Below are 115,343 nucleotides of genomic sequence, written 5' to 3' on the forward strand. Positions count from 1 at the left end.
GCCGTTGATTGAGATAACCTGCATCAATCAAATCACCCAAGCACTTTTGGCCTTCGGGATAAGGATTCCCAGCCAATATACTTGCAGCCGAGAAATAGATGTCATCATGAGGTTCAAAAACATCCCCGCCTGCTTTGGCAACCATTTTCACGCCGGTATAATTTTCTGACATCGCTATCCTGGATAAAAAAGGTATATTATTCCGGTTGTTTGGATTGCCACCATGTTTAAGATAACTAGCCAAAATGGCATTAACAAAGGCAGGGGTAAAACCTGTTTTGGCCTCAGGATTGTACATCGCAAAATAAAAAGTGAAATCACGCCCTGAACCGGAGGAGGGAGTATCAATCATATAGGGATCAGCTCCTGCTTCCAATAAAACATCAATCGCTTGAGCGTTGAAGACTTCCAAAGCAAAAAACAGTAGCGTGATTTCAGCGGAATAGCGCTTGTTTAACGATCCCTCCGGCAAGGCTTTTATGTCATCAATTGTAATCGGCTGTTGTGCCTCAATGCGTTGTGCAAAACTATAAAGCTGTGGGCTTTCCTTTTTAAAATATTTATCAGCCTCTTTAACCGGGGAGATCATGCTTTTTTCAGCGTATGACGGTGCAGAAATCATGAGACATGTAACAAACATCAAGCATAGAAACGGTATATTGAACCATCGTTTGCCCATTTCATTCTCCCATCCGCTCGCCCGTTACCGGATCAGTAAAATGACCTGCTTGAAGGTCTTTCAACTTTGATTTCAACCAATCCCAAATGGAATTGAAGCATTAAAATATAACAAAGAATATTTAGACGGTTTTCTTCATTCGTCTGCTTTAACAATATCTAATAAGAATAATCCATTCTTATTCGCATTAAGATTAAATGTTTTTCAAAAATCCAGATATTTCCATCATATGTTAAATAATACACACAGTTTATTCACAAATGAATTCTATTTTTTCTTAGTCGTCAAATCACGCGAACAGAATTCACTGTTAGGCATTATTTGATTGATAAGCTTAAATATTATCGGGAACGATATCCTTGGGGGCGCGGCAATAGTCAGGATCATTCGAGATCACCAAAGCATTACCAATATCCCTGTTGCCTCCATGCGTAGGGGAATTCATGAATGCTGCTCCTCCTTATTCTGGTTGAGCGCAAAAGCCTTGATACCGCTTAATTAAATCACTTTAGTTCAAGGTTCACTTAGCTAACGCAGCGTAGACTTCAAAGTCGGGTATATTGTCAATATTCATAGCGTCATCAATCGGAATAATGTCTTCCCGAATAACAGCTTCTGGCATATTAAGGTCAGGATTCTGCATGAAACTGACAAAATCCGTGTAAAGCAATTCTTTTTCTGAGAACTACTTTGGTAAAAGCAAAAACACTGAAATCGCAATAAGAAGACCAATATCGTTTCGCGCCCGTCTTATTATTATAACCTATGGCCTTCGGCCAGAGCAAAATACGATCTATATCCTCACTTGCCCGAATTAAACCTTCAACGCGTTCAATATATTCTTTATCTTCTTGATATGTATTTGGTAGCCCGTAAGTTCAGTTATATGTATAATATGACAAAATTTAGTCTAATATGTTTTAAAACAGTCGGGGATTTATTGCACATGGTTGATAGGCACACGTAATCTCGCATCAAACGGCTCGATTTCATTGGCCGTCATCCAAATAAGATTATAAGTTAAATTAAGAAATTCCTCATCGGTATAGCTTTTACCCGTAATATCATACACCGCTAGAAAATGTGTTAATTAACAAATAGCGATGGCATGATAACCTCTTCCCAGATAACTATCTTATCTCTTTCGCACATTCTTCTGCGTAAGAATTAATCTCTACGAACGTAAATTTTCCATCCAAAAAATGCGATTTCACTATATTAACATAATCCATCTTTCTAAAGCTCCAGATATATGCTTCATTATTTTTGTCAACAATACCGAAATGGATCGGATTAGTTGTATTATTTGCGCTATTCCAATCCAGATCTGTATAAATCAGAGCTGCACGTGTGAGAATTGAGAGAAATGGAATATCTTTTATATTTTTTGTGCACCATATCCGAGGAGCAAAAAAACCTGACGTCGAAAATGCTCCTGATTTATCTGTAAAGTAAACGACATCTTTGCCAAACATCTTCGTTGTTTTGTGATGTACATAGAATGAGAATATCACGCTAAAACAATAAAAAAATAGAGCGAAAATTAATACGATTGCACATAAAAAGGAAACGATACTTCTCTTCATTCTTACTGCTTCCTCTCTGGAAATCGGGCAGCTCACCCCAACCGTGATATTTTTGAAAAATAGAATTAGATCATCGTTATGTACTACATTTTACGGGATAATTAAATTCCTTCAATGATCACTCGCTGATCGGCAGCAGCATCGTTCGTTGCTCCGGCATTACCGAAACTCACTACATTATCAGGCTTTTATGATTTTGATTGTTGCAGCTTTCGCTCTCTCGCCCACCATTGCTCCGACATAAGGGCTTGGATTATATTTTTTGTGATAAGCCTCATCAATTTGATTGAGAACCGCCGGGTCTTTGACGGCTTCATAATGAACAGATTCGGTCTTTCCGGCCACAATAATTTTTCCGCTTTTTTGTTTGATTGCAGCCTGATACCAGCGTGAGGACGTGCCGCTATAGGCACGCACATAAAGGCCGCCATCAACGACAACTTCCCAAATCCACACAGGCGTGCCTGTTGTCTTAAAATCCTCATGATAGGGAGCCATTTTGAGATCATCGGCTGCATCAATCGCCGCAAGCTCGTTCTTTGTCCATTCACTCATCATTCAACCTCTTGAAAACACGATCACCAAAAAAGTTCAACCATTCAGGAAACTATCAAGCACTTCGCCTGCACGTTTTCCAACTTCCAGACCGACCTTAGCTTCAAGAATGGCAACAATTTCCTGCAAATCCTGTTTTTCAAGGCCGGTATTCGTTCCCATCTGATAATGTGATTTCAATTGCGACTGGGCGCCTTGAAGTGCAGCAAGCATAGCAATTGTAGCAACTTCTCTTGTTTCATAACCAAGATTGTCACGCACAAAAATATCGCCAAAAAGGTGACTTTTCAAAAACTGGTCAATTGCGGGAGCAAATTCAAAAAGCGGGCCTGTCACCGGTTGACCAACCAGTTTTGTCTGGATTCCGGTTCCTACCTCCAACATGGTTTTATCTGTGTGGAAGGGCGAGGCATCTTTGCCCTGTTCATCCTTTTTACCCGCTTTATGTCTTTTATTGACCACATCCATCAAAGCGGAAAGTGCATTCAAACTTCTCGGGAAACCCGCATAGGCATAAGTTTGAACCAGAACTTCCTTGATAGCATTGATCGCAACCTTGCCGTCTAGTGCTTCGGTTAAAGCATTTCTCAATCCATCAATATTTCCTTCAGCTGCAAAAGCGGCAACGGGAACAAGCCTTTTTTGTTCAAGTGTCAACATTGTTTTTCCTGTAATTTTGCAAAAACGTTTTGTGAAAAATAAGTTAGCGTGCTGGCAGAAATTAAACCCGCCTCAAAAAAACGTCGTCAATGAAGATTTAACGCCGATTTCAAGCGGATTTACCCGACGCAAAGTCGATAACAAACCGGTAGCGCACATCTTTGGACATAACCCGTTCATAAGCGCGATCAATTTCATCAGGCTTGATAAGTTCTATATCGGCCTCGATATGGCGTGCCGCACAATAATCGATCACTTCCTGAGTTTCGGCAATGCCACCAATCATCGAACCGGCAAGGCTTTTCCGTCCAAAACCATTGGACATACCGCTCAAACCGCCTGTCAATTCACCAAGCGCACCCACATTGACGAGGGTCGCGTCAAGTTTGAGCATATTCATGAAAGGCTGCATCGGATATGAAACCGGTACTGTCGAGATCATCAAATCGAAATGATTGGTAAGGCGCTCGAAAGCCTTTTTGTCAGTCCACAAAAATGCAGCACTTGCGCCTAAACGTTTGGCATCGGCAATCTTTCCTTCTGTTGTCGTGAATACCGTGACATCTGCACGCATGGAATGAGCAAGTTTCAAGGCCATATGTCCAAGGCCACCAAGGCCAACAATTGCTATTTTCTGATCTTTTTGCAATTTCCAATGGCGCATGGGGGAAAAGGTGGTCACACCGGCACAAAGAAGCGGCGCATAAGCGGCAAGATGCACTTGGGATGGAATATGAATAACAAAACGCTCGTTTACAACCATACGGTCGCTATAGCCACCAAAAGTATAACCACCGCTTATCTTGTCGGGTGAATCATAGGTAAAGGTGGTGCCGTTCAGACAATTTTGTTCGCGATCATCAAGGCAATTTTCACATGTACCGCAAGAATCCACCATGCAGCCAACGCCGCCAATATCGCCGACTTTGAATTTCGTAACCTTTGAACCAACCGCAAGAACGCGGCCGACGATTTCATGACCGGGCACGATAGGATAATGGGCGGCGCTCCAGTCGGAATGAACAGCGTGAATATCGGAATGGCAAATGCCGACATAAAGAATGTCGAGAAGCACATCGTCCGGCCTCAAAGCACGTCGTGTGATGGTGATCGGCGAAAAACCGGATGTTGCACTTTTTGCAGCATAGGCACGGGTTTCAAAAGGCTCCTTGCCAATAACCATCTTGCCTCTCGAAGGGGCTGCCTTTGCAGCTGCACTTGTCCCCATCATTGCACCGGCGGCAAGAACAGACGCGCCACCTTCTTTCAAAAATTCACGCCGCGGCAAAGTTTCGTGTTTTTTATGATTGGAATTTCCACACGCTTCACACATTTGCAAATCTCCCGAACCGGCATAATGCATCTATAACCCCGTCAATCTGGTTCTTGCCGGTTCACCGTAACGTGGCCTTAAAATCCGCTGGCATTTTATAAAACCTGAATGACGAGCCAGAATGTAATCGTTCAAAGCGTACCGGTTTAATGAACTGCCGCGTGATTTCATCTCGCTCATTAAAGGCCATGATGTTCGTAAAAATAACAGGATATTTGTGCATGTCTCTATGAATTCAATTCATAAATAGACATGATATAATGAAGATCTTTTTCAACAACGGATTTCATCTCAAAAAAAATGCTAAGAGAAAACATCCATGATCTCATGTCTTTTTTCGTGGTTGCACGAGAAAAAAGTTTTACCCGTGCGGCAAGCAAACTGGGTGTCTCACAATCGGCGTTAAGCCATGCCATGCGTGGTCTTGAAGAACGTTTGGGAATTCGTCTGCTCACACGGACAACGCGCAATGTTTCAACCACGACTGCGGGCGAGCGATTGATAGAAGAGCTTTCACCGCTCATCGAGACAATGGATGAAAAGCTTGATCTCATCACCAATGCAGCCGAAGAACCAAAAGGAAAAATCCGCATCACTACGGTGGATTATCCCGCGTCCTATATTTTACGACCGAAATTGCAGCCTTTTTTACGGAAATATCCGAAGATCGAGGTCGAGATCAATATCAATTATGGTCTTACCGATATTATTGAAGAACGTTTTGACGCGGGTATTCGTATTGGCGAACATCTCGCCAAAGACATGATTGCCATTCCGGTTGGACCAGCAATGCGAATGGCAATTGTCGGGGCGCCGAGTTATTTTGAAACACATGAAAAACCGGAAACACTTCACGATCTGATGGAACAGAACTGCATCAATTTGCGGGTTCCAACGTCCGGCGGACTTTATCCTTGGGAGCTTGATGACGAAAACGGAGAAGTCAATGTACGCCCGAAAGGACAGCTCATTTTCAACACCTATCCACATATTCTCGAAGCTGCCCTGGACGGTCTCGGCCTTGCTTATATTCCCGAACAGGAAGTCGACGAATTTATCAGACAGGGACGCCTCATCCGCGTCCTTGAAAAATATTGCTTACCGTTTCCGGGGTATTATCTCTATTATCCAAATCGTCGCCATCATCCGATTGCTTTTCAATTGTTCATTGAAGCTTTGAAGCGGCATGATCCCGAATAATTTTTTACTCTGCAGATTATCTCGTCTTTGTTGACGTTGCCCGTTTTCGTTTGGTTGTTAAGCGGTCGTTGTTGAATAGCTCAAGCCATTCCGGCATAATTTCTGTCAGACGTTTGTTATTGATTCAAAAATAGCTTGATTAGCGCACCTTAACAGTTAAAGTCCATTTTGCCCGTGTAAAGACCTTCTCATCATGAGGAGGCAAACATCTTTATGCTTCAAGCTGCTTTGTCGGATAACCGGAAAGAATTGCTTGTTACCCGAATTTGAATAGTGTCAGAATAGCTTAGTTTCAGGATCATTCATCAATGACAAGTTCTTCTCCCTTATTGGGTATCAAAGCGCGAAACATTTCTCTCGATTATGAAGGCAAAGCAGTTTTTCGGTCGCTGGATTTTGATATTCCTGCCGGTGAATTTGTCGGGCTTTTGGGGCAAAGCGGAATTGGCAAAACCACCCTTCTAAAAATTATTGCCGGGCTAGTTACCCCCGATAGCGGAAAAATTTCAGGTTCCGACGGTGACAGTCTTCATGGACGTATAACCTATATGGCGCAACAAGATTTGCTATTTCCCTGGCTCAAGGTGATAGAGAATGTTTGCCTTGGAGCAAGACTGCGCCATGAGAAGAAAGACTACAAAAAAGCCGAAGAATTACTGGAAAAGGTCGGTCTTTTGTCGGTCAAAGACCAACTCCCCGAAACTTTATCGGGTGGTATGCGCCAAAGGGTGGCTATTGCCCGTACATTATATGAAGACAAGCCCGTTGTATTGATGGACGAGCCTTTTTCGGCACTTGACGCGGTTACTCGCGCCACCATACAGGAACTTGCATTCGATCTTCTCAAAAACAAAACGGTATTGCTTGTTACCCATGATCCATCCGAAGCTGCACGATTGTGTCAGCGTATACTGGTTCTCAAGGGTCAACCGGCGATTTTCTTACCTGCTATCCTTGTCGAGGGTAAAGCACCGCGAAATTATGATGATAAAAACCGCATAAAGAGTGAAACCGAATTAATGCATTTTTTAAAGGGGATATAGTTTGCAGAACCGCTTCAATAAAAAACTTGCATTTTTCCTTCATGGTCTTGTGGTTTTCTTTGGCATCCTCGCATTATGGTGGGCTGTCGCCATTATTTTCGATCTCAAAAAATACATTTTGCCTTCCCCCCTTGTTGTCGCACAATCACTTTGGAATGGGCGGCAATATCTTCTGGAAAATTCTTTGATTACAATTGTCGAAATTGTCATCGGCTTTGTTTTGGGGATTTTGTCCGGTGCTGCTTTGGCGCTTCTTTTGATGTTTTCCAAGACATTGCAAAAATGGCTGATGCCGGTTCTGATTGTAAGCCAGTCAATACCGGTTTTCGCCCTTGCCCCCATTCTGGTTCTATGGTTCGGCTACGGTATCCTCTCGAAAATCATCGCCGCAATACTGGTTATATTTTTTCCTGTTACAACAGCCTTTTTTGACGGTTTGCAGCGAACCAACCAAGGATATCTCGATCTTGCGAGAACCATGGGAGCATCTCCCTTGTCTCAACTTGTCCATATCAGGCTTGTGGCAGCGCTGCCGGCACTTGGTTCCGGTGTGCGTGTCGCCGCTGCTATTGCTCCGATTGGTGCGATTATCGGCGAATGGGTGGGGTCATCCGGCGGGCTCGGCTATATCATGTTGAACGCCAATGCCCGTATGCAAACACCGACATGCTTTGCCGCAATATTTATACTTTCCATTATTGCAATGATTTTATGGTATATCACCGATATCATATTGAAATATGTTATCTACTGGGATAAAAAATCGCAACAAAATTGATTTTTCTTTTTATTATATTTCCGGAGGAAACGTGTTTAAAAAAATATTATTTTCGATCCTCATCATTTTTCTCGGCGTTTTCGGTGCTAAAGCCAATGATAAACTTACAGTTGTTCTTGATTGGTATCTTAATCCCGATCATGCACCTTTGATTGTTGCCGAACAGATTGGCAGTTTTGAAAAACGCGGACTTGATGTCGAAATCGTCACCCCCTCCGATCCTAATATTGGACCGCGTCTGGTTGCATCCGACAAAGCCGATATTGCTTTATCCTACCAACAGCAACTCTACATTTTTCAGGATGAAGAATTACCGCTGACACGTATAGGAACACTCATTGAAACACCGCTCAATACTGTTTTGGCGCTTCCCGATAGCGGAATTAAAACACCGGCTGATCTCAAAGGCAAAAAGGTCGGGTTTTCTGTGAGCAGTATCGAACCCGTAATCTTGGGAACAATGTTGGAAAATCAGGGTCTCACGATAAAGGATGTCGAGCTTGTAAATGTCAATTTCAATCTTGTAAGCGGGTTGATGTCAAAACAGGTTGATGCAGTCATTGGCGGTTATCGCAATGTGGAAGGCAATGAAATACGCGAACAGGGCGTAGAACCTGTTATTATGAAGGTTGAAGACTATGGTATTCCTCCATATGACGAACTGATTTTTGTTGCCAAAAATGACTTAAAAAAACATGACGCTTATAAAAAATTCCTCGAAGCCGTTCATGAAGGCCAGCAATATCTGAAAGCTCACCCGCAAGAAACATGGGACAATTTTGTAAAAAAATATAAGGAACTTGATACCGATCTCAACAAAAAGATATGGATGGAAACGGTTCCGTTATTCAGCGAAAATCCACTTCATCTCGACAAAGAAAGATATATTTCTTACGGAGCCTATCTTTATAAAAAAGGCATTGTCAAAAAAGAATATCCGCTTGATAGTTTTGCTACCGAATTGAAATAAAAATCAAATGGAAGATCGGGCATGATGGGCGTTCATCATTGCCCGATTTTGTTGTTTTGTAACTGCCTATGCCAATATGTGACATAGTATTTATTCAAAATAATATTTTATCACCCGAACATCGGGTTATCCCAATATCGGAATACGTGCGCGAATAGCTTCCACATTTCCTAAATTGATGTCGAAGACCATGAGCTCAGCTTCGCTTGCCAGACGTGCGCGCACATTTCCTGTCGGGTCAACAATAGAACTTAGTCCGATGCCAAGGGGTGCTGTTCCCTTTGACGGTTGCCAGGCCTGATCGCAGGCAACAAGCCAAGCTTCAGAATCAGCCGCACGGGCGCGAACCAACAAATCCCACTGCTCGGCTTTCCCAGGACCATCCCCCCAGGAAGCCGGAACGATAATCAATTTTGCGCCTTTTTTCCCCATTGCGGTAAACTGGTCGGCAAACCGCAAATCATAACAAATAGCAAAACCGATCTTGCCGAACACTGTATCGAGAACAAGGTAATCACTTCCCGCTTCAACGAGGTCTGATTCACGTGAACCAAACGCATCATATAAATGAACTTTCTGATAAATGGCCTCAGTATTTCTTCCGGTAATTATCAACTTATTGCGTATGCGTCCGTCATTTGCCGGTTCAAACATACCGGCGACAATCATCATATCATATTTTACGGCATAAGAGCGGATCAATGTTGCAAAAGGGCCCTCAAGCGGTTCTGCCTCATCCTTCAAAGCCGCTTCGAAGGAAACCTGTGCTGCCTCGGGGAAAACCAGTATATCAACTTTCCGAGTGGCTGCCTGTTCAATCATTTTAACGATTTCTGCATTATTTTTTTGTTTGTCAGTACCACTTCTTATTTGTGCCAATCCAATTTTTATGTTTTCACCCATTTGAATTCTCCCTATACTTATCAATATTGTGATTTTATATATTCGTTCGAAACTATAATTAACGTAGCATAATGTACAAGAAATCTTCAGGTCGTGAACGCGCATATTCCCATATACGCAACACCATTTTAACCAATCCCTCTTTCGTTGGAACTTTTCTTAACGAAAGAGAAATTGCCGATAGTTTGGGCATTTCCCGCACACCGGTACGAGAAGCTTTTATGATGCTTGCCAGTGAAGATCTGATTGATCTGAAGCCTAACCGCGGTGCTTTTGTCGCACCAATGAACGTGCAGCAAGTCAACGATATTTTTCAGGCGCGTGGTGTTGTTGAAAGCTGGAGCGCGGAATATTGCATCTCGCAAAATATCGACCCGACGCCTGTCATGATCAAGGAATTGGAAGCCCAGAAACTTATGGCACTTGACGATCCTTATCTTGACTTTATCGAACATGACCGTGCCTTTCATTGTGCCTTGATTGAAGCAACCGGCAACATGGTTTTAAACCAGATGTACGAGCTGCTCCGTGCACGCTATGTAACCTTTGGTGTACGTGCCATCCGCAAAACTGCAAAAAGACGAACCGAAGTGCTAAAAGAACATCAACGTATTATCGATGCGCTTCTCGCCAAAGATGTCAGAAAAGCCAAGAAAGCCATTCTCGAACATCTTGACCGGACACGCCAACATCTCGTTTGATGGAGCTTTATCGGATTTGTTCCTGATAAAACCCCATCCTATTTATTTAAAACGTGGATATGCTGAAACGACCGGTGCCATTTTGGCTTCCGACGCCGTTTCGATCTCTGTTTCAGGACACGCGCGCTTTCCTTGTCATTGCAAGCCCGATCAGCGTCAATACGCATGCAATACCTATATAAAGGCAGATGGCAAAACCGCTCTTGTCAAATGATATAAACCACGCGAGCAATAACGGCGCAATGGCACCACCGACAATACCTGCGAATGTGTAGGCAAGAGAACTCCCCGTATAGCGCAAGCGTGCCGAAAATTGCTCTGCAATCAAGGCAGCCTGCGGGCCATACATCAATGAATGGCATATGAGAGCGCCTGTCACCCCGATGAAGAGACGAACAAAAGTCGGCTCCTCCATCATATAGAAGAACAAAAATGTCCAGATTGCCGCAAGAACTGCCCCGACAGCATAAATGACACGTCGTTCTATTCTGTCAGACAGCCAACCACTAAAGGGGATGAACAACACCTGAATACCGGAAGCAATTGTGACAGATATGATAGCGTCAGAGCGTGGCATTCCCAAATGTTGCGTGGCATAGGCAAGTACAAAAACCGTAAAACAGGCATAAAGAACATCCGGCCCGATGCGTGCAAGAATACCGCCAAAAAGTGCTCTGCTTTCGTATTTGAATACTTCCGAAACCGGCGCATTGGAGCGTTCATTCTTTTCTTCAAGTTTTTTGAAGACAGGGGTTTCTTCAAGTGAATAGCGAACCCACAAACCGAATACGACCAATAGCGCAGAAAGCAGAAAAGCTATTCTCCACCCCCAATCGTTGAATTGGGCAGTAGTCAGGAAAAAAGCCAGAATAGCAAGAACACCGTTTGCCAGCAAATTACCTAAAGGCGGCCCGACTTGCGCCGCAGATGCCCAAAATCCTCTTTGTTCAGGTTTGCTGAATTCGCTGGAGAGAAGAACAGCACCTCCCCATTCACCGCCAACGCCGACACCTTGAGCAAAGCGCAACAGAACAAGAAGTGTCGGAGCAAGATATCCGACAGATGCAAATGTCGGCAAAAGCCCGATGATGAAGGTGGCGATGCCGATCAACAATAACGTCCAAACCAGAACTTTTTTGCGCCCGACAATATCACCAAGACGCCCAAAAAATATGCCGCCTAACGGACGGGAAATATAGCCTACCGCATAAGTGCCAAAAGCCTTCAAAGTGCCGGCTAGTGAATCTCCTTCAGGGAAAAACAAATGGCCAAAAACCAACGCCGCGCAAGCACCATAAACTGCGAAGTCATACCATTCCAAAGAAGTCCCGCTGAGACTTGCAGCAAATGCTTTAACAAGACTTTTGCGCTTTATTGGTGGTTCCGTTTCTTTTAAAATATTTTCCATTTAAGTTCCCCTTGTTATTGTATGATTTTGGTATACCATAAGTATGCATCATTGATATATAGTAAGTCTACTATTTTTTTGAGGGAGAACGGGATGGGAAGTCTCATTGTATATGTCGTTGGCAGTGGCTTGAAGACTGTCAATGTTGAATGGGTGTTCAACGCCGGATATGCCGGATCAAATAGCGAAGAAGTCCGCCACCATATAGAAGAGCTCGCGGCACTTGGTGTCCCTGCCCCGAAAACGTTTCCAACGCTTTATCCTTTAGGCTCTCACGTCGTCTCGCAAGACCATCTTTATCAAGCTCCGCATGATAAAACTTCGGGTGAAGCCGAATGGGCACTCTATATTGGTAAAAATGAAAACGAACATTTATTGATGGCTGCTTGCGATCATACTGATCGCGCGTTGGAAGCCCATGGCGTTGCATGGTCAAAACAATCCGCGCCCGACTTTATCGGCGATCTCGCCTGGCGTTATAGCGAGGTCAAAGATTCGTTTTCCGACTTTACTTTGAAAGCTTGGGTAAAAGACAGACAGGAAGAACAGCTTATTCAAAACGGCAATGCCGGCCTTCTTATCTCCCCTTCAAAATGGCTGACAAAGCTTGAAAAAGCCGGTCTTGCCCGCCCCGGAACTTTGCTCATGAGCGGTACAATACCGATGAAAAAATCGGTCAACCAGTTTTCAAATCATTGGCGTGTCGAACTTGCCGATCAAAAAGGCAATATCAGTCGCGTTTCTTATGAAATCGAACGCCTCATTGATGCTTGGGAATAGTTTTAAAATGTCTTTCCCGATTACTGTTTTTTGAGTGCTATTTATATCGCGATTATTTCATTCATAACATTCGGGAAAGCGACCTTTGCCACTTATTGTGTGCGCCTTTTTGCCATTTGTTTTTAGGAAAAACCGGAATTCGATAGATAATCATTTGCGTTTTTTTCAAAACGATGCGACTTCGTTCAGGTTGGTACGAAGAATCCTTCACTGAATATTCACTATATGATCTCTACCTGCGCCAATCTATTCAGCGAACCGGAATAAGAGCCGAAATATCATGAGCTGTTTTTCGCAATTCGGGCAGATAATGTGTTGTCATTTCCTGCAAGCAGTTTTCAACGGCCGGTGCCCCGATATTCAAAGCCGCCACAACTTTCCCGGAAGCAGTTTTTATTGGCACAGCAATAGAACATAACCCGATCTCGAGCTCCTGGTCCATAAGACAAAAACCGTTTTCGGCAACAGTTTCTATTTTTTTCTCGAGTGCTTTCCGGTCAGTACAAGTTTTTACTGTTCTCTGTTCGATATGGCTTGCGTCCAATATTCTTTTGCGCTCGTCTTCAGGCAAGCCTGCAAGCAATACCCGCCCCATAGACGAACACCAGACTGGAAGCCTGCTGCCCGCAGTCAAATTCACCGACATTATTTTTACCTGTGAAGCACGCGCAATATAAACAATCTCTGTCATATCTAGAATCGACGAAGAAGAACTTTGACCTAATTTGGCCGAAAGCTTGTCAAGAAACGGCTGGATGATGACCGGTAAAGACGCTGACGACAGATAACTATAGCCAAGACGCAATATTTTAGCTGTTAAGGAAAAATACTTCCCGTCATATTTCGCAAAACCGAGTGTACATAGAGTGAGAAGGCAACGGCGGCTTGTTGCGCGATCAAAGCCCGTAATCGTTGCGACATCGGTAATGGAAAGGCGTGCCTTTGCCGAATTGAAGGCTTCAATCACTTTCAAACCTTTGGCAAATCCGCCGACAAAATCCGTTTTAACAGGTGTATGCATTGCGCCCCTTTTTGTACAATATATGAACAAATATCTATTATTGAACATTTTATATTGACGCAAGAAGTAAAACGCACTTAGTTTGAAATATGGGAGATAGCGTGGGAGCCTGAAATCCGGATATATACATTTTTAAGTAAATCTAATGGCAAATAAGACAAGTCTTATTTGCCGGCGGTTAATTCTCGGTGTTTTGTCCGGTTTTGTTCCTGCTCTACTATAAATTTTCAAGTCAGTAATACTGATGTCATCTTTCGGGAGGCTAAAGATGGACAAATCTATTCCTAGCGTCGAGGAAGCTGTGGCTCCGATCAAGGACGGTGCAACCGTAATGATCGGTGGCTTCGGCGGCGCAGGCACGCCGATTGAACTTATTCATGCATTGATAGACAAAAAAGTAACCGGCCTTACCGTTATCAATAATAATGCGGGTAATGGCTATGTCGGCATTGCCGCGATGATTGATGCCGGAATGGTAAAAAAAATGGTGTGTTCTTTTCCCCGTTCCAGTGATCCCCGTGCATTCACCGAAAAATACCTTGCGCGGAAAATCGAATTGGAACTCGTTCCACAAGGTACTCTGGCAGAACGTATACGCGCCGGAGGAGCGGGCATAGCCGCTTTTTACACACCTACATCCTACGGCACAGAACTTGCAATTGGCAAGCCGGTCGCGGAATTTGACGGCCGTTTCTATGTGCAAGAACGCTGGTTAAAGGCTGATTTTGCTTTGGTTAAAGCCCTTGTCGGTGATCGTTACGGTAATTTGACCTATCACAAAGCTGCGCGCAATTTCAGCCCGCTTATGTGTATGGCAGCCGAACACACGATCGTTCAGGTGTCAAAATTGGTTGAAGCAGGTGATATCGATCCTGAAAATATCATCACACCGGGAATCTTTGTTGACGATATTGTTGAAGTAACAAATCCGGCTCAGGAAGAAGTACTTATTCACGCGGGGGTAGTCTACAAATGAACACGGATATGTATGAAAAGATCAAGCTATCCAATGCACAGATTGCGTGGCGCGCGGCACAAGATATTGCAGATGGTGCCTATGTCAATCTCGGTATCGGTTTTCCCGAAATGGTGGCCCGTTTCCAACCTAAGGGTCATGAAGCCATATTTCATACTGAAAATGGAATTCTGGGGTTTGGTGAACCGCCACTTCCCGGTCAAGAAGACTGGGATTTGATTAATGCAGGCAAAAAAGCTGTTACTTTGAAGCCCGGCGGTTGTTATTTCCATCATGCCGACAGTTTTGCCATGGTGCGGGGCGGTCATCTTGATGTGGCAATCCTTGGTGCTTATCAGGTTGCAGAAAACGGAGACCTTGCCAATTGGCGTGTCGGATTAAAAGGCGTTCCTGCTGTGGGAGGCGCTATGGATCTCGTTCATGGAGCCAGGAAGGTCTGCGTTGTCACAGAACACATAACCAAAAAGGGTGATCCGAAGCTCGTTGAAAAATGCACTTTTCCGCTAACGGGTCTTAATTGCGTAACACGGGTTTATACGAGCCATGCAGTCATCGACATTGTCGACCGGCATTTTGTGTTACGCGAAAAATTGGCTTCGCTCAGTTTTGACGACTTACAAGCAATAACCGGCGCCAAACTTTATATTGATGGGCTCGTAACAGATCTGGTTGTACCAGCTATCGAGGAGGAAAAATGACCGAAGCTTTTATCTGTGACTACATACGAACACCAATCGGCCGTTTTGGCGGCGCGCTTGCTCCTGTTCGCGCCGATGATCTGGCCGCCATTTCTCTCAAAGCAATTGTCGAACGGAACAAGACCATTGATTGGGAAGCTGTTGATGATGTTTTGATGGGCTGCGCCAATCAGGCCGGTGAGGATAACCGCAATGTTGCAAGAATGGCATTGCTTCTGGCAGGACTTCCCTATTCAATATCCGGAGCGACAATCAACCGTCTCTGCGGTTCCGGGCTTGATGCAATCCAGACCGCCGCCCGTGCGATCAAAACGGGAGAAGCCGAACTTATGATTGCCGGCGGTGTAGAAAGCATGTCGCGGGCACCTTTTGTCTTGCCGAAAGCTGAAAAAGCGTTTTCACGTTCCGCGGAAATCTATGACACAACGATTGGATGGCGTTTTGTCAACCCATTGATGAAAGCCCAATATGGCGTCGATTCAATGCCGGAAACAGGTGACAATGTCGCCATTGATTTCAACATTTCACGTGAAGATCAGGATAAATTCGCACTGCGTAGCCAGCAGAAGACCGCAGCAGCACAAAAAAATGGCCGCCTTGCCAAGGAAATCATTCCCGTTACAATAAAACAGCGTAAAGGTGACCCGATTATTGTCGATAAAGACGAACATCCGCGTTCGACCAGCATGGAAGCTCTTTCAGGTTTGCGTGTCATCAATAAAAGAGAGGGCGCTACGGTGACAGCCGGTAATGCATCGGGAGTGAATGATGGCGCAGCCGCACTCATCATCGCATCCGAAAAGGCAGTAAAAAAATATAATCTCGAACCGATTGCACGTATTATAGCCGGCGCTACCGCCGGTGTTGAACCGCGTATTATGGGAATTGGCCCGGCAGCCGCAACAAAAAAATTGTGCCGTCATCTCGGCCTGACACCTCGGGATTTCGACGTTATCGAACTCAATGAAGCTTTTGCCAGTCAGGCACTTGCAACATTGCGCGATCTCGGAATCAAAGACGACGCCGAACACGTTAACCCGAATGGTGGAGCCATTGCGCTTGGCCACCCGCTCGGCATGTCCGGAGCACGTATCGGAGGCACTGCTGCACTGCAGTTGAAACTGACACAAGGCAGATATGCACTGGCGACTATGTGTATCGGTGTCGGGCAAGGAATTGCTGTCGCGTTTGAACGCGCCTAACATAAAGCTTTACTGAAATTCTGGCAACGTCTCATTGGTCGCTTGTGGCCAAACGAACTTTTTATACTTATTGGAAGAAATAAATATGTCAACATCGAGGTGGAAGAAGCGCCCTGACGGTGCAAACTGGGGTGATTTTGGCCCTGACGATCAATTGGGTTGTCTTAATTATCTTACGCCGCAAAAAGTAAAAGAAGGTATAGCAGAAGTTAAAGAGGGATTAAGTTTTTCTCTAAGTCTTCCCCTCGATTATCCGGGAGGAGAAAAACTTAATCCTAATCGTCATCCGCCTATTTTGCGGCCGTTATTACGTCAGAACCGCGTCAACTATAATTGCGAAATGGATAAACTTGTTCCAGGAAAGTCTGACGTTCTAAGTGACGATATGGTTATACTTTCTCTGCAATATTCGACACAATGGGACGGGTTGGCGCATGCCGGTTCGTTATTCGATACGCAAGGTGACGGTATCAGGCGACCCGTTTACTATAACGGATTTGCTGCCGGTAAAGATATTGTCGGGCCCGAACAAATAAGGGATACCGGTATTCCGGCCAATTTTGACAATGCGAGTACCTCATCGGCACATGCATTGGGCATTGAAAAAATGTCACGTAAGGCTGTTCAGGGACGCGCTGTTATGCTGGATTTACGTGCACATTTCGGAGATGCCCGTAAACTTGTTACCTATTCCGATATTATGGAAATATTGGACAAAGACAAAATTGAAGTGACAAAGGGCGACATATTGTGCCTTCATAGTGGCTTTGCCAATCTTGTATTAAAAATGAATCGTAACCCCGACAAAGAAAAGCTTGAAAAGAGTTCAGCTGTTCTTGATGGAAGCGATGAAAAACTTCTCGAATGGTTGACCGACACAAAAATCGCAGCACTTGCTGCGGATAATTATGCTGTAGAGGCGTTTCCGGCACGCAAAGGGGAACATAGCTGTGCACTGTTGCCGTTACATGAGCACTGTTTGTTCAAAATTGGTCTCCACCTTGGAGAATTATGGAATTTAACACCACTTGCCGACTGGTTGCGCAATCATAAAAGATATCGCTTTCTTTTGACAGCGCCGCCTCTTGATCTACCCGGTGCAATCGCATCCCCCCTCACACCTGTTGCGACTGTCTGAGGAGAGTTTTCAGTAAACAGTACTCAAACTCGTTTCACCGAAGCGATGTCTTCTTCGAGTTATCCAGCGTATTAATGAAAGACTTAGGAAAAACGAATGACAACGAAACAACGTGTTCTCATAACTGGCGGTGCTAACGGAATTGGTGCTGCCATTGCTCGACGGTCAATTGAGGACGGCTATCAACCGGTTATTATTGACAGAACCGGCGACGGCATCATTGCCGATCTTTCCAACCCTGATGAGACAGATCAAGCTTTAAAGACTGCATTGGCACAAGGCCCCATCACACGTCTTGTCAACAATGTCGGTGTCGTCCGTCCGGCGAGTGCGGAAACCCAAACCTTAGACGATTTGAATCTCGTCTTGTCGCTTAATTTGCGTTGTGCCATGCAATGTATGCAAGCTTTAGTTCCTTCCATGAAGGAAGCGGGCTTCGGCCGAATTGTCAACATTTCATCTCGCGCTGCATTGGGAAAAGAGTTGCGCACTGCCTATGCCGCAACAAAAGCGGGGCTTATCGGAATGACAAGAGTTTGGGCCTTGGAACTGGGTAAATTCGGTATTACGTCCAATGCAATCGGCCCCGGCCCCATCAAAACGGAATTGTTCCAGAAGGCAAATCCAGACGATTCACCGCGCACAAAAGCTATCATCAACTCCATTCCCGTTAAACGTATCGGTTTACCTGAAGATGTCGCACAAGCTGTTTCTTTCATGCTGGCCGAGCAGAGCGGTTTTGTCACAGGACAAACGCTTTATGTCTGTGGTGGCATGACTGTTGGTGTGGCACCCCTATGAAGGGCACGTAGAAAACAATGAGAGTGTCAATTGCACTGTCGCAATAGATTTGTTTTCTAAATATAATCTATTGCCATGGAGAGAACAACGATATTGACATCCTGTTTTCGGATTTATGGTTGCAAGCAGTTGAGAAAATCGGATTTTTTCAAATTAAAACTGTATATAAATATATTGATATGATTTTATAAAAAATAAAAATGTTTTTATTTGTGTATAATTAATATCTTTTATTCGTTTATATTTTTATTATAAAATATTAAAATATTATTTTTATATAATAAGGTTAGTATTATTTATATATATAAATTATTTTTAATATTATCTGCATTTAAAAAATATTTCACAAAATTCAACTGTTCTATCATTAAAAGCGGAGGCTTCGTTAAACAACGATGTAAAATATGAACAAAATAACCAAATTTTTTACTGAATTGATGCGCCAATATCTTCCTGATCCATTTGTATTTGCCATTCTTTTAACGTTGCTTACGATGCTGTTAGCCATATTGGTCGAGTGGCAAGCACCATCCGATATGATTTTAAGTTGGGGAAACGGCTTTTGGAAACTGCTAAGTTTCACAACTCAAATGGCTGTTATTTTAGCTATGGGATATGTGCTCGCAGGCGCCACAATTGTCGACCGTTTTCTCGATAAAATCGTCAGCTGTGTGCATTCACCGCGCCAGGCAATTATTGTTGCAACTTTGGTAGGAGCCGTCGGAAGTTACCTGAATTGGGGATTTGGGCTGGTTATCGGCGGCATTGTCGCAAAAAAACTCGCACACAATGTTCGCGGTGTCCATTATCCGCTCATTATTGCATCAGCCTATAGCGGTTTTACACTTTACGGGCTCGGACTATCTGCAACTATACCTATTTTAATATCGACAGAAGGTCACGCATTACAAGGGCAGATGGGTATCATTTCATTGAAAGAAACGATATTTTCCATCCCCATGCTGGTTACAGCACTCATTGTCATAATAACCTTACCTATTCTTAATGCATCCCTTCATCCAAAAAATAAAGATGATATTGTGGAGTACAAAGATCCGGAATACATCGTTACTGATAATAAACCCGAAATCGAGCTGGTAGCGGAACATGATACTTTTGCCGCAAAACTGAACAATAGCCATTTTATCAGCTATTTGATCGGCTTGATTGGCATGTTTTACTTTGTCGGTTATTTTGTAAAAGGTGGGGCGCTGGATCTCAACATCATCAACTATTTTATTCTGTTTATCGGCATTATTCTTCTCGGTACACCCGCAAATTACGTCACAAAGCTCAATGAGGGGATAAAAACCATCGGCGGTATCATCCTGCAGTTTCCTTTTTACGCGGGCATTATGGCAATTATGGATGCTTCCGGGCTAGTAAAATCCATTGCAGAACTTTTCGTGCATATTTCAACACCCGATACGTTGCCTTTCTGGGGGCTTATCAGTTCCTATTTTGTTAATTTTTTTGCCCCCTCCGCCGGTGGTCATTGGGTTGTACAGGGACCGTTCATGATTGACGCTGCACGATCAATGAATGCATCTGTTGCTCAAACTTCAATGGCAGTCATGTTGGGAAATGCATGGAATGATCTTATACAGCCATTCTGGATTTTGCCGGCGCTTGCTATTTCTAAATTAAAATTGCAAAACATCATGGGATATACAGTGGTCATGATGATTTGGGTTGGCATCATTTACATGGCTTCAGTGCTGATTTGTCCACATCTTCTCTAACCGCTGTTTCAACATTTCAAAGACAGCTTTATGCTGTCTTTATTTCACTGTTTAAAAATGCCGGAATTCAACTCTCGAATTCCGGTATTTTTCAAGTTTCTATAACTTACCCGATATTTTATTTTTTTAATGGAAATAAAGTGGAATAAAAATATACCAATTTTTTGATAAACGCATAAATCAATCGTAGTCTCGCGTTCTTTTATGCATGTTTGAAATATTGTTCAAAAACCTATGATGATAGACTAATCCATTTTCTAATTTAAAGTTGTATCAAGTGCTTGGCGTAAAACTTCTGCAACATCCGATTTTTCCGGCTTATATAAAAGCAGATATTCAATATCCGGCAAACTTGGGAGATTATATAAATGTGTATAATCTTTTAAACTGTCATCCATCGAATTTTTGTTAAGACATCCGATTCCCAAACCGGCTTTGATTGCCAATTGTAAACTCGCAACATTCGACGCAGTATGTGTTAATCCATAAGGAACCGAACTATCAGAGAGAAGTTGAAGGGCGGCCTTTTGTATGAGGCAACCTTTTTTCATACCGATCAGCGGCAATACCTCACCGGTTGAAAACCTCTTCTTTGCAGCACCTGCCCAATATAACGGCTCGCGTTTTATAATGACCCTATCCGGATAAGCCGGTAACGGTGTACCGATAAGATGTGTCAGGATTATTATATCGAAACCGTCAAGATTGTTGTCGTGGATAAGCGCATTTGACCCGCTTTTGAATGTAAGGCTCAATTGTATTTTCGGACGAGCTGCTGTCAACATTTCCAAAGCTCGAGCAACTTTTTCAGGCATGAGATAATCTGTAATAGAAATCGAGATATTTTCGGTTGCAGCAACATTGTGCATATCAGCAAGCGCCAAACGGTTAAGTTTCAAAATAGCAAGAGCATGTTTTTGCAACTTTTCGCCATCAATTGTTGGACGTGTTCCTTTCTTGCCCCTTTCCAGCAGTTGACAGCCACAAACAAGTTCAAGTTTTTGCATTTGCTCTGTCAATGCCGACTGGGAACGGTAAAGACGTTCGGATGCTTTCAGAAAGCTTCCGGTTTCCAAAATCGTAATAAAAGTTGTTAGCAAATCGGGATCCAGATTTTGCATATACCCACCTTTTTATAATTCGGAAAAACCGAATTATTTTATAAAAAAATCCTGTTATATTTATATTTAATCCAGTGCTACGCATTTCTCAACAGAAAAAGCGGAGCTGAATAATGAGTGAAAAAACTTTCATAAACGACGGGGTCCATTCAAGCAGTCACAAATGGAAAGTGCTGTTTACATGTGCATTGGCGAATACATGTTTTACATTTGTAATTGGCGGTGTTCCGGCCGCAGCTCTCCTTTTACGAGATGATTATCAAATTTCCACGCCGGTATTAGGCATGCTTATGGGAATTGTCGGAATAGGCATAGCTTTTGGTGAAGTTCCTTGGGGAATGCTCACAGACCGGCTGGGTGACCGGCCTATTCTTATAACCGGTCTGACGACGACCGCAGTTGTTCTCATCCTGACAGCTGTCATAATAAATGTTGTTCCGATTGTTTATGCTCCTTTAACGTTGTTCATCGGGCTACTCATTATCGGCCTTTCAGGAGGCAGCCTGAATGGTTCGAGTGGACGAGCTATTATGCAATGGTTCGACAAAGATGAACGTGGATTTGCAATGGGTGTCAGACAGACTGCTGTACCGCTCGGCTATGCCTTGGGAGCAGTCTTTTTCCCTCTCATTTCATATAAATCAAGTTTTGTCTGGTCACTTTATATCTCGGCCTTATTTTGCATTATCTTTGCCTTTTTAACTTATCTTTGGGTTGTTGATATTGACCAGGAAAAGGGTACCGGGACAAACGGAGCTGTCGAGAAAGAAACTGCTACCCATGTTTTCAAACAGTTGGCCATATGGCGTATTGTCATAGCTATTGGCCTTTTGTGCGCACCGCAATTTGCGTTGATGACTTTTACAATGCTTTTCTTACATGACTTCGCCCATATCAATATTGAATATATCAGCGCGATACTGTTCTTTATCCAGATAAGTGCCGGTTTCACACGTATTTCCGGCGGCTATTATACCGACAAGAAAAACAATCGCGTAGGCTTTCTAAAAACGGTAACGATATTAAGTGCACTCGCGTTTTTTGTTCTTACGTTGCTTACCTTTTTCTATGGAGAGACTCCATCGACACATCTGTCGTGGGCTTTGGTTGCCGCAGTTCTCGTTGCCGGCGTCTTCATATTATCTTGGCAAGGTGTTGGCATGACCGAATTGGCATCAATGGCAGGCCCTAAAAGCGTTGCAACAGCGATGGCAATGGCAAATACTGCAACCTTCTTCATATTGTTCGCAACCCCGACAATTATTCCATGGATACTCCACGCAACATCCTGGACAGGTGTTTGGGGCGTTATGACACTTGTCTGTGTCGGAATGTTTTTTCTGTTCTAAGTAAGGCTTCAAGTGAAAATTTTCTAACGAAAAATGCTCTATTCATAAATCTTCATTGACCAAAGCTGTGTAATATACAAGACGACTTTTTTTAAAATTTTGATGTCAATAATTCTACTATGATAAAACTGTTTTATATATTTGAAGTAGTCAATTATTTTCAAATAAAGGAGTTTCGAAATTGGTCAATGAAGAACATATGGGCAGTGTAATATTTGATGGAAAGAAATTTCCTGCCGCACTTCATCTAACCGACGAAAAAATTTCCATTAACATATCGGAGCTGCTGATTATCAATGAAAAAGATCTATCCAAAAGTGATTGGCCAAAATCGGTGGCTCCGAGCGAAATTGAATTACTGAATTTCAAATCATCTATCGGCTCATCCACCAGCTTGTTTTCATTGTATAAACTTCATGAAGAAAATGCGAATTTCGATTTTTCAGGCCGATCCGACACAAGATTCCATATAGGCTTTGCATTCAAAGGAGCAAACTTCAATAATTTCGACGAAATATGTTCGGATAATTGGAAAATTGATATTGAAGATATTGATAAAATTCACAATTGGCCAAAGTTTGAATCCCCTTTTGATCACGTGGACTCCGGAAAATTATCAACAAACAATCAGGAGAACACTCTTGCACCCTCTGTTTTTATCAATTGCCCAAGTTGCGACATGAAATTAGAACTTTGGCGATCTTTATCTCTCGAAAAGTTATCACGCAACAAACTATTGAGAACCTTTAGTTATCCCATTATTTTACATTTTGCGAAGCCCGTCGATTTCAATTTTGCTTTGAATAAAATTTACAGTGTCCGAAAGTTTTTTTCATTCCTTTTCGGACGCATTCTTGATATCAACAGCATCTCCACGGATATAGATAACGACGATATACACGCAACAGTCGAAGTATACGGTTTTAGAAAAATACTGAGCTCTAAAAAGCCATCGAATTCCATTGTCCATTTGAATAATATTTCCGAATTGTCACCGCTTCTTGATAAATGGCTTGAAATCGAAGAAAATATTAAATTAGCTGTCAATCTCCATTATCAAGGACTGGAACTTAGGCAATTGAATCTCTCTTTGCAGTTTCAGTTTTTTATACAAGCTATTGAAGCATTGCACCGAAAAACTGTTTCTTCGGAGCAACAAAAAGACATAGATACCGACAAAATATACAGCACATTGCGACAAGCGGATGTCCCTAAGGATATTTGTGACCGCATCAAAGGCATGCTTGCTCACATAAATGAACCTGGACTTAGAACGCGGTTGAAATCTTATTGGGATATATTTTGCGAAGAACTTAACGATACATTTCATGCTATCAAGAAAAACGATATTATAAACAAACTGGTTGAGACAAGAAATTATTATGCCCATCGCCCCGATAAGTCAGAAAATGTCTTGACTGGTTACGAGCTTTTACGCGCCGTAAACATTGTTAAAATGATCTCCCATCTTGCAATATTGAAAGAGATAGGTGTGGACACAAAAGGAATTGGTAAAATTATGAAGAAAGAACGTTTTATCTATTGATGTTATCCCCCTACATCCTTCAATAAGATAATTTATTTGATATATTTTAGTTAAAATAGACGTGTATTTTTCCGATAAAATTGATTTTCTTTTTTACAATTAAATTTAATAAATTTTATTGTTTCTATTTTTATTTAAAATATTAATTATTAATATTTTAATATATTATTTATTTATACCTTATTTTAATAATTTTATCTATAACATATAAACAATATGAATTTCTTATATCTATTACTCCGAACAACACTTTGCTTTTCCATGCTTCAATAGAGAATGTGTTGGGGGACGAATACCCCCTACAACGACGCAACTTATTGATTTTTATTAATTTTGTTAAATTCTGGCGGAGAGAAAGGGATTCGAACCCTTGATACGGTTGCCCGTATACACGCGTTCCAGGCGTGCGCCTTCAACCACTCGGCCACCTCTCCAGCGAGGCTGCAATATAACGGGAAAGACTCCGAGTTCAAGAGGAAACTTCATTTCATACAGGAAAAAGTCGATCCAGCCTCACTCAACTAAGGAGATGATCACAAACTCTTTTGAGCAGACTTAAAAAACGATCATTCTTCTCATAGTCGTTACAGCTCGTTTGAAGCTTTGAACCGAATGAGAAGCCAAATCGGGATATTAACAATCGACCGATCAGGATATTGCCAAGGCATCACACACGATTCAGCAATAGTGTAATGTTCCAACCACCGTTGATCAATCACGTATGTTCACGGTCGCATTAAATATTTTTAACCGAATAACAATTGGAAACAGCAAGTTTAACAAATGAAAAGCCTGCCGAGACGTTCAGTCAGAAGCAGGCTTTTCTTCCCTTGAAAACTGTTAAAATAACTAGGTGGAATTTAAATTCTCTTTCGCAGTTATTTTCCGTGCATCTTAAGCAGGTTTCAGGCTGCCTTTTCGTCTGCGAAAGCTTTTTTGACGCTATCGCGATTATTAATCTTTTCCATATAGGACGACAAGGCCGGCATATCGAGAAGATCAATCCCGACAAATTTGCACCATGTCAGAATTGTAAACAGATAGGCATCGGCAACAGTGAAATGATCACCTGCAATAAACTCGGAATTTTCAAGCTGTTTTTCAGCATAGGTCAATCGTTCGATAAGCTTTGCTTTGGCAGCTTTTTTCTCTTCCTCGGAACCGGGATGGAAAAGCGGTCCAAAACCTTTGTGAAGCTCGGTTGCAATATAATTCAGCCATTCCTGTACTTTCGCCCGCTCATAAGTACCCGGTTTTTCAGCCAAATTCTTTTCAGGCTTTAGATCGGCAAGATATTGAACAATAGCAGTACCTTCAGTAATAACGCGGCCGTCATCAAGTTCCAGTGCTGGAACATAGCCTTTTTGGGTGACAGTCAGATAATCTTTGCCACTTGCCGTTTTCTTTTTGGCCAAATCAACCTTTTCAAGTTTGATCGGAATTCCGGCTTCCAGCGCTACGATATGTGGAGAGAGTGAACAAGCACCAGGGGCAAAATATAATTTCATAATCTCTATCCCTTCAAAGTTTCGGAGTTATTACGAAACAAAATTGATACAGCTTTTTGATTTTTTCAATAGGCTGTTGCTATCTTACAATGTGCAATTCGTTTGCGCATCTCAATTTATGTTTAACTCCCGCTTTTTAATGAGATTATTTTTCATCAATAAATATCGATCCGGAGAGCAAAATCTCTTCATAGCATTGCCTTTTATTGATAAAATGGTAAAAGATTAGGCGTTTTTAAAATTGCACAACAAAAAGGCATGAGTGATTGACCTTTCTTTCCACACCTCTCGAAGTTGGCAATATCGAGTTTAGAAACCGCGTCTTTCTTGCTCCTATGTCCGGTGTGAGCGATTTACCTTTCCGTCAAAGAAGTTGGCGTGCCGGTGCCGGTATGGTGGTTTCGGAAATGGTGGCAAGCGCGGAATTATGTTCCGGCGCGGTTGAAAGCCAAATGCGCATAAATGGCAAGGGTCTTCCACAGCACGTTGTGCAACTAGCCGGTCGCGAGCCGGAATGGATGGCAAGAGCAACCGAAATTGTTCAGGATAACCATGCCGATATGATTGATATCAATATGGGGTGCCCGGCCAAAAAGGTTATCGGCGGATATTCCGGTGCTGCCCTTATGCGCGACCTGAAACTTGCTATGTCCTTGATCGAAGCGGTTCTCAAAGTAGCAAGAATTCCCGTTTCGCTTAAAATGCGGCTCGGTTGGGATGAAACAACAATCAACGCGCCGGAACTGGCAAAAATGGCTGAAGAAGCCGGTATTTCCATGATTACCGTGCATGGCCGCACCAGAATGCAATTTTATAACGGTCAAGCCGATTGGGATGCTTTGAAAAAAGTTCGCGATGTCATTTCAATTCCGATGGTAGCAAATGGCGACATTGGCAATCTTAAGCAAGCGGAAGAATGCCTGCGTCGTTCCGGCGCCGATGCGGTTATGATCGGGCGGGCATGCTATGGTGCACCGTGGTTGGCAGGAGAGATCGCAGGCCATCCCTTCTGCCAGAATATCGGAAATTATATTTGCGATCATTATCGGGCGATGCTTGATTATTATGGCGAAAATACCGGCGTGCGTCACGCCCGTAAACATCTCGATTGGTATTTGAATAAACACGCCAAGGGCTTCTATAGCAGTGAAGAGCGGCAGCAACTCATGACCTCACGCAAACCGGAACACGTTCTGACATTGTTGAATTCGATATTTTCGAGAAATTTGGGTAATCCGGAAAAGGCAGCCTGACGATGCAACAAAAAGCAAAAAATTGCGAACAAAATCTTGCAAGACTGGTGCTTGATGCCGTGCGACATCCGGTTATTCTTGTCGACAAAGATAATAGTATCGCCTATGCCAATGCCGATGCCGAGCAATTCTTCAAGGCGAGCTCTTCTGTATTGGCACGAAACAAGCTTGAAACATTCTTACCCTTTGGCAGTCCTCTCATCTCGCTTATCAATCAGGTCAGAGAAAAACCGAAACCGGTTAATGAATATCATGTCGATTTGTCATCGCCAAAACTCGGTTATGACAAACTTGTCGATATCTTTGTCCAACCATTACCTGAAATACCGGGAAGTGTCGTTGTATTGTTTCAGGAAAAATCCATGGCCGAAAAGCTCGATAGGCAAATGACCCATAGAGGGGCTGCCCGTTCTGTAACCGGCCTTGCTTCAATGCTTGCCCATGAAATAAAAAACCCGCTTTCGGGGATACGAGGGGCTGCCCAGTTACTTGAAAGTGTTGTCAGTGATGATGACCGGCAGCTCACACGTCTGATTACCGATGAGACAGATCGTATCGTTGCTTTGGTCGATCGTATGGAAGTGTTCTCCGATGAACGGCCAATCGAACGTTTTCCGGTTAATATTCACACAGTGCTTGATCACGTAAAAAGGCTGGCGCAAAGCGGTTTTGCAAAAAAGATCAAATTTGTCGAAAAATATGATCCGTCACTGCCTCCGGTCTATGCCAATCGTGATCAGCTTATCCAGATTTTCCTCAATCTCGTTAAAAATGCGACTGAAGCGCTGGGCAGTGTAAAAAATCCGACAATTACGCTTACCTCGTCCTATCGACCGGGCATCAAACTTTCCGTTCAAGGACGGCATGATAAAGTCACGTTGCCTATGGAATTTTGTGTAGAGGATAATGGACCAGGTGTACCCAAAGACATTCAGGAAAACCTTTTTGACCCGTTTATCACCAGTAAACCGAATGGATCCGGTCTCGGCCTTGCTCTTGTTGCAAAACTTGTGAACGACCATGGTGGCGTCGTCGAATGCGATTCACAACCGGGCCGGACGATATTCCGCGTTCTCTTGCCTATGTGGCGGCCGGAAGAGACAGAAAGAAAGTCAAGCGGAGAAAGCCAATGACTAAAGGGATGATACTTGTCGCTGATGACGATGCGGCAATCCGCACTGTTCTCAATCAGGCTCTTTCGCGAGCCGGTTACGATGTGCGGGTTGCGCCGACTGCTGCAATGCTATGGCGTTGGATTGCCAATGGCGATGGAGATCTTGTCATTACCGATGTCGTGATGCCGGATGAAAATGCGTTCGATCTTTTGCCACGCATTAAAAAGGCGCGGCCGGAAATTCCTGTTATTGTCATGAGTGCGCAAAACACTTTTATGACCGCAATCAAAGCTTCGGAAGCCGGAGCCTACGATTATCTACCTAAACCGTTCGATCTATCGGAGCTGATTAATATCGTAGGACGGGCTATGGTTGAACCCCGCCCCGAGAGCGAAAAACAAAAATCCGACGAAACAAACGACACGATGCCGCTTGTCGGGCGTTCACCTGCAATGCAGGAAATTTATCGTATTCTTGCCCGCATGATGCAGACTGACCTTACCGTTATGATTACCGGCGAGTCAGGAACAGGAAAAGAGCTTGTCGCACGTGCACTTCACGAATACGGCAGAAGACGCAAAGGGCCGTTTGTTGCAATCAATATGGCAGCAATCCCCAAGGATCTCATTGAATCAGAATTATTCGGTCATGAAAAAGGCGCTTTTACCGGTGCCAACACACGTTCAAGCGGGCGTTTTGAACAAGCCAACGGTGGCACATTGTTTCTTGACGAAATTGGCGATATGCCCATGGAAGCGCAAACTCGCCTCTTACGTGTCCTGCAACAGGGCGAATATATGACCGTTGGCGGGCGAACACCGATCAAGACCGATGTCAGAATTGTTGCTGCAACCAATAAGGATTTGCATCAACTTATCAATCAGGGGCAATTCCGCGAAGATCTGTTTTATAGACTTAATGTTGTACCCTTGCGCATTCCTGCTTTGCGTGAAAGAGCCGACGATATTCCCGATCTCGTGCGTCATTTCTTCAAAATGGCAACCGATGACGGATTGCCTTTGAAACATATCAGCAATGAAGGGCTTGATTTGTTACGTCGCTATACCTGGCCCGGCAATGTCAGGGAATTGGAAAATCTTGTGCGTAGACTTGCCGCACTTTATCCGCAGGAAGAAATCGCGGTCGATGTTATCGAGACCGAATTGAAAAATGAAACCGGTCATCAAGGGGCTGACAATCCGGTTTCTGTTAATGACAATATAACTATCGGCGAAGCGGTCGAGATGAATATGCAAAAATATTTTGCTTCTTTCGGCAATGAACTGCCCCCCGCCGGACTTTATCACCGCGTATTGGAAGAGGTCGAGTATCCACTTATTCTCGCGTGCCTCACAGCGACAAAGGGAAACCAGATCAAGGCAGCAGAGCTTTTAGGCCTTAATCGCAATACATTGCGCAAAAAAGTGCGAGATCTGAAAGTGAACATTTATAAAGGAACGAAGGCAAATTAAATTTGGCTCAAAAAAATTTAAATAAGTGATTGACCTTTAGCGAGAACCTTGTAAAGACTTGCGCATCCTTTTTGGAGGGGTGGCCGAGCGGTTTAAGGCACCGGTCTTGAAAACCGGCGTGCAGGCGACTGTACCGTGGGTTCGAATCCCACCCCCTCCGCCATTACAATCAAAAAATATATTAAAACAGTAATATTGTATATTTTTGTATTTTCTTATGCCTTAACTCATTCCCCAATAATTCTTGAAGGGTATAGCAGCATAATGAACGGTAAAGAATATTTTGGAAACAAAACTGCATAGGACTGTATAAAACAGCCTTTAACAATAGCGAAGGGGATGCCGCTTCCGCTATATTCCATTTAAAAATACGAAGAAGAGCTCTTTATATAAAATCTGCCGGAATTGAGTTGCAGACTGATCAATATCACACACCGATCGAACTTTATTGTTTTGTGCGTTCCAAACAAAACCGGAAAGCCTAGCCTGCTTTATCCGCCTTGTAACGGGTTCCAGCGCAAGCAAACAAGAATAATAATGCCGCGCTGGAACGAGTGTGGTTGGAAAATCACAGTTGGTATTTATTCTAAAACGACTAGCAGATCCTTGGCATCAATCTGGTCGCCTTGTTTGACGAGAACCTCTTTTACCGTAGCATTTTTATCGGCATGAAGGATTGTTTCCATTTTCATGGCCTCTATCGACACCAAAACATCGCCTGTCTTCACTTTGTCACCAATATGGACTGCAACAGAAGAAATCATGCCTGGCATCGGCGAACCGATCTGGAACGCGTTTCCGGCTTCTGCCTTCTGACGAATATTATTGGATGAACCATGAGCACGATAATGCACATGGATACGGCGTGGTTGTCCGTTCAACTCGAAGAATAATGTAACCATGCCTTTTTCATCGGATTCGCTACGCCCGAGATAATGGATGATTAACGATTTGCCCTTTTCGATTTCAACCAGTATTTCATTTTCCAAAGACAGGCCATAAAAATAAACCGGCGTCGGAAGCGAGCTTACCGGGCCGTATAGATTTTTGGCCACCACATAATCCGTAAAGACTTTTGGATACATCAAAAAAGACGCAAATTCTGCATCGTCAATGTCACGTCCTGCTTTTTCGGTTGCGATTTTTCTTTCTTGTTCAAGATTTGCAGCTTTAAGCAAAGAACCTGGCCGAACTGTAAAAGGTTTTATGTCTTTGAGTATCTTTTTCTGTAAAGCAACCGGCCACCCGCCTTCCGGTTGTCCCAGATCACCTTTCATCATCGAGACAACCGAATCCGGAAACGCGATATCCTTGTCCGGATTTTCGACATCTGCAACCGACAGATTTTGGCTGACCATCATCAAAGCCATATCGCCGACAACTTTGGAAGACGGGGTCACTTTGACAATATCGCCGAACATCCGGTTGACATCGGCATAGGCCTGCGCCACTTCATGCCAACGGCTTTCCAATCCCAGTGAACGTGCCTGCTCTTTGAGGTTGGTAAACTGCCCGCCCGGCATTTCATGCAAATATACTTCAGAAGCAGGGCCTTTCAAATCACTCTCAAAAGCCGCATATTGTTGACGTACCGCTTCCCAATAAAACGAAATGCGGCGTATCCATTTGCTATCCAATCCGGTATCACGGTCGGTTCCTTTCAATGCTTCGACGATTGAACCGAGACTGGGCTGAGACGTATTTCCGGAAAACGCATCCATCGCGGCATCAACAATATCGACACCGCTTTCCACCGCAGCCAGTACAGATGCCGCTGCAATACCGGATGTGTCGTGGGTATGAAAGTGGATTGGCAGTTCGGTGGATTCACGCAATGCTTTGAACAAAATACGTGCCGCACGTGGTTTCATTAAGCCTGCCATATCTTTAATGGCTATGATGTGGGCGCCTGCATTTTCCACTTCATGCGCAAGTTTCAAATAATACTTCAAATCATATTTCGCGCGGGCACTATCCAGAATATCGCCTGTATAACAAATGGCGGCCTCGCAAAGTTTGCCTTCTTCAAGCACGCCATCCATCGACACGCGCATGTTTTCCACCCAATTGAGACTGTCAAAAACACGAAAAATATCAATGCCGTTTTTGGCAGCCTGGCGGATGAAATATTTGACGACATTATCAGGATAGCTCTTATAACCAACGCCATTGGCACCCCGTAACAGCATCTGTGTCAAAATATTGGGAATGGATTCACGTATTTTTTGCAAACGTTCCCACGGGTCTTCAGTCAGAAAGCGCATTGCAACATCGAAAGTGGCTCCACCCCAGCATTCAACCGAGAAGAGATCGGGAAGCGCTTTTGCATATGTTCCAGCAATCGTGACAATATCATGGGTACGCATACGCGTTGCCAATAACGACTGATGCCCGTCCCGCATTGTCGTATCGGTAACAAATACACGATCCTGCTTGCGTATCCATTCGGCAAATTTCTTTGCCCCCAGCTCGTCTAGCCGGTTCTTTGTGCCGCTCCTGATATTCTGGTTATCGATGACAGGTACGACAGGACGTGCCAAATGGTCGGACGGCTTTGAACGCCCTTTTACTTCAGGATGACCATTCACCGTGACATCGGCAATATAGGTCAGCAGCTTTGTTGCTCTATCCTGACGTTTTACAAAATTAAACAATTCCGGCGTGGTATCAATAAATCGGGTGGTATAGTCGTTGGCAGCAAATTTCGGGTGGCTGATGATTGCTTCCAAAAAGGTCAGATTGGTAGCAACACCCCGAATCCGGAATTCCCGAAGTGCTCTATGCATACGGGCAATAACTTCATCTGTCGTAGGAGCCCATGCCGTAACCTTTTCAAGCAACGGGTCATAAAAGCGGGTAATCACCGCGCCTGAATAGGCAGTGCCACCATCAAGACGGATTCCGAAACCTGTTGCACCGCGATAGGCGGTAATCCGACCATAATCGGGAATAAAATTCTGTTCTGGATCTTCGGTGGTAATGCGGCACTGGAGCGCATGACCACGTATGTGGATGTCTTCCTGCTTCGGAATACCCGATTGTGGCGTGGCGATAGCAGCGCCTTCCGCAATACGGATTTGCGCTTTGACCACGTCAATACCGGTTATTTCTTCCGTGACCGTATGTTCAACCTGAATACGGGGATTAACTTCGATAAAGTAGAACTTGCCGCTGTCGACATCCATCAAGAATTCGACAGTACCGGCACCGATATATTTTGTCGCATGTGCAATCTTCAAACCATAGGAAGCAAGCTCCCTGCGTTCATCGTTATTCAAATAGGGCGCGGGCGCGCGTTCGACTACTTTCTGGTTACGGCGTTGAATGGAGCAATCCCGCTCGAACAAGTGCACGGCATTGCCATAAGTATCTCCAAGAATTTGCACCTCGACATGACGGGCATGTTCAACCAATTTTTCAAGGTAAACTTCATCCTTGCCGAAAGCCGCCTTAGCCTCGCGTTTTGCTTCCAAAACTTCTTTCGCCAAATCGTCAGCCTTGCGAATGGTTCGCATGCCGCGACCTCCCCCGCCCCAGGACGCTTTCAGCATTAAAGGATAGCCTATTTTTTCGGCAAGTCTCTTTATTTCGTCGAGATCACCCGGTAACGGATCGGTAGCAGGAACAACCGGAACTCCGATTTCGACAGCAAGATTGCGTGCTGCAACCTTGTTTCCCAGACGGTGCATCGTCTCACTTGTCGGGCCAATAAAAATAATTTCGTTTGCGGCACATGCATCGGCAAATTCGGGACTTTCCGACAAAAGCCCGTAGCCCGGATGGATTGCATCGGCTCCCGACAATTTGGCGACGCGGATGATTTCATCAATTGATAGATAGCTTTCGATCGGTCCCATCTCGTGGTCGAGACGGGCTCCCCTGCCAATCAAATAACTTTCATCCGCTTTGAAGCGATGCAGTGCAAGCTTGTCCTGTTCGGCAAAAACAGCAACCGTCTTGATATTCAGCTCATTGGCTGCGCGAAAAACGCGGATTGCGATTTCTGAACGATTGGCAACCAGAAGTTTACGAATTCCCATCTCTATATGTTCCCTTTTATTATTATTTTATATTGAGCCGGTAAATAGATCACATTCAATACTGTTTTTTGCACATCAACTGTGGAAGAAACTCCCCAGATGAAATTCTAATTACTCGAAAAGAGAACGGTTTTTTTGCACAATAACGGCGATCATTGATGCAACCTCGCTGACCCGACGGATATTGCGTGCTGACTCGTGGTAAGATAGCCAATAGGCACGCTGTATTTTATAGTCTGGCAATATGGGTATCAAATCGCTAAAATTTTGCGCTATATAGGAGTGCAACACCGCAATACCGGCGCCACTTCTGGCTGCTTCCAATTGCCCCAGCGTGCTTGATATCTGGAAATTAGATGTAAAATCACGACTGATTTCTTCATTATAGGCAAGTGCCTGGGAAGCCACCAAATCTTCAACATAGCTTATGAGATGGTGCGCCTTAAGTTCTTCAATGCGCTCCGGAAGACCATATTCCTTGATATAATGGCGATGGGCATATAGACCCAACCGATAATCGACAAGTTTGCGGGCAATAAGCCGCCCGTGTCTTGGTCTTTCAACTGTTATAGCGATGTCGGCCTCACGTTGCGATAAAGAAAAGGACCGTGGCATAGGAACCAATTGCAAGACAAGATCGGGATAATGCAATAAAATATCATTTAATCGGGGAGCAAGAAAAGACACGCCGAAACCATCCGGCGCTGCGATCCTTACATGACCGGCAAGATTGATATTCTTGCCGCCAAGCTGTTCTTGCGCAAGTAACAATTCGGCTTCTATCTTTTCGGCACGCACCAGCAATTCTTCGCCGGAAGCCGTCAGGTCACAACCGGTGGTACGTCTTACTACCAATTGTGTTTTAAGTTCATCTTCCAATGCCGTGAGCCTGCGGGCAACTGTTGTATGATTAACAGACAAAAGTTTTGCTGCGGAAAGAAGTTGCCCTTTCCGTGCGACCGCCAAAAATATTTTTAGATCATCCCAGTTCATAATACATAATTTTGCACAACAGATAAGAATTATCCACCATTGTATTTGGATAATAACACTTAACAATGGAGTCATAACTTCATTGGAGGAAGTAATGCAAGAATATGGTCATTTTATAAATGGTAAATCTGTCAGAGGTAAAAGCAGGCGTCAGTCCGACGTTTTTCTGCCGATGGATGGTTCGGTTCAAGCCAAAGTCGATTTAGCAACGAAAGCCGAAATCGACGAAGCGGTGAAGATTGCGGCAGAGGCACAACCTGCCTGGGCGGCTATCAACCCGCAACGCCGATCGCGTGTGTTGCGCAAGTTTTTAACACTTATCGAGGAGGAAATGAAACCGCTTTCGGAACTTCTCGCAAAAGAGCACGGCAAAACAGTTTCGGATGCGGCCGGAGATATACAGCGCGGTCTGGAAGTTGTGGAATTGAGCCTCGGTGTGCCTCATTTGACAAAAGGCGAGTTTACTGAAGGTGCTGGCCCCGGCATTGACACTTATTCCATCCGTCAACCTTTGGGCGTCGTCGCCGGTATTACCCCTTTCAATTTTCCGGCAATGATTCCGCTTTGGATGGCAGGACCGGCAATTGCTTGCGGCAACGCTTTCATTCTCAAACCGTCCGAACGCGATCCGGGTGTACCGCTCAGATTGGCAGAATTATTTATCGAAGCGGGGGGCCCTGCCGGAATCTTCAATGTTGTTAACGGGGATAAAGACGCCGTTAATGCAATTCTGGATAATCCCGATATTAAAGCCGTGAGTTTTGTAGGCTCGACGCCTATAGCCCGATTTATTTATGAACGGGCAGCCGCAAATGGCAAACGGGTGCAAGCTCTGGGCGGCGCCAAAAACCACATGTTGATTATGCCGGACGCCGACCTCGATCAAGTTGTAGATGCATTGATTGGCGCCGGTTATGGATCTGCCGGAGAACGTTGCATGGCGATTTCCGTCGCAGTACCCATCGGAGAAGATACAGCCAACCGGCTGATGGAAAAGCTTATTCCCCGTGTCAAAGCCTTGAAGGTTAGCACTTCGCTTGATCCTTCGGCCGATTATGGTCCGGTTGTAACGAAAGAAGCCCAACAGCGTATCCTCAATTATGTCAATATCGGGGTCAAAGAAGGAGCGAAACTGGTCGTCGACGGACGCAACTTCAAACTTTCCGGCTATGAAAACGGCTTTTATGTCGGCCCCTGCCTATTTGATAATGTCACGAATGAAATGCAAATCTATAAAGAAGAAATCTTCGGGCCGGTTCTTAGCGTTATTCGTGCCAAAAATTATGAAGAAGCTCTCGCTTTGCCAACCACACATTTATTCGGCAATGGCGTGACTATTTTCACGCGCGACGGTGATGCAGCACGGGATTTTGTCAGCCGCGTAGAAGTTGGCATGGTCGGTGTTAATGTGCCGATACCGACACCGGTTGCCTATTATACTTTTGGTGGCTGGAAAGCTTCGATTTTTGGCGATTTGAACCAACATGGACCGGATGCGTTCCGATTTTTCACACGCACCAAGACGGTTACGTCGCGTTGGCCTTCGGGTATTCGTAGCGGCGCCGAATTCTCGATGCCGACCATGAAATAAAGTTAAACAATCCGGGGTATGATGAGTAATACCCCGGTTTTAAGTTTTGCCGATATTTAAAGAGCCTTAGCTCTAAGCTCACCGTGCCGATTATCATTCCCTTAAAGTTTTTCTTGCTTTCAACGTTTCACGCATTTTGGCAACTTCATCAGGTGAAACCGCAGGTGCGGCATTGCCCCATTCATTATGGATATAGGTCAACACATCGGCAGCCTGTCGGTTTATAAGTTTCCAGGCAAAAACCCGCATTGACGCGCCCGTCGGATTAAACCGTGTGATCGCTCCTTGGAAACCGATAAGCAGAACATGTGTCAAGCTTTCACTACTTCCACCTTTAATCCCGTTATCGCCTTTTAAAACCGGAATCATATTGGCTAATCCTGTTCCGTTGGATACATGACAGGCAGTGCAATTGTAGTTAAAGATGCGTTTGCCATTGACCATTTGCGGGTTATCGGCCGATAAAGCTTGCAGTTTGACTGCTCTATGATCCGGCAAAATCGCTAGAGATAGGATATTAGCTGTATTAAAAAAGAACGAAAAAAATATATATTTGTTTTGTCCATTTTAAACTCATTTTTATAATTTACTTTTTATGTGCGTGTTAGAAATTTCTATATAATAACCAATAAATTATTATTTTTATTTTTTAACTTTTGATATTGAAATTTTGAAACAGCTTTTGATCTGAAATACTCTGTGCAAGCTTTCAAACGCTATTTTTTCTTTGCTATTTGACAATGACAAAATCTCAAAAGAATTCGTTTGATAAAATTAAAGTCGCTATTATAAAACAAGAATTCCGTTAATCTCGTCGAATTGAAATTCTGTTCGGAGCCCCGATTGCAATGACCAATGCTTTTTCAAAAACACCCCCTCCTCCTTATTACATTGTAGCTTTTTCTTCTCAAAGGACCGAGGGAGATAATGGCTATGGAGAAATGTCCATAGCCATGGAAAAGTTGGCGTTACAACAACCGGGTTGTCTTGGTGCAGAAAGTGTTCGTGGTGCCGACGGTTTTGGCATTACCAATTCGTTCTGGAAAGACGAAGCGAGTATGAAGGCCTGGAAAGCAAATGTTGACCATCAACTTGCCCAAAAACTTGGACGGGAGGTATTTTATTCCCATTACATTATCCGCATTGCAAAAGTCGAACGTGACTACAGCTTTGAAAAAACGCAGATAGCATAAATTTGGACAATCCTTCGGGAATTTATCTTGATGGAGAATTTTGTTCCATCTTTATATGACACATTTTTCTTGAGTTCTATTGATAGAATGGTCAAAAAATCATGAAACTGGAGCCAACAGAAATTTGGTGTGAAGCCTCGGGATAAATGAAACGGGCTCATTTGAATTTTACCGAGAACGAGATTTGGCACCCCCCATATCGGAAACACTTAAGTTTAAGTTACAAGCCCCAATTACACCTGCACAAGTGAAAATACTTATTTTTTGATCAAAGTTCAGCAATTCATGATAAAAGATGGGAAAATATTGTTAAATATAATAACTATCCTTATACACTGAACGTTAAATCAGATTATAGTTCGAGTTTGAGACTGTAACAATTCGATATGTTTCCTTGGAAAAATTTGATCAACAAGGCTTGGATATCCATCACATATCGGAAAAAGGAGAGAGTAATGCTCAAGCGCGTATTAGCGGTAGTTACTATATTGACCATAATTCTTTCTTCTGCTTCGGCAAAAATGAATGTCAAAGAAAAAGAATTCCGTATAATCAATACCTTCCTTGCATTGCAAATTTATATGTCGCAAATCAAGGATGCAGACCATCTGATGACATTTGAAAATCTGAAAGTATTTCAATTGCCGTCATATAATGCCGACAAAATAGAAAAAGATTTCAAAGCTAATAGAATTACTGCTCAAAAAAAATATAGCACGCCGTTTTCTGTCGATGGAGTCATTACAAGCTTGAAGCAAACGACAGAGGGCTATGAAATCGGCTTACGTTCAAGCAAATCAAACGCGACGCAGGTTATCGGCGTTTTGGGAAGAGAATATAACGGCTTTAATCAGCCTCTTAAAACCGGTAAATATTTTTCATTGACTTGTAGAGAAGCCACATTCGACGGAACGGTTTATGCCAAAAGATGCGCACCCGAGGTTGGTTCGCTTATCATCGAAGAAAATCAGGCAGCCCCGATAACCAAAGCCTTTCTTTCCGGAAAAGATATCTCTTCCTATATTGCCAGCAATAGAGGCGAGGCCGTAACAACACGGCTTTTTATGCTGAAATATATTGCACAATATGCACCGGATAATTCGCCATGTTTTTCTTGGGAAACATCAGAAAAATGCAACTTTTCCGATTTTCTTCCCTTTAAAGGCAATATTCGTGAAACAAAAGATTTCCAGCAAGCATACGAAAAAGGTAAGGATTTTTATCGTCTCCCCTGATTCATTGGCAACCTGATTCCTTTGACTAACTGGCTTTAATAGTCATTTGCGCTTTACTCTGCGAAGTTACTTAACATTTATTATGAAGATAATCTGACCTCCTCGGTCAGGTGTGCAAGTTCGGGTGGGCCGCGTAATATGGTGTCATTGTCGCGGAATAACCACCAATCTATCACCTCGGCGCTGTTACAAGACGGTACCTCACTATCTTTCTCAAAACTTCGAGAGAACCTCTAAAACTGTGACAATAAATCAGTGAATTTAAACGATTATCAAAATAGAAGATTGCGTCCGAGATAGTCCGATAACTATCGTGTACAATGTGGCAACAGCCGAAATGGGAAAACGCGTATAGCGACGGAAAACAAACGTCTTTTAAAAAACAATCTTCATAAGCCTTTATTTTCGGTCATTAAAAACCTGACTTGATTAATTTTCTCGACAATCGGAAACAGCGTTTTGTGGTAAATAGCAAACAATATTTTGAAATTTTAGAGAGGAAATCCGTTATCGCGGGCAAACTTCCAATTTATCAGGTTATCTATTTTTCAGATCAGACAGTGTATCTGCCAGAGTTTGCTCTAAAGGTCTGAATTGAAGCCCTAGAATTTTCTCATATCTTTCACTGCTGAAATGCGTTCTATCATACTGGCTTGCCATTAAACGGACCGAAGCCAATGATAATAAAATGGGCTTTCCTTGTAAGCTTGCCATAAATTTCCTGAAAAACTGCGATGCAGTATAATAGCGGAATTGGTATTGTTTTTGTTGGCGTTTTGACATTGGCATAATGACCGATCATGGATACAAGGTCTTCCATATGAATGTGACGCCCTGCTGCGAGATAACGTTCTCCAGGCTTGCCCTTGAAGGTGACCATGATCAGGGCTGCGGCAACATCTCTTGCGTCAACAACGGAAAAGGTCCCTGGAACAATGGCCGGCAACTTTCCGTTCATGATATCAAGCGCAAGTTGTCCCGCCGAGGTAGGCCCTAGATCACCAGGCCCCCACATCCACCCCGGTAAAATATAATAACATTTCATCATCGGATATTGAGCGGCAAATTCTCTGACTGTTCTTTCACTGATGATTTTGCTTCGATAGTAATCATCTGAATTTTTTATGTCCCTATCACATGTCTCATCAATCAATGTGCCGGCCTCACCATCGAGAACTGCGATAGAAGAGACATGAACAGACTGTTTGACACCCGCTTTTAAGGCTGCTTCCAATAAACATTTTGTACCATTAATGTTGATCTTTTCCAGATCGGCCCAATGGCTGCCGCCTTTATAATTATCGCGGAAAAATGCTGCGGTATGAAAAACAGTTTCCCAGCCTTTGAGATGGCTTTCAAAGCTTGCGGCATTGGTCATATCGCCTTCAATAATTTCAAGTTCATCATGAGGGGCGAATTGCTTGTTTGCCTTTTGTCGCGACCGGACCAGTGCTTTGACATGATAACCTTTGTCGATCAGTTGGCGAACCAGATTATTGCCTAATAGTCCGGTGGCACCGGTTACGAAAACTGTTTTCTTCGTCAACGATTCCAAATATCGATTGAAATTCATATATCAATTGATATTTATGTTTCATTTGATAACTTGTCAAATGAAATGTCGGATGATATCTGGAATTTATGGTCAAAGAGATAAAACCGCGCAAAACAAGATTGGAAAGCCAGCAAGAGACACGTCAGAACCTGCTGGAGGCTGCACTCATGCTGTTTACAGAATTGGGCTACGAGACGACCTCTATCAGAGGAATCTGCGATAAAGCAGGCTATTCACAAGGAGCCTTTTATTCCAATTTCAATAATAAGAGCGAAGTTCTTCTAGAGCTTCTCGAGCAGTATAAATCATTCGAGGCAAATTCACGAAAACAGCTCATTGATGATGCAGGAGATAATTTTGAAAAGGCCCTGAATGATATGATCTTATGGTTTGAACGCAATGATCAAAATATTTCCCACACAATTCTGTTCCTTGAAATGCAACTTCACGCTTTGCGCCATCCAGAATTTGTAAAAATTTATAATAATCTTATGGACGAACAAAAATCGTTCTATACGAAGCTCGTGCAACACCTGTTCACTATGAGAAATATAGAACCTCCCTTTGATTGCTCAATTGTTGCAGAAGGGTTAATGGCACTTGGGGCCAATGAAGCAATTGCCAGACGATTGAACCCGAAGCGGAAGAAGCAAAATCCATTTTCGGCCTATCTGAAATTGATTTTTCGGATAGAAGAGAAATAGACAAATTTAAAGCTTTTAAACCGATATATTGATCTTATAGGCATGAAATATTTCTCTGCCTCTTTTTCATGAATATTTATCATGTAGTCTCACTATTAATGCCCTGACACATTTCCGATATGGCGAAAAACGAAAACGACAATGCCCCATTTTCCCGGAATTTAATTGACTAAACATCGGCTTTATCGGTCACAAATTTTTTATATTTAAGCTAAATTATTATTATAAACATCTGACACGCCATTATCTAAATTTTTGTTGTTCAAATAACTGCATACAAATTACTGAGTAACTCACTCTTCCCGTAGCCAATTTGTTCGCTATTTTTATCTCTGCCAGCCGAGACAGGTTATCTGCTTCGATCTATAGAAAGGTTTCATAGGTTTAATTCAATATCATCCGACCTCCCCTTGGAAAGGATAGAGTCATATTCATTGGATACCAATTACAACACCCGTTGATAGTATGATCACGCGTTGTTCGGATGATGACATTGTTGTTGATTTGAAGAGCAAATATAGCCTTGACAAAAACTTTCGTATATTTGGTGAAATAACGAATATGTTTCATGAAAAGCAGCTTCATCCACCATTATTTCCGTTTCGGCAAGCCCTGATCTGGCTCAATTTCCGCCCAAGGAAGGCAGAGTTTTTAGCCTGAAATGAAAGCCGCATTTTGATTTTTTAAAATTGAGGAATAAACTCATCTTAAATTCTATGTCATAATCAAACCCCCATGACCAATTCATATGGCCATTGCTAACGAATAATTTTTACCGGAGGTGGATAATGCTCACTCAAACACGCCGTCATTTTTTAATCGGTGCTTCACTTCTTCCCGTTGTTTGCGCATTTCCTACTATTGCCGCGGCCGAAGACAAAAAACCGATAATATGGGGGCCTCCGGCGGGTCCATCCCTCGTTGCTGCTTATGCAGTAAAAAGCGGCATGCTTGATCAACTCTTACCCGGTTGCCAATTCAAAGTCTGGAATAATCCCGATCAGATCCGAGCCGGGCTCGGTTCCGGCTCAATCAATATGGCCATTTTGCCCAGTTATAGCGGCGCGAATTTATATAATAAAGGTCTTGGTGTAAGATTGGCGAATATTCTTACAGACGGGCTTCTTTATATCGTCGCACCGGAAGCATCCAATATCAAAACACTTCAGGACCTTGTCGGGAAAAAACTTGCTGTACCATTCAAAAATGATATGCCCGACTATATTATGCAGGCAATTTTAAAGGCATATGACATCAAGCCGGATGCAATCGACATACAATATACGGGGAGCCTTCCCGAAGCTATGCCGCGTCTCATGATCGGACGGGTTGATGCAGCAGTCATTGTGGAGCCAGCCGCCTCGACCGTGATTTTCATGAGCTCTGTATCCCCGAAAAAAATTGTTCGTGCCCTTGATATTCAAAAGCTTTGGGAAAAAGTTTCGAAAACCGATGCCATTCCGCAAGCCGGCCTTGTTGTAGGCAAAGGTTTCGAAGGCGATGAGGGAAAGAAGAAAATAGAAGCGCTCAATGCATGTTTTTCAACGGCACTTGAAAAAATTAAAGCTGACCCCGAAAAAGCAGCCGACGAGATCAGCGGTCTTCTTGATTTTCCGCCACACCTGATTGCCACATCCGTCGCTTTCAGTCATCTTGTTGTTCATAGTGCAAGTGAGGTCAAACCGGCGCTAGAAACATTTTTCAATGTTCTTATTGAACAAAATTCCGCAATTCTGGGCGGAAAACTGCCTGATGACGGATTTTATGCCTGATGCATTTACGTAAGACCATTTCCCATCTTGTGTCGCTTGGAAACTATTTCTGGGGAGGCTTTGCAGGGCTTGCCGGTTGCTTATGTTTTTTTGCCGTCTGGCAGTTGGCCCATGAACTTTATGGGAGTTATGTGCTCCCCTCTCCGCAACAAACTTTGCAAGCTATGGTCTTGCTTGTCCAAACGGACAAATTTGTCGAGATGGCGAAAGTTACGGCCGAACGTTCATTTGCAGGTTTTGTCATTGCCGCTTCGGTCGGAATTGTCAGTGGCGTATTGTGCGGTTATTCATTTGCTGCAATACGTCTGATGCGGCCGATCATTATCATTCTTCTCGGTGTACCGCCAATAGGCTGGATTGTGCTTGCGCTCATCTGGTTTGAAAACGGTGGCGGCTCGGTTATCATGACGATTGCTGTTGCGTCCTTTCCGCTCATTTTTATCAATAGCGTTCAGGCAATTGCCACGCGTGACCGGTCACTCGACGATATGGCGCGTGCTTTCAACATTGGCATATTCAAAAGATTTCGGACAATCACATTTCCGCAAATGGTGTCCTATATTTTTCCGGCCTTGTCGCTTTCGGCCGGAAGTGCCTGGAAAGTAGCGGTCATGGCCGAACTTTTAAGCTATTCCGGCGGGCTTGGGGGCCTTCTTTTTGAAGCACGCAGCACTTTTGATGTTCCTGAAGTAACGGCCATTATCATGATCATTGTGTGTTTTGCTCTGATAACCGAATTCGGTATTATTCATCCGATACGGGAATTTTTTGAAAGCTGGCGACATGCATCCGAGCCGTGGGGCGTTAAAAAATGAAAATTGAAATGCAGGATATCGCGTTTTCTTATCTCGGAAGACGCATTCTTGAAAACGTCAATATCCGCGTCAATGACCACGAAACGCTGGTTATTCTTGGTGCGTCCGGTGCAGGAAAAACCACAATATTACAGATTGCCGCAGGCCTGTTAACGCCTAACAAAGGCGAAATCAGGAAAACTTATCGCCAGCAAGCAATTGTTTTTCAGGAACCGAGATTGCTCCCTTGGAAAACAACTTATGAAAATATTGCTTATTGTTTGATGAATTCACACCGACCATCCGGAAAAAAAGATTTCATTTCCGATTGCGCAAAAAAGGTCGGTTTAAAAATAACCGATCTTGAAAAATATCCGGCTGCATTATCGGGTGGCATGCGCCAGCGCGCAGCTGTCGCGCGCGCACTTGCCGTTAATCCCGGTATCATATTTTTCGACGAGCCGTTTTCTGCTGTCGATATCGGCCTCAGGCGTAACCTTCAGGACATTGTTATTGAAGAGGCAAAAGGTCAGGGTTTTTCATCATTGTTTGTTACTCATGATCTTCACGAAGCGCTGCGCATTGCTCACCGTCTGTTACTGGTTGGTGGCGATCCTGCAACAATTGTCGCTGAAAGACATGTCGAAGGTGAACCGGGAAAGCGAAGCGAACGTGAGATATTCGATATGAGCGAACAATTCGCCAAAGATCGGGATTTTTACGACCTTCTTTATAGAGACAGGGACTAACGCAATGGGGCTTGGCAAAAATATAAAAACGTCGATTGCTCATAATCCATTTTTTACAGAAGGCGTATTTCTATTCTTTCCGGTATCGGCCGGTTATGCTGTGCTCATGCCGTTTATCTGGGTAATTGCCTATCAACTCGACTATCTCGGTACACGCTATATTTTTCCCCAACAATGGCATGCGCATGAAATGATTTTCGGCTTTTATTCGGCTGCCCTTGCCGGATTTTTATGTTCCGCCGTTGCCGAATGGACAGAAACAAAGCCGTTAAATGGCATGAGACTTTTCTTTCTGCTTTTATTATGGCTTCCCGGCCGCATTGTCGGTTTTTTGGGTTCGGATTACCTGATGGTCGTCGGCAGTGTGTTCGATTTCGCCTTTCTGGCACTTATGATCTTATATGTTGGTTTGCCGATTATTTCGAAAAGAAAATGGAAAAGCTTGTCATTTTTGCTATGGCTTATTGTTCTCTTTGCACTCGAAATTGTTTTGAAAATCTCGTGGTGGCGCGAAGAAACGGAACTATCGTCTCGCATATTGTGGACGATTATCGCTGTTTTTGTTGTTCTGTTTTCCTTGGCTATCTCGCGCATTAACACTGTGGTCACCAATCTTTCATTGGATCCTTCTGGTGAAACAAGCCCGTATCGCCCGCATCCGGGCAGACGCAATCTATCTGCATTTTTGACAGTCTTATATGCCCTATCAATGCTTTTTCTGCCGTCTTCACAAATGCAATATTATCTCGCTTTTGCTGCCAGTGCCGGTTTTATGGACAGAACTGCAGAATGGTTTATCGGCAAGGCTGCATTAAAAGCAGAAGTCTTATGCCTTGCGCTTGCCAATGTCAGTGCTGCAATCGGTTTTTTTCTTATCGGTCTTTCCGGCTTTAATGAGCGCATACCGATTTATGCGGGCTTACATATATTAACCATTGCGACATTGGGGCTTGGCGTGATGGGTGTTTTTACGATTGCCGGTTTACGTCATTCAGGACGAAAATTGATAGCCATACCGTGGCAATCAAAAGCGGCTATCGCATTTATTATATTCGCCGCCGCCATGCGTGTTTTGCCAGAAATAACCGATCTCACCGCTTTTGGCAGTCACCATTATGCATGGGCCGCGATTTTCTGGTCTTTGGCTTTCCTCCTCTGGCTATGGGGATATCTGCCCTTCCTCAAAAATCCGGTAAAACTTTAAGTTCATCAAGCCGTTTTTCAGCACTGTTTATTCTGAAATTTCATCACGTTATAAAGCCAATTAACTGGAAGGATAGATGGCAAAAATTTTCGCTTAAAAATCGTGCTGCAAGACCTTGAAGGTTTATTTAAGCTCAAGTTTTTCCGTTTTTCAGTCAATTGAAGACAGGACAGTTTTTTGAATTTTTCTACTGATATAAAAGTAAAACTCACCTGCTGTTATGTTTAGTTTTTCTCTCACCTTTATTTTTGGAAACCAACGACAGACGACAAAAAAGAAAATGAAATAACACAATCAAAAGATCATAAAATCAAGGTGGTGCCGCATGCCGGAATCGAACCAGCGACCCCATCATTACGAATGACGTGCTCTACCAACTGAGCTAATGCGGCACAGAGTCTTGTTCTTATAACAGAACCGGTAACGGGTGATAGCTAAAAGCTTGACCGAAAGCAAGCATGCAATTCTGTCTTTCGATGTTTTTCATAATTAACTCACAAAGCGCAGTTATAACACAAGCAATTTTTAAAAAAATCAACAATAGATTTGGTTTGCCAATTACCCTGCTGTTGCTTATTCTGCCACCCGATAAATGGACAAGAAGGAGAATTATTCGTTGGCTAATGCCGAGCAAGCCATCCGCAATGCATTGCTAAAAATCGATTCAAGCAATGTTGCTCAACGGCGCCGCGTCTATGAATCTGCGTGGAACGCACATGAACGTGCATTGCTTTCCAGCCACGGTTTAAATGACGTCACCCGAACAAAGCGGCGTGATGCATTGATGCAGATTATCCGTGCAATTGAAAGTGATTACGTTGCCACGGAGATGAACAAAGCCGATAAAGAAACTCACGATCTTGCTTCTGAAGGCCCTGAAGACCAGATAAAAATTGAAGTCAATGGTGCAACCAATCTCGAAGACACGACCTTGCACCGTGCATCGGCAAGGCGGCGTTCCAAAATTCTCCTTATTGTCGCCCCGAGTATTCTTGCGATTATCATGATAATCGGCTTTACCGGATGGTCGTTTTTCAACAGTCTTTCGGGACGTGCTATTATCGAACATCGTAAAGAGGCAATCGAACAGAACCAGCGCACCAAGACAGTCGTTCCTTTTCGCAAGGAAGCAGATAACGACGGCAGCTGGATAAAATTTTTCTACCCCGGAGATGCAACAGCCATCACCACCTATGGACAAGCATCTGTTTCGATAAAAGATGACGGGGGCATCCCCTACACCCATATTACTGCAAACAGCGATGAAGATGTTGTTGTCGTTGAGATTGGCGCCGGAGCATTATCGAATTTGCGCGGCAAAAAGGCTATGATCGACATCAATGCAAAGGGTGATGGCACAAAGCCGGGCCAGATGAGTATAACTTGCGATCTTGGAAATAACGCCGATTGTGGTAGACGTCGTTTTGAAGTTCCGGTGAACCGTAATGACCTTCTGTTCGAGGTGGCAATTCCGGCAGAAGGTAACGGTCCGGCTAAAATATATCTGACAAGCGACCTTCTGGGTGAAGGCAGAGGTATTGATATTTACGGAATGAAGATCAAAGCAGCGGATTGAGATTTATGGCACAAGAACCAATTGCAGTAGATGAAGTACTCATCGAATCCGTGGTGCGTACATTTTATGGACGGGTAAGAAAAGATCATATACTCGGTCCTATTTTTGAAGAACATATCCGTGATTGGGAGCCCCATTTACAAAATATGTTCGCCTTCTGGTCATCGGTTATGCTGCATACCAACCGGTATAACGGCCGCCCTATGCCCAAGCATGTCGTTTTACCTATTGACGCTATGCATTTTGACCATTGGCTGGAAATTTTTAAAAAAACCGTTGATGAACTTTGCCTGAAGGAAGATGCCGAATTGTTCATGAAAAAAGCAACCCAGATTGCTCATAGCCTTGAACTGGGTCTTGCCTCAAACAATAAAGTTCTTTTAAAACCCGGCGAACGTTACATCAGAAATAAGGATCACACATTGTGATTGAAAAAGATCGTCTTACCGAAGTGGAAATAAAACTTGCCGAACAGGAGCGACTCGTCGACGAGCTTTCCTCTGTTCTTGCTGAACAATGGAAAACAATCGACCAAATGGATAAAAAATTAACAGCCCTAACCAAACGTTTTCTTGAACTTGAAGAACAAAGCCAGCCCGACATTCCTGTTACCCGGCCACCGCATTGGTAAAACATCGGGTAAAATTTGCCTGAAATTATTGAAGCTGAGCGCCGCTTGAACGACATCTGTTATCCACATGCATCGGGAAAAATGCCACTCGCCATCTTTTTCGTCGGCAATAACCGGTTTGAAAATTTGTTCAACCTTATTTGCTGATGACCAATCGGTGCACGCGGAAAATGTTTTTCAAACATCTTAAAATATTGCGGAAAGCCAGTCGACCCAAAGATTGAAACCGCGACAGATACCTCCAGGGAAAAAGATCAAGCCCACAATCGCGAGTATGACGTTATCGTGCCATAGCGCTTCTACGACATGCGTCCCGAGCAGGAATGTGAACGAGTTCCAGATAAAAAATAATATAACGTCAACTGTGTTACGCATCTTTAGTCCGTCAAAATTCAATAACATTCAGCCTATCAAAAGCACAAATAATATATGCAAAAATTATTGATTACTCTGAATTCAAATTTTTGTTTTTGACTAAATCTCATCTGAAATCGACGCTATTTTCCCTGTGATTGGCAAGGTCGAGCCATGAATTTTTTAAAAAATTTTGCCAGGAAAATAACGTGCACAATTTGTTCAACTGCGACCAATCGGAAAGCATGTCACACGTTAAAATTCCGTTCGTTGGCGATTTTTGAAAGTATTTCACGTTTCTTACAAAGTTCAAACACCCGAATAGGATCCAAATTTTTGTGAAATAGTTTTCTGCGCATTAGTAAAATATAGACCAAAATAATGCCATCCCGCCCTTTAAGGGAAGGCTGATTTTTAATAGAGTTTTGAAGTTTTGTTTTAAAAGTCGGTTGCTCTCATAGAATAGGGCAAGAAACACCGGTCCCCTTCAATCCGCAATAACCATTCGGGTTTTTGGCGAGATATTGCTGGTGATAATCTTCAGCAAAATAGAACGGCCCTTCTAACGCAATTTCGGTTGTAATCGGCCCCAATCCTTTAGATTGAAGTGCTTTTTCAAATTGTTGTTTGCTCTTTTTTGCTATTTCCAAATCACGTTCATTAGAAAGATAGAGAGCCGAACGGTAATTGTTACCTATGTCGTTTCCCTGCCGCATTCCTTGCGTGGGATCATGTTGCTCCCAAAAAGTTTTCAATATTTCATCAAGATGAAGTATCGTCGGATCATAGACGACAAGTACCGCTTCTGTATGACCTGTTTTACCGGTACAAACTTCTTCATAGGTTGGATTGGGTGTAAAGCCGCCCGTATAACCGGCTGCCGTCACGTAAACGCCCGGAATTTTCCAGAATAGCCGTTCAACACCCCAGAAACAGCCCATTGCAACAATAATATGATGCATATTTTCAGGATATGGCCCCTTGAGGTTGTGCCCATTGACATAGTGGGTTTTAGCGGTTGCAATCGGTTCACTCCTGCCAACGAGTGCATCGTCTTTTTTCGGCATTTTGAGTTTTTCCGAAAGCGACAAAAGATCAAACATTTTCTTCACCATAGTTTGCATTATCAAAATGGGCTTCGCGATCATAGCCGAAAACATAAAATACCAACGCGAAAACGGCAAAAACGATCCACGTCGGGCAAAGGCCGACAATTTTTGCTGCTAAAGATATATATGGAGATGAAAGATGCGAAATAAAGTTGTCAAATTCCTGCGTACCCGTTGAAAAAACAAACGATATTGTAGAGCCGATGGGGAGAAACAAGACTTCGGAAGCGCCGACTGAATGGGCAGCATCAATGACGAGAGTTATAATCGTTAGAACAAGAAACAGATAACAAATGAAGCGAAATAACCGGCGGATCAAACGCACAAGAACAATTCCCTATTGATAACGATTTCAGGCCTGCTGCTTGAAATCGGATAAAGTCTTAACCCCATATGGCTCGTTTATTTATAATCAAACAGGCTCGCGTTTGTCGATAAGCTTGTCGGGGTGGGCAAAATTGATGAGCCTTTGTCGGTCGGTGAAAACAATTCGCGACCCGTCGACATTAACGCCATGTTTTGCGACAGTTGCAAATGCCCGTGACAGGTTTTCCGGTGTCATGCCAAGCTTGTAGGCAAGAAGTTTTTTCTCAAACGGAATATCAATATAATTGGCCTCGACCTGTGTATCGGCTTCAGCCAAAATCCAGTTTGCCAGTCGTTCACTGCCATTTCTCAATTTCTGATTTTTCAACTCCTTGATGGTCATACGATAGCGACGTGAAAGTTCGCGAACTACTGCATGCATGAAAGCTGTGTCATTGTCGATTGCCTCTCTGAAGCGGGCTGAAGGGATCATCAGAACCTGCGCTTCGGTCAATGTCCGGGCTGATTGCAAACACACATCATCATTCAAAATTGCTGCCAGAATGAACAGGCTTACCGGCTGGATAATATCAAGAATCGTTACACGTCCATGACTGGTCGCATACATTTCAACCTGACCATCAACAAGGATATAGAGAAAATCCTGCATAGCGTTTTCGTTGACGAGAACCACTCCCGGAGGAAAGCGTTGGAAAAAACCCGGGCCAATTAAAGAATCGAATGTTTTGTCACTTGCTTGCGAAAAAATATCGAGATTTTGAATTTTTAAACGATCTTCTGATCTCATATTGTTCCTCTAATTAACATTTTTATTTTTTGCCTTAGCATCTATCAAGTGTAGGCAAGCAATATTTCAAGGCGTCATCATCATTATTTTAAAATAAGCTTTTCTTTTATTTTAAATAAAACTCATTTGATTTTGATCAAGGTGCCCTATTTCACTCATTACTACATACCCCCTCGACAAAAAGGAAGAATTTATCTGGTGGTAAAAATGGAACAAACTGACACCCCGATCAAAGGCTCTTCAGAAGCGTTGTGGCTGAGCTCTTTAGCCTTTACTGTATGTTTTGCGGTATGGACAATTTTTTCAATTATCGGCATTGCAATCCAGAAAAAATTGGGTTTGAGCCAATCCGAACTCGGACTTCTCATAGCCACGCCCGTACTCACCGGCTCGCTCGTGCGTATTCCACTTGGCATCTGGACTGAACAGATCGGTGGGCGCATTATTTTCGTATTATCGATGTTGGCTTCGGCTTTATCGACGTTTCTGCTCACTTTTGCCCACACCTATACATGGATGTTGATAGCAGCCCTTGGCATCGGTATTGCCGGCGGCACATTCTCGGTTGGCGTTGCTTATGTTTCGCGCTGGTTCAGTGCGAAAAAGCAAGGCCTTGCACTTGGTATTTTCGGTGCAGGCAATGTCGGTGCAGCCGTTACGAAACTTGGCGCTCCATGGGTGATGAGCTGGTGGGGAAGCTGGGAAGGCGTGGCCTATATATGGGCGCTCGTTCTCGTTATTACTGCTGTGATCTTCTGGCTCTTTACCTCCGACGATCCCGTGCTTGTCGAACAGCGCCGCTTGGGCATCAAGCCGCAAAGCGCTTTGCTTGAACTTGCGCCTTTGAAAAAACTGCAAGTGTGGCGTTTTTCCTTCTATTACTTCTTCGTATTCGGTGGATATATCGCTTTGGCAACATGGTTGCCGCACTATCTGCAGGATGTTTATTCGATCGATCTGTGGCTTGCCGGCGTTATTGCTGCACTCTACTCGATACCCGCATCGCTCTTCCGTGCCTATGGCGGTTATCTTTCCGATAAATACGGAGCGCGCCGTGTCATGTATTGGACACTGACAATGTGTACCATTACATGTTTCATTCTCTCCTATCCTCCGACACAATACACGGTTGAAACGGCTAAAGGTCCATTCACCTTTACATTTGCGATCAGCCTCGTCGGTTTTGCCCTGATTGTTGCCATACTCGGTTTCTTCATGGCTCTCGGGAAAGCTGCCGTTTATAAGCATATTCCCGTTTATTACCCGAAAAGCGTCGGTGCTGTTGGCGGTCTCGTCGGCATGATGGGCGGACTTGGCGGATTTATCCTGCCGATCCTTTTCGGTGAAGTCCTCGACATCACCGGAATCTATTCAACCTGCTTCATGATCCTATTTGTCATTTCACTTGCGGCACTCATCTGGATGCATGTTTCGATCCTTCTGATGAACCACCGCAAATTGGTAGAGCTCGGGCAAAAAACGCCTGAATTTCAGGAGTAATTCGCATGTCCAATCAAATCAATAAAGGTTACGTGTTAACCGAATGGAATCCCGAAGATAGCAGTTTCTGGAATAATTACGGGCGCAAAATTGCCAACAAGAATCTTTGGTTGTCTATTCCGGCTCTGCTTTTGGCTTTTGCCGTGTGGCAGGTTTGGTCGGTAGTTGTGGCCGAATTGCCGCGTGCCGGTTTCAAATTCAGTTCGACACAATTGTTCTGGCTTACCGCTTTACCGGGACTTTCCGGCGCAACACTTCGTATTTTCTATTCCTTCATGGTGCCGATATTCGGTGGCCGTCGCTGGACGGCACTGACAACCGCTTCATTGTTGATACCGGCACTTGGAATCGGTTTTGCTGTCCAAGACGTCAATACACCTTATTGGGTGATGGCGCTTCTCGCACTGTTATGCGGCTTCGGTGGAGGAAACTTTTCTTCTTCCATGTCGAATATCTCGTTTTTTTACCCGAAAGCCGAAAAGGGTAAAGCCAGCGGTCTTAATGCCGGTTTGGGCAATCTCGGTGTTTCGGTTGTGCAATTTGTTGTCCCGCTCGTTATTGCCACCAATGCCTTCGGCTGGTTGGGTGGTCACCCGCTCACAGTGACGCAAGCGGACGGTTCCACTTCCGAGCTCTGGTTACAGAACGGTGCTTTCGTGTTCGTTCCCTTCATTGCTTTATCAGCAATATGCTGCTGGTTCGGAATGAACGACATTGCCGATGCCAAGGCTTCATTTGCCGATCAGGCCATTATTTTTAAACGCAAAGATAACTGGTTGATGTGCGTTCTTTACATGGGAACTTTTGGCTCATTCATCGGTTTTTCTGCTGCATTCCCACTTTTGATGCGGTTGACTTTTCCGGATGTGAACGTGTTGCACTATGTATTCTTGGGACCACTGATTTCAGCACTTGCACGTGCGGGATTTGGTGGAGTAAGCGACAAAATCGGCGGTGGCCGTGTAACCTTCTGGGCATTTATCCTGATGATGCTTGCTCTGGGAGCTGCACTTTATTTTGTTGCAAATCCCGGTAGTGCCATCGCTTTCCCCGGTTTCTTTGCTGCATTCATGGTTTTGTTCTTTGCAACCGGTGTCGGCAATGCTTCGACCTTCCAGATGATACCGGTTATTATGAGCCGTGTTATCGACAAGACCATGCCAAACGCCACGGAAGAACAAAAACGCCATCAAAGCGACCGTGAATCGGCTGCAATTACCGGCTTTACCGCCGCCATTGCAGCCTATGCTTTCTTTCTTATTCCCGTAAGTTTTGCACTTTCCAAAGATGCAACGGGTGGCCCGCAAGCCGCACTTTGGGGATTTATGATTTTTTACGTTATTTGCCTCGCCATCACATGGTTCTGTTACATCCGTAACGGTGCAATCCTCCATGTCGAAGGTCGTCGGACACAAAAATAACGCTGCAAGTTAAGGAGACCATTGATGAGTCTACTACTCGACCGCCTGAATTTTCTGGCACGAAAAAAACAACCGTTTTCGCATGGACATGGTGTTACAACTGATGAAAACCGCTCATGGGAAGACGCTTATCGCAAACGCTGGCAATATGACAAAATCGTGCGCTCGACGCACGGTGTCAATTGCACCGGCTCGTGCTCGTGGAAAATCTATGTCAAGGGTGGTATTGTCACTTGGGAAACCCAGCAGACCGATTATCCGCGTACCCGCCCCGATCTCCCCAATCATGAACCACGTGGCTGTCCGCGGGGCGCAAGCTATAGCTGGTATATGTATTCGGCAAACCGTGTAAAATATCCGCTTATCCGCGCGCGTCTTATCAAATTGTGGCGCAAGGAACGCGTGGTAAAAACACCGGTGGGTGCATGGGCTGCTATTCAGGAAAATCCCGAAAAGCGGGCCGAATACCAGAAAGTACGCGGGCTTGGCGGCTTTGTTCGCTCTACATGGGACGAAGTCAACGAGATTATCGCTGCTGCCAATTCTTACACAATCAAGAAATATGGCCCCGACCGGATTATCGGCTTTTCGCCGATTCCGGCAATGTCCATGGTCTCCTATGCTTCCGGTTCGCGTTACCTGTCACTTCTGGGCGGCGTGTGCATGTCTTTCTATGACTGGTATTGCGACTTGCCGCCTGCTTCACCCATGACATGGGGTGAACAGACAGATGTGCCTGAATCTGCCGACTGGTATAATGCCGGCTTCCTTATGCTTTGGGGCTCCAACGTGCCGCAAACCCGCACGCCGGACGCGCATTTTTATTCGGAAGCCCGCTATAAAGGCACAAAATCGGTGGTTGTTTCACCCGATTATTCGGAAGCAAGCAAATTCGCCGATCTCTGGCTTCATCCCAAGCAAGGAACCGACGCTGCTCTTGCCATGGCGCTTGGCCACGTTATTTTGCGCGAATTCCATCTGGAACGTCAGGCCGAATATTTTGAAGATTATTGCCAGCGCTACACAGATATGCCGATGCTCGTCAGACTGGTTAGCAAAAATGGCCACTTCATTCCCGACCGTTTGCTGCGCGCTTCCGACTTTGCCGACAAGCTCGGTGAAACCAATAATCCCGAATGGAAGACTGTCGCCGTTGATATGAAAAGCGGTGAATATGTTGCGCCACTCGGTTCTTCCGGTTTCCGTTGGGGTGAAAAAGGCAAATGGAACCTTGAATCGAAAGATGGCAAGGGCCGTGATGTCACATTGGAAATGAGCTTCATGCTTGAAGGCGAGCATGACACTGTTGCCGATGTCGATTTCCCCTATTTTGCAAGTCGCGAACACAGTTTCGATGACGGCACCGATCATGAAAGCATTCTCACACGCAAAGTCCCTGCCCGCAAATTGAAATTGCCGGAAGGCGAGGTTGTCGTCGCTACCGTTTTTGACCTGTTTGTTGCCAATTACGGCTTGGAACGCGGTTTCAAAGACAAAAACTGTGCAAGCTCTTATGATGAAAATATTCCTTATACTCCCGCATGGGCAGAAAAGATCACGGGCGTTTCGCGCGACAAAATCATAACTGTTGCACGGGAATTTGCCCGCAATGCCGAAAAGACCAAAGGTCGCTCGATGGTTATTCTCGGTGCCGGTATCAATCACTGGTACCATATGGATATGAACTATCGCGGCATTATCAATATGCTCGTTATGTGCGGTTGTATCGGTCAATCCGGCGGCGGCTGGAGCCACTATGTAGGACAGGAAAAATTGCGCCCGCAAACCGGTTGGGCTCCGCTTGCTTTCGGTCTTGACTGGTCGCGCCCACCCCGCCAGATGAATGGTACGTCGTTTTTCTATGCCCATACCGATCAGTGGCGCTATGAAACTGTGAAAGTGAGCGAATTGTTGTCGCCGACTGCTCCCGAAGGGCCGTGGGATGGTGCATTGATCGACTATAATATCCGTGCCGAACGCATGGGATGGTTGCCATCGGCACCACAATTGAAAGCAAATCCGATCAACCTTGCTAGAGAAGCTGAAGCTGCCGGTAAAAACCCGAAAGATTATATCGTCGATGGTCTGAAATCGGGCAGCCTGCAAATGTCGTGCGAAGATCCGGATGATCCGTTAAACTGGCCACGCAATATGTTTGTCTGGCGCTCGAACATTCTCGGTTCATCAGGTAAAGGGCACGAATATTTCCTTAAGCACTTCCTCGGCACAGCCAATGGCGTGTTAGGCAAGGATTTGGGGGATCAGGGTCGGGTCGAGACCAAAGAAGCTGTCTGGCATGATGAAGCGCCGGAAGGCAAACTTGATCTTCTCGTCACACTCGATTTCCGTATGTCTACAACCTGTGTCTATTCCGATATCGTGTTGCCGACTGCAACATGGTATGAAAAGAATGACCTTAACACGTCGGACATGCATCCCTTCATCCACCCGCTTTCAAGCGCGGTTGATCCGGCTTGGGAGGCAAGATGCGACTGGGATATTTTCAAAGGCCTTGCCGAGAAATTCTCCGAAGTATCGAAAGAAGTTCTGGGTGTTGAAAAAGATGTCGTTTTGACACCGAGCCAGCACGATACCGCGGGCGAGCTTGGTCAGCCATTCGATGTCAAGGATTGGAAAAAAGGCGAAATCGAACCTATTCCCGGCAAAACAATGCCGGCCATTGCCGTGGTCGAACGCGACTATCCGAACCTCTATAAGCGCTTTACCGCCCTTGGTCCTTTGATGAAAAAGGTCGGCAATGGTGGCAAAGGTATCAACTGGAAAACCGAAGAGGAAGTCGATCTCGTCGGCCGTATCAATGGCGTTGTTGAAGATGAGGGTGCCACAAAAGGCATGCCAAGCATTGCAACCGATATTGATGCAACCGAAGTCATTTTGACCCTTGCACCGGAAACCAATGGTGAAGTTGCTGTCAAGGCATGGGAAGCTTTGGGTGAACATACGGGACGCGACCACACGCATCTGGCACTGCCCAAGGAAGACGAGAAGATCCGTTATCGCGACATTGTTGCCCAGCCGCGTAAAATCATTTCGTCACCCACGTGGTCCGGTCTTGAATCAGAAAAAGTCTGTTATAATGCCGGCTATACCAATGTTCACGAATTGATCCCGTGGCGCACCATAACAGGTCGTCAGCAACTTTATCAGGATCATTTGTGGATGCGTGCCTTTGGTGAAGGTTTCTGCGTTTATCGCCCGCCGATCGACACCAAAACGGTGACAACAGCGATTGAAGCCAAGGCCGGTGACAAGCCGCATCTGATTTTGAACTTTATAACCCCGCACCAGAAATGGGGTATCCATTCAACCTATTCCGACAATCTGTTGATGTTGACTTTGAACAGAGGCGGACCTGTCGTCTGGATTTCGGAAAACGACGCTCAAAAGGCCGGTATTGTGGATAATGACTGGGTGGAAGCTTTCAATGCCAACGGTTCGCTTGTTGCCCGTGTCATCGTTTCACAGCGCATGAAAGACGGAACGGTCTTCATGTATCATGCCCAGGAAAAAATCGTGAATGTTCCGGGCTCGCCTTTAACCAAACAACGCGGAGGGATCCATAACTCGGTGACCCGCGTTATTACCAAACCGACCCATATGATCGGCGGCTATGTCCAGCAATCATACGGTTTCAATTATTACGGCACTGTCGGCGCCAATCGCGACGAGTTTGTGGTGGTACGCAAACTTGACCATGTCGATTGGATGGATGGTGAAGAAAATTCAGCAATGAAGGAGGCCGCAGAATGAAGGTTCGCGCGCAAATAGGTATGGTTCTGAACCTCGATAAATGCATCGGTTGCCATACCTGCTCTGTCACCTGCAAGAATGTCTGGACGAACCGTGAAGGCGTTGAATATGCCTGGTTCAACAATGTCGAGACCAAACCCGGCATCGGTTTTCCCAAAGATTGGGAAAACCAGAAACGCTGGAACGGCGGCTGGATCAGAAAATCGAATGGCAAGATACGTCCGCGCATGGGCGCAAAGTGGCGTGTTCTTTCCAAAATTTTTGCCAATCCCGATTTGCCGGAAATTGACGATTATTATGAACCGTTCGATTTCGATTACGAGCATTTGCAAACGGCAAAAGAGTCGAAAACCATGCCGGTTGCCCGTCCGCGCTCCAAGATTACCGGCGAGCGCATGGAAAAAATCAAATGGGGCCCAAATTGGGAAGATGTCCTTGGTGGCGAATTTTCCAAACGCTCCGAAGATTACAATTTTGCCAATGTCGAAAAAGAAATTTACGGCGAATTTGAAAATACATTCATGATGTATTTGCCGCGTCTTTGCGAACATTGCCTTAACCCTGCCTGCGTGGCCGTTTGCCCTTCAGGTGCGATTTATAAGCGCGAGGATGACGGTATTGTTCTCATCGATCAGGAAAAATGCCGCGGCTGGCGTATGTGCGTTTCCGGCTGTCCGTACAAGAAGATCTATTTCAACTGGTCTTCCGGCAAATCGGAAAAATGCATTTTCTGCTATCCGCGCATTGAAAGCGGTATGCCGACAGTTTGTTCGGAAACTTGTGTCGGGCGTATCCGTTATCTTGGTGTGATGCTTTATGATGCCGACAAGATTTCCGATGCTGCTGCTACAGAAGGCGAACAGGATCTTTATGAGGAACAATTGAAGATTTTCCTTGATCCGAATGATCCTGCTGTTATCGAACAGGCACGCAAGGATGGTGTAAGTGACGAGTGGATTGAAGCCGCCCAACATTCGCCTGTCTATCAAATGGCAATGAAATGGAAAGTAGCCTTTCCGCTTCACCCTGAATATCGCACTTTGCCGATGGTCTGGTATATTCCGCCGCTTTCGCCACTGCAATCGGCAGCCGAAGCCGGCAAGCTTGCAATGGACGATTTTATTCCCAATGTCCGTTCGTTGCGCATACCCGTGCGTTACCTTGCCAATTTGTTGACGGCCGGAAAAGAAGCACCGATTGTTTCGGCACTTGAACGTATGCTTGCCATGCGTGCTTATATGCGTGCGAAATCTGTCGACGGCGAATATCGTCCGGAATATGCGGAAAAAGTCGGCATGACACCTGAAATGATCGAACACATGTATCAGGTCATGGCGATAGCCAATTATGAAGACCGTTTTGTCATCCCCACATCCCACCGTGAAGTGAGTGAAGATGCTTATGATCTGCGTGGGTCTTGCGGCTTTTCATTCGGCAACGGATGTTCGGGCGGCAATTCAAAAGGTGATCTTTTCGGTTCAAAGGGTAAGAAAGTCGTCACAACACCGACAGACTTATTGAAGGAGAGCGCGTAATGAATTCCGATCTCAAAATCATTTCCTTACTTTTAAGCTATCCGGAAGAAGAATTGCAGCAATCGGGCAATCTTATCAGAGCAACGCTCGATCAGCTTTCCGATCTTGATGCGTCAGAAATTGTCGGCCTGAAAAGTCTGGTCTCGGCAATTTCCGATCGCGACATTTACGAAGTACAGGAAAACTACGTTCTGCTCTTTGACAGAACACGGTCTTTGTCGCTCCATCTTTTTGAACATGTTTACGGCGAAAACCGCGATCGCGGGCAGGCTATGGTCGACCTCAAGGACATGTATGACCAGGCCGGTTTTGAAATCGACGTTCACGAAATGCCGGATTATCTGCCGATGTTTCTGGAATTTCTGTCAACAAGAAGTGACGAGGAAGCACGCCATCTTCTCGGCGAAACCTTGCACATCATTTCCGCAATCCGGCAGAGATTGCAAAAACGCGGGTCGGTTTATGCTGCCGCTTTTGTAGCACTTGAAAGTCTGTCCGGCAAACGAGCCGACGAGGCGCTAACAGCCGAAATCATCAACCGCAAAGAAGATGACCCGAATGATCTTGAGGCTCTCGACCGCATCTGGGAAGAGGAAGCCATTACTTTCGGTGGCAACCAGGGTGAAAACGATTGCGGGCCTGACCGGTTAAAACGTCGCATCCGTGCCCAGCACCGCGATGCTTCTGCGCAAATTTAAGGATAGAGAGACAATGTTGCACTTTTTCCATACACTCATATTCGGGGTCTATCCCTATATTGCTTTGACTGTTCTGGCACTTGGCTCGATTATCCGTTATGATCGCGAGCCTTATACATGGCGGGCAAGTTCCAGCCAGTTGTTACGTCGTAAACAATTGATGTGGGGGTCTGTTCTTTTCCATGTCGGTGTGTTGTTTATCTTTCTAGGCCATTTTGTCGGGCTTCTCACACCTATTGCCGTTTGGGACGCTTTGGGCGTTAGCCATAGCTTCAAACAGGTTGTTGCCATGACAGCCGGTGGCATTGCCGGAGCCATGGCCATTATCGGCGCAACAATGCTCGCCCACCGGCGTTTGTTCGACCCGCGTGTCAGGGCAACGTCAAGCACAACAGATACATTGATTATTCTTCTGTTGTGGGCACAGCTTTTCCTCGGCCTTGCAACCATACCTTTTTCGATGCAGCATCTCGACGGGCATGAAATGGTCAAGCTGATGGATTGGGCACAAGGAATATTCACCTTCAACCTTGCAGCTTCAAGCTATATCACCGATGTGGCTTTCGTGTTCAAGCTGCACCTTTTCCTCGGGCTCACTATTTTGCTTTTGTTCCCGTTTACCCGTCTTGTTCATATGCTGAGTGCGCCGGTACGTTATATCTGGCGTACGGGATATCAGGTTGTTCGTAAAAAAGATCGCCTGCCTGTTCGCATCCGTGGTGAAGTAACCGATTAAGACTTCGGGTAAAGGAGTAATTGTCTATGGCGACAACGGTAAAAGTCGAGCATTCGGGCTTAAAAAAAATAGTGGTTCCCGCCTCGCCGACAAAGCAGGAAATCGACACGAGAATTCCGCCAAAAGCAAAGCCGTTATTCAAAGAAGTCAGCGTCAATGGCATTGTCATTCCCGAAGCCGATATTCTTCAAGAAGCACAAAATCATCCGGCTCGAACGCCGGGTGAAGCGCTTCTTGAGGCAGCGCGTTCATTGGTAATCCGTGAACTTTTATGGCAGGAAGCAAAAAATAAAAATCTTGTTCCCGATAATGGGGATAGCACACGGGAAGACAGTGTCGGGGAAGATAATGGGGCGCAAGATAATGCCCGGCAAACAAAGCTTGACGCGGCAATCTCAGCCCTTCTTGAAAGTGAAATAAAAACCCCTGAGGCAAGTGAATGCGATTGCAAAGCATTCTACGATCGCGATCCATCACGCTTTTCAACCGAAACAATCTGGCAGGTCAGACACATTCTTATCGGTGCCAACCCGAAAGACAAGAAAGCCTTCGATCAAGCACGCGAGAAAGCTTATGTCATTTTGGAACAGGTGAAAAAAAATCCACATGAATTTGCCACAATTGCGAAAGATATTTCTTCCTGCCCTTCAGCAGCTCAAGGTGGCAATCTTGGTCAGATTACGCGGGGGTCGACTGTGCCGGAATTTGAAAATGCTTTGAAAAAAACAAAAAAAACCGGTTTATTAATGCAACCGGTCGAAAGCCGTTATGGTTATCATATTGTCGAAATAAACCAGATTATTCCGGGGAAGATTCTTCCTCTGGAGCTGGTAAAAGAAAAAATTGCTGCCTGGCTCGAGGCATCAAGCTGGTCAAAAGCTGTTCAACAATATATAGCAATTTTGGCTGGAAAATCCCATATCACGGGTATTGATTTAAAACCGGGTGAGGGACCTCTTGTCCAGTAAGGAGTTTAGAGAGTGCAAAAAACACCAGATTCAAAGTTGGTTGATCCTTTCGGCAGAAAGATCAGCTATCTGCGACTTTCTGTAACCGATCGTTGTGATTTACGCTGTGTTTACTGCATGGCGGAAGAAATGGTGTTTTTACCCAAAAAAGAGCTTCTGACGATTGAGGAACTTTACCGTGTTGCGAGCCGGATGATTGATCTTGGTGTCACCAAAATCCGTCTTACCGGTGGCGAACCATTGGTACGCCGCAATATTATGGTTTTGTTCGAAATGCTGGGGAAGCATCTCGGACATGGTCTTGAAGAATTGACACTGACAACCAATGGAACATTGCTCGCCCGTTACGCAGAGGCACTTGTTCAAAATGGTGTCAAACGTGTCAACGTCTCTCTCGATACACTTGACCCTGTCCGCTATCACCAATTGACCCGTCGCGGTGATATTGCCCATGTGCTTGCCGGTATTGATGCGGCACAAAAAGCCGGATTGAAAGTCAAGTTGAACGCTGTAGCCATGCGTGGCGGCTTTCTTGGTGAAGTTGATGATCTCATCCGTTTTGCCCATGGGCGCGGTATGGATCTTACAGTCATTGAAGAAATGCCGATGGGCTATACCGGTCACGACCGTTATGAAACCTTCCTGTCACTCGGCGCTTTACGGAAAAGTCTTGAACAACGCTGGACATTGGTTCCGGATGCGCATTGTTCAGGCGGCCCTGCCCGTTATGTAACAGTCAAGGAAACGGGTGGTAGACTTGGGTTTATTACGCCTCTTTCATGCGATTTCTGTGCTTCGTGCAATCGTGTGCGCATCGGTTCGACCGGTAAACTTTATCCCTGCATGGGGCAATCCGGCATGGTCGAATTGCGTGAAGCTATCAGAAGCTCCGAAAGTGATGAAAAGCTGACAGAACTTATCCTGAAAGCAATCGACAGCAAGCCGAAGGGACATGAATTTTCAATCGAAAAAGATGGTATTTGCGGGCTAAGCCGTCACATGTCGGAGCTCGGCGGTTGATTGCAGTTCACCTGCGACATAAAAGCTGACAGGGCCGCTTAAACAGAACGGAAAACATCGTTATTTGTAACCGGAATTGGTCGTCGTGCACCAACTCTATAATGCGTTCGTTTTCTTGGTGATGGTCGGAATTACGAGCGCCCGTTTTCAAGCGCATCCTCTGCGGTGTGAGTTAGACGATCAAACCAGATTTTTTTGTCTTTTATCTGATCAAACAGGAAAGTTTCAAAACCTCTTTCCAGCGGCTTTGGACAGGCACAAAAATTGCGCAATCCATCTTTCCATCAAATAAAATAAGCACTGTATCGGGCTACAGTGCTTATATTCCCGTTTACCAACTTTTTCGGTGATAAACATCGTAAAGAATGCGCTTTTTGAAAAGCATTCCCCAACTATCTGCCAAGAGACCGCATGTCTCATTCCCGACAGATATTCAACCTCAAAGTTTAACTTCCGAAGGCAAAGGTTTGTCGGCGAAAAAGGCGTCAATATTTTCCACCACAAGATCGGACATTCTGTCGCGTGTTTCAACAGTGCCACTGCCATGGTGGGGATAGAAAACCACATTCTCGAGCTTATAGAATGCCGGATTGATGTTCGGCTCGTTAAGATAGACATCAAGACCGGCCGTTTCCAATTCTTTGCTTTGCAAGGCTTTAATCATGGCATCTTCATCAATAACCGTGCCGCGAGAGATATTAATAAGAGAACCGCGGTTTCCAAGTGCTGCAATCACTTCTTTGGAAATCAGTTTTTCAGTTTCCTTGCCGCCCGTTACTGCAACAACCAGAATATCCGACCACTTGGCAAGTTCGACGAGCGAGGGGAAAAACTGATAAGCGACATCCGGTTTTTTATGGCGGCCGTAATAGCCGATTGCGAGCCCGCAACTTTCAAACCGTTTGGCAATAGCATGTCCAATCCGCCCTAGTCCGACGACACCGGCGCGTTTTCCGGCAGTTGTTTCTGTGAGAGCCATCGGCCCTTTTTTGGCCCACTCACCGGAGCGCACATAATGATCACCGAAAACAAGCCTGCGACGGGCGGCGAGCATCAACATCAATGCCACATCGGCAACGTCATCGGTCAACACATCCGGCGTATTGGTTAAACGGATTTTATGATCCTTCAGGTCTTTCAGATTAACCTGATCAAAACCGGCTGTCACACAGGCAACAAGCCCGACTTGTGGCAGTTTCGAAATCAGATTTTTGTCAAAAACAATATTGCCGGTACTGATAACTGCACGACAATCTTTTGCATTTTTTTCAATAAAACCGTCATTATCCTTGACCAAATCCGCGCGTAATAAATGATAACGTTTGTCGAGGTCTCCCATTTGACGCTCTTCAAGTGGACTTAGTACCAATATATCCTGTTTCACATTATTCTCCCTCTGGTTTTATTAAATTATTCTCCAACAAAAGATATTAATGAATAGAACCTTACTGTCTATCGAAATTTTTAAACTCCACTAAAGTTTTAAATTCTGTTTCCAATGCCGGTCCCGTTTCGTTCCCGTTTTTCTCCGTCGTTATTCCGAAGTGCCTTTAATATTGCTGTCAAAAACATTATTATTTGTTCAGTAGATGTCATTTGGCGATTTTTAATTTCAAAAGGAAACACCCGCAATGAATGAAGACCAATCTGTTATCGATCCTCAAAAGCTTGACCGGCTCGCAGAAGTCGCCGTCAAGGTCGGTCTCAACCTGCAGAAAGGTCAAGATCTCGTCCTCACAAGCCCGCTCGCGGCACTTCCACTGGTGCGCCGGATTGCCTATCACGCTTATAAAGCCGGTGCCGGTGTTGTTACCCCTATTTTCAGCGATGAAGAAATGACGCTTTGTCGTTTCAAAGATGCTCATGAAAAGAGTTTCGATAAGGCAGCAAGCTGGCTTTATGAAGGTATGGCAAGAGCCTACGCAAACGGGGCGGCCCGTCTTGCTATCGCCGGTGATAATCCGTCACTTCTTGCTAATGAAGATCCAGCCAAAGTATCACGCGTAAACAAGGCTACATCACTCGCCTATCAACCGGCACTAGAAAAAATTGCCGGTTTTGACATCAACTGGAATATCGTTTCCTATCCCAATCCGTCATGGGCGGCCGTGGTTTTTCCGGATTTGCCAATCATCGAGGCGACAAAAAAACTTGCAGATGCAATATTTTCTGCTTCCCGTGTTGATAAGCCGGATGCAATCGGCGCATGGAAAGATCATAATGCCAATCTGAAAAAACATGCAAAATGGTTGAATGACCAACGATTTTCTGCCCTTCATTATAGTGGCCCCGGAACAGATCTCACAATCGGTCTTGCTGATGGTCATGAATGGCAAGGCGGTGCCTCAAAAGCAAAAAATGGCGTTATCTGCAATCCCAATATTCCGACCGAAGAAGTTTTCACGACACCTCACGCCCATCGGGTTGAAGGTCATGTAAGCTCGACAAAGCCTCTATCCTATCAAGGCACATTGATTGACAACATCAAAGTACGTTTTGAAAAAGGGCGTATTGTTGAAGCGCACGCTTCGAAAGGCGAAAAAGTATTGCAACAGATATTGGATACCGATGAAGGTGCCCGTCATTTGGGCGAAGTTGCTCTCGTTCCCAATTCATCGCCAATTTCTGCAAGCGGCCTGTTGTTCTATAATACATTATTTGATGAAAATGCGGCCTGCCACATCGCCCTTGGACAATGCTATTCAAAATGCTTCTTGCGCGGAGCCGCACTATCGAAAGAACAAATTGAAAAACAGGGAGGCAATAAAAGCCTTATCCATATCGACTGGATGATCGGGTCGGGAGAAATCGATATTGACGGTATCACCGCTGACGGGAAAAAAGTTCCGGTCTTCAGAAAAGGCGAATGGGCTTAATTACGCCCATTTTTTTGAACAACCCGATTTAAAAATACGGATTTCGTTTTTTATTAAAAATTCGAAATCCGTTTTAACATGACTAAAAACAACAAAAAGGCCGGGGAATAACCCGACCTTCCGTTATGCAATGACTGCCAGTACATCCGTGGTCAATCACCGCTGTATTGAACCTAATTTAGGTGTGTTATCGTGCTTTTTCAAGTAGATAACATTTAATTGTGTTCGATAGATAACAGTTCAGGATTAACAATCCGTTAATTTTTTACCCCATACAGTCCTATTTTCACGACATTATATATTAAAAATGTTTTTATAATCCAGTGTGGTTAAAGAACGTTTCGTATCACTTTATTTGATGACAATTTTAAAATTTTTTTGCGACTTATTGTTCGGTAAAAAATACCATTCCACTATCTACAAAACTCAATTTTCCAAGAGAAAAACTTTTCCCCGACCTTAAAATCCGCTCGCGTAACCATTATTTTTAGTAAGTCAATGTTATATGCCTGAACCGGAGCGGTTGAAATAAACTTCCGCTTATAATCAAAGCAATCGTATATGCCTGAGCTTCCTGAAGTTGAAACTGTAAAACGTGGTCTCGAACCAAGCTTCACCCATGCGAAGATAATAAGTGTCAAGCAGAACCGGCCGGATTTACGTTTTCCATTTCCGGAAAATTTTCAGTCCCGTCTTACCGGTCGTGAAATTATTGGCCTCGGACGGCGGGCAAAATATCTGCTTATCCATCTTGATAATGATGAAACCATTATAAGCCATTTGGGCATGTCCGGTTCGTGGCGAATTGAAAACACGACACTTGGTTCCTATTATCATGAAACAAACAAGCTTGCGGCACATGACCATTTTGAAATGGATATCAGAACGCCGAATGGTGAGTTTTTACATGCCGTCTATAATGACCCGCGCCGTTTCGGTTTTATGCTTTTGACAAAAACCACAGAGCTGGAACACCATAAATTGTTGGCCCATTTAGGCCCCGAACCAACAGGAAACGGTCTTTCAGGTGCCTATCTCAACGACGTTTTGCATAACAGGAAAGCCCCTCTTAAAGCCGCACTTCTCAATCAGTCCATCATTGCCGGTCTTGGAAATATTTATGTTTGCGAGGCTTTATGGCGAAGTCACCTTTCTCCAAAACGCAAATCATCGACATTAGGGGCAAAATCTGCGGCAGCGCAAAAAAAATCTGCAATCCTTGCACAAAATATCCGCGATGTTATCAACGAAGCCATCGAAGCGGGTGGCTCTTCCCTACGCGATTACGTTCATGCAGATGGTTCGCTCGGCTATTTCCAACACCGGTTTTCTGTTTATGACCGTGAAGGGGAACCATGCCCCGAATGTGGAAAGGCTATAAAACGAATTATCCAATCCGGCCGTTCGAGTTTTTATTGCACGCATTGTCAAAGGTAATATCGGGGAAGAGACGTGAGAAATTTACAGTAATGCAAAACCGGAAACTTTGTACCGGATATGATGTAACAACTGCTAACAAGTCAAAAATGATGCGAACGGCTTGCAAAACAGCTTAAGAGGCTTAAAGTTGTTTTTCAATTTACTAACTGCAGGTGCACTCCATGCTTGACAAAGTTTTATCCCGTCTTGATGCAAATCTTGATAATAGTCTGCAACATGTCTTTGACCTGTTGCGCATCCCTTCTATTTCGACCGACCCGAAATATAAGGATGATTGTCGCAAAGCTGCCGATTGGCTGGTCGATGATTTGAAATCGATCGGTTTTGAAGCCTCGCGCCGCGATACCACCGGCAATCCCATGGTTGTTGCCCATCATCCGGGACCGACAAAAGATGCTCCCCATGTTTTGTTTTATGGCCACTATGATGTGCAGCCGGTTGACCCCCTCAACCTTTGGGAAGATGATCCTTTCGATCCGAAAATAAAACAGTTAAACGGTGAAAAGGTCATTGCCGCGCGCGGTGCCGGTGACGACAAGGGACAGCTTATGACATTTGTCGAAGCATGCCGCGCCTTTAAAAAGGAAACCGGTACCCTTCCGGTTGCAGTTACTATCCTGTTCGAGGGGGAAGAGGAATCCGGCTCTCCTTCGCTACAACCATTTTTGCATGCCCACAAAGACGAATTGAAGGCCGATTACGCACTTGTCTGCGACACAACCATGTGGGACGCTAATACGCCTTCTATTTCTATAGCGCTGAGAGGCATGGTTGGTGAGGAAATCATCATCAAAGGTGCCGATCGCGATCTGCATTCCGGCCACTTTGGCGGTGCTGCGGCAAATCCCATTCAAATTCTCGCAAAAATTATTGCTGGCCTGCACGATGAAAACGGCCATGTAACCCTTAAAGGATTCTATGACGGGGTAGAAGAAACACCGGAAGCTGTTTTGAAATCGTGGAACGCACTTAATCGTGGTCCTAAAGAATTTCTCGGCCCCGTGGGCTTGTCGATTCCGGCAGGTGAAAAGGGACGCACCGTACTTGAAATGACATGGGCAAGACCGACCGCCGAGGTCAATGGCATTAGCGGCGGTTACGAGGGAGAAGGCTTCAAAACCGTTATTGCCGCCAAAGCCAGTGCAAAAATTTCCTTCAGACTTGTTCACAAACAAGATCCGGCAAAAATCAGAAAATCATTCCGTGATTATGTTCGTTCCCAAATTCCGGCCGACTGTTCGGTTGAATTTAAAGATCACGGCGCTTCTCCGGCAATCAACCTTGCCTATGATTCGGCTCTTGTCCAGCTTGCCAAGAAAGCTTTGACCGAAGAATGGAACAAACCGGCTATTCTTGCAGCCATGGGCGGCTCTATTCCGATTGTCGGTGATTTCCAATCTCTTCTCGGTATGGAATCATTGCTTGTCGGTTTCGGGCTCGACGACGATCGCATCCATTCTCCAAATGAAAAATACAATCTCAAATCATTCCATAAAGGCCAACGCTCCTGGGCAAGAATTCTAGCTGCTTTGGGAAACAAATAGGACAATAAGAATGGCTAAAATACGCGTTCACAAAGGTGATTTGCCTGACTTGAAAAATTATAATGTCAAGGAAGTTGCCATTGACACTGAAACTCTGGGGCTTCAGCCCCATCGCGACCGGCTCTGCGTCGTCCAGATTTCACCGGGAGACGGCACTGCCGATGTTATCCAGATTGCCAAGGGGCAAAAGACGGCACCAAATCTTGTAAAGATTCTGAAAGATCCTGACATCACCAAAATCTTCCATTTCGGCCGTTTCGACCTCGCCGTATTGGCTCTGACATTCGGTGTCATGGCAAGACCGGTTTTCTGCACAAAAATTGCCTCGAAGCTCACCCGCACATATACTGACCGGCATGGTTTAAAGGACCTTGTCGCCGAACTTCTTGAAATCAATATTTCCAAACAACAGCAGTCATCCGACTGGGGTGCTGACGAACTGTCTCCCGCACAAGTCGAATATGCAGCAACCGATGTTCTTTATCTTCACCGGTTGAAAGCGATTCTTGCAGCCAGGCTCATCAGGGATGGCCGCGAGAGTGTGGCAAAATCGTGTTTCGAATTCCTGCCATCAAGGTCGGAACTTGATCTTATTGGCTTTCCCGAAGTCGATATTTTCGCCCATAGTTGATTCGCAAAACACATTTTTAAATTACAAAACGCCGGTTTTCCGGCGTTTTTTTATACTTTGTTTACCATACTGAAGAGCTTCTTGCCTAAATAGCTCAAAAAAAGGCTCATTCCACTTGCTGTGGCATTTTTGCTACAGACTTTATAGTCGCACAAACTATAGTGGCCTCAATCGCAATACATTTCGCGTGGAGTTAACAAATGAAAATAAAATATCTCGTTGCTGCTTCGGCTTTGGCTTTGACCGCTGCGTCCAGCGCACAAGCTGCTGACGTTGTCATGAATCAGGAACCGGCTCCGGTTGTTGCCGCTCCTGCTTTCTCCTGGACCGGCTTCTATGCTGGTGGTCAAATCGGTGGTTCATGGTCTGATACAGACCAGAAGATCAAAGGCCGTAGCGATGCAAAAGACTTTGCCGGTTTCGGTAAATCCTTCTCACCGGATCCATCAGGTTTCATCGGCGGTCTTTATGCCGGTTACAACTATGATCTTGGCAATAACATCGTTCTCGGTGCCGACACAGACTGGATCTGGGGTGACATGGACGAAAGCGATAGCAAGTCCTACCTCAAAGGCACAGAAGACGAATTCAAAGTTAGCGGCAAGATCAAAGAGAAATGGGCTGGATCAACCCGTGCTCGCATCGGCTACTCGATGGATCGCTGGATGCCTTATTTTGCTGGTGGTGTTGCTTATGCCAAGATCGATTCCGATGCCAAGTTCTCGGATGCTGATGGTGTTTACAGCAAGGCCAGTGGCAACAAGACTTTGACCGGTTACACTTTGGGCGCCGGCGTTGATTATGCCATGACCGACCACATCATCCTTCGTGCTGAATATCGTTACACCGATTTCGGCGACAAGGACTTCGGCAACAAAGACTTCAAATATAACGTAGATTACAAGACCAACGACGTACGCGTTGGTGTTGCTTACAAATTCTAATTCTTTTCAAAGAATTGAAAAAGAAGCCCTGCAGGAAACTACGGGGCTTTTTTTATTATCTTGTTCAACCTTTTTATCTCTTGTCTTGCCTATTGATAGAACCGGAAGACCTGCATTCAATGGAAAGTTCGTCACAAAACCGGATTAAATGCATGGCTATTCCATAAAAATGGAACATGGGAAACGGACACGGTCTGTTCTCTTTGACACAAAAATCGATTTGGCATATAAGTCGCCGTCTTGAAAAATTAACGGAAAATTTGCGAATCGACGTCGTAAAGCCCGGTTTTGATTCTGATCAAAAAGCGTTTTCGACACTTTTTTTAAAAAACGACCCGCATTTTTTCTATATTTTTCAACCCTCCTCGCATTTTATTGAGGTTTTTGTTTCAGTTTTTGCGAGGTGTGTCTTTCGTGCTACAGCAATTCTTATCCGAATAAACTATATAAGTTCAGACGGCATTTTATTGCATTGGAGAATAAAAATGAAAATTAGATATCTTATTGCTGCTTCCGCAGCTGCTCTTACAGCAGCTTCTGCAGCACAAGCTGCTGACGTTGTAGCAAATCAGGAGCCAGCTCCTGTTGTTGCAGCACCTGCTTTCTCTTGGACCGGCTTCTATGCTGGTGCCCAGATCGGCGGTTCCTGGTCTGACACAGACCTTAAGGGCAAATACCAGGGTGCAAATGGCGACTGGAGCCGTAGACAAGGCTTCTCTCCTGATCCGTCAGGCTTCATCGGTGGCATTTATGCCGGTTATAACTATGACCTCGGCAACAACATTGTTATCGGTGCTGATACCGACTGGGTATGGGGCGACATGGACGAGAGCGACAAGCGTTCTTACCAGTTTTCTGATGGTTCGGAATTCAGCCTTAACGGTAAGTTGAAGGAACAGTGGGCCGGTTCAACACGTGCTCGTGTTGGTTATGCAGTTGACCGCTGGATGCCTTACATCGCTGGTGGTGTTGCTTACGCCAAGGTTGATTCACACTTCCGCATGAAAGATGCTAGCGGCAATACAATCCCTGGTTATTCAGCTAGCGATAGCGATACACTCGTCGGTTGGACAATCGGCGCTGGTTTCGACTATGCTATGACAGACCACATCATCCTTCGTGCTGAATATCGTTACACCGACTTCGGTGACGAAGACTACAGCAAGAACAACATCAAGTACAATGTTGACTACAAGACCAACGATTTCCGCGTTGGTGTTGCTTACAAGTTCTAATTTAATCGAACTTTGTTTTGGAAAGGCTCCGTATTTTACGGGGCCTTTTCTTTTTGTCGATTTTTCAGTTTTCTTTCTGTTTCATCTCATGATAAAGCCATGCATCATGAGTGTACATTTTTCTGAACTGTTGACGTTACGAATTATTAGCCCGATCTTCACTCTTGCCTGATAAGTGCAAAGGTTCGAAAGATCGGGAGAGATAATCATTTCGATTAAATGACGTTCGACAGGAATTTTTAAACATGTCAAATAAAGACCAAGCCATGGATTATTCAAAAACCCTTTACCTGCCCAAAACCGACTTTCCGATGCGTGCCGGATTACCGCAAAAAGAGCCGGAAATTGTCAAACGTTGGGAAGAGATGGATCTCTACAGCGCACTGCGCAAACAGGCTGTCGACCGGCCGCTATACGTTTTGCATGATGGCCCTCCTTACGCCAATGGAGATATCCATATCGGGCATGCTTTGAATAAAATTTTAAAGGATACAATCGTCCGTTCTTTCCAGATGCGGGGCTATAATGCCAATTATGTACCCGGCTGGGATTGCCATGGGCTGCCTATCGAATGGAAGATCGAAGAAAAATATCGTGCAAAAGGCAAGAATAAAGACGATATTCCGATTAACGAATTCCGTCAGGAATGTCGGGAATTTGCCAAACATTGGGTTGAAACCCAATCAGATGAATTCAAACGTCTCGGCATTATCGGAGATTTCAAAAATCCTTACACAACAATGGCTTTCCATTCGGAGGCACGGATTGTCGGCGAATTGATGAAATTTGCCATGTCCGACCAGCTTTATCGCGGCTCCAAACCCGTTATGTGGTCGGTGGTGGAACGCACCGCTTTGGCGGAAGCCGAGGTCGAATATCACGATGTTGAATCCGACACGATCTGGGTCAAATTTCCGGTGCTAAAAGCCAAGGCCGATGATTTGTCGGGAGCCTTTGTCGTCATCTGGACAACGACTCCTTGGACAATTCCCGGTAACCGTGCTGTTGCTTATTCTTCCCGCATTCCTTATGGGCTTTATCAGGTTGTGGATGCTGAAAATGATTATGGCCCGAAGCCCGGTGAAAAACTTATATTTGCTGATGCACTGGCCGAAGAAAGTGCAAAAAAAGCAAAACTGACTTTCAGAAAACTTCGCTCTTTGAACCCTTCAGAACTTGAGACGATGTTGCTTTCCCATCCGCTCAAAGGCTTCGCCAATGATTATGCATTCAAAGTTCCTCTGCTTGACGGTGACCATGTAACGGCTGATTCCGGTACGGGTTTTGTTCACACCGCTCCTAGTCATGGGCGCGAAGACTTTGAAGTATGGGTTGCCAATAAAGCAAAGATAGAGGAACTCGGCATTGATTCATCAATTCCATTTCCTGTTGATGATGCCGGTTATTACACCAAGGACGCGCCGGGTTTCGGCCCTGATCGCGAAGGTGGTGCTTCACGTGTCATTGATGATAATGGTAAATATGGCGATGCCAATAAAACCGTTATCGCCCTCTTGATTGAAAAAGATATGCTCTTTGCCCGCGGGCGTATCAAGCACTCTTATCCGCATAGCTGGCGTTCCAAGAAACCCGTTATCTTCCGGAACACACCGCAATGGTTTGTCTATATGGACAAAAAACTTGCTGACGGCACCACATTGCGCGAACGTGCCCTCAAAGCGGTCCAAGATACACGTTTTGTGCCACCGGCAGGACAAAACCGTATCGGAGCCATGATGGAAGATCGTCCCGATTGGGTATTATCCCGCCAACGTGCATGGGGTGTTCCCATTGCAATTTTCGTCAAGGAAAACGGCGAAATTCTCAAAGACGAGGCTGTCAACAAGCGCATTGTCGATGCTTTTGAAAAAGAAGGTGCCGACGCCTGGTTCAAAGAAGGCGCGAGAGAGCGTTTTCTGGGTGAACATGCAAAAGAAGATTGGCAGCCGGTTCATGACATTCTTGATGTCTGGTTCGATTCGGGCTGCACACATGTCTTTACCCTTGAGGATCGGCCCGATTTGAAATGGCCGGCCGATCTTTATCTTGAAGGATCCGACCAACACCGTGGATGGTTCCATTCTTCGATGCTGGAAAGCTGCGGTACCCGCGGAAGAGCACCTTATAACGCCATATTGACGCACGGTTTCACACTCGACGAGCAAGGCAAGAAAATGTCGAAATCGTTGGGCAATACTGTGGCTCCGCAAGACGTTATCAATACTTCCGGCGCCGATATTTTGCGCCTTTGGGTAATGACAACCGATTATTGGGAAGATCAGCGTCTAGGAAGGAATATCATCCAGACCAATGTCGATTCCTATCGGAAACTCCGCAATGTTATTCGCTGGATGCTTGGTACTCTCGCCTATGACGAGGGTGAAAACATTGCCTATGAAGATATGCCGGACCTTGAAAAGTTCATGTTGCATCGCCTTTATGAATTGGACGGGCTTGTCAACGAGGCTTATGACGGGTTCGATTTCAAACGCATCACCCGTGCATTGCTTGATTTTTCAATCGTCGACCTTTCTGCTTTCTATTTCGATATCCGGAAAGATTCGCTTTATTGCGATGCGCCCTCTTCAATAAAGCGCAAATCAGCAATCCATGTTGTGCGCGAGATATTTGAACGCATGGTCACATGGCTTGCCCCGATGCTTCCATTCACAATGGAAGAAGCCTGGCTTGAACGGCATCCGGAAAGCAAATCGGTCCACTTCGAACAGTTCCGTAAAACGCCCGATAGCTGGTGTGATAACGAATTGAACGAGCGCTGGCGCAAAATTCGTCAGGTCCGTAAAGTTGTCACAGGTGCACTTGAACTTGAAAGAGCTGAAAAACATATCGGTTCTTCATTGGAAGCAGCCCCCGTCGTCTATATTTCCGACCTTGATTTGTTGAAAGCGGTCGAGGGGATGGATATGGCAGAAATATCGATCACAAGTGATATTGTCATTACCAATGCTGAAGCACCAAAAGATGCTTTCCGGCTTGATGATGTCAAAGGTGTTGCTGTGGAATTTCATAAAGCTGACGGTAAAAAATGTGCCCGTTCATGGCGCTATACCCAGGATGTCGGGAGTGATCCCGAATATCCGGATGTATCGGCACGTGACGCAGCAGCGTTGCATGAGCTTCATGCACTCGGAAAGATCTGATAAATAAAAGGTACTGGCAGAGCTATTGCTTTGCCAGTAGCCAACACGTCATACGACGTCATCATCCTTCCTTATTGCCGGGGGGATTGCCGTCAAGGCACATCTCATGCTAAGGGTTTGGTCTATAAGTGCCAATTTCTGGCACAAAAAGGTGTCGTTATCTGCCCGAGGGGTGGAGTAATAAAAGCAATTTTTGGCGGCGGAGCCGGGAACGGATTAGCAGTGAAGAAACGCGAAGTAGCAATTATTGTAACGGGTATGGTCACGGCCGGTCTTATGCTGACAGGATGTGGCGTTTCCAGTCCGACTTATGGTACCGATAAATCAACCGGAAAACAGCTGGTTGATGATTTTTCCAATATTGCATCCATCAGATCGAATAATAACAGGAATCAGATTGATACCAAGCCGCGTCCGGAACTTGTTCGTCCTGCCCCCGGTACAAAGGGCGTTCTTCCGCAACCACAGACAAATGTTGCCCAGACCGGTACACCTGATTGGCCAGAATCACCCGAGCAGAAACGCCAAAGATTGCGTGATGAAGCAACGGCCAACCAGAATAACCCGAATTATGTTTCACCCATTGTGCCCGATAGTGGCAAAGAAACAAAATCAACCGGTTCAAGTGACTGGCTCAACGGTATACACCGCAACGAGCAGGTTAATAATGACAAAGAACAGCGTGCGGAATTTTTGCGCCGTAAGAGAGAAACACAAGGTGGTTCTTCCACAACACGCAAATATCTGAGTGAACCACCGTTAAGCTATCGCCAGCCGGCAGCATCAGCGCCAATCGGCGATCAAGGTGAAGATGAAGCTAAAAAAGAACGCGAGAGAAAGAAAGCGTTGAAAGAATCATCCGGCAAGAAGAGCTGGTGGCCTTTCTAATATTGAAAGCAACGTCTTATTGTTAGAATGTTTATCCCTTCTTCGACGCATTCCGGTCTTTCTTGATGGCGGGAGAGGTTCCTTTTTGTTTGGTTAAAAGGAGGGAAGAACATTTGTTCGGCTCTGTGAGCTGGCGATAACTTCGTTCAAGTTTTGTTTGATAACGTTTTACTCTTTCATCACGTGTTGGAGTGACAGATAAACAACATCCAAATTCGTGACGTCATTTCCAGCCGGTTTCTTAATGAAACTTTCCCCCCTCTCAAATGGATATACCGATTAGCGCCTATTCAGCTGACCGGATGCAGCAGTTTTTCAACCTTAAAACCGGCCTTGGTGAAGAGTTCGTCGCCTTTATCTTCATTCAAGAAACGAACATTAAAAATAGCGCCCTTTGTTCAATACAGTCGCTTGTTGCAAATGCCGTTTCAGCCAATCTTCAATCATTAAGGTTTTCCGGCAGAAACTCCAAACCGAGAATTGAATAAACAGACTACTCGGGAATAGCTTAAACTCCATAGAATGTAGGTTTTGCCCCCCCTCTTGAAGTTCCGAAGTTTTAAAACTTCTTTGTTTAACAGGGCTCATAACCGGCAAATTTTTTTGCCAAATATTTTTGAATGTTGTCCAAACACTATTTCCGAGCAATTTCCCTTTACTGAATAAGGTTTCTGCTTTTTTCAAATAACCTCGAGCGGCTGTTTGTGTGACGGTGGCAGGAATATTTCATCAAGTGCCTGAAGAACATTACTGTCGAGCTCAAGATCAAGTGCTTTGACGTTTTCGCGCAAATGTTTGAGTGACGAGGTTTTTGGAATAGCAATCATCAGCGGATTGCGGATGACCCATGCCAGAGCAAGCACCGATGGTGCAACACCAAGCTTTTCTGCAATCTTGATAAGATCACGGTTTTTCATGATGCGCCCCTGCTCGATCGGTGCATAGGCCATCACCGGAATATGCCGTTTTTCACACCATGGAATGAGGTCGAATTCTGGCCCGCGACGAGACAGATTGTAAAGTATCTGATCCGTTGCGATATGACCTTTTTGCGAAATGCCTTCAAGTTTCTGCATGAGTGCGGTATCGAAATTGCTGACACCCCACGCGTCAATTTTGCCTTGTGTGACAAGTTTTTCCAAAGCTTCAACTGTTTCGGTTAAAGGAACGCTGCTTTGCCAATGAAGAAGATAAAGGTCGATTTTTTCTATTTTTAAATTTTTAAGGCTGCGTTCGCACGCTTCAATCGTGCCTTGCCGTGACGCGTGGCTTGGCAAAACTTTCGACACAACGAAGGCATCGTCACGCCGCCCGACAAGGGCTTCACCAACCACTCTTTCGGATCCACCATTTCCATACATTTCGGCCGTATCAATGAGTTTCAATCCGAGATCGAGGCCGGCACGCAAAGAATTGGCTTCGTCTTCAACGGACGATATCCCCTCCCCCATACCCCATGTACCTTGTCCTAAAACAGGTACAATCGAACCATTCGGGAATTTTACTGTTTTCATCATTCTTCCCTTTTTCCTGCAAAAAAAGTTTTGAGCAACTGGGATGCCTGTCTTTCACCCAGGCCGGAATAAACCTCCGGCCGATGATGACACGTGGGTTGGTTAAAAAAGTGGACACCGTGTTCAACTGCGCCACCTTTTTCGTCGCCTGTGGCAAAATAAAGTCGCCTGATACGTGCAAAAGATATGGCAGCCGCGCACATTGTACAGGGCTCCAAAGTCACATAAAGGTCGCAATCGACCAATCGTTCACTTTGAAGCATCTCGCATGCCATACGAATAGCCCGCATTTCAGCGTGACCTGTCGGGTCGAATTTTTTATGCGTAAGATTGCAAGCCTTGGCGATCACTTTACCGTCCTTGACAATCACGGCGCCAACCGGCACTTCATCATTCGCATTTGCCGAAATTGCCTCTTCAAGCGCTATTTCCATCGGGTTTTTTTTCATTTTTACCTTTCAATCATTTTGAAGAGCCAGCATTTTGAAAAACCGGAACAATTGGATTTTATCCGCCGTTTATGTCATTTATGGCAGTTTATCAGAAAACACCTGACGAAAGAGATTCCATATCGGAAAAAAATAAGCTAGAGCGGTTAAAAATTAACAATGCGCCCCCGGTGCTTCTAAAGGATAATGTGAGATGACATATGATCGCGGCAATAAGAAACCGCAAAATAACAGGGGGGATACCAGAAATAATTTCGACCCACGTGGGAAGAACGACGCAAAATCGCCGAGGGTAAAAACCAGTGAAGAAAGCGACGGCAGTGAACGCATTGCCAAAAGATTGGCGCGCGCCGGAATAGCATCGCGACGGGACGCAGAAACCATGATTGCCGCCGGACGCATTGCGGTTAATGGCAAGGTTCTTGATACGCCCGCATTCAATGTCAAACGCACAGATGCAATTACTGTTGATGGCAAACCTTTGCCCCCCATTGAGCGCACCCGCGTCTGGCTTTACCACAAACGCGCCGGACTTGTGACAACCAACCGCGATCCGGAAGGTCGGCCTACTGTTTTTGATAGCTTGCCAGAAGGAATGCCACGCGTACTTTCCGTTGGCAGACTCGATATCAATACGGAAGGTTTGCTGCTTCTTACCAATGATGGAGGCCTTGCCCGCGTTCTTGAATTACCGTCAACCGGCTGGGTGCGTAAATATCGTGTTCGAGCTCACGGCAAAGTAACGCAAGCCGATCTTGATGCTTTAAAAGATGGTATTGCCATAGACGGTATTTTTTACGGTGCTGTGGAAGCAACTCTTGAACGCGAACAAGGAACGAATGTCTGGCTTACGCTCGCTTTAAGAGAAGGCAAGAACCGTGAAGTCAAAAATATTCTTGGAGCATTAGGGCTTACTGTCACACGTCTTATTCGCATCTCGTTCGGTCCCTTCCAACTTGCCGACCTTGAAGAAGGCGCTGTGCGCGAGCTCAAAGGCCGTACGCTGCGCGACCAGTTGGGTGAGCGTCTTATTGAAGAAGCCAATGCCGATTTCGATTTGCCGATTTTGAAGCCGTTTTCCAATGCCCCTGTTGTCGGAGAACAAAAACCGCGTGAAAAACCGACGGTTTCGGATGACGGCTGGATCTCTTCAACGCCGGAAGCTCCCCGCTTTAACAGGCGTTGGAAAAAGGCCGATTTCGCCGAACGTGGCCGCGACCAGCTTTCAACGAGACCGGACAGTTTCAATAAACGAGGCAGTAAATTTGTTAGAAATGCTGCCCCCCTTAAAAAAGCTTTCGAAAAGAAACCTGAAGCTGAACCTCAACGATTGCGTAGTGCCAATGTCTGGATGGCTCCCGGTGCCCGCCCTCAAACCGCTCATAAGAAATTCTGGCGCATAAGAGACGAAGAAGAGAGAAGCGACAACGGCTTTGATGAAAAATCAGCCGGCCGTCATCCTCATCGCGCTTCACAGGGCGAAAGCGAAACACATTTCAATCGTCGTGAAAAACATTTTGACAGTTCGGGCCGCAAGCCCGATTTCAGCCAAAAGTTCCGGAAAGACCGTACGTTAGACGACTATGATGCGTCAAGGGGCGGTAGGAAAAACAGAGATTATAAGAAAAACGAAAATTATAACCGCTCGGTAAACGATGGACCCGGTCATTGGCGTGATCATGGGCCCGATCGCAATTTTGAGGGTGAAAACAAACAATTTTCCCATAAGCCACGTTTAGCCACCGGAAAGCCGCCAAGAAAATATAATACAGAGCGGAAATTTTCCGAAAAACAGGATTTTGATCGCCTTGATCAAAAGTTTGATCGCCCTCAAAAAAAATATCGCGGTTCTTCGGAAAGCCGAGAAGGTGGATTTGACTTTCCACGCCGTCATTACGGGAAGCAAAATCCGGATGAGCAGAACCGGAAAAGATCATCCCGTTTTTCCGGCAACCGTTCCGAAAAACCATTTTCTTCAAGAGATGACCGCGGCAGGAAAAAAGCTTTTGCGGGTAAGCCCGAAAAAGCAAGCAAATTCCTAAATCGTAAAGGCGATGCAAAAGGAAATGGACGTAGCGGAGTCCATCGCTCCGGCCGGCCGGACGGAGGCTCGAGTGCGGGTCGTCGGCGGTAAATTTTCCGGACGTCATCTTGCAACGCCCGCAGGACAGAAAATCCGTCCGACAACCGATCGCACGCGTGAAAGTCTGTTCAATATTCTGGGATCACGGCAAGTGAATTTCTGGAACGGAAAACGCGTGCTTGATCTTTTTTCAGGAACCGGCGCACTCGGCATTGAAGCGCTTTCGCGTGGTGCCGAAACCTGCACTTTTGTCGAACAGTCGGTTGAAGGACGTGGATTAATCCATAAAAATATCGAAACCTTCGGATTACAGGGGGTTACCCGCCTGTTGCGCCGTGATGCAACACGTTTGGGGCAGATAGGAACAATGCAACCATTCGACGTTGTTTTTGCCGACCCGCCTTATGGCCATGGCCTGGGGGAACAAGCGTTTTCGGCTGCTGTTGAAGGCCATTGGGTAAAAAATAAAGCGCTTTTTGTGCTTGAAGAGACCAAAGAGGCCACAATTCGTTTACCGGAAAATTTTAAGCTTGACGACGAGCGCCATTATGGTGGCACAATTATTTATATCTATATGTTACAATTGTGATTAAACAGTCGAGAAAGGTTTTGCCTGTGCCTGAATTGATGAGAAAAACGTTTTTGAAAGCGACGTTTGGCGTTCTTTTGTCTACGAGCGCGCTTTTTCCTCTTTATGCAGAGGAGACAAGCGAGAAAACCCCGACAGAGTCACAAATGACAACTTCAACCACTCCTGATCTTCCTGAAATTACCAAATCCGGTCCAACGCAAAGTTTTACCCTGAAAAATGGCCTGCAAGTTGTTGTGATCGAAAATCATCGGGCACCGGTTGTGACACAAATGATCTGGTATCATGTCGGTTCTGCCGACGAGCCGAAAGGGCACACCGGCATTGCCCATTTCCTTGAACATTTGATGTTTAAAGGCACTTCTACCCATAAAGATGGCGAATTTTCGAAATTCATTGCCAAAATCGGCGGTGAGGAAAATGCTTTCACGTCATATGACTATACCGGTTACTATCAGAGCGTTGCCTCGGAATATCTCGAAACAATTATGAAATTCGAAGCAGACCGGATGGAAAATCTGGTTTTAACAGATGAAGTGATCGCGCCAGAAAGAAATGTTATCATTGAAGAACGGCGCATGCGCACCGACAACAGTCCCGATGCAATGCTTGCTGAAGACACTAGGGCAACATTGTTCATGAACAGTCCTTACCATAATCCTGTTATCGGCTGGAAACAGGAAATGGAAAAACTGACGCGTGATGATGCGATTTCCTTCTATAATAAATATTACACCCCGAATAATGCGACGCTTATTATTTCGGGCGACGTTACTGCGGAAAAAGTGCGCGAAATGGCTTCCGACATTTATGGCAAACTGCCGGTGCGTTCTGAAATAGGCCCACGTATCCGCCCGCAAGAGCCGGAAAAGAAAACACTTCGCACCGTGACAATGCATGATCCGCGAGTGAGCGAGCCAAGTTTCCAGAAAATGTGGGTCGTTCCTTCCTATCACAATGCGAAAGCCAAAAAAGAAGCTGAAGCACTTGATTTGCTTGGCGAAATTTTAGGCGGTGCACCACGCGGACGGTTATACCAGACACTGGTTGTCAAAAACGGATCGGCAGCATCTGTCGGTGCCAATTATAGTGGCAATGCCGTTGATGACGGTATATTTTATCTTTATGGAATGCCTCGCGGAGAGGCAAGTCTCGAAGATGTGCAACACCAGATTGCCAGTGAAATTGAAGATATTCGCAAGAATGGTGTGACAAAAGCCGAACTTGATCAGGCGCGGAACCGTTTTATCAAAAATATGATATTTTCACTCGATAGTCCGGCCGGTCTTGCACAAATTTACGGTAGTTCCCTTTCGGTCGGTATGAATATTGATGATGTTACCCATTGGCCGGATCGATTGAAGGAAGTTACAACGGACGATATCAAAGATGTAGCTAACCGCTATCTTGATACGGATAAAAGTGTGACCAGTTATTTGTTGCCCCCTGTTCACGAAGCATCACCGATAGGTGCCAACCAGCAAAAGAAGAGCAAATGAGGGTCGCCATGAACAAGAAACCGCTTATTTTCCATCGTGCTTCAATCCTTGTTTTTTCGTTGATTTTGAGTTTCGGGTTGGGTGTTTCGCTTGCCAATGCATTGAATATTGAAAATGTAACATCGAAAAAAGGCATTACTGGGTGGCTTGTGGAAGACAACACAGTTCCGGTTGTTTCCATACAATTTTCCATTGGTGGCGGAACAACACAGGATCCTGAAGGGAAAGAAGGTTTGGCAAACCTGATGACCGGCCTTTTTGATGAAGGTGCCGGTGATTTGGACTCGCAAGCGTTCCAAAGCCGCCTTGATGAGCTTGGTGCAGAAATGGCATTTTCGGTCACACGTGACAGAATGCGCGGAAACATGAAAATGCTTGCCGAAAAACGAGACGAAGCTCTCAACTTGCTTGCCCTTGCCGTCCAGAAGCCCCGTTTTGATGACGAGGCTATTGACCGTATCCGCGAACAATTGGTTGCCGAACTCAAAGCTTCCGAAAAAGATCCGAAAACCATCGCCCAAAACCGTCTTTTGACGTTGATTTATGGCAAACATCCTTATGCAAGACGCGGAGAAGGTACACCGGAGACACTCGCCACAATAAACCGTGATGATCTTGTCAAAGCACATCATGCCATGTTTGCCCGTGACAATATCCATATCGGCATCGTCGGACCGGTCAGTGCAAACGAAGCAGCAACAATTATCGACAAGATATTCGGTGCCCTGCCGGAGAAAGCAGAACTAAAGAAAATAGAAGAAGCAAAACTCAATCTCGGCGGCATGGCTAATGTTAACTATGATTTGCCGCAAACATCACTGATGCTCGTTTACCCCGGTGTCAAACGCAATGATCCCGATTTCTTTGCTGCTTATCTCATGAACTACGTTCTGGGCGGGCCGGGGCTTACATCACGTCTGTTTTCGGAAGTCCGTGAAAAACGCGGCCTTGCTTACACTGTCGGTTCATCCCTGATGCTTTACGACCATTCTGCAACATTGGCTGTATCAACAGGTACCCGTTCAAGCGAAGCACAAAAATCTCTTTCTACCATTCGTAGCGAAGTGAAAAAAATGGCTGATGAAGGTGTAAGCGAACAGGAACTTGATGAGGCAAAAAGTTATGTCATTGGTTCCTATGCTGTGCAGAATATGGGCTCCTCTTCAGATATTGCAGCAACACTGGTGGGCTTGCAGGACGAGAACCTGCCGATCGACTACATAGAAAAGCGCCGTGCACTGATTGAAGCGGTTACCCGTGATCAGGTCAAGGCAGTTGCTGAAAAGCTGCTTCGTCCGGAACCTGCTTTGCTGATTATCGGCCCATCCAAAGGTTAAAATAAATTAGTTGATGTCGGTTTTTTAAAAAAGCCGACATCAATTCTGTTTACAAAAGGGCTGACCTATCCTTCGTCCTGCTTTTTGAAAAAAGTATGAAAAGAACCTGAAAAAGGCGTTTCGAATTCCTGCCTTTAAAATCGTGATGTCACACATTTCGAAGTAAAAGCGCCAAGTCATCGTTATAGTTGCTATTATTCGAATTTTGATCGTTAAACCGGCTTTACTGGCGCAATAAAATCTTTTCCAAAATTGTGGTAATTTCAGATCGAACATTCACCTTTTTAAAATCAATCGACGCAATTACTCGACACACTCCTATAATTATTTCGAGTTTCTAATTTTCCTCACTCAAGATCCTTGTTGCCCGTTCACATAATATCGACAGGCAACGAAAAGAATTGAGTTTTATAGCGTAAGTTTTTATAAAATCTTGAACAAAATGATCGAGAGGAATCTGTAATGGTCCATGATAGCCAAATTGATAAAGCTTCTGCATTGGTAGAAGCTGCACGCAAAGCCGGTGCCGATAGCTCGGATGCTGTTATCGTCCGCTCGCGCTCGGTCAGTGTGTCGGTGCGTCTTGGCAAAGTGGAAGCAACCGAAGCCTCGGAAAATGATGATTTCTCGTTACGGGTATTTGTCGGCAAAAGGGTAGCGAGTATTTCGGCAAACCTTTCGGCCGACCCGATAAGCCTTGCCGAACGGGCGGTTGCCATGGCCAAAGTTTCACCTGAAAATCCTTTTGAAGGTTTGGCTGATCGCACCCGTCTTGTGAAAGCCCCTAAAGACCTTGATCTGTTCGATCCATTTGTTCCGGATAGTAAATATCTCACCGAAAAGGCTCTGGAAACTGAAAATTCCGCTTTATCGGTCAAAGGTGTCACCAACTCTGATGGCGCTTCTGCCGGTTATGGAAGTGGTGGATTGGTCCTCGTAACCAGTGACGGTTTTTGCGGCAGCTATCAATCAAGCCGTTTTTCCTTCTCGTGCAGTGCGCTTGCAGGCGAAGGAACGGCAATGGAACGTGACTATGATTATACAACCGCTCTTCACCACGAAGATCTCGACAAGACAACGACAATCGGGAAAAACGCCGGTGAGCGCGCCGTTAGAAGGTTGAATGCGCAGAAAGCAAAAACCGGAACTGTCAATGTTATTTTCGAGCCACGGATGGCACGCACGATTGCAAGCCATATTGCTTCAATGGTGAATGGAGCAGCAGTCGCCCGCAAAACCAGCCTGTTGCAAAACAGAATGGGCGAACAGATTATGAAACCGACAATAACGGTTACCGATCAGCCATTAAAAAAACGAGGGAATTCCTCCCGCCCGTTTGATGGTGAAGGGGTGGAAGGTGTGCCTCTCAACGTGATTGAAAATGGCGTTCTCAGGCACTGGTTTTTATCTTCATCGGTTGCCCGCGAACTTCATCTTGAAACCAATGGTCACGGCATGCGCTCGGCTTCTTCTGTACAACCGGCAAGCACCAATTTTGCAATCGAACCCGGGGAAAATTCGCCAGATGAGATGATGAAAGCAATCAAAAAAGGCTTTTATGTCACCGAGCTCTTCGGCCATGGTGTTGATCTTGTGACCGGTCAATATAGCCGCGGCGCATCGGGGTTCTGGATTGAAAATGGCGAACTTGCCTATCCGGTTAGTGAAGTTACTCTCGGTTCCAATCTCATTGATATGTTGTCACATCTCACACCGGCGAGCGACATTGATCGCCGCTATGGTACAGCAGCACCAACGCTTTTGATTGAAGGAATGACCCTTGCTGGAAAATAACGTTCATAATTCCGAAGATCTCGCACTCATCGCCAATGCTGCTCAACAAGCAGGAAAAACAGCATTAAGTTTTTTTGGCCACGACCCGAAAGTGTGGATCAAACCGGGAAATTCACCGGTAAGTGAAGGAGATTTTGCAGCCGACAAAGTTCTGAAAGAGCTTCTATTGACCGCGCGGCCCGATTATGGATGGATTTCGGAAGAAACCAGAGATGAACGCCCGCATAACGACTATAAACGATATTTTGTGGTTGATCCGATTGATGGAACGCGCGGTTTTCTTTCCGGTTCAAAACATTGGTGTGTATCGGTTGCCGTTGTCGAAGACGGAATTTCCCAAGTTGGCGTTCTAGATTGTCCTGCAACCCGATCCGTTTACAAGGCTGAACGTGGTAAAGGTGCCAGTCTCAATGGCAATAAACTTCCACTTCTTGAAGGTCATGAAGGCAAACTTGTGGTTTCTGCAACCGGAAAATTTGAAGCGGAATTGCCGGAAGCCTTCAAGTCCAATGTCACATTCGCACATTATCTTCCTTCGCTTGCCTATCGCATCGCACTTGCTGCCGAAGGAAAAATAGACATCGTCTTGATAAAGCCCGAGAGCCATGATTGGGATATCGCCGCAGCTGATCTGATCTTACAGGAATGTGGCGGTTTGATAAGGGATATCGACAATAAGACACCGCTTTATGGAAAAGCACCATTTGAACACGATTTTTTGATTGCTGGCTTAAACCGCGAGCTTGATAACGTGATAGATATTGTCCGTAAAATACGATTTCGTTAATCTGCTAACGAATTAAAATGGGTAGAGTAATCATAGGAGGTATATATGAGCGCGACAGGTGAACCGAAACAACTATTGCATCTGGTTTTCGGAGGAGAATTGAAGAACCTTGATAGCAACGAATTCCGTGATCTTGATAACCTTGATATCGTAGGAATTTTTCCGGATTACAAGTCGGCTGAAGCCGCATGGCGGGCAAAGGCCCAATCAAGTGTCGATAATGCACTGCAGCGCTATTTCATTGTCCACCTGCACCGTCTGCTCGACCCTGAACATACCGAAAGCAAATAATAGATATTTGCTTATTCTGAAACGAACCGGTACAGTTTTAACACTTTTTGAAGCATTTTTGCATTCTTTGCTCGGCATTTGATTGCCATGCCTTGATCTTGTAAGGAGATTATGACAATGACAGTCCGTGTCACGGATTGGCTTTTCAAATGCCTTCGCGGGCTGTGTTATTTTCAATAACGGGATTGCGGCCCGCTTCGTTAAAAGTGATTGGTTCGACACTTGAATGACTGAAAAGAAAAAACAAAAAAAATCGGACTTTTTAAATCGCCTGTGGCGTAAAATCCGTTATCCATTGATGAACGCCCGCATAACAAAAGCGATCGTTGTATCGCTCATGGCAAATTATCTGCGTCTGGTTTATTGGACCAATCCACGACTTGAAGGTTCGGATAACCCGCAAAACGCCCATGATGCCTATAACCCGTTTATTATTACATTCTGGCATGGGCGTCATATTATGGGGCCGTTCTTGCGCCCCAAGAAAGAACATATCATTGCCATGTTTTCGCGCTCTGCTGATGCCGAGATCAATGCACGGGTCGGCGAAAAGCTGGGTCTTGAAACAGTGCGCGGCTCGGGCGGACGGACAAAACATCAAAATACCGATAAAGGCGGTGCACGGGCATTGCTTACTCTCAAACGGGCATTACAAGAAGGCAAAACAGCCGCAATGATTGCCGATATTGCGCATGGAAAAGCGCGCGAAGCCGGCAAAGGTATTATATTACTCGCAAAAATATCCGGACGCCCTATCGTTCCCTATATCTATTCATTTTCCCATGTAAAAATTTTGGAAAAAACCTGGGACAAAACCGTAATTCCGCTGCCATTCGGACATTCTATCTTTCTCATGGGAGATGCGTTTTATGTACCGGAAGATGCCGATGACGACCTTATGGAACAAAAACGTATCGAACTTTCCGACATTATGAACCGTCTGACGGACGAGGCGGAAAAACGCCTCAAAGAAAGAAAATAGGGGGAGCACTATGAAGGAATTCAAGGCTCGCACGGCACTCTATCTCTATCGCATGGCAGGCGGCTTGATCAGTCCACTTCTTCCCTTCTATCTCTCCATGAGGGCAGCGCGCGGCAAGGAAGACCCACACCGCAAACGCGAACGCATGGGGCGCACAAACAAGAAGCGGCCGGAAGGGCCACTTATCTGGCTTCATGCCGCAAGTGTGGGAGAAACACTGGCGCTTGTTCCGCTCATTGACCGTATTTTACAACTTCATATCAATGTCCTTTTGACAACCGGCACCGTTACATCTGCAAGCCTGGTCGAAAACCGTTTTGGCAGCCGCGTTATTCATCAATTTGCGCCACTTGACGTTAAACCGGCGATAAGAAGGTTTCTCGATCACTGGAAACCTGATCTGGCACTTGTTTGCGAATCAGAAATCTGGCCATTACGAATCAACGGGCTTGCGCGCCGTCACATCCCGCAAGTCATGGTGAACGCACATATGTCCGGCCGTTCATTCCATTCATGGCAAAAGCGGCCTGCTCTCGCTTCGCACATTTTCAGGCAGATTGATGCAGCCATCGGACAAAGCGAAAGCGATGCCGAACAATATCATGCACTCGGTGTCAAAACGGTCGCAGTTTCGGGGAATCTGAAAGCCGACATTGCGCCGTCTGCCGATAAGAATCTGTTAATGCAATATCGTGCAAGCCTGCATAACCGGCTGGTTTGGGCGGCGATTTCCACCCATGAGGGGGAAGAGAATATCGCTGCCGAAGTTCATCTTGCATTAAAAACACGGCTGCCTAATCTTTTGACGATCATTGTGCCCCGTCATCCCGAACGGGCTGACGCGATTATGGAAGAACTTGAAAAGAAGTCCCTTCACGTTATTCGGCACAGTGAAAAACGGATGCCCGATGAGAATACCGATATTATACTCGTTGATACTATCGGAGAAATGGGGGTATTTTTACAGCTTGCTAAAGTTTCGTTTATCGGCAAGTCGCTAACAGAAACCGGTGGGCACAATCCTCTTGAACCGGCGCTTCTCGGATCGGCTATTCTGACAGGTCCACATGTGGAAAATTTCAAAAATACATTCGATGTATTTTTTGCAAATAATGCAGCAAGAATCGTCGAAGATGCTACGCAATTGGCCGTCCAGCTCAACACACTTTTGACTCATGAGCCGACCCGTTATGAAATGATCGAAGCGGCTTACGATACAGCCACAAATATGAGTGGAGCGCTCGAACGCACGTTAAAAGTGCTACGGCCATTCATTGATCCATTGATCATGCAGGCCAAGCTTCATCATCAGGATACCAATCATGGTTGGTGAGGCACCTGACTTCTGGTGGAATGAACAAAAAGTCATGCGTTGGCTTTTATTGCCGGTTTCGTGGGTTTACGGCTATTTTGCCCGCCGTCGAATGGAACGCGAAAATATTCCGGTGATTGATCTTCCGGTTTTGTGTGTCGGCAATTTTACGCTTGGTGGAACGGGAAAAACTCCAGTTGTTATCAGTCTTGCGGATGCGGCCAAAAAACTTGGTCTTAATCCGGGAATTGTTTCGCGTGGCTATGGTGGCGAAATACGCAGTGCCCATCTCATCGACCTCGAATTTGACAAGGCCCGGGAAGTCGGTGATGAACCATTGCTTCTTGCCCGACATGCACCGGTTGCTGTAGCAACCGACAGATTTGAAGCGGCAAAACTTTTACAACAACAAGGATGCAATCTCATCCTGATGGACGATGGTTTTCAAAGTCGTCGTTTATTCGTCGATTATGCCCTGATGGTGGTGGATGGTTTGCGCGGTTTGGGTAACAATGCTGTGTTTCCGGCAGGTCCACTTCGTGCACCGCTTGTAACCCAACTGGCTTATACCGATAGTGTGCTGATGATTGGCAATGGTGACAAAGGTAACGAAGTTATCCATATGGCCGCCCGTGCAGCAAAACCTTTAAACTTTGCCCATCTTGTGCCTTCTGCCACCGATGCTGTTTCAGGCAAAAAGTTTCTCGCCTTTGCAGGCATAGGAAATCCGCAAAAATTTTTCCGTTCGATTGGCGAATTGGATGGGAAAGTTGAACAAACACGGGTTTTTGCCGACCATCATTTTTATACAGATTTCGATCTTGATGACATTATCGGCTCGGCAAAGGCAAAACACCTTTTTATTGCAACCACCGCAAAAGATTTTGCCCGTTTAAAAACCGATGGGCAGGACAAGAAGCTTGAAAATCTTGTTGTGTTTGATGTCGAAGTTCAATTTGATGATCCGGATTTTTGTAAGCAACGGTTAAATGAAACACTTGAGGCGTTCAAAAACCGCTCCAACGAAGAATAAAAATCAAAAAGCGCCTTGTATGGGCGCTTTTCTTTAAACTGAATTCATAAACTGTAAATAACGCTTATTTTTTAAGCGTTGTACCTAAAAGCTTACGTAAACGGGGATCGCATTCAAGTTCGCGGCGATAGGAAATTTCGCAACTTGCATAAGCTTCCTGACGTGGTGCACTCCAATATCTTAGCTCGTCCAGCGGAATTTTCTCGCCTGTAATTGCACATAAAACATAGGTTCCGTGTGTTAAAACCTCATAATCGCCACTCAGATAATGGAGTTGCGCCTCGCGTTCACCACCGGGAAACATCATTATTCTAAACCTTTCAGATTGCTTGTCGGCGATGATTATAAAGCGTTAGCGAAAACTATAAAAGCCTTAAATCCTTTGCTCACGAAACTATTGATAGTCGTTCAAACATATCGTACTTTTGAAAAAGTTCACTTTTTATCTTCTCCATCCAATACCCGATCTAAAAGCTTTTTGTTTTCGTTCGAATTTTTTCTCGTTCAAGCTTTTCGCACCTATCCAGCACAAACTTTCAAAACCGGAGACTGGACGGTTTTTGTTACGAGAGGAAAACCATATCAATGAATTAAATGACTTCACCGGAAACCGAAAAGCAAACCTGTTTTTCAGGAAAAGCACCAGAAATCGATCAGCCGAAGCGTTTCCGGTTTTATTCAGCCGCATAATTCCGCGTGCTAAGCGTTTTTCCGGCGCATAAAATTGGCAGGCAAAGCCGCACACCGGCTTTGTTCATTCAAAACTATCTGTTTTTAAGCAACGGTTACGAACAGATGCCCGCAGCCTTTCAACTAAAACAATCAACGGCGGCCGAACAATCTTTCAATATCGGTAAGCTTCAGCTCGACATAGGTCGGGCGTCCGTGATTACAGGTTCCAGAACCGGGCGTGGCCTCCATCTGGCGTAAAAGCGCATTCATTTCTTCCGCACGCAACAGGCGGCCGGAACGCACCGAACCGTGGCAGGCCATGGTTGCCGCAATATAATCAAGCATAGCTTTAAGCCCGTTTGTGGTATCATAATCGGCAGCTTCATCGGCCAAATCGGCAATAAGGCCTTTGACGTCCACCTCGCCAAGCATGGCAGGTGTTTCGCGAACAGCGACAGCACCGGGGCCGAAAGGTTCAATTTTCAAGCCGAATTTTTGCAGTGTCTCTGCATGTGCCAAAAGCCGCGTTGCGTCTTCTTCCGGCAATTCCACAATTTCGGGAATAAGCAACATTTGGGACGGCAAAGGCTTGGAATAAAGTGCCTTTTTCAAAGCCTCGTAAACCAGCCGCTCATGTGCTGCATGTTGATCGACGATAATGAGGCTGTCTTCAGTTTGGGCAATGATATAGTTTTTATGGATTTGCGCGCGTGCTGCACCAAGGGGAAAACGCTGTTCCTCGACAGTTGGAATTTCCATCGCCGGACGGCTATCTGTCGTCGGTTGATCAAGATCGCCTAGCACATTTCCATAGTCTTCATTGAAGCCTGACGAAGGTGTTGTATAAAGCGGTTGGTTGACCATTTGCGCTGCTGGCGGCACCGGCGCTCTTGAATATGAATTATAGGAAAAAGCTCTATTATTATAATAGGTCGGGCGCGGTGGAACAGATGATGAAGGTGGCACACCATCGGGACGAAAGCTTTTAAGCATGGCGTCCGCCCCCGTCGTTGCAGGGTGAATGCCGGCATGACTTAAAGCTTCGCGAATGCCACCAACAATAAGCCCGCGCACTAACCCCTGATCACGAAAACGCACGTCGGCCTTTGCCGGATGGACATTGACATCGACATCAGACGGAGGAAGATTGATGAAAAGCACACAAATCGAATAACGGTCGCGTGCCATTGCATCGGCATAAGCCCCGCGAATGGCGCCAAATATCAATTTATCGCGCACCGGTCGGCCGTTCACATAAGCAAACTGATGAAGACTGTTACCCCGATTGAATGACGGTATGCCTGCAAAGCCTTTGAGCTCCACGCCCTCTCTTACCGCATCAAGAGTAATAACGTTGGGGGCAAAATCTTTTCCCATAATTTGGGTGATGCGCTGTAATTGTGCCTCTCCACCTGTACCGGTCGCGGGATAGTCAAGCATCGAGCGATCTGTACCGGAAAGCGAAAAGCGGACATTCGGAAATGCAATGGCAATCCGTTTGACAATATCGGTTATCGCATTGGCTTCGGCACGGTCTGTCTTCATGAATTTGAGACGCGCCGGTGTGACGTAAAAAAGATCGCGCACCTCAACGATTGTTCCGGCGTTACCGGCTGCGGGACGCGGCCCATCAACATGTCCCGCATTGACAACGATTTCAGCCGCATGTTCCGAAGAAGCTGTGCGTGACACCATTTTCAACTTTGAAACTGACCCGATTGACGGCAAAGCTTCACCACGAAATCCAAGTGAATGGATGTCGTGAACATTATCGTCAAGTTTGGATGTGCAATGGCGCGATATCGCCAGTTCAAGTTCGTCCTCGGCAATACCGTACCCGTTATCGGAGACGCGGATCAGGCTTTTGCCTCCACCTGCCGTCACAATTTCTATCCGTGTTGCACCGGCATCAATAGCATTTTCGACGAGTTCTTTAACCACACTTGCCGGACGCTCTATCACTTCGCCCGCTGCAATCTGGTTAATTACGGTTTCACTGAGATGATGTATTGTCATGAAGCCGTTATAACCAATTTATGAACCGGCGTATAGTTATCGCACACGCACTTCCGATATTTTCATCGCTTAATATATGATACTCGATGCGATGACAAAAAAAGCGCAAGCTTATTCAAAAGCTTGCGCCGATAATGTTTTAAACAATCCGGATAACGGATTTATCATAGTGTCGCGTTCAGTGCCTGTTCCACGTCTTCCAACAAATCGTCAACATCTTCAAGACCAACCGAAAAACGCAACAATCCGTCACTGATGCCAAGTTCGGCACGTGCTTCGGGGCCGATGCTCTGGTGGGTTGTGGTTGCCGGATGCGTCATGATGGAACGTGTGTCGCCAAGATTATTGGAAATAAGCGGTATTGTCAGATGGTTGCAGAAGGAAAAAGCATCCTTTTTGCCACCCTTCAATTCAAAAGCGATCATTGTCGAACCGCCAGTCATCTGCTTTTTTATAATATCTCTCTGGGGGTGGTCGTCACGTCCGGGATAAACACATTTTGCGACCGCTTTATGCCCACTGATAAAATCGGCAAGTTTTGCTGCCGAGCGCGTCATCGCCTCGACACGCAGAGGAAGCGTTTCGAGACTTTTCAACATGAGCCATGCAACATAGGGGCTCATTCCGGGTCCGGTATGACGGAAGAAGTCCTGAAAATTTTCTGTCATCCATTCTTCACTCGATAAAACCATTCCACCGAGACAACGCCCATGCCCGTCAATGTGCTTGGTGGTAGAATAGACTACGACATCAGCGCCGAGTTCGAGAGGTTTTTGATAAAGTGGCGTTGCGAATACATTATCGACAATCACAGTTGCACCAACTTTGTGGGCAAGTTCCGAAACCGCTTTGATATCGACAATTTCCAAAGTCGGATTGGCTGGTGTTTCAAAAAATATTCCGCGTGTATTGGGGCGGATCGCCTTTTCCCAATTTTCGATTTTGCGCCCATCAATGATTGAAACCTCGACACCATAACGGGGCAGGACTTTTTCAATGATGTAACGACAGGAACCGAACATGGAACGGGCTGCAACAAAATGGTCGCCCGCTTTCACAAAACATAAAATAGCTGTCGAGACAGCGGCCATTCCCGAAGCAAGTGCGCGTGCACTTTCTGCCCCTTCCAACGCACACATACGTTTTTCAAACATATCGTTGGTCGGATTGGCATAACGTGAATAGACAAAGCCCGGATCCTCTCCGTCGAAACGCCTTTCGGCCGCTTCGGCACTCGGATAGGTAAAGCCCTGTGTTAAATAAATCGCTTCACAGACTTCTCCATAAGGAGAGCGTTGAGTCCCCGCATGAACCATTTCTGTAGCGGTACGGTATTTACGATGCGGATTAAGTGTCATAAGTCACCTGCTTTCATCAAAAAACCTTTGCCGTCATGGTAAAGATTGAAAAAGAAGATGCCAAAAGTCCGCTTGGTCTTACGGCCTTTTAGCATTTTATCAGGGTTTTATGGAATTGAAACTGATGACTTTACGCTGCCATCGGAATGCGTTTAAATTCCACAAACCCAAGCGTGGCTGCAAGCCGGCCGGCCCAAATCACCACGGGATAAACCTTCCTTATGCTCTTCAAAAGCTTGCGTCAATCCGTGAACGCGTTAAAGAGATAATAGTAAATAGTAAAAGGTAGTCATCATGGCACGCTCAAGCGGCATTCTGGCAGATAGCGATATTCAAAGTTTATTTGAAAATAATATTTTGAAATCGGATCGCCCGTTAGACAAAGATCAGATACAGCCGGCCAGTCTCGATTTGCGGTTGGGCAAAAAAGCCTATCGTGTCCGTGCTTCTTTTCTCCCCGGACCTGAAAAACAAGTTATTGATAAACTTGAACAATTCAAGCTACACGAATTCGATCTTGAAAATGGTGCAGTGCTTGAAACGGGTTGCGTCTACATTGTACCTCTTATCGAAACGCTCGCACTTTCCGATGAGCTTTGTGCATCTGCCAATCCGAAAAGTTCAACCGGACGACTGGATATTTTCACCCGTATCATAACCGATTATGCACAAGAATTTGATAAAGTCACCAGTGGTTATCACGGAAAACTTTATCTCGAAATAAGTCCACGTACATTTCCTGTTATTGTTCGCACCGGTTCGAGACTGTCGCAAATCCGTTTTCGTAAAGGTAAAAGCGGCTTGAATGAAAGCGAGCTTCTTGCCCTTCACAAAAAAGAAATGCTGGTTTCCGATGAGCATCCCAATATTACTGCAAGCGGTGTCGGGCTTTCGATTGATCTTACAGGTAATTCCAAGGGACTTGTCGGCTATCGCGGCAAACATCATACCGGCGTTATCGATGTCGACAAGCGGGGCGTGGCCGATGTGCTCGATTTTTGGGAACCGATTTATGATCGGGGTTCGCATTCTCTCATCCTCGATCCGGACGAATTTTATATTCTCGTCTCACGCGAAGCAGTTCATGTCCCGCCGCTCTTTGCTGCTGAAATGACACCATTTGACCCGTTGATTGGAGAGTTTCGCGTTCACTATGCCGGATTTTTCGACCCCGGTTTCGGCAATAATGAAGCCGGTGGCAAAGGCTCGCGCGCTGTTCTTGAAGTGCGCAGCCATGAAGTTCCCTTCATCCTCGAACACGGACAAATTGTCGGCCATCTCGTTTATGAACATATGTTGAGGCATCCGAAATCTCTCTACGGGCGTGATCTCGGCTCGAATTACCAAGCACAGGGCTTGAAACTGTCAAAACATTTTAAACCACTTTGATGAGAGGGTGCTTGACAAAAAGCATTAAAGATTGCATCCGTGTGTCACGCATTTTGCGGGTATGATGTAATGGTAGCCTGTCAGCTTCCCAAGCTGAACGCGCGGGTTCGATTCCCGCTACCCGCTCCAGCTCTTTGACTGTTGCCTCTTTCTCTTCTTCCAATATTTATCCGTTCACTAATTATATTTTGTTTATGTGGATATGTTCCATTGAATAATTTAAACATAAAAAAATAGATTTACTTATTTTTAAAATTGTAAAAGTTATATATCTGCTATTTGATTATAGAATCAAAAATTATTTTTAAAATGAATTAAAATAATAATTAAAGAAAAAATCTTATATATGAAATATTGTTATCATTTTTATTATAAAAACTATCACTCATCACACTCATATGAACGGGTGCTGAATTGACGCTGTTTTGACTTTATGCAAAGGATTGGCAAAAATAACAATCTAAAAAACCCCGAAAATATTTTCAATCAGTGAGATGTTCAAATGATCAGGTTTAAAAATGGCCCTTCAAGAATGACTGTTTGTCTGGTTATTCTTCTAAGCTTGTTGGTATTATTAGCGGGACTATATTTTACTCTTCTCGGGGGGTATCTCCTCTATCTCGGCAGCCGGACATGGTATTATCTGGCGCTCGGCATCCTGTTACTCCTGTCGGGTTTGTTCATGATCCGGCTCAATCGTCTGAGTGTGTGGATCTTCGCTTTTATTTATGTGATGAGTGCACTGTGGTCTTATCATGAGGCGGGGTTTGATTACTGGCAACAATTTTCCAACCTCTTTGCTTTGTCTGTGGCACTTTTTCTGGTGTTGCTTGCCTATAGGCCGATGGCGCAAAAACAGGGAAAAATCGTCGGCTCGGCGTCGCTCGTTTTGGCCGGTCTGGTATTCGTCGGTATGGCGGCAACAATTGCCAGTTCGTTTATACCGAAAAATGTCATCCACATGACAGAAAAAGCCAAAGCTGCGTTACCAGTGCAGCCGGCTAATGAACAAAAAGACTGGAAAAGCTGGGGTAATGACGATCATGGTAGCCGCTTTGCAGCCCTTGACCAGATAACACCTGCCAATATCAAAAAACTTGATGTGGCCTGGATTGCCCATACCGGTGACATTCCCCAAAGTAACGGTTCGGGGGCAGAAGACCAGAATACCCCGCTACAGATCGGCTCCAATCTTTATGTTTGTACAGCTTATGGCAAGGTGCTTTCATTCGACGTCGATAGCGGCAAACAGAACTGGATGTTCGACCCTCATGGAACAGGGCCGAACTGGCAACGTTGCCGCGGCTTGGGTTATCACGAAGCTCAGCCAATCAAAGGTTTGAAAGCTGATGCGGCTTGTCAGGCACGTCTGTTTTTGCCAACGGGAGACGCAAGACTCATTGCACTTGATGCAGCGACAGGAAAGCCTTGCGAAGAATTCGGGGAAAAGGGCACTGTCGACCTTAAAGTCGGTATGGGTGAGGTCAAACCCGGTTATTACCAACAAACATCGACACCACTCGTTGCCGGCGATGTTGTCATTGTCGGCGGGCGCGTGGCCGACAATTTCTCAACCGATGAACCGCCGGGGGTTGTCAGAGCCTATGACGTGAAAGATGGTCATCTTGTCTGGGCTTGGGATCCCGGCAATCCTGATATTCACGGACTTCCGCCGGAAGGACAAACCTATACACGCGGAACACCGAATGTCTGGGCCGCAATGTCATATGACGAAAAACTCGGACTTGTCTATTTGCCGACAGGCAATTCGACACCCGATTTCTGGGCTGGCTATCGCACAGCCGAAGACGATAAATACTCGTCTTCCGTTGTGGCTGTCGATGTGAAGACCGGCGAAGTGCGTTGGCATTACCAATTTGTGCATCATGACATTTGGGATTTTGATACGCCCGCACAACCTGTTCTGCTTGACGCACCCGATAATGATGGAAACATCGTACCGGCACTCGTTCAGGTCACCAAACAGGGAGAGGTCTTCCTGCTTAACCGTGAAACCGGAGAACCGATTGCGGATGTTGAAGAAAAACCGGTACCGCAGGGGAATGTTGCTGGTGAACGTTATTCGCCAACACAGCGCTTCTCTGTCGGGATGCCGTCATTCGGCAATGCAACTTTAACAGAAGCCGATATGTGGGGTACGACACCATTCGACAAGCTTCTATGCCGGATCGAATTTGCCAAAATGCGTCATCAGGGTGTGTTCACCCCGCCGGGGCTTGATTATTCATTACAAATGCCGGGTTCACTCGGCGGTATGAATTGGGGATCTGTCTCGATTGATCCGACATTGAACTATGTTTTCGTCAATGATATGAGGCTCGGCCTTGCCAATTATCTTGTCGAGCGCAAAGATATTCCCGAAAGCGCGTCCGGCATTGAAATGGGCATTGTCCCCATGGCAGGAACACCTTTCGGTGCTATGCGCATGCGCTTCCTTTCGCCACTTGGCGTCCCCTGTCAGAAGCCGCCTTTTGGCACAATGTCGGCAATTGATCTCAAAACCCGCAAAATTGTTTGGCAGGTTCCGGTTGGCACTGTCAGGGACACGGGGCCGCTCAATATCGCACTCGGTGTGCCCGTTCCGATCGGAATGCCGACACTTGGTCCCTCTTTAGCAACACAATCCGGCCTTGTGTTCTTTGCCGGAACGCAAGATTTTTATTTGCGTGCTTTTGATAGCCGCACAGGCAAAGAAATCTGGAAGTCGCGTTTGCCTGTCGGCAGCCAAGGTGGTCCGATGACTTATATTTCACCAAAAACCGGCAAACAATATATTGTCATTACTGCGGGCGGTGCACGCCAAAACCCGAAACGGGGTGATTATGTCATTGCCTATGCTTTGAAGGACTAGGCTTAAATAGAAGCAAAAACTTCTGTTTCCCGAACGTTTCAAATATCAGCAACGTTGATATGAGCTAAAATCGGACCTGCCACTTTTACGTGGCGGGTCATTTTTAATGTTTATCCAATAATTTTTTTAAAATTAAAAATAAAACTATTAAAAAACAAAACTTAATTTTATTAAAAATAACATATTTATTATATATTATTTTTCAATTTTTATTTATTTTATTTTAAAAATTCATTTGGAAGAAACATTGAGATGAATGTTTCGGCTTATTTTCCCTTGGAAAAACAATATTCTTCAAATTCATCGCCAAGCTGAAAACATTTTGAATATATTCTAACGGCCTTAAAACGTAGCGGCGGTTAGAAATCAAATCGGTAAAAATGGCAGGAAAACGAAAAATCCTAATAAAAAGCCCGCAGTTATTGCGGGCTTGAGGCATAAAGTAGCTTGTAAAAATACCCTTTCAATCAGGCTATTTCACAAAAATTCATCAGAACCTTTTGTTCTTATCCTGTTTTTGTAAAATAGCGCCAATTTCATCGACTTTTTCCTTTGATGGTGTGGGATAGCCAACGGTTGTTGAACCGGTTTGCGTATGGTCAACTGTACGGGCAGCAGGCTTCGGGGCATAATTATAATGCGCATCGGCGACCATAACCTGTTTTGGTGCAGGAGTAGGAGCCGTTTGGAATGGTAGATAAGGTTCTGGAGCCTTTTCAACCGGCTTTGCATGGGATACTGCCGGCTTTGCATCAGCTACAACCGTATTGGTTTGGTGGGTAGAAGCGCTTTTCTGTGATGAAAAAGGTTTGGCTTCAACCGGTACAGGTTGAGCCTGTGCAATCATTACCGGTTCGCTTGCCGGTGCTGTCTTGACCGGAAGTGCAGGTGCCGGTTCCGAAACCGCTTTTGGCGCTACCGGCTGGGCACTCCGGCCCGGCGTTGTAAATTGGGGCGCTTTTCCGCTCTTTTCTTGTGCGAAAGCAAAAGCGACATCATAAGGTGCGTCATTGGTCGGGACTTGCAATTCGCCATCACGCCCGCGCTTTTCATAAAAGGCATTGCCACCGGCGACCTGAACATAATGGATATTTTTATATGGGAATGTCAAACCGGCAGTGTGAAAAAACATGGCATTCTTGCTTTTTTTGGCCCGCTCGCCACGTAATACCGCGTCAGCGGCTTCACCGGCTCTTGCCATTGCAGCAGGTTCGGTCATCGGTTTGGTCAAAACACCGGGAGCAAATTGATTGGGTTGGCCGACAACGCCGCAAATTGTCTTCGGATAAGCAGTCGAGTTCACGCGATTCATGACGACGGTACCAACTGCAATCATACCATCGCGGCTTGAACGGTTTGATTCAAAATACATTGCCCGCATCAGGCAAGTGCGCTCTGTCAGGGGAAAGGAAGCCTGTTTATTATTTTTATGCCCGAAACCGAAATGGGTCGACGCACAGCCTGTAACGATGAACGGTGCAAGCATGACTGCAGCGGTACTTGCCCAACGGAGTTTTTTCATCTTATCAAATACCATTCTTAAGTTTCGTTTTCTTTCTCGCCTATAAAAACAAGGGCAAAAAAAGGCCAAATGAAGGCAATCCTTTTTAAGCCCCCATTGCGATCCGGTTTATCGAACCAAAATCCCTGAAAATGACTATCGCTTTAAACCTTTTAAAATTAATTAACCGCGTTTTTGCGCCCCATGAACAACCGCAAAGACATACATTGAAACGGGAAATTCAAAACAACAGAACTCTATCCGGATTGTCGAATTAACATATTGTTTTTGTTTGTTATTTTATTACTGTTTTAACGGTGACACACGTTCACCTCATCTGCTTGAAGGTCATTTCCCGCGAGTTTGTCACTGTGGTTCTTCACCAATTGTTAACGCTAAACCGACAAATTGTTCAAAACGTCTGATTTTTTCTCAAAAAGCGGCCACAGAATTCCTCAAACGATAATGTCAGACAGCAATTTTACCGATTGCTTTAGCAAGGTTTTAGAGCTCTCCACGTGGCTATTGTTTTTCATTTTTTCTTTAGATTTTTCGACTTTTCCTACTTTCCCTTCATTGGCGTTCTACGCATTCTCGCTGTTATTTTTTATTTGCGTTCCCTGTTTTAAGCAGGCATTTCTGCTTTTCATTCCCCTATTTGCCATCGGCAAACTACGTTATCCGATGTTTTGTTGAAGAGCGTTTATTGCCTGATCCGGGCGTTTGAAAAAACTTCGATTACGGGGTGAGAAAAACATGTTTAAATGAAAGACATGAAAAGCTGCATTTATTTCTGCAAACACGCAGGCATATTTTGACTGTCGAACGCGCGGACAAGTGTCGAAGCGCTCTGCCTGCCAGTTAAGAAAATGAACATCTTACTGGCAGAATGCACATGCAAAATAAGGGCCAGCTATTATTGTTACTGAAAAAAGCTCCTTCCTGCTACATCAAACAATAAAGCGTTAGAGCACTAAAATTTTATTTAAATAGGTCGCAAGCGTTTTAAGGGCGTCACTAGGTCACGTTTCCCAAACGAAATGCCCTGTTATGCCAGATATTATTTTGCGGTTTTTCCGTCAGCGCCAACCTTATAGGTGGTGTCATCACGCGGACGGTCAGTGCTCAAATAAGTACCGGTCATAATATAGTGCAATGTCTCGGCAATATTGGTTGCGTGATCACCGATACGCTCGATATTTTTGGCGCAAAATAGCAAATGTGTGCAAGCAGTAATATTGCGCGGATCTTCCATCATGTAAGTGAGGAGCTCGCGAAACAGCGATGTGTACATGGCGTCAATCTCTTCATCCCTGTTACGCACAGCATCAATCCGTTCAAGCGAGCGGCTTGCGTAAGCGTCCAACACTTCCTTGAGCTGATTGAGCGTCAGTGTCGCGAATGATTGCAGACCATGATATAAACTCGCCGGTTGCCGGCTTTCGACAATTGCAGCCGCCCTTTTTGCGATATTTTTACCCATATCGCCAACACGTTCCAGATCGGCTGCAATGCGCATAGCACCGATAATTTCGCGCAAATCCACCGCCATTGGCTGGCGTTTGGCGATAATTGCCACCGATTTTTCGTCAATTTCGCGTTCAGTTTCATCAAGAAACATATCATCGGAAATAACTTTTTTAGCGAGATCAAGATCGTTATTGATCACAGCATTGACTGCTTCCTCGATCATCTCACTGGCAAAAGTTCCCATTTTGGCAATTTTTGCTTCAAGGTAGCCCAATTCCTCATCGAATGAACGGACAGTATGATTGATTGGCATAAGCGTGCTCCCTGAATTTAACCGAAACGACCGGTGATATAATCTTGTGTACGTTGCTCTTTTGGCGATGTGAACATCATCTCGGTTTCGCCCACTTCAACGAGATCTCCCAGATGGAACATCGCCGTATATTGCGAAACTCGTGCAGCTTGCTGCATTGAATGGGTGACGATAACAATCGTAAAATTCTCGCGCAAATCATCAATCAATTCTTCAATGCGCGCCGTTGCAATCGGGTCGAGTGCGGAACAGGGTTCATCCATCAAGATAACTTCCGGACTGACCGCAATGGCGCGTGCAATGCACAAGCGCTGCTGTTGTCCACCTGAAAGACCGGTACCGGCATCATTCAAACGGTCTTTCACCTCGTCAAATAAACCCGCCTTGATAAGACTTTGTTCAACAATCGTATCAAGTTCCTTGCGTGATTTGGCAAGCCCGTGAATACGCGGCCCGTAGGCGACATTCTCATATATGGACTTCGGAAAAGGATTGGGCTTTTGAAAGACCATACCGACACGGGCACGCAATTCGACAACGTCGATGTCGGGATCATAAATATCCTGCCCGTCAAGAGTAATAAGACCGGTGACTTTTGCCCCGTCAATTGTATCATTCATGCGATTGAGACAACGCAGGAAAGTTGACTTGCCGCAACCGGACGGACCAATCAGTGCCATAACCTGATGTTCGGGAATATCAAGGTTGACACCATGCAACGCTTCTTTGGCGCCATAAAACACTTTGACATCCTGACCACGCATCTTGATTTTCATTATCAACCTAATCCTATTTTGTTCAAAGCCAGAACAAGTTCGCTAAATCACTCTATAAAACCATAATTCTACCAGCGTCGTTCAAACTTACGACGCAACAACACCGCCGCTATATTCATAATAGCAAGAAACGCCATCAAAATGATGATCGCACCGAATGTACGTTCATTAAAGGCACGTTCCGGTTCATTTGCCCACATATAAATTTGTACCGGCAAAGCTGTTGCTGGTTCCATCGGCGTTGCAGGATAATTTGCAACAAACGCGACCATGCCGATTAATAAAAGTGGCGCTGTCTCTCCCAAAGCCCTTGCAAGACCAAGGATTGTACCGGTGAGAATCCCGGGAAAAGCAAGTGGCAAAACATGACCGAAAATCGTTTGCGTTTTTGATGCTCCCAATCCCAATGCCGCATCGCGGATTGAAGGCGGAACCGCCCGCAAAGCTGCACGCGTTGCAATAATGATGGTTGGCAGCGTCATGAGCGTTAATACGAGACCGCCGACGATTGACGAAGCGCGCGGCAGATGCAGAAAATTGATAAAGATGGAAAGCCCCAACAAGCCGAAAACAATAGAGGGAACAGCCGCAAGATTATTGATGTTGACCTCAATTATATCATTGAATTTGCTGCGGCGCGCAAACTCCTCGAGATAAATGGCTGTTGCAACCCCAATCGGCAAAGACAATATCAATACAATTGCCATCATATAGGCCGAACCGATAATTGCAACGCCAAGTCCGGATGTTTCCGGACGGCTCGAGGCCCCAAATGTAAAAAGCCCTTTATTGAAGGCTTTATGAAGTGTGCCGTCGGAAGCGAGTTTTTCCATCCACCCAATCTGGCGATTGGTGACTTTACGATTTTGTTCGGGAACAGATAGGTCGATTTGCCCTTTGAAAGCTGAATCAATATCGGCGGCAGCCAACACATCAATAGTACGGGTTTTACCGATATAATCGGGATGTTCGGAAAGAAGCTCACGTATTTCGACACGCACGCCGCCAGAAATCATACGATTGAGTTCGCGCATTGCAGGATGATCATTTTTATCGATACCGAGTTTTTCAGCAAGAGCGTTGCGCACAAGAAGCGGATAATTTGCAGTGATGAGAACTTTGGGATTTGTGAGCCGCTCGCCTTTCGGGTCGATAATGTGTTCGTCCAGATAGACCGGCAAGGTCATTGTTGTCTGCTGAAACGCGCTTACCCCTTGAGAGATAATCGACCACAAAAGAATAACGAGGAATAAAAGCCCCACACCGATTGCTGAAATCCCATATGCACGGAAACGTCGTTCCGCCCGATAACGGCGCTTTAACCCGATGTCACGTCTTGGCGTTTGAACAACGTTACTCATTCATATTGTTCCCTATATTTACGCACGACATAAAGCGCAAAAACATTCATCAAAAGTGTCAGTACAAAAAGCGTCATACCGAGAGCAAAAGCAACCAGTGTTTGCGGCGAATTGAATTCAAGGTCACCAGTGAGCTGGTTGACGATTTTTACTGTTATTGTTGTCATTGCCTCGAACGGATTAAGGGTCAGATTTGCGGCAACACCGGCTGCAAGGACGACAATCATCGTCTCGCCGATAGCCCGTGACGCGGTGAGCAATACTGCACCCACAATCCCCGGCAATGCCGCCGGAAGAACAACCTTTTTGATGGTTTCCGACTGTGTGGCTCCAAGCCCGTATGAACCGTCACGCAAAGCCTGTGGTACCGCCGAAATAATATCGTCGGAAAGTGAAGAAACAAAAGGTATCAGCATAATGCCCATAACAAGGCCGGCTGTCAAAACGCTCTGTGACATGATGAAGCCTTGCCCGCCTGCAATAGCAATTGAAAGATCACGTAAAAACGGCCCGACTGTAACCAGAGCGAAAAACCCGTAAACAATTGTCGGAATACCGGCGAGAACCTCCAATAACGGTTTGATAATTGCCCGCATACGACGGGAAGCATATTCCGACATATAAATTGCGGCAAAAAGCCCGACAGGAACCGCAAAAATCATCGAAACCAATGCAATATAGAGCGTACCCGCCAAAAGCGGCAGCAAACCGAATTGCCCAACAGTAGAGGCCGAGCCACTTGCACTAAAACGCGGGTCCCAAACAGTACCGAAAAAGAAATTCGATAACGGCACAACTTTAAAAAAACTGATTGTCTGGAAAAGCATCGAAAAGAAAATGCCGATGGTTGCAAGGATGGCCACGATAGAGGCAATAACGAGACCGGCAAAGATCATCTTTTCGACTTTGTTGCGGGCGCGTTTTTTTTCTCCCACACCATGAATGCCACAAAACAGGCCAACAATTGAAATAGCCAATGTGATAATCAAACAATAGAAATGGGACTTCGTTGCCCCTTTATACCATTCAACGGCAACAGGAATGAGACTATCCGCACCTTCACTTGGTAGCATAATTCCTTTTTTTGCCATATCGCTGCGTATTTTTTCATAAGTGAGTGAAGAAAAAGAATTATCACGATCAAGATCGGCAATGTCGGTTCGAGCGACTGAAAAAGCATGGCCAAGACTATCAACCGTACTTAATGCCAAATTATGGTTTAACGACTCTCCACTTTTTATGATGTCTGTCAGTCGGGAAGAAGCGTGTGCTTCAAGATAGATTGTGCTTCCCAATTGCCAGAGAAAAAGAAAAAGAACAGCGGGAACGACCGTCAATAAAAATGTCCACCAACCATAATAATATGGTCGGGAATGCAATTTTTTACCTTCTTTCTCGATTGTAACGGCACGTTTTCCCGATAGCACGAAACCGATAATGCCAAGAGCAAAAACAACCAAGATTAATAGTGATATGGACATTCCATTTTCCGGTTTTATTTCAAAAATAACGCGGGAATTTCCCGCGTCTGCTCACTTCATTTATCAATTGACATGACAGTTCCACTCTCGAATGCGGCTCTTTGCGCTTCCCGTTCGCTATCAGGAGCAGGAATGAGGCCATAATCGGCAAGTGGACCATCCGGTCCGATCATCTGGTCAGACAAGAAAAATTCGACATAGTCTTTCATACCCGGAATGACCCCCAAATGGGCTTTTTTGACATAGAAAAACAGCGGACGGGAAACCAGATACTTTCCGCTTGAAATCGTGTCAACATTGGGGGTAACACCATTAACGGTAGCAAGTCGTAGCTTGTCGGCATTATTTTCATAAAATGCCAACCCGAAAACTCCTATCCCCGTTTTATTTGACATGACACGCGCGAGAGTTTCCGAATAATCGCCATCTATATCAATAGCCTTGCCATCCTTGCGAATGCTTATGCAGGCTGCTGTTACCGCCTTATCATCCATCGAAAGAGTTTTCATGCTTTCGGCTGCACCACTTTGTTTGCAGCCTTCAGTCATCAATTTTTCTTCGAAGACTTCTCTCGTGCCATGTTTTTCGCCAGGGATATATGCGTTGATCTCCCAATCAGGTAATTTCGGGTCAATCTCGCTCCATTTTTTATATTTATTTGCAACAAGCTTCCCGTCAACAACAATTTGAGCTGCCAATGCTTTATAAACATCGACAGGCGTCAGATCGAGATTTGGCCCGTGAATATCGCTTGCAAAAACTATCCCGTCATAGCCGATGCGGATTTCTTCAACTTCCGTGACGCCGGCATCAAAGCAGGCTTTCAATTCGGTATTTTTCATCGGTCGCGAAGCATTGGCAATATCTATCGTATTTTCACTGATGCCACGACAAAATTCTTTTATACCTGCACCTGAACCACCTGATTCGATAACAGGTGTACGATAATTGGTAAAAATTTCACCGAATGTTTCTGCAACTATTTTGGCATAGGGTAAAACAGTCGACGAACCGGATATCTGGATATAGTCGCGAGCCAAGGCGGTTTTGGACAAACACGTAGTGGCCAATACCACTCCCACAACCGTTGCAAGCAATCTGTTCATCCATGCACTCCTGGACAACCGGCAGCTTTTTCTAACAAGGCTAACAATGGATTGTTATTTCTCTCATAATGCTTGTTACAATGTCTGATAAAAACCTCATACAGTCTAAAGCTATTGTTGACTATCTTTATCTCGGCTTTTTCAACCTTTTAATTTGTTTTCCACACTATCCCAGAAGATTTTTGCGGCATCGGCACCACCAAAACGTTTCAGTTCGCGCACCCCTGTTGGCGAAGTAACGTTGATTTCGGTCATATAGTTACCGATAACGTCGATCCCCACAAGAATAAGACCGCGCTTTTTCAAAGACGGGCCAATCCGTTCGCAAATTTCAACGTCGCGGCGGGTTAATTCCGTTTTCTCCGCACGGCCACCAATATGCATATTGGAACGGGCATCGGTCGAGGCGGCAACGCGATTGATGGCCCCTACAGCCACTCCGTCAATCAATATGATGCGCTTGTCACCGGCGCTTACATCTTTCAGATAACGTTGCACGACAAAAGCTTCCGGATAAAGCTCGTTGAACATTTCAAGGAGCGAACCGAGATTTTTGTCGTCCTTTTTCAAAAGGAAAACCCCTGCCCCGCCATTTCCATAAAGTGGTTTGATAATAATATCGCCGAATTCGGAGCGAAAATCATTGACCTCTTTTGCATCGCGGGTGATGAGCGTTTCCGGCATCAAGTCGGGAAATTCTGTAACAAAGAGTTTTTCAGGACTATTGCGCACCCAATTCGGATCATTCACGACCAAAGTCTTATCCATTATGCGTTCAAGAATATGCGTGGTCGTGATATAATTCATATCGAACGGAGGATCCTGCCTGAGCAGGACAACATCCATTTGTTGAAGCGGCGTGCGCTTTGCCTCACCCAATTCGTAATAATTTTTTTCCTCGTCACGCACCTGTAACGCTTCGATACGGGCAGTCACTTCTCCATTCAACATGGAAAGCCGGTCGGGTGTATAATGGAACAGCTCGTGTCCCCGCCTTTGCGCCTCCAATGCCAGAGCAAATGTTGTATCTCCCTTGATATGGATGGTCGAGATATGATCCATCTGGATAGCTATTTTCATAAGATTTGCCTCATATAATCAAAGCGGGCTGGTCAATCGTATCATGAGTCACTAGATAGGAATAAAATATGACAAGGGTTAAGGCATGACGCAAGCACCGGACGAAAAATTAAACAAGGAAGAAATTGAGCGCTATGCACGCCACATTCTTTTGCCGGAAATCGGTGGTGCCGGTCAACAGCAACTTAAAGCTGCAAAAGTGCTGGTTGTCGGTGCGGGTGGGCTTGGAGCGCCGGTTTTAACCTATCTTGCAGCCGCCGGTGTCGGCACTCTCGGCATTATTGACGATGATGTGGTTTCGCTTTCAAACCTGCAACGGCAGGTTATTCACAAAACTTCGGCAATCGGAGAAAAAAAGACTGAAAGCGCTGCCGAAACTCTTAAAGCGATCAACCCGCATGTCAAACTTGACCTTTACCCTTTAAGACTAACCGAAGAAAATGCTGCCGGGATTATCGGCAAATTCGATCTTGTTATTGATGGTTCGGATAATTTCACCACCCGTTATCTTCTCGCCGATAGTTGCGAAAATTTAAAAAAACCGCTCGTCAGCGGTGCAATCGGCCGTTTTGACGGCTCTTTAACTGTCCTCATGCCCTATCTTGGCGGTGAACACCCATCCTATCGCGATCTCTTTCCGACCCCGCCACCCAAAGGTGTTGTACCGACATGTGCAGAAGCGGGCGTCATCGGTGCTCTGCCCGGTGTTATCGGTTCGTTAGAAGCTATGGAAGCCATAAAAATCATCACCGGTTGCGGTGAACCGCTTGTCGGAAGGCTGCTCCTTTATGACGGGCTGTCAGCCCGTTTCGAGACAATCCGCTATAAAAAAAGAACGCAAAAACAAAAATAAAAACGCTGTTTTTTATTTTAAAACAACGCCTCTCGAAGCACGCAATTTGTTAGCTCCGTCTTTCTAGCCCCGTCTTTCTAATAAAGTCGGGCCATTTTGAATGTCGGGACCACTTATTCTGAAAGGACTATTTCTGTTTATCGGTCGACAAATTGTCGGAAGCAATGTTCTTTTCCAATAATGGACTGTCGGAATCCGATAATGGGCCGTTATAATCTTCAAGATTACCCGCATCGAGAAGCGTTTCATTAGTTTTATAGGCAGTACCATCCGGCATAGTGTCGTGACGGCGCTCATGCCTATTTTCTGGTCTGTTTTTATGGTCGGGTGACTTTTGTTCATTTTTATGTGCTTTTGTCATAATGTCTTTCTCCTGAAAGTCTCACAGCTAAAAGACATTGAGCGGATAAAAAACTTTTCAAGACTTCAGGCTTTATTTCGTTGAAAGCTCTAATGCTCTTTCATAACTTCGGCAAAACACCTCCGACGATTGCCGGTTTTGAAACCCAAAAATCCTCCCTTATGCGCATTGTTGAACAAAAAGATAATTTTGCTAATTGTTATTTTTCGAGCCTATTCCAACCAAGTGATGCACTATCGCCTCGGCGTTTCAGCTGATTTTTTATTGCCCCGTTTTTTATTTCACGCAAAGAAAACACAAGAAAATTTCAAAATTTTTGAAAGCAGAAATTCGACCAATCAGATAACTTTGCCATTCGAAAAACTGGATGACCTAAAAACCGGACAGAGAAAAACTTGTTCGATCAAAAACTGGCTAATCAATTTTTATAAGCAGAAATTGCAGTTTTGCTCTACTTGCCCGCGTTCAAGCTTGATAAATATCAAGCGTCAGCAATGTCATTCTTATCGACACTTAAATCGAAAGCGGCATTCATCAAAGCTCTGGTATATTCGGTTTTCGGTGATGAAAATACCTCTTCTGCCGGTCCATGTTCAACCATTTGACCATTTCTCATGACTATAAGATCATTCGCCAATGCTTTGACAACTTTCAGATCATGGCTGATGAAGAGATAGGCAAGATTGTGTTTTTGTTGAAGAGCGCGCAACAAATCGACAACCTGTGCCTGAACGCTCATATCAAGAGCCGATGTCGGTTCATCGAGCATGACGAAACGCGGATTGAGAACCATGGCGCGGGCTATCGCGATGCGTTGGCGTTGACCACCGGAAAATTCGTGCGGATAGCGATTGCGCGTTTCGGGATCAAGATCGACTTCTTCTAAAGCGCGCACAACTCGCTCATCGCGTTCTTCGTAATTCAGGTTTTTCTCGTGAATAAGCAATCCTTCGGCGATAATTTCACCGACCGACATTCTTGGCGACAATGAGCCGAACGGATCCTGAAAAACAATCTGGATATGACGGCGCAAAGGTCGCATCTGTTTGAAAGAAAAATGTTCAATATCTTTCCCGTTAAAACGGATATGGCCTTGTGAAGAAATCATACGAGTGAGCGCGAGACCCAGTGTGGTTTTTCCCGAACCGGATTCGCCAACAACGCCCAATGTCTGTCCTTCACGTATGGTCACGTCAATATCATTGACCGCCTTGATGTAATCGACCGTGCGGCGGAAAAAACCTTTTTTAACCGGAAACCAGACCCTGACCTTTTCCCCTTCCATGACAACAGGAGCATTTTTATCGGCTTTCGGCGGGTTTCCTTTCGGTTCGGCTGCCAACAGTTTTTTGGTATAGTCATGGTGCGGGTGGTTAAAAATATCGGCGGTTTTTCCTGTCTCGACAATTTTTCCGCCGGTCATCACACAAACGCGGTCGGCAAATTTCCTCACAATACCGAGATTATGGGTAATAAAGAGCATCGACATCGAACGCTCTTGCTTGAGCTTTTCAAGGAGTTCGAGAATTTGTGCCTGCACCGTCACATCAAGTGCGGTTGTCGGCTCGTCGGCGATAAGAAGTTGCGGATTATTGGCAAGTGCCATTGCAATCATAACGCGTTGCCGCTGACCGCCGGATAATTGATGGGGAAATGACGACAAGCGTTTTTCCGGTTCGCGGATTCCCACTTGAGTGAGAAGCTCGATCGTGCGTTGGCGAGCGTCTTTATCCGACATTCCTTCATGGACTTTCATCACCTCGCTTACCTGCCGCTCGACCGTGTGAAGGGGATTGAGCGAAGTCATTGGTTCCTGAAAAATCATTGCAATGTCTTTACCACGAACTTTCTGTAAAGATTTTTCATCAAGCTTCATTAAATCCTTATTGTCAAAAAGGATTTCGCCTGAAGGGTGGCTCGCCATCGGATAGGATAAAAGCTTCAGAATAGAAAGTGCGGTTACAGACTTTCCCGAACCCGACTCGCCGACAAGCGCGAGTGTTTCACCGGAATTGATGTCAAACGAGATGTGATCGACGGCAAGTGTTTCCTTGCCATCCTGACGAAACATCACTGAAAGGTCGCGAACACTGAGCAAAGCTGTCATTGGAATGTCTTCCTCGGATCGAAAGCATCACGGGCGGCTTCACCGATAAAAGCCAGAAGCGACAACATGACCGCAATAGCAACAAAGCCGGTAATGCCAATCCACGGCGCATTGAGATTGGTCGCTGCCTGCCGCATGAGTTCTCCAAGCGAGGCAGACCCCGGAGGCAAACCGAAACCGAGATAGTCAAGGGCGGTCAAGGTCGAGATACCGGCTGTCAGCAAAAACGGCAAATAGGTAAGCGCTGCAACCATGGCATTGGGCAGAAGATGGCGTATCATGATCGTGATATTCGGCACACCCAGCGCCCTTGCTGCATTGACATATTCAAAATTTCTGGCCCGCAAAAATTCCGCACGCACCACGCCGACCAGCGCCACCCACTGGAATAACAACATAATTCCTAACAGAACCCAGAAGCCTTGGGCAAGAACCGCCGCCATAATGATGATGAGATAAAGCGCGGGAACCGAAGACCAGATTTCGATGAAACGCTGGAAAATGAGATCGACCCAACCGCCGAAATACCCCTGCACTGCACCGGCAGCAATGCCGATAATCGAAGAAACCGCCGTCAAGATAACCGTAAACAATATGGAAACACGAAAGCCGTAAAGCACACGCGCAAAAACATCACGTGTCTGGTCATCTGTACCAAGCCAGTTCCAATTCCCGATTGTGCATTCGGGATCCTTTGCACCGAGAGCGTAATTCTTGCACCGCTCGTCTTTACTTTGGAGCCAGAATGGCGGAGCCAGCGCAACAGGCTTGTTACCGACAGTTGTATCATAGGAATAATGCACCGGCGGCCATATCGCCCAGCCATGTTCGTTGATTTCTTTCTTGATATAGTCTTCACGGAAATCGACCGTTGCAAGGACACCGCCAAACTTGGAATCGGGATAATCGAAAAGCACCGGAAAAAGCAGCTCGCCTTTATAGGATGCAATAATCGGTCGGTCATTTGCAATAAAATTGGCACCGAAAGAAAAGAGGCAAAGAATTAGGAAAATCCACAACGACCACCAGCCGCGACGGTTTTTCTTGAAGTTTCTCCACCGCCGTTCATTAAGCGGCGACAAAAACGGCCTTTTGTTGCGGCGGGGTTTTGCCGGCTTTGCCACGTCGATTATCAGTCCGGAAGGTTGCTTGCTCATCAAACGTCCCTCTTCTCGAAATCGATACGCGGATCGACAAGCATATATGTGAGGTCGGAAATAAGGCTGACAACAAGCCCGATCAACGAGAAAATATAGAGCGAGCCGAACACGACCGGATAATCACGATTGACAATGGATGTATAGCTTAAAAGCCCCATTCCGTTTAACGAATATAGCATTTCGATAAGCAGTGAACCGGTGAAAAATGAAGCGATAAAAGCTGCCGGAAAACTTGCAATGACAACAAGCATGGCGTTGCGGAAAACATGCCCGTAAAGAACCGCGTGTTCGCTTAAACCTTTTGCCCGTGCCGTCACCACATATTGCTTTCTGATTTCTTCCAGAAAACAGTTTTTGGTCAGCAATGTTGTGGTGGCGAAAGCCGAAATAACCATGGCTGTGAGTGGCAAAGCAAGGTGGTGGAAATAATCCAGAATTTTGCCGCCGAGCGACAATTCATCAAAATTTTCCGATGTCAAATGGCTTAATGGAAACCAGTCGAAAAATGATCCTCCGGCAAAAAGCACCATTAACAGAATGCCGAACAGGAAACTCGGTATTGCATAACCGATAATGATAACGGCACTTGTCCATATGTCGAATGTGGAGCCATCCTTGACGGCCTTCCGGATACCGAGGGGAATGGAAATTGCGTAAGAAATCAACAATTGCCATAGCCCTAAAGAAATCGAAACCGGCAAGGCACCTTTGATAAGATCGACGACAGAACGCCCTTGCGTATAGGAATCGCCGAAATCGAACCGGATATAATTCCACAACATTGTGAAATAACGTTCAAGCGGCGGTTTATCAAAACCGAACTGCTTTTCGAGTTTTGCAATAAATTCCGGATCAAGGCCGCGTGCACCACGATATTTTGCACTCGCGTCGCTACCCTGTAACGTTACCTCTGATGAAAGCCCGAGGTCACCGCCACCGCCGGCAACCCGCCCCATGGCATCGCCACCGGTTCCTTGCAATTGTGCAATAATATTCTCGATAGGACCACCGGGAGTAAATTGCACAATGACAAATGTCACCGTCAAAATGCCGATCAATGTCGGTATAATCAGCAGCAAACGCCGCGCTATATAGGCCGCCATATCTCTCTTTCATCCTTTTTCCGGTATGAGTTTTGTTACGCCCGCAACATGCGAATCAAACCGGACACATTAATTTAACCGCTATTCTGGAGCATTTATGGTAAACAAATGACAAACGGCTGATTTTTCAGCAATTCCGGTTCTTGGGCGTTCCAGTCCACCGCAGTTCTAGTTTTTGTCGTTCTTTACCCACCATGAGGGAATATCGACGCCACTTGCTTCCGGTTGCGGTTCGGGAATACCGAATTTGTCCCAATAGGCAATATTAAGATGTTCGGCATACCATTGGGGAATTACGTAATAATTCCATAACAATACCCGGTCGAGAGCACGGGTTGCAGCAACGAGTTCCTCACGATCTTTTGCATAGATGACACGTTCGATAAGTTTGTCGACGGCCGGATTTTTTATCCCCGCGACATTATAGCTTCCCGGCCGGTCAGCGGCTTTCGAGCCCCAGTATTCCAATTGTTCATTGCCGGGTGAATCGCTTTGTCCGATGACCTTGATGACAAGATCGAAATCGAAATTTGCTTCGCGATTTTGATATTGTGAAGTGTCAACGACGCGCATGGATGCATTGATACCCAAACGTTGAAGATTGGCTATAAAAGGTGCTGTCGCACGCTCGAATGCCATATCACTCAGCATCACTTCCAATGTGAAAACTTCACCCTTTTTATTGACAAGCCGGTTCTGCTCCAGATGCCAACCGGCTTCGTTCAACAAACGCATGGCTTCTGTGAGATAACGCCTTGATGAATCGGGTTTGTCATAAACGGGGTTGGAAAAGGGTGTGGTAAAGACTTCGGCCGGCACTTCATCTTTGACCGTTTCAAGAATTTCAAGTTCCTTTCCCTGCGGCAAACCTTTTGCCGCGAGATCAAGCCCGTCAAAATAGCTTGAGATCCGATGATAATCATTAAAAAACATTGATTTATTGAGAGACTCGAAGTCAAAAGCGAGGCTAAGTGCCTGACGCACGCGCCGGTCGGCAAATTGTGGACGGCGGGTGTTGATAAAGAGCCCTTGCATACGTCCCGAGCCGTGAAAAGCGAAACTGCGCCTGATAACTTGCCCGTTTTTGACCGCGGGAAAATCATAACTCTGGTTCCAGCGCTGGATACGATTTTCCAAATTCCAGTCGACGAGATTGCCTTTTTTGAAGGCTTCCCATGCAGCGTTCGGATCAAGAAAATAGCTATAATGCTCTTTATCAAAATTGAACCGCCCACGATTGACCGGAAGATCGGCTGCCCAATAGTTTTCAACCCTTTTCCAGGTAATCGATTTTCCGGCCACAAAACTTTCAACCTCGTAAGGCCCTGACCCCAAAGGTATTTCGAGAGTTGGCGCAGTAATATCCCGTTTTTTACCCGTTTCATCGGTCCCCTCCCACCAATGTTGAGGTAAAACCGGCATTTGCCCCATCACATAAGGGAGTTCGCGATTGCCTTTTTCTTCAAACAGAAAGGTGACTTCATTTTCACCGGTTTTTTCGGCTTTTTTGACCGAATGATAATAATTGTTGAAAAATGGCGAATTGCTTTTCAAAACATTGAAGCTCCACACCACATCCTCGGCAGTAATGGGGCGACCGTCATGCCATCGGGCTTTTTTGTTCAAACGGAATTTTACCCACGAAAAATCGTCGGGATATTGTGCGGCCTCGGCGATAAGAGGATAGTTGACCGACGTTTCTTCGGTCGAAGGTGCCATCAGTGTGTCATATTGTTCCCCACCACCGCGGGAAGAAAAACCCGCTGCAGGTGTACCTGTAACAATATAGGGGTTGAAGCTGTTGAATGTGCCGGTGCGACTATCATTAAAAGTGCCACCTTTGGGCGCATTCACATTGACATAATCATAATGGGTAAAATTGTCGCCATATTTGGGTTCAACTCCGAGAGACAGGCTCGTGCGCCACTCGGGATCGGCGATAGCTATACTATTAAGGGCGAAAAAGAGACAAAAAGCCAATCCGAGTTTCATCAAATCCCCAATCGATTTCAATATAGCCAATAGAAAACAGATTTTATTGATTGTTATTCTTAAGGGGTTAAATGTGGCAATTCAACCGGCTCATCGGAAAGACTACGCAAATAAAGAATAAGATCGGCTCTATCCTTTTCATCTTTCACGCCGTTGAAAGCCATGGCCGTTCCGGGAATATATTTGCGCGGGGAAGCAAGATAGGCATCAAGTGTTGCAAAGTCCCATGTCTTGCCGTTTTCTGCCCGCATAGCGTGCGAATAGGTATATTCGGAAACCGAAGCAAACGGTCTTCCCACTATTCCATATAAAGGTGGGCCAACGCGCGCCGGGCCATTTTTTGCCGGTGTATGACATAAACCACATTGGCCGAATACTTTGCGGCCATTTTCTATATCGGCCTGTTGAAGCCGTGTCGCCAGTGATATTTGTTGTTTCGGCTCTACCTTTTCGGTAACCGGTGCTTCTTCACCGTTGATTGAATAAACAATTTTTGCCGGTTGCTGGTGGTCATAAACAAGGTCACTGCCATAAACGATTGCAAAAAGAAAAACAGCCCAGAGAAGACAGGCGGCGATAAGGTCGTTGACAGTGGATACCTTCATAAAAAATTCGGTCGCTTAAATTTTATAGATGTTGAAAATTTAAGTCTTTTGCGTCATCAACGCAATATCTATAAATCGGATAGACTAAAACTGGGATAATAATCTTCAGGACAATGATGATGGCTTTTTCTACTCTTATACTTATTCCTGCCCGCATGTCTTCAACACGACTTCCCGGAAAGCCTCTGGCCGATATTGCCGGAAAACCGATGATTGTTCATGTTGCCGAACGCGCCAATAAAGCAAATCTCGGCAGGGTGGTTGTTGCAACCGACCATGAAGACGTTGCCAATGCTGTCAAGGCGCATGGAATGGAAGCTGTCATGACACGTCCCGACCACCAGTCGGGTTCCGATCGTATCTATGAGGCATTAACGCTTCTTGATCCGGATAACCGTTTTGATATCATCGTCAATGTACAAGGTGATTTGCCAACGATTGCACCGCATGAAATTGCAGCAGCATTGGAACCACTTGAAAATCCGGATACGGATATTGCCACTTTGGGCGCTGAAATTTCGGTTGAAGATGAAAAAGTCAATCCGAATGTCGTAAAAATTGTCGGTTCGCCGATTGGAAAAACCAGATTGCGCGCACTTTATTTCACCCGCGCGACAGCTCCTTATGGCAAGGGGCCACTTTACCACCATATCGGCCTTTATGCCTATAAACGTAGAGCACTTCAGCGTTTTGTCTCGCTACAGCCTTCCTATCTTGAAAAGCGGGAAAGTCTTGAACAATTGCGCGCGCTTGAAGCAGGTATGCGTATTGATGCGGAAATTATCGAAACTGTGCCTTTAGGCGTTGATACAATCGAAGATCTCGAACATGCACGCGAAATGATCAGGGCGGGAAAATGACAAAAACCAATAAAATAGCGTTCCAAGGTGATTACGGCGCCAATTCCGACACGGCTTGCCGGAACGTATTTCCGGATATGGAGCCGTTGCCCTGCACGACATTTGAAGATGCTTTGCACGCGGTCGAAAGCGGAGAAGCCGACCTTGGCATGATTCCGATTGAAAATACGCTTGCCGGACGTGTTGCCGATATTCACCATTTGTTGCCGCAAACAAAACTTTTCATCATTGGTGAATATTTTTTACCGATCCATTTTGAATTGATGGTGCTGCCGGGTGTCAAACGTGAAGAGATAAAATCGGTTCATAGCCACATCCATGCACTGGGACAATGCCGCAAAATTATCCGCGACAACCATTGGCAGGCTGTCGTTTCATCCGATACAGCAGGTGCTGCAAAATTCATCAAACAGGCTGGCGACCGCACACAGGCAGCCCTTGCTCCAAAACTCGCCGCCAAACTCTACGGTTTGGATATTATCGAAGAAAATGTCGAAGACTCGGAAAATAATGTAACGCGTTTTGTTGTCCTCTCGCGGGAAGAGATACGTGCACAAAAACCCGAAAACGGGGAAAAGGTTATGACCAGTTTTCTTTTCCGTGTGCGCAACGTTCCGGCCGCACTTTATAAAGCCATGGGAGGTTTTGCGACCAATGGCGTCAACATGACCAAGCTTGAAAGTTATCAGGTTGGCGGCACATTCAATGCAACACAAT

Annotated in this window: 93 protein-coding genes, 4 tRNA genes, 3 pseudogenes and 1 riboswitch (1 of these 101 running past the window's edge); of the genes and pseudogenes, 60 read left to right on the forward strand and 40 right to left on the reverse strand. The window is 45.3% G+C overall.

Annotated elements, in window-relative coordinates:
- The 6 genes and pseudogenes from PEB0122_RS00005 to PEB0122_RS00025 form a co-directional block, all read right to left on the reverse strand.
- Positions 1 to 622, reverse strand: a pseudogene (locus PEB0122_RS00005) (hypothetical protein); the annotation flags it as partial.
- A gap of 577 nt (positions 623 to 1,199) precedes the next feature.
- Positions 1,200 to 1,322, reverse strand: a complete 123-nt coding sequence (locus tag PEB0122_RS11935) for a hypothetical protein (protein ID WP_263969910.1) — start codon at positions 1,320 to 1,322, stop codon at positions 1,200 to 1,202.
- Between the two features lie 487 nt (positions 1,323 to 1,809).
- Positions 1,810 to 2,265, reverse strand: coding sequence for a hypothetical protein (locus PEB0122_RS00010; RefSeq protein ID WP_075915157.1), 456 nt, complete (start codon positions 2,263 to 2,265; stop codon positions 1,810 to 1,812).
- Between the two features lie 180 nt (positions 2,266 to 2,445).
- Positions 2,446 to 2,820, reverse strand: coding sequence for a DUF2255 family protein (locus PEB0122_RS00015; protein WP_075915615.1), 375 nt, complete (start codon positions 2,818 to 2,820; stop codon positions 2,446 to 2,448).
- Between the two features lie 36 nt (positions 2,821 to 2,856).
- Positions 2,857 to 3,480 carry a carboxymuconolactone decarboxylase family protein gene (locus PEB0122_RS00020; protein ID WP_075915158.1) on the reverse strand — a complete coding sequence of 208 codons (624 nt, stop codon included), beginning with the start codon at positions 3,478 to 3,480 and terminating at the stop codon, positions 2,857 to 2,859.
- Positions 3,481 to 3,589: 109 nt separating this feature from the next.
- Positions 3,590 to 4,813 carry an NAD(P)-dependent alcohol dehydrogenase gene (locus PEB0122_RS00025; protein WP_075915617.1) on the reverse strand — a complete coding sequence of 408 codons (1,224 nt, stop codon included), beginning with the start codon at positions 4,811 to 4,813 and terminating at the stop codon, positions 3,590 to 3,592.
- A gap of 300 nt (positions 4,814 to 5,113) precedes the next feature.
- On the opposite strand from PEB0122_RS00025, the gene PEB0122_RS00030 reads away from it, so the two are divergent.
- From PEB0122_RS00030 to PEB0122_RS00045, 4 genes are all read left to right on the forward strand, one after another.
- Positions 5,114 to 6,013: a LysR family transcriptional regulator gene (locus PEB0122_RS00030; protein WP_075870362.1), complete on the forward strand. Its 900-nt coding sequence runs from the start codon at positions 5,114 to 5,116 to the stop codon at positions 6,011 to 6,013.
- Between the two features lie 308 nt (positions 6,014 to 6,321).
- Positions 6,322 to 7,056 carry an ABC transporter ATP-binding protein gene (locus tag PEB0122_RS00035; protein ID WP_075915159.1) on the forward strand — a complete coding sequence of 245 codons (735 nt, stop codon included), beginning with the start codon at positions 6,322 to 6,324 and terminating at the stop codon, positions 7,054 to 7,056.
- A gap of 1 nt (position 7,057) precedes the next feature.
- Positions 7,058 to 7,834 carry an ABC transporter permease gene (locus PEB0122_RS00040; protein WP_075915160.1) on the forward strand — a complete coding sequence of 259 codons (777 nt, stop codon included), beginning with the start codon at positions 7,058 to 7,060 and terminating at the stop codon, positions 7,832 to 7,834.
- A 31-nt stretch (positions 7,835 to 7,865) separates the two neighbouring features.
- Entirely contained in the window at positions 7,866 to 8,804 is a 939-nt protein-coding gene (locus tag PEB0122_RS00045; RefSeq protein ID WP_075915161.1) for an ABC transporter substrate-binding protein, read from the forward strand.
- A 126-nt stretch (positions 8,805 to 8,930) separates the two neighbouring features.
- Here the strand turns inward: PEB0122_RS00045 and PEB0122_RS00050 are convergent, their stop codons facing one another.
- The gene (locus tag PEB0122_RS00050; RefSeq protein WP_075915162.1) at positions 8,931 to 9,707 is read right to left on the reverse strand and encodes a nitrilase-related carbon-nitrogen hydrolase; all 777 of its coding nucleotides are present in this window, start codon (positions 9,705 to 9,707) and stop codon (positions 8,931 to 8,933) included.
- A gap of 71 nt (positions 9,708 to 9,778) precedes the next feature.
- Between PEB0122_RS00050 and PEB0122_RS00055 the strand changes: the two genes are divergently transcribed.
- Positions 9,779 to 10,408 (forward strand): GntR family transcriptional regulator, encoded by a 630-nt coding sequence (locus PEB0122_RS00055; protein WP_075915163.1) that lies wholly within the window; start codon positions 9,779 to 9,781, stop codon positions 10,406 to 10,408.
- Between the two features lie 112 nt (positions 10,409 to 10,520).
- Here the strand turns inward: PEB0122_RS00055 and PEB0122_RS00060 are convergent, their stop codons facing one another.
- Entirely contained in the window at positions 10,521 to 11,816 is a 1,296-nt protein-coding gene (locus tag PEB0122_RS00060; protein ID WP_075915164.1) for an MFS transporter, read from the reverse strand.
- Between the two features lie 93 nt (positions 11,817 to 11,909).
- On the opposite strand from PEB0122_RS00060, the gene PEB0122_RS00065 reads away from it, so the two are divergent.
- Complete coding sequence (locus PEB0122_RS00065; protein ID WP_075915165.1) at positions 11,910 to 12,596, forward strand: DUF2848 family protein; 687 nt, start codon at positions 11,910 to 11,912, stop codon at positions 12,594 to 12,596.
- A 250-nt stretch (positions 12,597 to 12,846) separates the two neighbouring features.
- Here PEB0122_RS00065 and PEB0122_RS00070 read toward each other — a convergent pair whose 3' ends face one another.
- Positions 12,847 to 13,617 carry an IclR family transcriptional regulator domain-containing protein gene (locus tag PEB0122_RS00070; RefSeq protein ID WP_075915166.1) on the reverse strand — a complete coding sequence of 257 codons (771 nt, stop codon included), beginning with the start codon at positions 13,615 to 13,617 and terminating at the stop codon, positions 12,847 to 12,849.
- A 268-nt stretch (positions 13,618 to 13,885) separates the two neighbouring features.
- Between PEB0122_RS00070 and PEB0122_RS00075 the strand changes: the two genes are divergently transcribed.
- The 6 genes from PEB0122_RS00075 to PEB0122_RS00100 all read left to right on the forward strand — a co-directional run bounded on the left by PEB0122_RS00075 (position 13,886) and on the right by PEB0122_RS00100 (position 20,174).
- Positions 13,886 to 14,593, forward strand: coding sequence for a 3-oxoacid CoA-transferase subunit A (locus tag PEB0122_RS00075; protein ID WP_075915167.1), 708 nt, complete (start codon positions 13,886 to 13,888; stop codon positions 14,591 to 14,593).
- Positions 14,590 to 15,291: a 3-oxoacid CoA-transferase subunit B gene (locus PEB0122_RS00080; RefSeq protein WP_075915168.1), complete on the forward strand. Its 702-nt coding sequence runs from the start codon at positions 14,590 to 14,592 to the stop codon at positions 15,289 to 15,291. Before PEB0122_RS00075 ends, PEB0122_RS00080 begins: the two co-directional genes overlap by 4 nt.
- Positions 15,288 to 16,493, forward strand: a complete 1,206-nt coding sequence (gene pcaF, locus PEB0122_RS00085) for a 3-oxoadipyl-CoA thiolase (RefSeq protein WP_075915169.1) — start codon at positions 15,288 to 15,290, stop codon at positions 16,491 to 16,493. Before PEB0122_RS00080 ends, pcaF begins: the two co-directional genes overlap by 4 nt.
- A gap of 85 nt (positions 16,494 to 16,578) precedes the next feature.
- Positions 16,579 to 17,631, forward strand: coding sequence for a cyclase family protein (locus PEB0122_RS00090; protein WP_075915170.1), 1,053 nt, complete (start codon positions 16,579 to 16,581; stop codon positions 17,629 to 17,631).
- A gap of 96 nt (positions 17,632 to 17,727) precedes the next feature.
- Positions 17,728 to 18,432: an SDR family oxidoreductase gene (locus PEB0122_RS00095; RefSeq protein WP_075915171.1), complete on the forward strand. Its 705-nt coding sequence runs from the start codon at positions 17,728 to 17,730 to the stop codon at positions 18,430 to 18,432.
- A gap of 404 nt (positions 18,433 to 18,836) precedes the next feature.
- The gene (locus PEB0122_RS00100; RefSeq protein WP_075915172.1) at positions 18,837 to 20,174 is read left to right on the forward strand and encodes a short-chain fatty acid transporter; all 1,338 of its coding nucleotides are present in this window, start codon (positions 18,837 to 18,839) and stop codon (positions 20,172 to 20,174) included.
- Positions 20,175 to 20,431: 257 nt separating this feature from the next.
- On the opposite strand, the gene PEB0122_RS00105 is transcribed toward PEB0122_RS00100, so the two are convergent.
- Positions 20,432 to 21,295 (reverse strand): LysR family transcriptional regulator, encoded by an 864-nt coding sequence (locus tag PEB0122_RS00105; RefSeq protein WP_075915173.1) that lies wholly within the window; start codon positions 21,293 to 21,295, stop codon positions 20,432 to 20,434.
- Between the two features lie 113 nt (positions 21,296 to 21,408).
- Between PEB0122_RS00105 and PEB0122_RS00110 the strand changes: the two genes are divergently transcribed.
- Entirely contained in the window at positions 21,409 to 22,644 is a 1,236-nt protein-coding gene (locus tag PEB0122_RS00110; RefSeq protein WP_075915174.1) for an MFS transporter, read from the forward strand.
- 181 nt (positions 22,645 to 22,825) lie between these two features.
- Positions 22,826 to 24,190: a HEPN domain-containing protein gene (locus tag PEB0122_RS00115; RefSeq protein ID WP_075915175.1), complete on the forward strand. Its 1,365-nt coding sequence runs from the start codon at positions 22,826 to 22,828 to the stop codon at positions 24,188 to 24,190.
- A gap of 344 nt (positions 24,191 to 24,534) precedes the next feature.
- Here PEB0122_RS00115 and PEB0122_RS00120 read toward each other — a convergent pair.
- Together PEB0122_RS00120 and gstA are read right to left on the reverse strand one after the other, a co-directional pair.
- A tRNA-Ser gene (locus tag PEB0122_RS00120) sits at positions 24,535 to 24,624 on the reverse strand.
- A gap of 471 nt (positions 24,625 to 25,095) precedes the next feature.
- On the reverse strand, positions 25,096 to 25,698 hold the full coding sequence (gene gstA / locus PEB0122_RS00125; RefSeq protein WP_075915176.1) for a glutathione transferase GstA: 603 nt from the start codon (positions 25,696 to 25,698) through the stop codon (positions 25,096 to 25,098).
- 266 nt (positions 25,699 to 25,964) lie between these two features.
- Here gstA and dusB point away from each other — a divergent pair, with 266 nt between their 5' ends.
- From dusB to PEB0122_RS00145, 4 genes are all read left to right on the forward strand, one after another.
- Complete coding sequence (gene dusB, locus PEB0122_RS00130; RefSeq protein ID WP_075915177.1) at positions 25,965 to 26,951, forward strand: tRNA dihydrouridine synthase DusB; 987 nt, start codon at positions 25,965 to 25,967, stop codon at positions 26,949 to 26,951.
- 2 nt (positions 26,952 to 26,953) lie between these two features.
- Positions 26,954 to 28,084 (forward strand): two-component system sensor histidine kinase NtrB, encoded by a 1,131-nt coding sequence (locus tag PEB0122_RS00135; RefSeq protein ID WP_075870905.1) that lies wholly within the window; start codon positions 26,954 to 26,956, stop codon positions 28,082 to 28,084.
- A complete protein-coding gene (ntrC, locus tag PEB0122_RS00140) occupies positions 28,081 to 29,538 on the forward strand; it encodes a nitrogen regulation protein NR(I) (RefSeq protein ID WP_075870904.1) in 1,458 nt (485 codons plus the stop codon). Before PEB0122_RS00135 ends, ntrC begins: the two co-directional genes overlap by 4 nt.
- Before the next feature lie 73 nt (positions 29,539 to 29,611).
- Positions 29,612 to 29,701: transfer RNA gene (locus tag PEB0122_RS00145), tRNA-Ser, on the forward strand.
- 418 nt (positions 29,702 to 30,119) lie between these two features.
- Here PEB0122_RS00145 and pyc read toward each other — a convergent pair.
- Both pyc and PEB0122_RS00155 read right to left on the reverse strand, forming a co-directional pair.
- Complete coding sequence (pyc, locus tag PEB0122_RS00150; protein ID WP_075915178.1) at positions 30,120 to 33,578, reverse strand: pyruvate carboxylase; 3,459 nt, start codon at positions 33,576 to 33,578, stop codon at positions 30,120 to 30,122.
- Positions 33,579 to 33,689: 111 nt separating this feature from the next.
- Positions 33,690 to 34,571: a LysR family transcriptional regulator gene (locus PEB0122_RS00155; RefSeq protein ID WP_075915179.1), complete on the reverse strand. Its 882-nt coding sequence runs from the start codon at positions 34,569 to 34,571 to the stop codon at positions 33,690 to 33,692.
- Between the two features lie 94 nt (positions 34,572 to 34,665).
- Here PEB0122_RS00155 and PEB0122_RS00160 point away from each other — a divergent pair, with 94 nt between their 5' ends.
- Positions 34,666 to 36,162 carry a CoA-acylating methylmalonate-semialdehyde dehydrogenase gene (locus PEB0122_RS00160; RefSeq protein WP_075915180.1) on the forward strand — a complete coding sequence of 499 codons (1,497 nt, stop codon included), beginning with the start codon at positions 34,666 to 34,668 and terminating at the stop codon, positions 36,160 to 36,162.
- A gap of 93 nt (positions 36,163 to 36,255) precedes the next feature.
- On the opposite strand, the gene PEB0122_RS00165 is transcribed toward PEB0122_RS00160, so the two are convergent.
- On the reverse strand, positions 36,256 to 36,660 hold the full coding sequence (locus tag PEB0122_RS00165; RefSeq protein ID WP_075915181.1) for a c-type cytochrome: 405 nt from the start codon (positions 36,658 to 36,660) through the stop codon (positions 36,256 to 36,258).
- A 350-nt stretch (positions 36,661 to 37,010) separates the two neighbouring features.
- On the opposite strand from PEB0122_RS00165, the gene PEB0122_RS00170 reads away from it, so the two are divergent.
- Both PEB0122_RS00170 and PEB0122_RS00175 read left to right on the forward strand, forming a co-directional pair.
- Positions 37,011 to 37,355 (forward strand): antibiotic biosynthesis monooxygenase family protein, encoded by a 345-nt coding sequence (locus tag PEB0122_RS00170; protein WP_075915182.1) that lies wholly within the window; start codon positions 37,011 to 37,013, stop codon positions 37,353 to 37,355.
- Between the two features lie 455 nt (positions 37,356 to 37,810).
- Entirely contained in the window at positions 37,811 to 38,590 is a 780-nt protein-coding gene (locus PEB0122_RS00175; RefSeq protein WP_158025414.1) for an OB-fold protein, read from the forward strand.
- A gap of 643 nt (positions 38,591 to 39,233) precedes the next feature.
- On the opposite strand, the gene PEB0122_RS00180 is transcribed toward PEB0122_RS00175, so the two are convergent.
- Positions 39,234 to 40,136 (reverse strand): SDR family oxidoreductase, encoded by a 903-nt coding sequence (locus PEB0122_RS00180; protein WP_198935978.1) that lies wholly within the window; start codon positions 40,134 to 40,136, stop codon positions 39,234 to 39,236.
- Between the two features lie 95 nt (positions 40,137 to 40,231).
- Between PEB0122_RS00180 and PEB0122_RS00185 the strand changes: the two genes are divergently transcribed.
- From PEB0122_RS00185 to PEB0122_RS00210, 5 genes are all read left to right on the forward strand, one after another.
- On the forward strand, positions 40,232 to 40,849 hold the full coding sequence (locus tag PEB0122_RS00185) for a TetR/AcrR family transcriptional regulator (RefSeq protein ID WP_075915184.1): 618 nt from the start codon (positions 40,232 to 40,234) through the stop codon (positions 40,847 to 40,849).
- Between the two features lie 788 nt (positions 40,850 to 41,637).
- Positions 41,638 to 42,621, forward strand: coding sequence for an ABC transporter substrate-binding protein (locus tag PEB0122_RS00195; protein WP_075915185.1), 984 nt, complete (start codon positions 41,638 to 41,640; stop codon positions 42,619 to 42,621).
- Entirely contained in the window at positions 42,621 to 43,436 is an 816-nt protein-coding gene (locus PEB0122_RS00200) for an ABC transporter permease (RefSeq protein ID WP_075915186.1), read from the forward strand. Before PEB0122_RS00195 ends, PEB0122_RS00200 begins: the two co-directional genes overlap by 1 nt.
- A complete protein-coding gene (locus tag PEB0122_RS00205) occupies positions 43,433 to 44,164 on the forward strand; it encodes an ATP-binding cassette domain-containing protein (protein ID WP_075915187.1) in 732 nt (243 codons plus the stop codon). The genes PEB0122_RS00200 and PEB0122_RS00205 overlap by 4 nt, the downstream gene beginning before the upstream one ends.
- A 4-nt stretch (positions 44,165 to 44,168) precedes the next feature.
- Positions 44,169 to 45,368, forward strand: a complete 1,200-nt coding sequence (locus PEB0122_RS00210) for an NnrS family protein (protein ID WP_075915188.1) — start codon at positions 44,169 to 44,171, stop codon at positions 45,366 to 45,368.
- Between the two features lie 316 nt (positions 45,369 to 45,684).
- On the opposite strand, the gene PEB0122_RS00215 is transcribed toward PEB0122_RS00210, so the two are convergent.
- Positions 45,685 to 45,760 (reverse strand) — tRNA-Thr (locus PEB0122_RS00215).
- A 224-nt stretch (positions 45,761 to 45,984) separates the two neighbouring features.
- On the opposite strand from PEB0122_RS00215, the gene PEB0122_RS00220 reads away from it, so the two are divergent.
- The 3 genes from PEB0122_RS00220 to PEB0122_RS00230 are packed head-to-tail and all read left to right on the forward strand — an operon-like array spanning position 45,985 to position 47,575.
- Positions 45,985 to 46,944, forward strand: coding sequence for a hypothetical protein (locus PEB0122_RS00220; protein WP_075869966.1), 960 nt, complete (start codon positions 45,985 to 45,987; stop codon positions 46,942 to 46,944).
- Positions 46,945 to 46,949: 5 nt separating this feature from the next.
- A complete protein-coding gene (locus PEB0122_RS00225; protein ID WP_075915189.1) occupies positions 46,950 to 47,372 on the forward strand; it encodes a group III truncated hemoglobin in 423 nt (140 codons plus the stop codon).
- On the forward strand, positions 47,372 to 47,575 hold the full coding sequence (locus PEB0122_RS00230; RefSeq protein ID WP_370540878.1) for a SlyX family protein: 204 nt from the start codon (positions 47,372 to 47,374) through the stop codon (positions 47,573 to 47,575). The genes PEB0122_RS00225 and PEB0122_RS00230 overlap by 1 nt, the downstream gene beginning before the upstream one ends.
- Before the next feature lie 809 nt (positions 47,576 to 48,384).
- On the opposite strand, the gene msrA is transcribed toward PEB0122_RS00230, so the two are convergent.
- The 3 genes from msrA to PEB0122_RS00250 form a co-directional block, all read right to left on the reverse strand.
- Positions 48,385 to 49,032, reverse strand: a complete 648-nt coding sequence (gene msrA, locus PEB0122_RS00240; protein ID WP_075869799.1) for a peptide-methionine (S)-S-oxide reductase MsrA — start codon at positions 49,030 to 49,032, stop codon at positions 48,385 to 48,387.
- Positions 49,025 to 49,363, reverse strand: coding sequence for a hypothetical protein (locus PEB0122_RS00245; protein WP_075869798.1), 339 nt, complete (start codon positions 49,361 to 49,363; stop codon positions 49,025 to 49,027). Before PEB0122_RS00245 ends, msrA begins: the two co-directional genes overlap by 8 nt.
- A gap of 87 nt (positions 49,364 to 49,450) precedes the next feature.
- On the reverse strand, positions 49,451 to 50,152 hold the full coding sequence (locus tag PEB0122_RS00250; protein WP_075869797.1) for a cyclic nucleotide-binding domain-containing protein: 702 nt from the start codon (positions 50,150 to 50,152) through the stop codon (positions 49,451 to 49,453).
- A gap of 207 nt (positions 50,153 to 50,359) precedes the next feature.
- On the opposite strand from PEB0122_RS00250, the pseudogene PEB0122_RS11955 reads away from it, so the two are divergent.
- From PEB0122_RS11955 to moaA, 7 genes and pseudogenes are all read left to right on the forward strand, one after another.
- Positions 50,360 to 53,073: pseudogene (locus PEB0122_RS11955) on the forward strand (nitrate/nitrite transporter).
- Positions 53,074 to 53,097: 24 nt separating this feature from the next.
- Positions 53,098 to 56,844 (forward strand): nitrate reductase subunit alpha, encoded by a 3,747-nt coding sequence (locus PEB0122_RS00260; protein WP_075915191.1) that lies wholly within the window; start codon positions 53,098 to 53,100, stop codon positions 56,842 to 56,844.
- Positions 56,841 to 58,379 (forward strand): nitrate reductase subunit beta, encoded by a 1,539-nt coding sequence (narH, locus tag PEB0122_RS00265; protein WP_075869795.1) that lies wholly within the window; start codon positions 56,841 to 56,843, stop codon positions 58,377 to 58,379. The genes PEB0122_RS00260 and narH overlap by 4 nt, the downstream gene beginning before the upstream one ends.
- The gene (narJ, locus tag PEB0122_RS00270; RefSeq protein ID WP_075869794.1) at positions 58,379 to 59,077 is read left to right on the forward strand and encodes a nitrate reductase molybdenum cofactor assembly chaperone; all 699 of its coding nucleotides are present in this window, start codon (positions 58,379 to 58,381) and stop codon (positions 59,075 to 59,077) included. Before narH ends, narJ begins: the two co-directional genes overlap by 1 nt.
- Before the next feature lie 13 nt (positions 59,078 to 59,090).
- On the forward strand, positions 59,091 to 59,813 hold the full coding sequence (gene narI / locus PEB0122_RS00275; RefSeq protein ID WP_075869793.1) for a respiratory nitrate reductase subunit gamma: 723 nt from the start codon (positions 59,091 to 59,093) through the stop codon (positions 59,811 to 59,813).
- A gap of 26 nt (positions 59,814 to 59,839) precedes the next feature.
- Positions 59,840 to 60,781 carry a peptidylprolyl isomerase gene (locus PEB0122_RS00280; RefSeq protein ID WP_143238772.1) on the forward strand — a complete coding sequence of 314 codons (942 nt, stop codon included), beginning with the start codon at positions 59,840 to 59,842 and terminating at the stop codon, positions 60,779 to 60,781.
- A gap of 12 nt (positions 60,782 to 60,793) precedes the next feature.
- On the forward strand, positions 60,794 to 61,801 hold the full coding sequence (moaA, locus tag PEB0122_RS00285; RefSeq protein ID WP_075869792.1) for a GTP 3',8-cyclase MoaA: 1,008 nt from the start codon (positions 60,794 to 60,796) through the stop codon (positions 61,799 to 61,801).
- 439 nt (positions 61,802 to 62,240) lie between these two features.
- Here moaA and PEB0122_RS00290 read toward each other — a convergent pair whose 3' ends face one another.
- Positions 62,241 to 63,185, reverse strand: coding sequence for a 2-hydroxyacid dehydrogenase (locus PEB0122_RS00290; protein WP_075915192.1), 945 nt, complete (start codon positions 63,183 to 63,185; stop codon positions 62,241 to 62,243).
- 247 nt (positions 63,186 to 63,432) lie between these two features.
- On the opposite strand from PEB0122_RS00290, the gene PEB0122_RS00295 reads away from it, so the two are divergent.
- From PEB0122_RS00295 to PEB0122_RS00330, 8 genes are all read left to right on the forward strand, one after another.
- Positions 63,433 to 64,677 (forward strand): aminopeptidase, encoded by a 1,245-nt coding sequence (locus PEB0122_RS00295; RefSeq protein ID WP_075915193.1) that lies wholly within the window; start codon positions 63,433 to 63,435, stop codon positions 64,675 to 64,677.
- 561 nt (positions 64,678 to 65,238) lie between these two features.
- A complete protein-coding gene (mutM, locus tag PEB0122_RS00300) occupies positions 65,239 to 66,114 on the forward strand; it encodes a bifunctional DNA-formamidopyrimidine glycosylase/DNA-(apurinic or apyrimidinic site) lyase (RefSeq protein ID WP_075915194.1) in 876 nt (291 codons plus the stop codon).
- Between the two features lie 164 nt (positions 66,115 to 66,278).
- A complete protein-coding gene (locus PEB0122_RS00305; RefSeq protein ID WP_075915195.1) occupies positions 66,279 to 67,661 on the forward strand; it encodes a dipeptidase in 1,383 nt (460 codons plus the stop codon).
- A gap of 10 nt (positions 67,662 to 67,671) precedes the next feature.
- On the forward strand, positions 67,672 to 68,292 hold the full coding sequence (locus PEB0122_RS00310) for a ribonuclease D (RefSeq protein ID WP_075869787.1): 621 nt from the start codon (positions 67,672 to 67,674) through the stop codon (positions 68,290 to 68,292).
- Positions 68,293 to 68,492: 200 nt separating this feature from the next.
- Positions 68,493 to 69,236: an outer membrane protein gene (locus PEB0122_RS00315; protein ID WP_075913537.1), complete on the forward strand. Its 744-nt coding sequence runs from the start codon at positions 68,493 to 68,495 to the stop codon at positions 69,234 to 69,236.
- Positions 69,237 to 69,721: 485 nt separating this feature from the next.
- Positions 69,722 to 70,471, forward strand: coding sequence for an outer membrane protein (locus PEB0122_RS00320; protein ID WP_075869785.1), 750 nt, complete (start codon positions 69,722 to 69,724; stop codon positions 70,469 to 70,471).
- Between the two features lie 245 nt (positions 70,472 to 70,716).
- Entirely contained in the window at positions 70,717 to 73,632 is a 2,916-nt protein-coding gene (gene ileS, locus PEB0122_RS00325) for an isoleucine--tRNA ligase (protein WP_075915196.1), read from the forward strand.
- Positions 73,633 to 73,890: 258 nt separating this feature from the next.
- Positions 73,891 to 74,520 (forward strand): hypothetical protein, encoded by a 630-nt coding sequence (locus PEB0122_RS00330; protein WP_075869964.1) that lies wholly within the window; start codon positions 73,891 to 73,893, stop codon positions 74,518 to 74,520.
- Between the two features lie 378 nt (positions 74,521 to 74,898).
- On the opposite strand, the gene PEB0122_RS11625 is transcribed toward PEB0122_RS00330, so the two are convergent.
- The 3 genes from PEB0122_RS11625 to PEB0122_RS00345 are packed head-to-tail and all read right to left on the reverse strand — an operon-like array spanning position 74,899 to position 76,483.
- Positions 74,899 to 75,204 carry a hypothetical protein gene (locus PEB0122_RS11625; protein ID WP_143238773.1) on the reverse strand — a complete coding sequence of 102 codons (306 nt, stop codon included), beginning with the start codon at positions 75,202 to 75,204 and terminating at the stop codon, positions 74,899 to 74,901.
- A complete protein-coding gene (locus tag PEB0122_RS00340; protein WP_075915621.1) occupies positions 75,201 to 76,034 on the reverse strand; it encodes an aldo/keto reductase in 834 nt (277 codons plus the stop codon). Before PEB0122_RS00340 ends, PEB0122_RS11625 begins: the two co-directional genes overlap by 4 nt.
- Positions 76,034 to 76,483, reverse strand: coding sequence for a nucleoside deaminase (locus PEB0122_RS00345; RefSeq protein ID WP_075915198.1), 450 nt, complete (start codon positions 76,481 to 76,483; stop codon positions 76,034 to 76,036). Before PEB0122_RS00345 ends, PEB0122_RS00340 begins: the two co-directional genes overlap by 1 nt.
- 193 nt (positions 76,484 to 76,676) lie before the next feature.
- Here PEB0122_RS00345 and PEB0122_RS00350 point away from each other — a divergent pair, with 193 nt between their 5' ends.
- From PEB0122_RS00350 to lpxK, 10 genes are all read left to right on the forward strand, one after another.
- Entirely contained in the window at positions 76,677 to 78,617 is a 1,941-nt protein-coding gene (locus PEB0122_RS00350; RefSeq protein ID WP_075915199.1) for a pseudouridine synthase, read from the forward strand.
- The gene (rsmD, locus tag PEB0122_RS00355) at positions 78,598 to 79,155 is read left to right on the forward strand and encodes a 16S rRNA (guanine(966)-N(2))-methyltransferase RsmD (RefSeq protein ID WP_075915200.1); all 558 of its coding nucleotides are present in this window, start codon (positions 78,598 to 78,600) and stop codon (positions 79,153 to 79,155) included. Before PEB0122_RS00350 ends, rsmD begins: the two co-directional genes overlap by 20 nt.
- A gap of 146 nt (positions 79,156 to 79,301) precedes the next feature.
- Entirely contained in the window at positions 79,302 to 80,654 is a 1,353-nt protein-coding gene (locus tag PEB0122_RS00360; protein WP_225867773.1) for a M16 family metallopeptidase, read from the forward strand.
- An 8-nt stretch (positions 80,655 to 80,662) separates the two neighbouring features.
- On the forward strand, positions 80,663 to 81,991 hold the full coding sequence (locus PEB0122_RS00365) for a M16 family metallopeptidase (protein ID WP_075915626.1): 1,329 nt from the start codon (positions 80,663 to 80,665) through the stop codon (positions 81,989 to 81,991).
- Positions 81,992 to 82,453: 462 nt separating this feature from the next.
- Positions 82,454 to 83,785: a TldD/PmbA family protein gene (locus PEB0122_RS00375; RefSeq protein ID WP_075915202.1), complete on the forward strand. Its 1,332-nt coding sequence runs from the start codon at positions 82,454 to 82,456 to the stop codon at positions 83,783 to 83,785.
- A complete protein-coding gene (locus PEB0122_RS00380) occupies positions 83,772 to 84,572 on the forward strand; it encodes a 3'(2'),5'-bisphosphate nucleotidase CysQ (protein WP_075915203.1) in 801 nt (266 codons plus the stop codon). Before PEB0122_RS00375 ends, PEB0122_RS00380 begins: the two co-directional genes overlap by 14 nt.
- Before the next feature lie 45 nt (positions 84,573 to 84,617).
- Entirely contained in the window at positions 84,618 to 84,863 is a 246-nt protein-coding gene (locus PEB0122_RS00385) for a DUF4170 domain-containing protein (RefSeq protein ID WP_075913544.1), read from the forward strand.
- A gap of 226 nt (positions 84,864 to 85,089) precedes the next feature.
- Positions 85,090 to 85,845, forward strand: a complete 756-nt coding sequence (locus PEB0122_RS00390; protein ID WP_075869775.1) for a lysophospholipid acyltransferase family protein — start codon at positions 85,090 to 85,092, stop codon at positions 85,843 to 85,845.
- Positions 85,846 to 85,855: 10 nt separating this feature from the next.
- Positions 85,856 to 87,178 carry a lipid IV(A) 3-deoxy-D-manno-octulosonic acid transferase gene (waaA, locus tag PEB0122_RS00395; RefSeq protein ID WP_075915204.1) on the forward strand — a complete coding sequence of 441 codons (1,323 nt, stop codon included), beginning with the start codon at positions 85,856 to 85,858 and terminating at the stop codon, positions 87,176 to 87,178.
- Entirely contained in the window at positions 87,168 to 88,190 is a 1,023-nt protein-coding gene (gene lpxK, locus PEB0122_RS00400; RefSeq protein WP_075915205.1) for a tetraacyldisaccharide 4'-kinase, read from the forward strand. Before waaA ends, lpxK begins: the two co-directional genes overlap by 11 nt.
- Positions 88,191 to 88,254: 64 nt before the next feature.
- Here lpxK and PEB0122_RS00405 read toward each other — a convergent pair whose 3' ends face one another.
- From PEB0122_RS00405 to PEB0122_RS00420, 3 genes are all read right to left on the reverse strand, one after another.
- Positions 88,255 to 88,494 (reverse strand): DUF2093 domain-containing protein, encoded by a 240-nt coding sequence (locus PEB0122_RS00405; RefSeq protein ID WP_075869960.1) that lies wholly within the window; start codon positions 88,492 to 88,494, stop codon positions 88,255 to 88,257.
- Between the two features lie 518 nt (positions 88,495 to 89,012).
- Positions 89,013 to 90,878 carry a DNA mismatch repair endonuclease MutL gene (gene mutL, locus PEB0122_RS00415; RefSeq protein ID WP_075915207.1) on the reverse strand — a complete coding sequence of 622 codons (1,866 nt, stop codon included), beginning with the start codon at positions 90,876 to 90,878 and terminating at the stop codon, positions 89,013 to 89,015.
- Positions 90,879 to 91,042: 164 nt separating this feature from the next.
- The gene (locus tag PEB0122_RS00420; protein WP_075915208.1) at positions 91,043 to 92,236 is read right to left on the reverse strand and encodes an O-succinylhomoserine sulfhydrylase; all 1,194 of its coding nucleotides are present in this window, start codon (positions 92,234 to 92,236) and stop codon (positions 91,043 to 91,045) included.
- 170 nt (positions 92,237 to 92,406) lie between these two features.
- Positions 92,407 to 92,442, reverse strand: a riboswitch (SAM riboswitch).
- A gap of 88 nt (positions 92,443 to 92,530) precedes the next feature.
- Here PEB0122_RS00420 and PEB0122_RS00425 point away from each other — a divergent pair.
- From PEB0122_RS00425 to PEB0122_RS00435, 3 genes are all read left to right on the forward strand, one after another.
- Entirely contained in the window at positions 92,531 to 93,625 is a 1,095-nt protein-coding gene (locus PEB0122_RS00425; protein ID WP_075869769.1) for a 2'-deoxycytidine 5'-triphosphate deaminase, read from the forward strand.
- A 55-nt stretch (positions 93,626 to 93,680) separates the two neighbouring features.
- A tRNA-Gly gene (locus tag PEB0122_RS00430) sits at positions 93,681 to 93,754 on the forward strand.
- 373 nt (positions 93,755 to 94,127) lie between these two features.
- Entirely contained in the window at positions 94,128 to 96,497 is a 2,370-nt protein-coding gene (locus PEB0122_RS00435; protein WP_075915209.1) for a membrane-bound PQQ-dependent dehydrogenase, glucose/quinate/shikimate family, read from the forward strand.
- A gap of 945 nt (positions 96,498 to 97,442) precedes the next feature.
- On the opposite strand, the pseudogene PEB0122_RS11990 reads toward PEB0122_RS00435, so the two are convergent.
- From PEB0122_RS11990 to gshB, 7 genes and pseudogenes are all read right to left on the reverse strand, one after another.
- Positions 97,443 to 98,019: pseudogene (locus tag PEB0122_RS11990) on the reverse strand (cell wall hydrolase); the annotation flags it as partial.
- Between the two features lie 1,039 nt (positions 98,020 to 99,058).
- Entirely contained in the window at positions 99,059 to 99,781 is a 723-nt protein-coding gene (gene phoU / locus PEB0122_RS00450; protein WP_075913555.1) for a phosphate signaling complex protein PhoU, read from the reverse strand.
- 17 nt (positions 99,782 to 99,798) lie between these two features.
- Positions 99,799 to 100,557, reverse strand: coding sequence for a phosphate ABC transporter ATP-binding protein PstB (gene pstB, locus PEB0122_RS00455; RefSeq protein WP_075915211.1), 759 nt, complete (start codon positions 100,555 to 100,557; stop codon positions 99,799 to 99,801).
- Between the two features lie 68 nt (positions 100,558 to 100,625).
- Positions 100,626 to 101,918: a phosphate ABC transporter permease PstA gene (pstA, locus tag PEB0122_RS00460; protein ID WP_075869765.1), complete on the reverse strand. Its 1,293-nt coding sequence runs from the start codon at positions 101,916 to 101,918 to the stop codon at positions 100,626 to 100,628.
- Entirely contained in the window at positions 101,915 to 103,399 is a 1,485-nt protein-coding gene (gene pstC, locus PEB0122_RS00465; RefSeq protein ID WP_075915212.1) for a phosphate ABC transporter permease subunit PstC, read from the reverse strand. The genes pstA and pstC overlap by 4 nt, the downstream gene beginning before the upstream one ends.
- Positions 103,400 to 103,455: 56 nt before the next feature.
- Positions 103,456 to 104,505, reverse strand: a complete 1,050-nt coding sequence (locus PEB0122_RS00470; RefSeq protein ID WP_075913558.1) for a substrate-binding domain-containing protein — start codon at positions 104,503 to 104,505, stop codon at positions 103,456 to 103,458.
- A gap of 141 nt (positions 104,506 to 104,646) precedes the next feature.
- Positions 104,647 to 105,585 (reverse strand): glutathione synthase, encoded by a 939-nt coding sequence (gene gshB, locus PEB0122_RS00475; RefSeq protein WP_075913559.1) that lies wholly within the window; start codon positions 105,583 to 105,585, stop codon positions 104,647 to 104,649.
- 85 nt (positions 105,586 to 105,670) lie between these two features.
- On the opposite strand from gshB, the gene PEB0122_RS00480 reads away from it, so the two are divergent.
- Positions 105,671 to 106,438 carry a molybdopterin-synthase adenylyltransferase MoeB gene (locus tag PEB0122_RS00480; protein WP_075915213.1) on the forward strand — a complete coding sequence of 256 codons (768 nt, stop codon included), beginning with the start codon at positions 105,671 to 105,673 and terminating at the stop codon, positions 106,436 to 106,438.
- Positions 106,439 to 106,565: 127 nt separating this feature from the next.
- Here PEB0122_RS00480 and PEB0122_RS00485 read toward each other — a convergent pair whose 3' ends face one another.
- From PEB0122_RS00485 to PEB0122_RS00510, 6 genes are all read right to left on the reverse strand, one after another.
- Positions 106,566 to 106,799: a hypothetical protein gene (locus PEB0122_RS00485; protein ID WP_075869760.1), complete on the reverse strand. Its 234-nt coding sequence runs from the start codon at positions 106,797 to 106,799 to the stop codon at positions 106,566 to 106,568.
- A gap of 481 nt (positions 106,800 to 107,280) precedes the next feature.
- Positions 107,281 to 108,906, reverse strand: coding sequence for an ABC transporter ATP-binding protein (locus PEB0122_RS00490; RefSeq protein ID WP_075915214.1), 1,626 nt, complete (start codon positions 108,904 to 108,906; stop codon positions 107,281 to 107,283).
- Positions 108,903 to 110,063, reverse strand: coding sequence for an ABC transporter permease (locus tag PEB0122_RS00495; protein WP_075915215.1), 1,161 nt, complete (start codon positions 110,061 to 110,063; stop codon positions 108,903 to 108,905). The genes PEB0122_RS00490 and PEB0122_RS00495 overlap by 4 nt, the downstream gene beginning before the upstream one ends.
- Positions 110,063 to 111,169, reverse strand: a complete 1,107-nt coding sequence (locus PEB0122_RS00500; RefSeq protein ID WP_075915216.1) for a microcin C ABC transporter permease YejB — start codon at positions 111,167 to 111,169, stop codon at positions 110,063 to 110,065. The genes PEB0122_RS00495 and PEB0122_RS00500 overlap by 1 nt, the downstream gene beginning before the upstream one ends.
- 168 nt (positions 111,170 to 111,337) lie before the next feature.
- Positions 111,338 to 113,161 carry an extracellular solute-binding protein gene (locus PEB0122_RS00505; protein ID WP_075915217.1) on the reverse strand — a complete coding sequence of 608 codons (1,824 nt, stop codon included), beginning with the start codon at positions 113,159 to 113,161 and terminating at the stop codon, positions 111,338 to 111,340.
- 59 nt (positions 113,162 to 113,220) lie between these two features.
- Positions 113,221 to 113,766: a c-type cytochrome gene (locus PEB0122_RS00510; RefSeq protein ID WP_075915218.1), complete on the reverse strand. Its 546-nt coding sequence runs from the start codon at positions 113,764 to 113,766 to the stop codon at positions 113,221 to 113,223.
- Positions 113,767 to 113,885: 119 nt separating this feature from the next.
- Between PEB0122_RS00510 and PEB0122_RS00515 the strand changes: the two genes are divergently transcribed.
- Together PEB0122_RS00515 and PEB0122_RS00520 are read left to right on the forward strand one after the other, a co-directional pair.
- Positions 113,886 to 114,626 carry a 3-deoxy-manno-octulosonate cytidylyltransferase gene (locus PEB0122_RS00515; protein ID WP_075915631.1) on the forward strand — a complete coding sequence of 247 codons (741 nt, stop codon included), beginning with the start codon at positions 113,886 to 113,888 and terminating at the stop codon, positions 114,624 to 114,626.
- Positions 114,623 to 115,343, forward strand: the 5' portion of a protein-coding gene (locus tag PEB0122_RS00520; protein WP_075915219.1) for a prephenate dehydratase. 140 nt of this gene lie beyond the right edge of the window; 721 of the gene's 861 nt are visible here — the first part of the coding sequence; it begins with the start codon at positions 114,623 to 114,625; the stop codon falls past the right edge of the window. Before PEB0122_RS00515 ends, PEB0122_RS00520 begins: the two co-directional genes overlap by 4 nt.

Origin of the sequence: Ditibartonella apis (genome assembly GCF_001952075.1) — a bacterium.
In the GTDB taxonomy this organism is placed as follows: Bacteria; Pseudomonadota; Alphaproteobacteria; order Rhizobiales; family Rhizobiaceae; genus Bartonella; species Bartonella apis.

Bases quoted from the DNA above. Each gene is read 5' to 3' on its own strand.
- PEB0122_RS11935 (WP_263969910.1), bottom strand. From the start codon at position 1,322: ATGCAGAATCCTGACCTTAATATGCCAGAAGCTGTTATTCGGGAAGAC.
- PEB0122_RS00010 (WP_075915157.1), bottom strand. From the start codon at position 2,265: ATGAAGAGAAGTATCGTTTCCTTTTTATGTGCAATCGTATTAATTTTC.
- PEB0122_RS00015 (WP_075915615.1), bottom strand. From the start codon at position 2,820: ATGAGTGAATGGACAAAGAACGAGCTTGCGGCGATTGATGCAGCCGAT.
- PEB0122_RS00020 (WP_075915158.1), bottom strand. From the start codon at position 3,480: ATGTTGACACTTGAACAAAAAAGGCTTGTTCCCGTTGCCGCTTTTGCA.
- PEB0122_RS00025 (WP_075915617.1), bottom strand. From the start codon at position 4,813: ATGTGTGAAGCGTGTGGAAATTCCAATCATAAAAAACACGAAACTTTG.
- PEB0122_RS00030 (WP_075870362.1), top strand. From the start codon at position 5,114: ATGCTAAGAGAAAACATCCATGATCTCATGTCTTTTTTCGTGGTTGCA.
- PEB0122_RS00035 (WP_075915159.1), top strand. From the start codon at position 6,322: ATGACAAGTTCTTCTCCCTTATTGGGTATCAAAGCGCGAAACATTTCT.
- PEB0122_RS00050 (WP_075915162.1), bottom strand. From the start codon at position 9,707: ATGGGTGAAAACATAAAAATTGGATTGGCACAAATAAGAAGTGGTACT.
- PEB0122_RS00055 (WP_075915163.1), top strand. From the start codon at position 9,779: ATGTACAAGAAATCTTCAGGTCGTGAACGCGCATATTCCCATATACGC.
- PEB0122_RS00060 (WP_075915164.1), bottom strand. From the start codon at position 11,816: ATGGAAAATATTTTAAAAGAAACGGAACCACCAATAAAGCGCAAAAGT.
- PEB0122_RS00065 (WP_075915165.1), top strand. From the start codon at position 11,910: ATGGGAAGTCTCATTGTATATGTCGTTGGCAGTGGCTTGAAGACTGTC.
- PEB0122_RS00070 (WP_075915166.1), bottom strand. From the start codon at position 13,617: ATGCATACACCTGTTAAAACGGATTTTGTCGGCGGATTTGCCAAAGGT.
- PEB0122_RS00075 (WP_075915167.1), top strand. From the start codon at position 13,886: ATGGACAAATCTATTCCTAGCGTCGAGGAAGCTGTGGCTCCGATCAAG.
- PEB0122_RS00080 (WP_075915168.1), top strand. From the start codon at position 14,590: ATGAACACGGATATGTATGAAAAGATCAAGCTATCCAATGCACAGATT.
- pcaF (WP_075915169.1), top strand. From the start codon at position 15,288: ATGACCGAAGCTTTTATCTGTGACTACATACGAACACCAATCGGCCGT.
- PEB0122_RS00090 (WP_075915170.1), top strand. From the start codon at position 16,579: ATGTCAACATCGAGGTGGAAGAAGCGCCCTGACGGTGCAAACTGGGGT.
- PEB0122_RS00095 (WP_075915171.1), top strand. From the start codon at position 17,728: ATGACAACGAAACAACGTGTTCTCATAACTGGCGGTGCTAACGGAATT.
- PEB0122_RS00100 (WP_075915172.1), top strand. From the start codon at position 18,837: ATGAACAAAATAACCAAATTTTTTACTGAATTGATGCGCCAATATCTT.
- PEB0122_RS00105 (WP_075915173.1), bottom strand. From the start codon at position 21,295: ATGCAAAATCTGGATCCCGATTTGCTAACAACTTTTATTACGATTTTG.
- PEB0122_RS00110 (WP_075915174.1), top strand. From the start codon at position 21,409: ATGAGTGAAAAAACTTTCATAAACGACGGGGTCCATTCAAGCAGTCAC.
- gstA (WP_075915176.1), bottom strand. From the start codon at position 25,698: ATGAAATTATATTTTGCCCCTGGTGCTTGTTCACTCTCTCCACATATC.
- PEB0122_RS00135 (WP_075870905.1), top strand. From the start codon at position 26,954: ATGCAACAAAAAGCAAAAAATTGCGAACAAAATCTTGCAAGACTGGTG.
- ntrC (WP_075870904.1), top strand. From the start codon at position 28,081: ATGACTAAAGGGATGATACTTGTCGCTGATGACGATGCGGCAATCCGC.
- pyc (WP_075915178.1), bottom strand. From the start codon at position 33,578: ATGGGAATTCGTAAACTTCTGGTTGCCAATCGTTCAGAAATCGCAATC.
- PEB0122_RS00155 (WP_075915179.1), bottom strand. From the start codon at position 34,571: ATGAACTGGGATGATCTAAAAATATTTTTGGCGGTCGCACGGAAAGGG.
- PEB0122_RS00160 (WP_075915180.1), top strand. From the start codon at position 34,666: ATGCAAGAATATGGTCATTTTATAAATGGTAAATCTGTCAGAGGTAAA.
- PEB0122_RS00170 (WP_075915182.1), top strand. From the start codon at position 37,011: ATGACCAATGCTTTTTCAAAAACACCCCCTCCTCCTTATTACATTGTA.
- PEB0122_RS00175 (WP_158025414.1), top strand. From the start codon at position 37,811: ATGCTCAAGCGCGTATTAGCGGTAGTTACTATATTGACCATAATTCTT.
- PEB0122_RS00185 (WP_075915184.1), top strand. From the start codon at position 40,232: ATGGTCAAAGAGATAAAACCGCGCAAAACAAGATTGGAAAGCCAGCAA.
- PEB0122_RS00195 (WP_075915185.1), top strand. From the start codon at position 41,638: ATGCTCACTCAAACACGCCGTCATTTTTTAATCGGTGCTTCACTTCTT.
- PEB0122_RS00200 (WP_075915186.1), top strand. From the start codon at position 42,621: ATGCATTTACGTAAGACCATTTCCCATCTTGTGTCGCTTGGAAACTAT.
- PEB0122_RS00205 (WP_075915187.1), top strand. From the start codon at position 43,433: ATGAAAATTGAAATGCAGGATATCGCGTTTTCTTATCTCGGAAGACGC.
- PEB0122_RS00210 (WP_075915188.1), top strand. From the start codon at position 44,169: ATGGGGCTTGGCAAAAATATAAAAACGTCGATTGCTCATAATCCATTT.
- PEB0122_RS00225 (WP_075915189.1), top strand. From the start codon at position 46,950: ATGGCACAAGAACCAATTGCAGTAGATGAAGTACTCATCGAATCCGTG.
- msrA (WP_075869799.1), bottom strand. From the start codon at position 49,032: ATGTTTGATCTTTTGTCGCTTTCGGAAAAACTCAAAATGCCGAAAAAA.
- PEB0122_RS00250 (WP_075869797.1), bottom strand. From the start codon at position 50,152: ATGAGATCAGAAGATCGTTTAAAAATTCAAAATCTCGATATTTTTTCG.
- PEB0122_RS00260 (WP_075915191.1), top strand. From the start codon at position 53,098: ATGAGTCTACTACTCGACCGCCTGAATTTTCTGGCACGAAAAAAACAA.
- narH (WP_075869795.1), top strand. From the start codon at position 56,841: ATGAAGGTTCGCGCGCAAATAGGTATGGTTCTGAACCTCGATAAATGC.
- narJ (WP_075869794.1), top strand. From the start codon at position 58,379: ATGAATTCCGATCTCAAAATCATTTCCTTACTTTTAAGCTATCCGGAA.
- narI (WP_075869793.1), top strand. From the start codon at position 59,091: ATGTTGCACTTTTTCCATACACTCATATTCGGGGTCTATCCCTATATT.
- PEB0122_RS00280 (WP_143238772.1), top strand. From the start codon at position 59,840: ATGGCGACAACGGTAAAAGTCGAGCATTCGGGCTTAAAAAAAATAGTG.
- PEB0122_RS00295 (WP_075915193.1), top strand. From the start codon at position 63,433: ATGAATGAAGACCAATCTGTTATCGATCCTCAAAAGCTTGACCGGCTC.
- mutM (WP_075915194.1), top strand. From the start codon at position 65,239: ATGCCTGAGCTTCCTGAAGTTGAAACTGTAAAACGTGGTCTCGAACCA.
- PEB0122_RS00305 (WP_075915195.1), top strand. From the start codon at position 66,279: ATGCTTGACAAAGTTTTATCCCGTCTTGATGCAAATCTTGATAATAGT.
- PEB0122_RS00310 (WP_075869787.1), top strand. From the start codon at position 67,672: ATGGCTAAAATACGCGTTCACAAAGGTGATTTGCCTGACTTGAAAAAT.
- PEB0122_RS00315 (WP_075913537.1), top strand. From the start codon at position 68,493: ATGAAAATAAAATATCTCGTTGCTGCTTCGGCTTTGGCTTTGACCGCT.
- PEB0122_RS00320 (WP_075869785.1), top strand. From the start codon at position 69,722: ATGAAAATTAGATATCTTATTGCTGCTTCCGCAGCTGCTCTTACAGCA.
- ileS (WP_075915196.1), top strand. From the start codon at position 70,717: ATGTCAAATAAAGACCAAGCCATGGATTATTCAAAAACCCTTTACCTG.
- PEB0122_RS00330 (WP_075869964.1), top strand. From the start codon at position 73,891: ATGGTCACGGCCGGTCTTATGCTGACAGGATGTGGCGTTTCCAGTCCG.
- PEB0122_RS00340 (WP_075915621.1), bottom strand. From the start codon at position 76,034: ATGAAAACAGTAAAATTCCCGAATGGTTCGATTGTACCTGTTTTAGGA.
- PEB0122_RS00345 (WP_075915198.1), bottom strand. From the start codon at position 76,483: ATGAAAAAAAACCCGATGGAAATAGCGCTTGAAGAGGCAATTTCGGCA.
- PEB0122_RS00350 (WP_075915199.1), top strand. From the start codon at position 76,677: ATGACATATGATCGCGGCAATAAGAAACCGCAAAATAACAGGGGGGAT.
- PEB0122_RS00360 (WP_225867773.1), top strand. From the start codon at position 79,302: ATGACAACTTCAACCACTCCTGATCTTCCTGAAATTACCAAATCCGGT.
- PEB0122_RS00365 (WP_075915626.1), top strand. From the start codon at position 80,663: ATGAACAAGAAACCGCTTATTTTCCATCGTGCTTCAATCCTTGTTTTT.
- PEB0122_RS00375 (WP_075915202.1), top strand. From the start codon at position 82,454: ATGGTCCATGATAGCCAAATTGATAAAGCTTCTGCATTGGTAGAAGCT.
- PEB0122_RS00385 (WP_075913544.1), top strand. From the start codon at position 84,618: ATGAGCGCGACAGGTGAACCGAAACAACTATTGCATCTGGTTTTCGGA.
- PEB0122_RS00390 (WP_075869775.1), top strand. From the start codon at position 85,090: ATGACTGAAAAGAAAAAACAAAAAAAATCGGACTTTTTAAATCGCCTG.
- waaA (WP_075915204.1), top strand. From the start codon at position 85,856: ATGAAGGAATTCAAGGCTCGCACGGCACTCTATCTCTATCGCATGGCA.
- lpxK (WP_075915205.1), top strand. From the start codon at position 87,168: ATGGTTGGTGAGGCACCTGACTTCTGGTGGAATGAACAAAAAGTCATG.
- PEB0122_RS00405 (WP_075869960.1), bottom strand. From the start codon at position 88,494: ATGTTTCCCGGTGGTGAACGCGAGGCGCAACTCCATTATCTGAGTGGC.
- mutL (WP_075915207.1), bottom strand. From the start codon at position 90,878: ATGACAATACATCATCTCAGTGAAACCGTAATTAACCAGATTGCAGCG.
- PEB0122_RS00420 (WP_075915208.1), bottom strand. From the start codon at position 92,236: ATGACACTTAATCCGCATCGTAAATACCGTACCGCTACAGAAATGGTT.
- PEB0122_RS00425 (WP_075869769.1), top strand. From the start codon at position 92,531: ATGGCACGCTCAAGCGGCATTCTGGCAGATAGCGATATTCAAAGTTTA.
- PEB0122_RS00435 (WP_075915209.1), top strand. From the start codon at position 94,128: ATGATCAGGTTTAAAAATGGCCCTTCAAGAATGACTGTTTGTCTGGTT.
- phoU (WP_075913555.1), bottom strand. From the start codon at position 99,781: ATGCCAATCAATCATACTGTCCGTTCATTCGATGAGGAATTGGGCTAC.
- pstB (WP_075915211.1), bottom strand. From the start codon at position 100,557: ATGAAAATCAAGATGCGTGGTCAGGATGTCAAAGTGTTTTATGGCGCC.
- pstA (WP_075869765.1), bottom strand. From the start codon at position 101,918: ATGAGTAACGTTGTTCAAACGCCAAGACGTGACATCGGGTTAAAGCGC.
- pstC (WP_075915212.1), bottom strand. From the start codon at position 103,399: ATGTCCATATCACTATTAATCTTGGTTGTTTTTGCTCTTGGCATTATC.
- PEB0122_RS00470 (WP_075913558.1), bottom strand. From the start codon at position 104,505: ATGAACAGATTGCTTGCAACGGTTGTGGGAGTGGTATTGGCCACTACG.
- gshB (WP_075913559.1), bottom strand. From the start codon at position 105,585: ATGAAAATAGCTATCCAGATGGATCATATCTCGACCATCCATATCAAG.
- PEB0122_RS00480 (WP_075915213.1), top strand. From the start codon at position 105,671: ATGACGCAAGCACCGGACGAAAAATTAAACAAGGAAGAAATTGAGCGC.
- PEB0122_RS00485 (WP_075869760.1), bottom strand. From the start codon at position 106,799: ATGACAAAAGCACATAAAAATGAACAAAAGTCACCCGACCATAAAAAC.
- PEB0122_RS00490 (WP_075915214.1), bottom strand. From the start codon at position 108,906: ATGACAGCTTTGCTCAGTGTTCGCGACCTTTCAGTGATGTTTCGTCAG.
- PEB0122_RS00495 (WP_075915215.1), bottom strand. From the start codon at position 110,063: ATGAGCAAGCAACCTTCCGGACTGATAATCGACGTGGCAAAGCCGGCA.
- PEB0122_RS00500 (WP_075915216.1), bottom strand. From the start codon at position 111,169: ATGGCGGCCTATATAGCGCGGCGTTTGCTGCTGATTATACCGACATTG.
- PEB0122_RS00505 (WP_075915217.1), bottom strand. From the start codon at position 113,161: ATGAAACTCGGATTGGCTTTTTGTCTCTTTTTCGCCCTTAATAGTATA.
- PEB0122_RS00510 (WP_075915218.1), bottom strand. From the start codon at position 113,766: ATGAAGGTATCCACTGTCAACGACCTTATCGCCGCCTGTCTTCTCTGG.
- PEB0122_RS00515 (WP_075915631.1), top strand. From the start codon at position 113,886: ATGGCTTTTTCTACTCTTATACTTATTCCTGCCCGCATGTCTTCAACA.